This is a genomic window from Maribacter sp. Asnod2-G09, assembly GCF_045063795.1.
Taxonomy (GTDB): Bacteria; Bacteroidota; Bacteroidia; order Flavobacteriales; family Flavobacteriaceae; genus Maribacter.
On record NZ_JBEFOA010000004.1, the window covers coordinates 57,672 to 173,014 of the forward strand.

Sequence of the window (115,343 nt, forward strand, 5' to 3'; positions counted from 1 at the left end):
AAAACCGAATTCTTTCATGAAGTGACTGATAGAATGGTCTACCACTTCTGGCTGATCGGCAATTTTGGTAATTTTAATATCAGCAGGCATTTCGCTAATGATCTTATCCAATCGTTCATCTATCTTATCACCAAACTGAACAATGTTTCCCTTTTTTGCCATTTCCAAGGTAATGATCATACCCTTGGTACCGTTCATAGTCAAATATGAATCTGGATTATCATATTCACGAACTACACGAGCAACATCTCGTACTCGTATGATATTACCATTCGCTTCGGTTTTAACTACCTGTCTCGCAATATCAGATTCTGACTTTAAAGATGTCTCAAGGTATATAGGTCTTTCTTTGCTATCGCTTTCCAATGACCCAGATGCCAATACAGCACCTTGGTTTTGCAAGCTCATGGTAATTGCCTGAGGTGTTATACCGTAATTGGCTAATTTATCTTGATCCACATACACGGCAATTTGCTCTGTTAGTCCGCCAGAATGCGATATTTTAGCCAAGTTATCTATCTGTCTAAACTCGTCCTCAATTTCCTCTACATGGCGTTGCAGGTCTTTATAAGGTCTTGTTTCAGATTCTATACCCAATATTAAAGCTGCCGTACTACCAAAGTCACTATTCACCATAATACCTTGTACCTCACGAGGTAATTCTAACTGCTGAAAAATTAAAACTTCAGCCTTTAGCTTATTCCAGAATTGCTCCGTGGCGTTATGGTCAACCTTATCCGATACTTCAGCATAGATGTACATGAGTCCATCTTTAGAATATGAATACGTTTTGGTCTTGTCTATTTCGTTATAGCCGAATAAGAACTCTTCAACCTTAGAAGTCAATTCTTCTGCAACCTTATCAGAAGAAGCACCTGGGTAAGACCCTATGATCAATCCTTGACGTATGGTAAAGTCAGGAAATTCGTTTCTGGGCATGTTCAAAAGCCCATATATACCCATAAGCACTAGCGACAATACTAGTACAAAAGGAAATGTTGCGTGTTTAAATGCCCAATCTATGACACCACTCTTTTTTTCTTTCATCTGGTGTATTATTTGGAATCATTAATTACTTCAACCTGTGTACTCTGGGTAAGTTTGTGGTACCCAGAAACAATAAGTTGGTCACCTTTTTTCAAACCCTTTGTAATGGCTATACCACTATTATAAAGTTGACCGGTTTCTACATAACGTCTTTCTGCATTGTTACCGTTAGCTACATACACAAAACGCTTACCGTCTTCTGTAACCGCAATACTTTCTGATGGAATAATAATAGCTTGTTCTCCATTATCACTAACATTTGTATTCTCAAAGCTTACCGTACAAGTCATGCCCGGCTTTATTTTTTTATCCGAATTATTCAATTTCACATATGCAGTGTACACCGGTGATCCCTGATTAGATTGAATGGAAACCTCATCAACAGTACCTGTTACATTCATATCCTTTAAAGAAGGAATGTTTACCGTTGCGGTATCTCCTTTAGCAATATTGTTGATTTCACTATCTGGAATAGGAAGTGCAGCTTTTACAGTGTTGATATTTACCAACTCTATTACAGGCTGACCCGGTTGTGCCAAATCACCGGCATCCATCATCTTATTACTGATGTAACCGTCCATTGGTGCATAAATCTTGGCATGACGCACATTCTGGTAGGTCATTTTTGCCGCTGCCTGAGCTTGCTCATATTGCGAACGAGCCTCTAACATTCTAATTTCAGCAATACTTCCCTTTTGAAACACCTTATTAATACGTTCAAAATTTTCTTTCGCCAAACGTTCTTGCGCTAATTGCTGTTCGTATTGACTGGAGTAAACAGTGCCGTCTATTTGAGCGATTAATTGATTTTTCTTTACAAAATCTCCTATTTGTACAGGAATATTCAAAACCGTTCCCGAAACCTGAAAACTGGCATTGATAGATACATCAGATTCTATGGTACCGTTGTATTCTATATTTGCATCAGAATTAGTGGTACTGTTACCAACATTCATAACGCGTACCTTAATTACTTTTGAGGCAGTAGTCTTCTCTTCACCACCACAACTAACGGCAACAAGAAATAGCAAAACAATTGAAATACTTTTTAGTGTAAACCACAGGTGTTTATCTTTCATATTAGATTTAGATTTAAGTATCATGTATAGGTATTCAATTTTAAGAGTGCAAAACTAAGAGAGTTATGAAGGTAAAAAATGGTAATAACTAATCCAATTATGGTATTATTAGAACATATTGAGTCAAAAAAGAGGATAAATGGAGATAATATGGTAGTTTTAAATAGAATTATACCAGAAAAATGGAACATATACCTCAATTAGGCTTATCTGATCTTCGTAGAGAAACAGGAATAAAGGAGAATAAGAATCACCCTGGGTTTTTAATCTTTAAGGCTGAAAACATTTCCGATTTGATGAAAAGCGGAAATCCGTTTAGAAACATGAATTACGGACTTTCCTTTTTCATTGAGGGAGATGGCGAATTAAATGTAGATTTCAATACTTACGTACCTACTGCAAATTCAGTGTATTTTTGCAGTCCGGGGCAAGTATTTGCAGCAAAGGGCAACTTCAACAACGGTTTTGGAGTACTATTTCAAAAAGATTTCTTGCTGAAACCCGCTGCACAACAATGGGTTCAGTCCTTACCAATATTCAGTAGATTTCTAAGCAGTCCCCTTTTAGAATTGACAGAAGCAGAAAAACCCATGTTCCATAGCCTAATAGAAGAAATGGAAAAGGAATACCATAGTGAGACCATATTAAAATATGATGCACTAGAAGCTCTATTAACCCTTATGTTGGTAAAGCTATCGCGACTTTATGAAAAAACGAAAGGTGAAAAGATTAGTGCAGAAGAGCAACATATAATTACTTTGGAATCCTTAATAAATAAACAATATAAAAGTAATAGAAGTGTAGTTGAATATGCATCTCAATTATATATGACCCCACAGAACCTAAATAGAATAACTAAAAAGGCGATCGGAAAAAGTGTGAGCGAGCTTATAAACGAAAAGCTTATTATTGAGATCAAGCGATATTTGGTCTATACCGATATGAGCAGTGAAGAAATTGCACATTTTTTTAATTTCTACGACAATTCATATTTCACCAAAACTTTTAAAAAGGCAGTAGGTGAAACTCCCAAAGCCTTTAGAAAGAAGCAGAAAGAGATACATCTTTCGACAATTTAGAATTCTTACGCATACCCTAAAATTATTAGCTAACAAAAATTTAATGTTTAATTAGCATTGTATTTTAATATTAAATCGTAATATTGCAATGAAACAATTAAGTAAAAGAATGGGATTAGCAAAAACAGAAATGTTTACTGATGAGCAGAACAAGATTTCTCTCTTCGCCAAAGTATTTGGTCACCCTGCACGTGTTGCAATATTACAGTACTTATTTAAAATAGATACTTGCATATGCGGAGACTTGGTTAGTGAAATAGGTTTGGCGCAACCAACAATTTCTCAACATTTAAAAGAATTGAAAAATTTAGGATTGATAAAAGGTAATGTAGAAGGCACCAGTGTTTGTTACTGTATAGATAAAGACAACTGGTCTAACATGAAAGATATCATGATTAAATTCTTAGATCAAGATATTCCGAATACCGATTGCTGTTAAAAAAATTTGCATTCTTTTATCGCTTTATTACGATTAATAAATAAAAAGACAACATATAATTTAAAATCAAAATTATGAAACTATCAGAAATTAAAAATCACTTAGCAGAATTAGAAACTATAGCCTTTCAATTACCTAATGGCGAATTGGTACCTAACCATTTTCATGTAACCGAAGTTGGCAAGATTACCAAAAACTTCATTGACTGTGGTGGTACTGTTCGTAATGAGGAAGTAGTCAACTTTCAATTATGGAATGCCAATGACTATGACCATAGACTTCACCCAGAAAAACTAATCAACATTATTGAACTTTCAGAAAAAGTATTGGGCATAGAAGATTTAGAAATAGAAGTTGAATACCAAGGACAAACCATAGAGAAATTTGGTCTTGATTTTGACGGTACTAATTTCATCTTAGCTTCGAAACAAACAGACTGCTTGGCAAAAGATAATTGTGGCATACCTGCAGAGAAACCAAAAGTAAAACTTGCCGAAGTTACTAACGAACCTTGTTGTGCACCTGACGGAAACTGCTGTTAACTACCTATAAACATTAGAAAAAATGATAACTACAGAAACCAACATGTTACCAGAAATTGAGAATTTAATTAAAGCGTTACAGCCAGATTCAATTACGGCAGAACGTAAAGTTGTTTTACAGCCATTGGTAGATTTTATACAAGAGAAAACTACCAATGACCAAGAAATAAGAATCAACTTTATTTGTACGCATAATTCTAGAAGAAGTCACCTATCTCAAGTATGGGCACAGACTATGGCTACCTATTTTAATATTAAAAATGTGAATTGTTATTCTGGTGGTACAGAAGCTACGGCGTTGTTCCCAATGGTTGCAGAGACATTAAAGAATCAAGGATTTCAAATTCAAAAATTATCGGACACCAGTAATCCTGTGTATGCTATTAAGTATTCTGAGAATGAACATCCTGTTATTGGTTTTTCAAAATCTTATGAAGATTCATTTAATCCGGCTTCACAATTTGCGGCGGTCATGACTTGTTCACAAGCAGATGGTGGTTGTCCTTTTATTCCAGGAGCAGAAAAAAGAGTACCTATTACTTTCGAAGACCCAAAAGCTTTTGACAACACGCCGCAGCAAGCAGAAAAATATGCTGAACGAAGTATACAAATTGCAACGGAATTATTTTACATATTCTCACAAATTAACAAGTAGCAATGGCATCTAAAAAACTAAGCTTTCTAGATCAAAATCTAACCTGGTGGATTTTTGCCGCAATGGCTCTTGGTGTTGGTATCGGTTACTTTTTTCCAAGTTTTCCAGATATTATAAATAGCTTTAGTAGTGGTAGTACTAACATTCCTATTGCTATCGGTTTAATATTAATGATGTATCCGCCTTTGGCGAAAGTGAACTATGCTTTGTTACCGAAGGTATTTAGAAACACTAAGATTTTATCTATCTCTTTAATCTTAAATTGGATCATTGGTCCGGTACTAATGTTCATTTTAGCCATTACCTTTTTATCAGATTACCCAGAATATATGGTTGGTCTTATACTTATTGGTTTGGCGCGTTGTATTGCTATGGTATTGGTATGGAACGACCTTGCCGATGGTAGTAGTGAGTACGGAGCTGGTTTAGTCGCTCTTAATAGCATCTTTCAAGTATTTGCATATAGTTTCTATGCTTGGTTATTTATTACTGTGCTTCCGCCCTACTTCGGTTTTGAAGGTGCAATTGTAGATATCTCTATTGGTACTATAGCAGAAAGTGTTGCCATCTATTTAGGACTACCATTTTTAATGGGAATACTAAGTAGATTGATTTTAGTAAAACTCAAAGGCGAAGATTGGTATACGAATAAGTTCATACCTGCAATTTCTCCAATGACATTGATTGCGCTGTTGTTTACCATTGTCATCATGTTTTCCTTAAAAGGAGAGTTAATAGTAGAAATACCTATGGATGTACTCATCATTGCAGTCCCGTTACTGATCTACTTCACTTTAATGTTCATCATCGGATTCTTTTTTACCAAGGCGACAGGTGCAGCATATGATAAAACAGCTTCTGTAGCATTTACGGCAGCCGGAAACAATTTTGAATTGGCTATTGCAGTTGCCATTGCGGTATTCGGACTCAATTCTGGTCAAGCATTTGCAGGAGTAATAGGTCCGTTAGTTGAGGTACCGGCACTGATATTTCTAGTTCGGGTTTCATTTTGGTTGAAGAAGAAGTACTATGATAATCCGAATCCTAAAACAGCATAATTTTAAAAAAATACAGCAAATTTAACTAAGGTCAGGTTTTAATACCTGACCTTTTTTTTGTTATTATTATCTTCATTATCGATACAATTACAACTCATTACATTAATAACTTTGGCTATCGCTTTTAGTTACTAACTAAAATCTATTTCTCTTTAAAAGACAGTTATTACGATAAACTATCTTTGCATAAGTTTATTTAGAAGTACTACATCAAGCTAAGGTGCAAACTAGGCATAGGTCTAAGAATATAATATGATCAAAAGAATACTTAAAAAAATAATGGTTACAACTTTAATTATCATAGGTGTATTGGCTATCGCAATACTAGCATTTACCAATTTTTACCCAAGTTTTGGTGGCGATAGCACCAAAGAACAGAAATTAGCCTATGAGCAATCGCAACAATTTAAAGAGGGTAAGTTTCGTAATGTGTTACCTGTACCAGAAGACTTAGCCTTTTCAGACAAGCTTAGTTTAGCCTATAAATTTTTTACTACCAAGGTGCCTAATGGTCGCCCAAAAGCAGATTTAGTTCCGCAAAAAATAGATTCTGTAAACATTGCAGATTATAGCGGAGAAGCAAGAATGATCTGGTTCGGACATTCTTCTTTTTTATTACAGATTGATGGAAAAAATATTCTAATTGACCCCATGTTTGGTGCAGTAGCAGCCCCTCATCCACTTTTAGGTGAAAAGCGTTTTAATAAAGAATTTCCCGTAGCAATTGAACAACTACCACAGATAGATGCAGTTATTTTTTCTCATGATCATTATGACCATTTAGATTACGAGTCTGTTTTAAAAATTAAGGATAAAACCAATCATTTTTATACTCCGCTAGGTGTTGGTAATCATTTGACTGCATGGGGAGTTTCTGATGCTAAAATCACGGAGATGGATTGGTGGCAAGAAACACAATTCGGAAATCTAAAATTCGTCTGTACACCGGCACAACATTTCTCTGGTAGAGGTCTAAACAATGCACAAAGTACATTATGGAGTTCTTGGGTGATCTCATCAGAACATGAGAATATCTTTTTTAGCGGCGATAGCGGTTATGCCGATCACTTTAAAGAAATAGGAGAAAAATACGGACCTTTTGACCTGGCTTTAATGGAATGCGGACAATACAATAAAATGTGGTCAGATATTCATATGATGCCCGAAGAAACCGCACAAGCTGGTATCGATGTAAAAGCAAAGAAAATAATGCCAATTCACTGGGCAGGATTTAAACTTGCTCTACACGAATGGACCGATCCTATTAAAAGAGTTGAAGCAAAAGCAACTGAGTTGAACTTACAGGTAATTTCGCCTCAAATAGGGCAAGAGATTATAGTAAAAGATTCGGTGAACAACTATGGTGATTGGTGGAAAGGGCTGTAATCTAAAAACATAATAACATTCCATATTTCGTTAAGAATAGGTTAAACACATCTAAAAACATTCTACACCGTATTTTATTAAGCATCTTTACGGTATGAAGCAAGCATTAAAATCTGAACTATCAAAACAGCTGATACTCAATGAAGCATTTAAATTGTTTTATGAAGACGGTTTTAAAACTACCAGTATTGAAAAGATAATGAAGGCTACTACCTTAACAAAAGGTGCCTTCTATCATCACTACGCCAACAAGAAAGAATTAGGTTTAGAAGTTATCAGTCAAAAAGTGCAAAGCCGAGTTCAAAAGAGAATGGTATATCCGCTATATCAAAATGGTAATGCATTTACTATCTTAGAAAATACTTTTCTTAATAGCCTTAAGTCTTTCTCTATTTACGAGAAACAACATGGCTGCCCAACAAACAACTTGATAAATGAAATTGGCGACAATGAAAAAGTGTACCAAAAATCTTTAAAGAATATCATTGAAGAATGGAAAACCGCCCTTATAGATTTAATAGAAAGAGGAAAAGTTGAAAATTCTATTAAACAAGATATTTCTAGTGCCGCTGTTGCAATTTATCTCATTAGTGCATTTGAAGGCATACGCGGAATTCGAAAATTATACGATGACGATATCGTAATCAATGAATATTTAAATGGATTAGCTTTATATCTAAAACAATTAAAACAATAACTTTTTTACCCAAAAACATACTATATAGAATGTTTTTAAAACAAATCTAAACATGAACAACAACAGAAGAGACTTTATTAAAAAATCAACGATACTAGGTGCAGCCGGTGTAACCATTCCTACTTTAGGGTTCGCATCACAAGATAAAAATGAGTTTAGTGGCGAAAGACCAAAAGTGTTATTTTTCGATGTTAATGAAACATTGTTAGACTTAACAGCAATGAAAGACAGTGTTGCAAAAGCGCTAAATGGCAGAAATGATTTGCTACCACTTTGGTTTACAACCATGTTACAATATTCATTAGTATCTACGGTAGCCAACCAATACAATGATTTTGCGATTATTGGTGCTGCTGCATTACAAATGGTGGCTGCCAATAATGGTATTACAATAAGTCATGAAGATGCTAAAAAATCTATAGTCGACCCTATTCGTTCCCTACCCGCTCACCCAGAAGTCCCTGCGGCTTTACAATCTTTAAAAGATGCCGGTTACAAACTTGTTTCTTTTACCAACTCATCTAACAAAGGTGTAGAGACACAATTTAAAAATTCAGGATTAACAAAATACTTTGATCAACGTCTTAGTATTGAAGATATGGGTAAATTTAAACCTCATGTAGATGCATATAATTGGGCAGCTAGAAAAATGAATATTAAACCACAAGAATGTCTTTTGGTAGCAGCACATGGCTGGGATATCTCTGGGGCATTATGGGCAAATTGGAGAGGTGCATTTATAAGCAGACCTGGGGCGCAATTATATCCCCTATCTCCTACTCCAGAAATCAATGAGTCCAATTTAAAATTGGTTGCCGATAAATTGATCAGTTTATAAATCAATAAAAAATTAAACTATGAAATTAGAAGATAAAGTAATCATAATAACCGGTGCATCTAGAGGTATTGGACAAGAAGTGGCTTTTTTATTAGCAGAAAATGGAGCTAAAGTAGTTGTCAATCATTCGAACAGTGAAAAAGATGCTGAAGCTACGGTTAGTAAAATCAAAGATAATGGCGGTAATGCGATTGCTATTAAAGCAGATGTAAGCGATAGAGATCAGGTAACTCAGTTATATGACCAAACTATAGAAGCTTTTGGCAAGGTAGACGTATTGATAAACAACGCTGGTGTCATGTTCAACAAAAAATTGAAAGACAACACTCAAAAAGATTTCAACAAACTTTTCGATGTGAATGTAAAGGGAGTTTTTAATATGTTGCAAGAGGCTGACAGTAAACTATCAGATAATGGTAACATTATCAATATATCTTCTAGTACGGTAAAACTAATGTTCCCTAACTACGCATTATACTCCGCCTCAAAAGCTGCCGTAGAGCAAATGACCAGAGTCTTTTCTAAAGAAATAGGCAGAGGAATTTCTGTTAATGCTTTAGCACCCGGCGCAACAGAAACAGAATTATTCTTAAATGGAAAATCTCAAGAGTTCATAGATAAATTAAGTTCCATGAATGCTTTTGATAGATTGGCACAGCCTATAGATATTGCAAGAGTTGTCTTATTTTTAGCAAGTGATGATTCTAAATGGATTTCAGGTCAAGTCATTGGCGCTAACGGTGCATTAATCTAATCTTATACACATATAAATAACTACCCATGAATTTTAAAATTACCAGCATATTAGTACTAAGTATCTTAATCACTTCTTGCAAAGGGGAGCAAACTGCTAAAAAAGAAACTAATCAAACTCCTGAATTCACGAATAAAGGAGAAGAATTGGTTTCAAAAATGCTTGAAAAAGTCGGCGATTATAAAACGCTTCGTAGTAAGGAAGATGTCGTGTACACATACACCTACCAGACACCAGATGGTAAAACTGATATTTCAACAGAGAAGTACATTTTCGATGGTGAGCTATCATATGGTAAATACGAACAACATCAAAGAACCTTAAGTGACTTACAGGGTACAATTGAACAAGGTTATGACGGTAAAGAGTTTTGGTTAAAACATAATGGAGAAATTCTAAACGATAGCATTGCCTTAAAAAGAGTTGCTTTTAACAGACCTACTAATTTCTATTGGTTTACCATGTTTCAAAAGTTAATGGACAAAGGTGTTTCGTATGAGTATTTAGGCGAAAAGACCTTAAACGAAATTCCTTATGAAATTGTAAAAGTATCCTTCAATTTTGGAGACTCGAAGCCTACAGATATTTATCAGCTATACATTAATAAAAATACATCTCTTGTAAATCAGTTTCTATTTACAGTGGCAGACTTTGGTGCTATGGACACTCCGAATTTAATGACCTTAGAATATGAAGATGTTGACGGAATGCTTTTCCCAACAAAGCGAAAATATAAGAAATCTACTTGGGAAGCCGCAGTTAGCGATGCACCATGGATAACTGTTGATTGGTCGAATATTAAATTCAATAACGGATTAAGTGAAAATGATTTTAAAAGTTAATAATTCCTCATTAAAATAGCTTCATTTATACACAATACTTCTTTTAGTAGGTAAAGAATTTGAAGATTAACAAGTTTTAGTAAAAGGTTCTTAACAAAATTAAATACATTGCAAGCCTGTTTAAAAACCAACAAAGACGTAAAGGCTTTTAAACAGTACTCAACTTTATTTTTAATTAATAACCTAACTACCAACTCAACTTATGTCAGTAAACAACGACTACTCCACGTTTGAAAATTTAAACGAAGAACAATTACCTGTTGCAAAACATAAGCTACATGATTGGACACATTTTGCAGGTTTGTATGCTGCAGAACACGTAGCAGCTACAGAGTTTGTGATCGGAGCAACGTTTGTAGCTCTTGGTGCAAAAACAATGGACATTATTCTTGGTCTATTGATTGGTAATATCTTAGCAGTACTGAGCTGGACACTTATTACTTCGCCTATTGCTGTAGAAACAAGATTAAGTTTATATACTTACTTAAATAAAATTGCAGGAGATTCTATGACCAAGCTTTATAATTGGGCTAACGTCATTATTTTCTCTGTAATATCGGCGGCCATGATTACCGTTTCTTCAACTGCCGTTCGATTTGCTTTCGATATACCCGCACAATTAAACTGGTACCCAACAAATTTGTGGTTTGTGCTCATTGTATTCTTAGTTGGTGTTGTTGTCGTATCAATTGCGTTATACGGATTTAATGCTGTATCAGAATTTTCAGGCATATGTGCCCCGTGGTTATTCGTGATGTTCACCAGTGGCGCAATGGTTTTACTACCTGCTCTTTCTTTAGATGTTTTAGGAACAACATTACCAAACGGTTGGAACGATTTAATATCGCTCGGAGATCAATCTATATGGACAGGAGTTGATAGTACCGGCGAACCCGGCATTGGTCTTATAGAAGTCATAGGTTTTGCATGGGCGGCAAATTCAATAACACATTTTGGTTTGATCGATATGGCGTTATTACGTTTTGCCAAAAAAAAATCTTACGCTCTAGCTACTAGTACAGGTATGATGTTCGGACATTATGTTGCATGGATTGCTGCAGGTATTATGGGAGCTGGTGCTGCTGTAATAATAGGCAAAACAATAGTTGAACTTGATCCGGGCGATGTTGCATTTTACGCGTTAGGTTGGTCTGGTTTCGTAATCGTAATCGTAGCAGGCTGGACAACAGCAATAACAAATTTATACAGAGCTGGCTTAGCGGCACAAGCCATTTTCTATAATCATTCACGTAAAAAGACAACTATTGTTGTTGGTTTAATCACTATTGCCATAGCCTGTTTCCCATTTGTTTTTTCACAGATTTTACCCTTATTAACCTATGCAGGTTTATTGGTAGTACCCGTTGGTGCAATTGTATTTGCAGAGCATCAAATATTCCCAAGGATCGGATACACACGCTATTGGTCTCAATACCGAAATTTAACGTTTAGTACACCCGCTATTGTTTCATGGGGATTAGGATTGGTTTTCGGTTTTGGACTAAATGCTTTTAATGTAATGTCTTTCTTCTATTTGTTTATTCCAACATGGATTTTCACTATCGGAGTTTATACATTGTTAGCTGGTCGTTACGGAGCAAAAGAAAAATATCCTGAGGCGGAAGAACAAGAAAGAATACGCAATGAGAAAATTGTGGCTTTTCAAAAAGAAAAAAGCAAATTAGAAACAACACCAAAGAAAGATACTACCATATTCTCAAAGATTTTAAAGTTGGTATCTCTTGTTGCCCTTATAATTACGTTGATCTTGGCAGGTATTGTTTTATTCGACAGCGCAAATGAGAATAGCTATATCAACAATAGAGAACTATTTTATACGTATGCATTTATTTGTACGATTACTTATTTCGTTACTGCATACTGGGCATTATTACGTGTAAAATCAATAAACAAAGCTAAAAATGAATAAAGAAATCATGTTGAACAAAGAAAATTTAGCAACGTTAAGCAAGCAAATTCCAATTCCTACATTTAATAGAAAATCTCTAAAGGCAGGAATTGTGCATGTTGGTGTTGGTGGTTTTCATAGAGCACACGAAGCATATTACACGCACCTCTTACAAGAAAAAGAAGGTGCATCTGATTGGGGAATTTGTGGTATTGGTCTAAGAAAAGGAGATCAAAAAATTCATGATGTTCTTCAAAAACAAGACGGACTTTACACCCTCATTATAAAGCATCCTGATGGTAAAATAGATTCACAAGTAATAGGTTCTATTATCGATTTTAAACTTGGTCATGACACTCCCGATTCGGTAATTGACCAAATGGTTCATCCTGACACAAAAATAGTTTCCTTGACCATTACAGAGGGCGGCTATAATTTTAATTCGTCAACGGGTGAATTTGATTTTGAAAATACAGATGTACAGCACGAATTACAACATCCGAACAGCCCTCGAACCATTTACGGATTTTTAACTACTGCCATTAAGAAAAGAAGAGCGTCAGGCTTATCTCCTTTTACCGTAATGTCTTGTGACAACATTGAACACAATGGTGATGTTACCAGAAAGATGCTACTTGCTTTCGCAAACAAACAAGATAAAGAACTGGCTACATATATCGAAAAGGAAGTCTGTTTTCCAAATAGCATGATAGATCGTATTACACCTGTCACCACGCCTTCGGACATTGAATATTTAGAGAGCACATATGGTTTAAAAGACGAATGGCCTGTAACATGTGAGCCTTTTATTCAATGGGTAATTGAAGATAATTTTTCTAACGGCAGACCAGAATTTGAAAAAGTTGGCGTGCAGTTTGTACCAGATGTTAAGCCGTATGAAAAAATGAAACTTCGTTTATTAAATGCAGGTCATTCTGTACTTGGGCTTTTAGGGGCTATTCATGGTCACCCAACTATTAACGCTTGTATGGAAGATGATTTGTTCGTTACCTATTTAAGAGCGTTTATGGACGAAGAAGCTACTCCTGTTTTAGATCAACTAGAAGGCATCGATTTAACTGCCTACAAAGACAGTATACAAGAACGTTTTGCGAACCCAAATATAAAAGATAGCGTAAGCAGAATTTGCTCAGAGAGTTCCGCAAAATTGCCGAAATTCTTAATTGCAACCATTCAAGATAATTTAGCGAATGGCGGTAGCATTAAATTTGCGACTTTAGTAATTGCTGCATGGTGCTATTACAGCGATAAGGGAATTGATAAAAACGGTAACCCGATTGAAATTATTGACGCCATGCAAGATCAATTGCATTCGGCGGCAAGCAAAACAAACACTGACCCACTAGCTTTTATAAGACAAGAATCATTATTTGGTAACTTAATCAACGAAGATAAATTTACCAGTTTGTACAGTAAAATGGTTCAGAAAATCTACAAAGATGCTGATATTAAGAAATTGATGAAACAAGCTTAATCTAGCAATAGATCTATTTTTGCTAACACTATTAACTCAGACTTATTATTACCTGAGAATGAACTTGCAATAGCCTTGGCCGTCTTTTTGGTCAAGGTTTTTATTTTATCTGAAAATGCATGCGGATGAATTTTATAAAACTCCTTAAAATCATCAAAACATTCTTCACTACTTTTTTCAGACTCCATTAAAACATCAAACACAATTTCAATTTGGTTTGCAGCATCGGTACCATAACGGTCTGTAAAATCATCTACATACAACCAATCTTCTTTTACGTATTCCTTGACTTTAGCCCATTCATTATTATGCACGGTTCCATCACTTATAGCCACGGCATAAAATAGCTTACCTAAATTTTCATAGAGTCCGTTCATTGTTTTCGGCGTATTTTCCATTTTGTCTTGTCTTAGTTGATTTCAAGTAAAAATATGAAGTAGGATGTAATTTTAATATGACAAAAATCAGTAGTAATCGATATATTTGATATATGCAGGATTTTCAAGAAAATAGTGACATTTTCAATTTATTATCAGAAGGTGTTTCAGAAGGCATTATCGTTGTAAATGCCGATCAAATTATTGTAGCCACAAATACGTCATCGCTGCAAATGTTTGGTTACGAGAAAGGCGAACTAGTTGGCAAACCTTTAGACATACTAATACCCAGAAGGTACCATGCAGGTCATGACGCACATGTAGATAATTTTATCGCAAAAAGCGATAAACGCCAAATGGGGCATGGTAGAAATCTATATGGCATATGTAAAGACGGCAAAGAATTTCCTGTTGAGGCAGGTTTGAATCCGTTTGAATTTTATGGCGCTACCTATGTAATGGCATTGGTAATCAATATTACAGAACGTAAGAATAGAGAAGAAGAACTAAGCCACTGGGCACGAATTTTTGATGAATCACTGAATGAAATTTTCATTTTTGATGCCAATACGTTTAAATTTTTAAATATAAATAAAGAAGCGCAAAGAAATATAGGGTTTTCATTTGAAGAGTTATACACTATGACTCCGGTTGATATTAAACCCGATATGGATATTTCTGAATTCAATACCTTGATAGCTCCATTAGTTAATGATGAAACTGCCAAAGTAAAGTTCGAAACCAGACATGGAAGAAAAGACGGAACTTCGTATCCAGTTGAAGTACATCTACAACTATCGAAACTAGGAAAAGAAAAAGTATTTGTTGCCTTTATTCTAGATATCACAGAGAGAAAAAATTATACAGAAAACTTAGAAAAAATAGTAGAAGAACGTACCCATCAACTAACAGAAGCGCTCGCTGTAGAAAAAGAACTGAACGAACTTAAAACACGTTTCTTATCATTAGTATCGCATGAATTTAAAACACCTTTAAGCAGTATTTTAACATCGATTACCTTACTCGGTAAATATACCGAAACAGAACAGCAACCAAAGCGAGATAAACACGTAACAACAATAAAAAATAAGGTAAAATATTTAGATACCATACTTAATGATTTTCTATCTGTAGAACGGTTAGAATCTGGTAAGGTGAATTATAAAATCGAAGAATTTCCGCTTAGTAAAACTGTTAACGAGGTAGTGTATAATGCTAACATGCTACTTAAGTCTGGCCAACAGATTCGCTACCCAGAAAACATTGATGAATTAAATATTCAATTCGATGAAAAGACCTTAGAATTGGCGCTATCCAATTTAGTACATAATGCTATCAAGTACTCTCCAGAAGATTCCACCATTGATATAAAGGTGGATATAAAAGATACAGGTTACGCCATTAGCGTCATTGATGAAGGTATTGGAATACCGGTAGAAGAGCAAAAACACATATTTAATCGTTATTTTAGAGCAGAGAACGCTTTACTGACCCAAGGCACCGGTATTGGTTTAAATATCGCAAAACAACATATAGAAAACTTAGGCGGCAGTCTTGAGTTTTCAAGTACAGAAAGTATAGGGTCAACATTTACACTAAGTATACCTAAATTAAAAACCAACTAGAAGATGAAAAGAATTTTATTGATTGAGGACGATAAAGCCTTACGAGAAAATACCGAAGAACTTTTAGAATTAGAGGGTTATACTGTTATGACGGCACCTAATGGGAAAATAGGTATTACAGCCGCCATTGAAAATTTACCAGACATTATCATTTGCGATATTATGATGCCCGAAGTTGATGGCTATGGTGTACTAGAAAATCTTTCTAGTAACGAAAAAACGAAGCACATACCGTTCATTTTTCTATCTGCAAAAACTGAGCATAAAGAAATACGGAAGGGAATGGACCTTGGTGCAGATGACTATCTAACCAAACCCTTTGAAGAGGAGGAACTTATGAGTGCCGTGGAAAGTAGGTTGGCAAAAGCCGAACTACTAATGCGAATGCAAGATGAAACATCAAAAGAACACGGTGTTTCAGAAAATGAAATGCGCACCATTCATGAACTTAAAAACTTCTTTGATGACAATGGCGAAGTAGTAAATTTCAAGCAAGGAGAACATATTTATGAAGAAGATAGCCGTTCTAACAAAATTTATCTTGTTTTAAAAGGACTTGTAAAATGCTACAATATGGACCCCGACGGAAAAGAGTTGATTACATCTTTAGCAAAAGCAGATGACTTTTTAGGCTTCACCTCGTTTTTAAACAACGTACCCTATCAAGAATCAGCTACAGCTATGAGTGATGTTGAGTTAGCAGGTATTTCGAAAGAAAACTTAAAAGAAATACTGAACGAAAATAAGACCATTTCTATGGAGCTAATGGAACTCTTATCTGCAAACATTTCGAATATAAAAGCTCAATTATTACAAATGGCCTATAGTTCTGTACGCAGAAAAACAGCACAAACCTTGTTACAATTTGCCGATGTCATGAATACAAAACCAGATGAGCCCATTAGAATATCGCGTAATGACCTAGCAAGTGTTGCAGGTATAGCGACCGAAAGCTTAATACGTACATTGTCTGGTTTTAAAAAAGAAGGTCTAATAGCCGTCGAAGGTAGAAATATTCAAATATTAGAAATTAAAGCATTACAATATGTAAATTAAACGATATCTGATAAATATCATTTATCACGTTTCAATTACGATTTACTTTTGTAGAGTAAGTCGATTGAATGAAACACATTTTAATACCCACTGATTTTTCTAATAATTCTTGGAACGCCCTTGAATATGCTGCGTGTTTTTTTGAAAACATAAAATGCACCTTTTATGTATTGCATGTAGATGATTTAGGCAATTCTGATATCGCCTCAAATTCATTTTTGACAATAAATACAAAAGAAAAATTTACTGCTATAGATAAACTGAACGAAACCATTGACCGAATAGCGATGTGTTGCCCAAACCCTGATCATAAATTTATTTCGCTTGAAGAGTATGGTAACTTTATTGATATTATAAGAAAGACCGTTGATGAGAAAAAGATAGATTTAATTATAATGGGCACGAAAGGGGCGTCTAGCATAAAAGCATCTATAATAGGCACTAATACAGGCAATGTAATTACCAAAGTAGCTTGTAATGTATTAGTAATACCTGAAAATACGATTACTAAAACGCCAAGTAATATTGCTTTTCCAACAGACTTCAATCTATTCTACACCTACCCTATTTTAAACTCAATTACAGAAATACTTGAAATCTCAAATGCAAAATTAGATGTCATTCATGTGACCCAATTTAAACCCGAATTTTCAAATTCTCAGGTAATTAACCAAGCCTATCTCAATGATTATTTAAAAGAACTATTTACCGACACCCATAGCTTTAATCATATTTTAGGTAAAAATGTAAGAGATTCAATTTTAAATTATATCGCAGAAAATAAAATTGAAATGTTGACAATGGTTGCAAAAAATTTAAACCTATTTCAACAAGTATTCTTTAACAACTCGGTTGAAGAACTAAGCCACCAAACTTCAGTACCATTATTTGTAATGCATGAATAAAAATTTGTAAACTTTACTAATATTTTTATTCCATTTGTAATCTGATGGGTATAAAATACTATTACACCTCAATAAAGCGATTGCATCAATAATTTAAGACATTCAGTCTTTTCAAAGAACATAAGAACGTATGTAATTAGCACTCAAAATCGTACTTTTGCAACTTTGCTATGAATACATGATTAATTTTGAAGAAAATATAGAAGTTAAGGGCGCACGCGTTCATAACCTTAAGAATATAGATGTTACCATACCCCGAGACAAACTGGTTGTTATAACTGGCTTATCTGGCAGTGGTAAATCTTCATTGGCTTTTGACACCATTTACGCAGAAGGGCAAAGACGTTATATCGAAACTTTTTCTGCCTATGCCAGACAATTTTTAGGCGGATTAGAACGCCCAGATGTTGATAAAATTGATGGTTTATCTCCGGTAATTGCCATTGAACAAAAGACGACTTCTAAATCGCCAAGATCAACGGTTGGCACTATTACAGAAATATATGATTTCTTAAGACTACTTTTTGCCCGTGCAGCAGACGCACATAGTTATAACACAGGCGAAAAAATGGTGAGTTATGGCGATGAACAAATTAAGAACTTGATCATTGAATCGTATAACGGAAAAAAAATAAACATACTTGCACCGGTAATTAAATCTAGAAAAGGTCATTATCGCGAACTATTTGAACAAATAGCGAAGCAAGGTTTCGTAAAAGTTCGGGTTGATGGTGAAGTAAAAGATATCGTTAAAGGCATGAAGGTGGACCGTTACAAGGTGCACGATATAGAAATTGTCATTGACCGTTTAAAAGTAGTTGAAAGCGAAGATTTTCATAAACGTTTATCTGAAACTATAAATACAGCCATGTATAGCGGCGACAACGTATTAATGGTTTTAGAAGAAGGCACAGATTTACCAAGGTATTTTAGTAGAGATTTAATGTGCCCTTCAACAGGTATCTCCTATCCTACCCCTGAGCCTAATACATTTTCATTTAACTCGCCAAAAGGCATGTGCCCCTATTGCAGCGGCTTAGGTCATGTGTATGAAGTAAATGAGAAGAAGATATTCCCTAATAAAAAATTATCTATTAAAGGTGGTGGAATAGCCCCATTGGGAGATTATAAAAAATCTTGGGCATTTAAACAGATTGAGACTATTGCAGAACGTTATGATTTTCAAATAACGGATCCTATAGATACTATTCCCGCTGAAGCAATCGAGATTCTTTTAAACGGTGGTAAAGAAAGTTTTGAAGTAGACTCTAAAACTTTAGGTGTAAAACGTACTTATAAAATTGATTATGAAGGAATTTCTAATTTCATAAAAAATCAGTTCGAAGAAGCGGCCTCAACATCGATAAAAAGATGGGCAAAAGAATATATGGACAGAATTACTTGTCCGTCATGCACAGGTTTCCGACTTAGAAAAGAATCGCTTTACTTTAAAATTGAAGACAAGAATATTGCCGAGTTAGCTAATTTAGATATTGTTGAATTAGCTGCATTCTTTAATGGTTTAGATAAAAAACTTAGCGGCAATCAGCTAAAGATAGCCGAAGAAATTATAAAAGAGATAAGTACTAGAATTCAATTTTTACTAGATGTAGGTCTCGATTATTTATCATTGAACAGAAGCTCTAAATCGTTATCTGGTGGCGAAGCTCAACGTATTCGATTAGCGACCCAAATTGGATCTCAATTGGTAGGTGTACTTTACATTTTAGATGAGCCAAGCATCGGTTTACATCAACGAGATAATGAAAGGTTAATTAAATCATTAGAATCTCTTAGAGATATTGGCAACTCTGTTATCGTAGTCGAACATGACCGCGATATGATAGAAAGAGCGGACCATGTTATTGATATTGGTCCGAAAGCAGGTAAAAATGGAGGTGAAATTATATCTCAAGGTACACCTGAAGAGTTAAAAAATGTACATACCCTTACTGCCGATTATATGACCGGTGTAAAGGAGATTGAAGTCCCGAAAAAGAGAAGACCCGGTAATGGCAATGAAATTGTATTATCTGGCTGCACGGGAAATAATTTAAAGAACCTAACTGTCAAATTTCCTTTAGGAAAAATGATTGGCGTTACGGGAGTATCCGGTAGTGGTAAATCAACTTTGATCAACGAAACACTTTATCCAATTATGAACGCCCATTATTTCAATGGCGTTAAAAAACCGATGCCGTATAAAAAAATTACGGGGCTAGAGCATATTGATAAAGTTATTGATATCAACCAATCGCCAATTGGTAGAACACCAAGGTCAAATCCGGCTACATACACTGGTGTATTTAGCGAAATACGATCGTTATTCGCAAAGACTACAGAAGCATCTATTCGTGGCTACAAACCCGGCAGATTCAGTTTTAATGTAAAAGGTGGTCGTTGTGAAACTTGCCAAGGTGGCGGATTACGTGTTATAGAAATGAATTTCTTACCAGATGTTTATGTAGAATGCGAAACCTGTAATGGCAAAAGATTCAATAGAGAAACATTAGAAATACGTTATAAAGGCAAGTCCATTTCAGATGTTTTAGAAATGACCATTAACGAAGCTGTATCATTTTTTGAACTTATTCCGAAAATACATCGTAAGTTAAAGACCATTCAAGATGTGGGCTTAGGTTATATATCTTTAGGGCAGCAATCTACTACCTTATCAGGTGGTGAGGCGCAACGTATAAAATTGGCAACAGAACTTTCTAAGAGAGATACGGGTAATACCTTCTATATTTTAGATGAGCCTACAACCGGACTTCATTTTGAAGATATTAGGGTTTTAATGGATGTTTTGAATAAATTAGCTGATAAAGGAAATACGGTGTTAGTTATTGAACATAATATGGACGTAATTAAAATGGTAGATTACATCATAGATATCGGTTACGAAGGCGGACGCTCAGGTGGGCAGTTAGTAGCAAAAGGAACTCCCGAGCAAGTTGCAAAAGACAAGAAAAGCTACACCGCAAAGTTTTTAAAAAGAGAATTAAAATAATAATTAGATAAAAAATCTATCTAAAAGTATATAAAATAAAGAATGAGATCAGAAAAACATCATAAAGGCTGGAACGAAATAAAAACCAATGACTCTTGGGCCATTTTTAAAATAATGGGCGAGTTTGTAAATGGTTTTGAACGCATGAGTAAAATAGGACCATGTGTATCTATTTTTGGTTCTGCCAGAACAAAAGAAGAAGACCCGTATTACAAACTAGCGGTATCAATTGCAAAATCTATTGCAGAAGCAGGTTACGGCGTTATTACCGGTGGTGGACCAGGTATTATGGAAGCTGGTAATAGAGGTGCCAACCTTGCCGGTGGTACATCTGTAGGTTTAAATATCGACTTACCTTTTGAGCAACATGACAATCCGTATATCGATAATGACAAGAGTTTAGATTTCGATTACTTCTTCGTAAGAAAGGTAATGTTCGTAAAATACTCTCAAGGATTTGTAGTAATGCCTGGTGGATTCGGAACATTAGATGAGTTATTTGAAGCCATCACACTTATTCAAACTCATAAAATCGGAAAATTCCCTATTATTTTGGTTGGAAGCGAATTCTGGACCGGACTTATGGATTGGGTAAAAGGTACTATGCTTAAAATGGGAACTATTAGTCCTGAAGATTTAAATCTTATTAAAATTGTAGATACAGAAGAAGAGGTTGTTGAAATTATAGATTCATTTTACAAAGGGCACAGTATGAGTCCTAATTTTTAATTCAGGCCTTGACACACAATTTAAAATTACTTTTCTATCTGTGCATAGTAACATTAGTTACCAATGTAACTTCTTGCTATGCACAGTACGAAACGGACCTTACTGTTAGCTTAAACGAGTATACCAATGAATTAGATATTCGTCAAGAGTTCACCTATTACAATAAGTCTAATTATAACTTAGGCGTCATTTATTTTAATGACTGGGCGAATGCCTATTCAGATAAAAACACGGGTCTAGCAAAAAGGTTTGCGCAAGAATTTAAAAAATCGCTTCACCTTGCAAAAGCAGATGAACGCGGCAAAACTACTATAATTAGTGTTGTCGATGATTCATATAACGGACTAGAATGGAGCCGTACGAAAGGAAAAGACATTTTAAAAGTTACGTTAGACGACTTATTACTCCCAAATACGTCAACAAAAATTTTCATCACCTATAAGGTGAAATTACCACCTAACAAATACACTCCTTACGGTTATGGCAGTAGAGGAGATTACTATTTAAAAGATTGGTATTTAACACCCGCAGTATACGACGGCAAATGGCATTTGTATTCAAATAAAAATCTTGAGGATCTTTATATGAATGAAACGAATACCACCATTAATTTCAAATATCCCGATAGTTTATACCTTGCCTCTAACTTTGATGTTAGTACAGAATCAACATTCCCTAACGGACAGTTTGCACAATTAAAAGGAAACTTACAACGTGGCGGAGAAATTATTCTGAATAGACAAAAAAACTTCTATACGCACAGAACGCCGTATATGACTTTTTTGACAGATTTTAGTGCCCCTAGATATAGCCCAATTGGTCAAGGGCTATCCATAAATAAAGTTGCCAATTTCATTCACTCAAATCTTGGTGATTATCCTCATGAAAAAATACTAGTTAGTGAGATTGATTATAATAAAGACCCACTTTATGGTATAAATCAACTCCCCTCTTTTATACGTCCTTACCGAGAACAGTTTCAGTTCGAAATGAAATTCTTGAAAACGGCAATCAACAGTATTCTAAGAGAAACCATGTTCTTAAATCCGAGAAAAGAGCAGTGGTTGAACAGTGCTATAGCAAATTATTTGATGATAGCATATATAGAAAAGTATTACCCAGATCAAAAATTAATGGGGAAACTATCTAAAATTTGGGGCTTTAGAAGTTTCGAGCTGGCTAAGATGGATTTTAATGACCAATATTCATTTCTATACAATCTAACCGCCCGTAAAAACTTAGATCAAGCTCTTAAAACATCAAACGATTCACTTATAAAATTCAATCAGAAAATAGCGAATAAATATAAGGCTGGTTTAGGCTTGGCATATTTAGCAGATTACATTGGCAAAGAACACGTAGACCAAAGTATTAAGACATTTTTTGAATACTATCAACTAAACACGGTAAAGGTTCATGATTTCGAATCTATTTTAAAACGCTCTACAGAACAAGATATCAATTGGTTTTTTAAAGACTATGTTTCTACGGATCGTAAAATTGACTTTAAAATCAAAAAAGTAAAGAAAGAAACAGATTCATTACACGTAACTATTAAAAATAAAGAAGGCACAAACGTACCAATTTCTGTTTTTGGTCTTAAAAAAGATTCGGTAGTTTCTGAATATTGGTTTAAAGATATTAAGCTAGAAGAAACCTTCGCTATACCGAATAATGAAGAAGATAGGCTGGTATTAAATTATGATCAAAAAATACCAGAATTCAATCAACGTGACAATTGGAAATCATTAAAAGGATTTTTATCGAGTAATAAAAAACTAAAGTTCACTTTCTTTAAAGATGCAGAAAATCCATATTACAACCAGGTTTTCTATGTTCCCGTATTGAGTTTTAATGTTTATGACGGATGGACACCAGGTATGCGTTTATATAACAAAACCTTACTCGAAAGACCATTTGTGTATGACTTCTCTCCTTCTTATTCTTTCAAAGAAAAAGCTTTTGTAGGATCAGGAAAATTCAGCTACAGAAAATACTTAAGTAAAAGCGGATTGTATGTAGCCCAATATAATATAGGTGCCGGTACATCTCATTTTAATGAAAATTCTCGATACTCATCTATTACACCATCGGTAAGTTTTGGTTTTAGACCAGCTGATTTGTTGTCAAACAAAAGGGAGTTTCTTTCATTTAGATATGTGAACATTTTTAGAGACTTTGATCCTGCCCTTTTATCTCTGGCTAACGATCCTGAAAATCCTGATTATAGTGTATTTAACGCACGTTATACCAGTAGAAACAATGGCATATTAGATTATAATTCTTGGTTTGCAGATTTTCAATTAGCAGGTAGTTTTAGTAAGCTGTCGTTTGAATATGAATATCGAAAATTATTTGAGAACAATAGACAGTTGAATCTTCGGTTTTTCGCAGGTAAATTTCTTAGCAATAATACCGAGACAGATTTCTTCAGCTTTGCACTTGACCGTCCTACAGATTATCTTTTCGATTACGGCTATTTAGGAAGATCAGAAGATTCTGGTATTTACAGCCAGCAGATAATTATCGCCGAAGGCGGATTTAAATCTTTCTTAGATCAACGCTATAGATTCTCTAATGATTGGATGGCGACCGTTAACGGTAGTTTTAATGTCTGGAAATGGATTGAATTATACGGAGATGCCGGTGTAGTAAAAAATAAAGGTCTTGATGGCAAGTTCGTTTATGACTCTGGTGTGCGTTTAAATCTAGTAACCGATTACTTTGAGCTTTACCTACCGGTTCATTCAAACAATGGCTGGGAAGTATCACAACCCAACTATGGTGAAAAAATACGTTTTATCATTACGGTGAGTCCGAAAACCTTAACAGGATTATTCACAAGAAAATGGTTTTAAACTATCAAATCTTAATACGGATAGTAATATTTTTAGCTTAAATTCAGATATTTTCAATAAAATCTCAAATTTGTTGAAAAATATGGAATAAATTAACTGGTTACAGCGTTGCTAAAAAGTACTTGATTCGGTAATTTTGTATAAACACGTATAATACATGGATGTTTCTTCTAAAACCAGTAATGATATTTCTTTTGAAGATTTCAAAGAACAAATTATCAATGACTACGAAATTGCTTTTTTAAGCAGAACCTGTAGCTTATTAGGAAGAAAAGAAGTCTTAACGGGCAAAGCAAAATTCGGAATCTTTGGAGACGGAAAAGAGCTACCTCAATTAGCCATGGCGCGTTCTTTTAAAAATGGCGATTTTAGAAGTGGTTATTATAGAGACCAAACGTTCATGATGGCATTAGGTCTTTTACAGCCAAAAGAATTCTTTCACGCATTGTATGCTACAACTGACATAGAAAAGGAACCTATGAGTGCCGGTAGGCAAATGGGCGGTCACTTTTTAACGCATAGCTTAAATGCAGATGGCAGTTGGAAAGATTTAACAAAACAAAAAAACAGTAGTGGAGACATTTCATGTACAGCAGGGCAAATGCCACGTCTTTTAGGACTGGCCCAAGCATCTAAAGTATATAGAAATCAACAAGGTTTAGACAGTGCTAAGTTTTCTGTAGATGGAAACGAAATTGCTTGGGGTACCATTGGTAACGCAAGTACAAGTGAAGGCATGTTTTTTGAGACTATAAATGCCGCAGGTGTTTTACAAGTACCCATGGTAATAAGTATTTGGGATGATGAATATGGCATCTCTGTACCCGCGAAATTTCATACTACAAAAGAAAATATTTCTGAAATTCTATCTGGTTTTCAAAGAACTGAAACCGAAAAAGGATACGAGATTTTAAGAGTAAAAGGTTGGGACTATACTGCATTAATGCATGCCTATGAAAATGCTGCAGACATTGCAAGACAAGAACATGTACCAGTATTAATTCATGTAAACGAATTAACACAACCACAAGGTCATTCTACTTCTGGATCACATGAGCGTTATAAAGACAATCAGCGTTTAGAATGGGAACGTGATCATGATTGTAACAAACGTTTTAAAGAATGGATATTAGAATCTGGCATTGCAACCTCAGAAGAATTAGAATCTATTGAAAAAAGAATTAAACGTACTGTTAGAGAAGCTAAAAAACAGGCTTGGGATGAGTACCTAAAAGACAACCTTACCGAGAAGTCTGTATTAATTAATATTATAGAAAAAGCAGCCTCTAAAAGTGCCAACAAGAATTTTCTAAATAAATTAAAGAACGATTTAATTGCAATTGAAGAGCCACTACGCAAAGATTTGGCAATTGCAGCAAGAAAATCTTTACGTTATTTACTAGGGAAAAATACGCAAGAGAAGCAAGATTTAATACAGTGGACTTCCACCTTTTTAGAACAATCTCAGCATAAATACAGCTCGTATCTTTATAGTGAAAACGATAATAAAGCGACAAACGTTACCGCAATTACACCTGAATACAATGACGATGAAGAGCAGGTAGATGGTAGGGTTATACTTAGAGACAATTTTGACAAGTTATTTGAAAAATACCCAAATACCTTAATTTTCGGAGAAGATACAGGTGCCATTGGTGACGTAAACCAAGGCCTTGAGGGTATGCAAGAAAAATACGGTAAAATACGTGTTGCAGATACCGGTATTCGCGAAACTACTATTATTGGTCAAGGTATTGGTATGGCTTTAAGAGGTCTTAGACCAATTGCCGAAATTCAGTATTTAGATTATATTTTTTACGCCCTATCTACTCTTACAGATGATTTAGCAACTTTACTATACAGAACAGCAGGAAAACAAAAAGCACCGTTAATCATTAGAACAAGAGGTCATAGACTTGAAGGTATATGGCATTCTGGATCAGAAATGGGCGGATTGATACATCTTCTAAGAGGAATGTATATTTTGGCTCCAAGAAACATGACACAAGCTGCTGGTTTTTACAATACACTTTTAAAAAGTGATGAACCTGCATTGGTCATTGAAAGCTTAAACGGCTATAGATTAAAAGAAAAGAAACCTAAAAATCTTGGTGAATTTTGCACTCCGATCGGTAAAGTTGAAACCATAAAAGAAGGTAGCGATATCACATTGGTATCTTATGGATCAACACTACGTATCGTTGAAAAAGCTGCTAAAGAATTAATTGAAGTTGGTATTGATGCAGAAGTAATAGATGCACAAACGTTATTACCATTTGATATTGAAAAGGAAGTATTAGAAAGCGTCAAAAAAACAAACCGTTTACTAGTAATAGATGAAGATGTACCTGGCGGATGTTCTGCTTATCTTTTAAATGAAATCGTAGAAAAACAAGGTGCTTTTGAGTATTTAGATAGTAAACCACAAACATTAAGCGCAAAAGCACATAGACCTGCTTACGGTACTGATGGTGATTATTTTTCAAAACCAAATAGAGAAGACATTTTTGAAAAGGTATATGCGATAATGCATGAAGTCAATCCTGATGACTATCCGAAATTGCGATAATAACAACAATTTTAAGTAAGAAAAATCCCATGTATATTGGGATTTTTTTATGCCTTAATTTTTCGTTTAAAAATATTTAAATAATTTAACGAAAACCTACAATCTCTTAAACTGCTGAAAACTAAGCAACCTCAAAATTTCATTTAAAAAAATAAGTCATTTGAGACTATACGAACATCAACATATCTGAAAAAAACAAAAAAAATCGATACTTTTAATGTAAATAATGAGCATTCATGAAAAACACTTTATTAAAAGATATTGGTCTAGCTTTTTTTAGAATAGCAATTTCAGCCATGATGTTAACCCATGGTCTTCCAAAATTTCAAAAGCTTATTTCTGGTGATTTCCAATTTGCAGATCCTTTTGGCATTGGTGAAACTCCTTCATTATTTTTAGCTGTAATCGGTGAATTTATTTGTCCTATTTTAATCATTATAGGTTTTAAATCGCGTTTAGCCGCAATACCAGTAGCCATCACTATGGCAGTGGCAGCATTTATCACTCATGGTGCAGATGATTTTGGCACTAAAGAAAAAGCCTTATTTTACTTAGTAGCCTTTGTTACCGTTTCATTATTAGGTCCGGGTAAATTCGGAGTGGACAAAAAGTAATCGCTATACTATTTTATAAAGTAGTTCTTTAAGTAAATCGGCTTCCTTCATTGGTGTTGCCCCTACTCCCTTTCCTTTTAAATCCATTTCACGCAGACTAGAAATAATTCCGCTTACTTTCTTCATAGGGTAGTTACGTGCCGCAGTTTGTATTTCATTTACAAAATAAGGATTGATACGTAATGCACTAGCCACACTTTTTGGATTGTGATCCGAAAGTCCGTGATACTGCAACAACTGTGTGAAAAATGAATGTAATAAGGTAATCGTTAATATAAACGGATTGTCTTTCGGGTTCTGAGCAAAGTAATTTATAATTTTAGTCGCTTTCACGATATCTCTATCACCAATAGCCCTTTTCAACTCAAAATTATTATAATCTTTACTGATACCGATATGCTCTTCTATATGCTGTGGGTTTATCTCAGTCTGTTTCGGCAGAACTAATTTTAGCTTATCAAGCTCTTTGCTAATCTTACCTAAATCTGTTCCTAAGTACTCCACAAGCAACAAAGCAGCTTTATGAGATATGGTGTAACCTCGGCTTACCAAATGCTTTCTTAGCCAATCGCTAACCTGATTCTCATATAATTTTTTACTTTCAAAAACGACGCCGTTCTTTTTAATAATCTTGTGTAGCTTTTTACGCTTATCTAACTTCTTGTATTTATAACATATAACAAGTACGGTAGATTGCTGCGGATTCTCTGCATACGAACAAAGATTCTCTATAGTACGCGAAAGATGTTGCGCCTCTTTTACGATAACCACTTGACGTTCGGCCATCATGGGGTAACGTTTGGCATTACCAACAATATCTTCAATAGATACATCGCGACCATAAAGCACCATTTGGTTGAACCCCTTCTCTTCTTCGGTCAATACATTAGCAGCTATATAATCAGAAATTTTATCAATGAAATAAGCTTCTTCCCCATACAGGAAATAAATAGGACTAATCTGCCCTTTCTTAATTGCATTGACTATTTGTACGGCTTCATCCATTCAGAAAAAATCATCAACTTTGTATAATGCAGCCACTAAATTTCCCTAGCTACACTTTCAGGGTCAAAAATAGCGAAAATAGAACCTTGATCTTTGACGTTATACGTAAAAAATTTTTGGTACTTACTCCCGAAGAGTGGGTAAGGCAACATGTCGTTCAGTTTCTTATACAAGAAAAGAACTATCCATTGAGCCATATTAACGTAGAAAAGCAAATAACACTTAATGGTTTAAAGAAAAGATATGATGTGGTCGTATTTAAACCAAATGGTGAATTGCACATACTAGTGGAGTGCAAAGCACCAGAAGTTTCAATATCTCAAATGACCTTCGATCAAATCGCTCAATACAATTTTAAATTGAACGCTACCTACTTAATGGTCACAAACGGACGCTCTCATTATTACTGTCAAACGGACTTTGTTGCGGAAAAATATGAATTTATGCAAGAGATTCCTGATTTTAGCCGTTAATTTGCGATCGTTTTGAAGATAGCCGTAGTCATATTAAACTGGAATGGTGAAGTGCTTTTAGAAAGGTACTTGCTTTCTGTTATCAATTATTCTGCTGATGCAGATATATACGTAGCAGATAATGCTTCAACAGACGGCTCAGTCGCATTTGTCAAAGCCAACTACCCAACAGTAAAAATTATACAGAATACAGAAAACGGCGGATTTGCCAAGGGCTATAACGACGCCATGGTAGATGTCGATGCTGATATTTATTGTTTGTTGAATTCAGACGTAGAAGTAACTCCCAATTGGTTAAACCCTATTATAGATGCCTTTAACACTATACCTGATGCTGCTATCATTCAACCAAAAATTTTAGATTTACTTAAAAAAGACCACTTTGAATATGCCGGTGCTGGTGGTGGTTTTATTGATCAGTTAGGTTACCCATTTTGTAGAGGAAGAGTCTTTCAGACCTTAGAAAAAGATGAAGGTCAATACAATGATATTCGAGAAATTTTCTGGGCAACAGGAGCCTGTATGTTTATTAAGAAAGAAGTTTTTCAAGAGTTAAATGGATTCGATGAAGATTACTTCGCCCATCAAGAAGAAGTAGATTTATGCTGGCGTGCAAAAAACCATGGTTATAAAATCTTTTACGTAGGCACATCTAGTGTTTATCACTTGGGTGGTTCTACGTTAAGTAATATGAACCCGAAAAAAACATATCTCAATTTCAGAAACACATTATTCTCCATCACCAAAAACCTTCCGAGAAGAAAAGCATTTATAATTATTTTCTTAAGATTACTCTTAGATGGTATTGCGGCAATACGATTTCTTTTCCAGTTAAGATTCAAACACTTTTTCGCTATTTTTAGGGCACATTTAAGCTTTTACAGACAGTTTAGAAAAATGTATAAAAAGAGAGAAAAAACCCAATTTCTCAGAAATTATTACGCTACGAAGTCCATAGTATGGTCTTACTTCGTACATAGGATAAGCAATTTTAACATTTTAGTAAAAGATTAACTAACATGTCATATAAGTAACTTCGTAATTATATAATTTTGAAGTCGCTTAGATGCGAAAAATTGAGTAAACCACTAAATAAGTATAATAGAATAGAATTATGAAAAAAGTATTATTAGGATGTCTTGGAGTAACGCTTTTACTTTCATCTTGTGTATCTTCAAAAAAGTACGCAGATCTTGAAGCTAAGCACAAAAGTGCACAAGATTTATTGAATTCAGCGACAGTAAAATTAAATGATTGTTTAGAAGAAAAAGCAACTGCTTCATCTAGACTACAAACTTTAGAAGATCAGAATTCGTTCTTGAAAGCAAACAACCAAGAGTTGATCAACAATATGGGTAACTTAACAACTTTGACTACCAAAGGTGCTGAGAACCTAGAGAAGTCATTAGAGAGCTTACAAGAAAAAGATTTAACTATTCGTAAGTTAAATGATGCAATTACACGTAGAGATTCTGTAAACCTTTCTTTAGTACAGAGCTTAAAAGGTGTTTTAGGAAACTTGGATGATGAGGATATCGAAATCAGCGTTGAAAAAGGTGTTGTTTTCGTTTCTATTTCAGATAAATTATTATTTAGCAGCGGTAGCTACAATGTTACTAGCAGAGCTAAAGAAGTATTAGGTAAAGTTGCTAAAGTTGTAAACAACAAGCCTGATTTTGAATTCTTAGTAGAAGGTCATACGGATGACGTACCTTATAGAGGTAACGGATCTTTATTAGACAACTGGGATTTAAGTGTTAAACGTGCTACTGCTGTTGTACGTATACTTCAAAATGATTTCAATGTAGATCCTAAGCGTATGACTGCTGCTGGTAGATCAGAATATGTTCCGATTTCTACAACTGAAAAATCTAAAAACAGAAGAACTCGTATCGTTGTTCTTCCAAAAATCGATCAGTTCTATAGCATGATTGAAGAAGGAATGAAAGATCCTGCAATCAACAAATAATACCTGATTAGTATATAAAATTAAAGCGGCTCAATTGAGCCGCTTTTTTTATGCTTATAATTTAGATAAGAGACATCTATATAATATCTAGACTTCCTTTACCCTCACGAATAACCTCTGGCAATCCGCCTGTAGAAACATCTATAATAGTAGAACCTACATTACCGCCGTAGCCACCATCAATAATAACATCTACAAGGTTATCCCATTTCTCATAAATCAATTCTGGATCAGTTGTATATTCTAATACATCATCTTCATCACGAATAGATGTAGATACTATTGGGTTGCCTAATTCTTCAACCAAGGCTTTAACAATACTATTATCTGGCACACGAATACCAACGGTCTTCTTCTTTTTAAATTCTTTCGGTAAATTATTATTACCAGGCAAAATGAAAGTATAAGGTCCTGGTAAAGCCCTTTTCAATATTTTGAATGTAGCAGTATCAATTTGCCTCACATAATCTGAAAGGTTGCTTAAATCTGTACAAATAAAAGACCAATTTGCTTTCGCCAATTTTATTCCTTTTATACGAGCTATTTTCTCAAGGGCCTTAGTATTTGTAATATCACAACCTAAACCGTAAACCGTATCGGTAGGATATATAACTAAGCCACCTTTACGCAATACCTCCACTACCCTTTTTATTTCTTTAGGGTTAGGGTTCTCTTCGTATATTTTGATAAATTCTGCCAATACTTCTATTTAATTTACTTGGTATACTCTAATATAATCTATTTCCATCGTCGCCGGAAAAATTGATGGGTCAACACCTTCGAGTCCTCCCCAATTTCCACCAACTGCAATATTCATTAAAAAATAAAAATGATCAGAAAACGGCCAATTATCTACTGTACTATTAACTGGTCTTTTAAAGATAAACTGAATATTCTCTATATCGTCAACATAAAATTTTATGTACTCTGATGACCACAAAATTCCAAAATTATGGAAATCTTCCTCAATTGTCTCCAATTCCACGGCACCAGAAGTAGCTTCAGTACCGTTAGTATGGTTATTTGCTTTACTATGAATAGTAAAATGAGTTTTATTTGGTTTAAAGCTCACATATTCCATCATGTCAATTTCGCCACATAAAGGCCAACCCGCTGTCTTTATATTGCTGCCTAACATCCAAAGTGCTGGCCAGGTACCATTTCCTTTATGCTCTGGTAATTTTGCTCGAATTTCCATTCTACCAAACTTAAAAGACTTCTTACTATTTAAACGAGCAGATGTATATTCTCCTTCAATGGTAGTATCTGTATTTAGTTTAGCCGTAATTTTCAAAGTACCATTACTAACTTCAGTATTTCCTTCTGGTCTATAATTTTGGAGCTCATTATTTCCCCATCCGTTATTACCAGTTTCAAAAGACCAATTTTCATTTGAAAGTGTTGTTCCATCAAATTCATCGCTCCAAACTAAAACAGCAGTATCCCAATAACCACTAGCATTAGGATCTTTAACTATCTGTTCAACTTCTTCAGATTCCGACGTGACCAATGGGTTTGAATCAGGTTCTTTTATGTGTGAACTTGAACATCCAAAAAGGAAAATTATCAGTAAAACCGAATATAAGCTGCTTTTTTCCATGTTTTCCTTATCAAGTTAAGCCAAATTTTCGAAAAAAATAAACATTATCCCAATACCTCTAACTTGGCAAAGCGTAGCAATAGTTTTTTAATATCTCCTTTATCGAACATTATTTCTGCCTTTCTATCATTACCTGAGCCTTCAATTTTCACCACTTTACCACGACCAAAACGAGTATGATTAATTAAAGAGCCTACAGCAAGGCTCGGATCAATTGTATTGGTATTACCTACAGGTTCAGATAATTGTGGCTTAAGTTTTCGTAATTTTTTAAGTTGCCCAGAGTTGGGTTGACCAACTATTGGAGGTGTACCTCTTGCTGGTTTTTGTTGACGTAATCTACTCTTATCTACTTCACCAAAAATATCGGCATTTATAAGCGATTTATATCTATAACCACCATCTACAGGTGTAAGATTCTCTACATACTTCTCATCTATTTCCTCTAAAAAACGACTAGGTTCTGCATCTATCAATTTACCCCAACGATATCTATTTTGTGTATACGTTAAATATGCTTGTTTTTCTGCCCTAGTCAAAGCCACATAGAACAACCTTCGCTCCTCTTCCAATTCACTACGCGTACTCATACTCATACCAGACGGAAACAGATCTTCTTCCATACCAACAATGTATACATACGGAAATTCAAGTCCTTTTGCCAAGTGAATGGTCATCAATGCAACCCTATCGTCATCACCGGTATCATTATCTAAATCTGTGGCAAGGGCAACATCTTCTAAGAATTCGCTAATGTTTCCTGTTGCTCCATCAATCTCTCTTTGACCTTCTACGAAATCTTTAATACCGTTTAAAAGCTCTTCAATATTTTCCATCTTACCAATACCTTCTGGAGTTCCATCCTTTTTAAACTCTAAAAGAACACCCGTTTTCTTGGCAACATGCTCAGACAACGCAAAAGCATCTGTAGTTTCATTCATGACCTGAAAACTCTTGATCATGGTTACAAAGTCTGTTAATTTACGTTTAGTACCCGCATTTATTTTTAAATCGATGCGGTCTATATTTTCCATAACCTCAAAAATGGAACGGTTGTAATGATTGGCAGCAACAACTAATCTATCGAGAGTAGTACCACCAATTCCCCTTGCAGGGAAGTTTATCACCCTTTTTAAAGCTTCTTCATCTTTAGGATTAATGACCAAACGCAAGTAAGACAACACATCTTTAATTTCTTTACGTTGGTAAAATGAGAGTCCGCCATAAATACGATACGGAATATCTCTTTTACGCAAGGCATCTTCCATCGCCCTAGATTGGGAGTTTGTTCTATATAATATACAAAATTGACCATTGGTCATTTGTTGCTGCATTCTATGTTCCCAAATAGAATTTGCTACAAACCTACCTTCTTCGGCGTCGGTAGTACTTCTATGAATTTTAATAGAGGGACCATCATCGTTATCTGTCCAAACTACTTTTTCAATCTGGTTTTGATTTTTTCCGATTACGGAGTTCGCAGCATTTACAATATTTCGGGTAGAACGGTAATTCTGCTCTAAACGATACATACCTACATTATCGTAATCTTTTTGAAAGTTCAAAATATTACTAATATTGGCTCCCCTAAAAGAATAAATACTTTGTGCATCATCCCCTACCACACATATATTCTGAAAACGATCAGCCAAAGCCTTTACAATCAAATATTGAGAATGGTTAGTATCTTGGTACTCATCAACCAATATGTATCTAAATCGATCTTGATACTTCGCCAACACATCAGGAAAACGTGTTAAAAGCTCATTGGTACGTAGCAGTAAGTCATCAAAATCCATCGCACCTGCTTTAAAACAACGTTCTACATAATTTTCATATATATCACCTGTTCTAGGCTTTTTCGCCATGGCATCTTGCTCTACCAAATCTGCATCATTACGGTAAGCTTTTACTGTAATCAAGCTATTCTTAAAAGAAGAAATTCTATTTTGAATCTGCTTGTATTTATAGATATCCTTATCAAGTCCCATTTCCTTAATAATAGAGGCTAATAGACGCTGAGAATCTTGCGTGTCGTAAATCGTGAAATTAGCAGGGTAACCCAATTTATCGCCATCAATACGTAACAATTTGGCAAAAACGGAGTGGAAAGTTCCCATCCAAAGATTTTTAGCTTCAGATGCACCTACAATAGTGGCAATACGTGCTTTCATTTCACGTGCTGCCTTATTGGTAAATGTTAATGATAAAATATTAAAAGAATCTACACCCTGCGCCATAAGGTGTGCAATTCTATATGTTAGTACACGAGTTTTACCTGATCCAGCACCTGCAATAACCATTAAAGGTCCGTCTTTATGCAAAACAGGAGCCTTTTGGGCATCGTTCAATTCATCTATAAATGAGCTCAAATTTTCTTTCTTTTAGTGATGTAAATTTAGCCATAAATGAGGGATAGTAAAAGTGAAGTGTTTTAGATTTGTAAACAATAGATGGTATTTCTTTTCATTTTGAATATATTTAAACTTTAATTCCGCAATTAGAGCTTACCAGTCAATACATTTAAGTCTTAAATGATTGACTAAAACATAGAGAACAAACTAAAATTAAATACTGATTATGAGAAAACTAGGTTTATTGGCCCTCGTTCTTTTCGGTTTTACCGTTCAGGCACAGGGACCAAATCTTGAAAAAGACTACAAAGCTATAGAAAGCAAGGTGGTTGATTGGAGAAGAGAAATTCATCAGAATCCGGAATTAGGGAATCGTGAATTCAAAACAGCAGAAAAAATTGCCAAGCACCTGAAATCTTTAGGAATTGAAATTCAGACCGGCGTAGCTCATACGGGCGTAGTTGGCATTTTAAAAGGAGATTTACCTGGCAAAGTAGTTGCGCTAAGAGCAGATATTGATGCACTACCTGTTACAGAACGAAATGATTTACCATATAAATCTAATGTTACTTCAGAATTTATGGGAGAAAAAGTAGGTGTTATGCATGCTTGTGGGCATGATACGCATACTGCTATTTTAATGGGTGTTGCAGAAGTAATGTCTAAAAACAAAGATAAAATCAAAGGAACCGTAAAGTTCATCTTTCAACCAGCAGAAGAAGGACCACCACCAGGAGAAGAAGGCGGAGCACTTTTAATGGTAAAAGAAGGCGTTATGAGTAATCCTAAGGTTGATGCCATTTTCGGATTGCACATTAACTCTCAAACTCCTGTAGGTGTTATCAGATACAAATCTGGTGGTACTATGGCAGCTGCTCAGAGTTTTACAATTAACGTAAAAGGAAAGCAATCTCACGGTTCTCAACCATGGTCAGGCGTTGATCCAATTTTGATCAGTGCTAAAATTATTGACGGGTTACAAACAATAATCAGTAGAGAAACTGACCTAACCAATGAAGCTGCAGTAATTACTGTTGGTAAAATTAAAAGTGGTGTTCGTTTTAATATCATACCAGAATCTGCAGAAATGATCGGTACGATTAGAACCTTAGACTATGACATGAAAGACAAGCTTAACAAGCGTATGGTCGAAATGGTAAGTGATATAGCCAAAGCTTACGGTGGCGAAGCTACATGTGAAATTAAAGATGCTACAGATATTACATACAACAACCCAGAATTGGTAGAGCAAATGCTACCTACCATGAAAAGGGTAGCTGGAGATGAAAATGTACAATTTCAAAAAGCGGTTACTGGTGCTGAAGATTTCTCATATTTTCAAAGAGAAGCTCCAGGGTTTTTCTTTTTCTTAGGAGGAATGACTCCCGGTACTACAGAATCTTACCCACACCACACACCAGACTTTTTAATTGATGATAGTGGTTTACTTTTAGGAGTTCGTACGTTAACAGAAATGAGCTTAGATTATTTAAACAGCGACCAAACACCACTTTTAGATTTTAAAATAAAAGGATAATTTTGATGAACGATTTTTTTAATACTATTCCAAGTCCACCATGGTGGACTTGGATTTTTTTGTTTCTTTTCATAGTTGCCATCTGGGATATTTTTATTCAGAAACGGCACACCATAAAACATAACTTTCCTGTTGTAGGTCATTTACGTTATTGGTTAGAAAGTATTGGTCCAGAAATGCGTCAATATTTCGTTGCTAATAACAGAGAAGAACTTCCTTTTAATAGAATAGAAAGAGGTTGGATCTATGCATCTGCAAAAAAAGAGAACAACTACGAAGGCTTTGGTTCTGATCGAGATTTATATGCTCACCAGCATATATTCGTTAAAAATAGAATGATGGGTTACGAAGTACCTGCTGGCCACCCAAATGCTGCAGAGCCTAACTTTATACCTTGTGCAAAGGTTATGGGGCAGCACAATAATCGTAGAAAACCATTTAGACCAGGAAGTGTTGTAAATGTATCTGCCATGAGTTTTGGCTCATTATCAGCCGCTGCGGTTGAAGCCATGAACAAAGGTGTTAAAAAAGCAGGAGCTTATCATAATACTGGTGAAGGCGGACTCTCACCTTACCATAAACATGGTGGTGATATTGTATTTCACTTTGGTACCGGTTATTTCGGTGTAAGAACTGAAGATGGTAATTTCTCTATGGAGAAAATGAAAAAATTGGTTGAGGACAATCCGTGTATAAAGGCAATTGAAATAAAACTATCTCAAGGTGCGAAACCAGGAAAAGGCGGAGTACTACCGGGAGCAAAAATCACCCCTGAACTTGCCGAAATTAGAGGTGTTGAAGTTGGTAAAGATGTATTATCACCTGCGACACACAAGGCATTTTCTAATGTAAAGGAGTTAATGGCACTTATCGAAGATATTGCCAATGAAACAGGTTTACCCGTAGGAATTAAAGGAGCAATAGGAAAATTAGATCAGTGGGAAGAATTGGCTGATTTAATGGTAGAGACTGGTAAAGGTCCTGATTTCATTACCGTAGATGGCGGTGAAGGTGGTACGGGTGCCGCTCCCCCATCATTTGCCGATCACGTATCGTTACCATGGGTATATGGCTTCTCAAGTTTATATAGAGTTTTCTTGAACAGACATCTTACCGAACGTATTGTATTTATAGGTTCAGGTAAATTAGGTTTCCCTGCAAAAGCCGCCATGGCATTTGCAATGGGTGTAGATTGTATTAATGTTGCTCGCGAAGCAATGATGAGTATTGGTTGTATTCAAGCACAGGTTTGCCATACCAACACCTGCCCAACTGGTATAGCGACGCAAAGCAAATGGTTACAAAAAGGTATTAATGTACCTTTAAAATCAGATAGATTAGCACAATATTTTAATACATTTAGAAAAGAATTCCTAGAAATTACGCACGCTGCGGGTTACGAACACCCTAGTCAATTTACGATGGACGATGTGCAAGTAAACGTAGATGATAACGACCTAAATAAAAGTTTAGCCTCAACCTACGGCTACAATAAAGCGAAAGTACCGTTCGGTGGAGTTCAACAATTAAAAGACTGTTCGTATCTTGGCGGCAAAATTTAGATTAACCTATTTAATGCATATTTATATGAAACGTTTTTTTATTTATTCAGCTATATTTCTTTTGGGGCTAAGTACAATTCAAGCTCAGAAAAAAAGTGAACTGATCGAGCAGAATCAAGAATTAAAATTTAAACTAGATTCTATATCGCGAATGGTAAGTACATCTCAAAGAAATGAGAAGTTAGCTGACCAACGCTCAACTGAGTATCAATCTCAAGTGTCAGAGCTGCAAGATGCGAACGCAACTTTAATGAAGAACTTAAATAGTTTTGCAGCATTATCTAGTCAGAATTCAGAGAATATCAATAAGACGATGGCTGCTTTAGATAGAAAAGAAAAGCAACTAAAAGGTGTTACAGATGCTGTTGCCAGCAATGATTCTACTGCTGTTGTCATATTGACCAATGCGAAGCAAGTTTTAGGAGAAAATGCAAAAGTTGGTGTCGCTGATGGCTCAGTAATTATTTCTGAAAAACTAAATTTTTTCTTTACCGACGGTGTTGGCGTTAATCCGTCTAGCGAATCAATCGGGTGGATAGAAAATGTGGCGAAGGTTGCAAACGCAAATCCTAATAGTGTTATTACTATTGCTAGTTTAAATATCACTGGTGAAATGAATATTGCCATACAACAAGCGACCGCAATTGCTAGTGTTTTAATAAAAGATTTTGGTGTAAATGGTGAGCGAATTATAGCTGTTGCTCAAGATGGTGGCTTACGAGAATCACTACAAATAAAGTTTCAACCAGATTATAAAGCATTTTATGATATGGCTAAGGGAGACGCTAAAAATTAAATTAGTTGTATTTCATCGATAAAACACTATACTAATTGAGAAATTTGGACGTTCTTATTTCGTAATTAATAACTAATTAAAAAATGAACTCCGACCAAATTTTTCAACTATTCGCTTATTTAATCCCTTCAGTTGTTACTGGTGCCATAGCTTTCTATTTCTTTAGAATGCACACTAATAATGAAGAAGGAAGAAGACGTTTTCTTTTACATAAAGATTCTCAAAAAGATACGCTGCCAGTTCGCTTACAAGCTTACGAAAGAATGGCGTTATTTTTAGAACGTATTGCAATACCTAGCCTGGTTGTGCGTGTAGCACCACAAAGCGATGATAAAAATGCATATGAGAATTTGTTGGTTAAAAGTATAGAAACCGAATTTGACCATAACCTTTCGCAGCAAATTTATATGACCGATGAATGTTGGAATATTATTAAAGCTGCAAAAAGTGCAACAATTCAAATGATCAGAAAAGCAGCTATGAGCAATACAGAAACTGCAGATAAATTGAGAGAAGATATCTTAAATGAAACGATGGATAAAACATCTCCATCTGCCACTGCCCTATCTTTTGTAAAAAAGGAGATTGGCGACTTATGGTAGAAATTAAAATTATACTGAAATAAAAAAATGCTTTCCAGATGGAAAGCATTTTTTGTTTGTAACTATACGTTAAACCCTATTTCTCAAAGAACACTATTCATGCTCGTTGGGTTCAATTGGGTTTGTTTCTTCATTCTTATTTTTAGCATATAGATAACCTCTCTTCCACCATAAGGTCATTTTTGCCTTATCGAATATTAAAGAGTTAGTCGTTAATATGGTAGGTGTATAAAATAAGTTGATAATCGCATTCTTTTGATTGGCAACCAACTTACCTATTCTAATGTTTTGGTTTTCAATTCTATCTAAGATAAAACTCATCATAGTAGTAATCAACTCAAACGGATTACGAGATGCCACCCTATTCATATAATTGACTTCGGTATGTAGAACAACCACATCTACCTCTGTAGCTCCTCTTTTTATTGCTTCTTCTATAGGTACAATACTACCTAAACCACCATCGGCATATTCGCAGTAATTTTTACGAACCAAGCTCATAAACGGAGTGTAGTTTGCTGAAATCCAGATCCAATCGCAATAATCTTCGTAGGTACAATCTTTAATAGATTTGTACTCGACCTGATTTAATGATAAATTAGAGACCGTTATAATAACATCAGAATCACCGTTCTTTAACGTTTCAAATTCTTCGATAGTTAAGCTATTTTCAATTAGCTTACGCAAGTTTTCACTTTCACCAAAAGTCTTTTTACCGGTCATGAAGTTTCTAAAAACATTCCAATGATTTATAGAAATCTCTTCGTTACCACGAATATTCTTCACCAAAAACGGACAGTTATTGAAAATGCTCTTTTGATTTACATTAGAATATATTTCTTTGATTTTATCTAATTTACCCAGTGCTAAATGAGAAATTAGAAGACTTCCGGTAGAAGTACCCACAAAAATATCATACTTTCTTCCTTCTTCTTGTATTAGGTATTGGGCAACGCCACCTGCAAAGGCTCCTTTACTACCACCACCAGAAATAACCAATGCTTTCATTATTACTTTAATTTCGTTTTAAGATAACGCAAATCTGATGAATTTAGTTGATTTGCTACCTTTTCAATTTCTTTTTTCTGTTCTTCATCAATCCATAACGTATCAAATAACTGTCTCGCATAGTTTCTAAACTGCCAAGAATGATGATTGGTTGCCTTTATCAAATTAATATAGGCATCGCCATTTAAGGCTTTAATTTCAAATAAATACTGAAACGCTGTTTGTCGAACTTCTGGATTATAAATAGCACTCGTATAACCAACAAGCTCTCGATGATAATAAACACTTTCTGTAGGGTTATAATCGGGTGTAAACAATGCCAATGTCAGCCAAAGCAAACGCACATTCTTATTTGGCAAACCAATTATGTCTTTAGTTTTTTCTAAATAAGTACTTCTATCATAATCAAAACTAGACCATAGATTATAAAGCATTAATTCATTGGTAATATAACTATCATCTAATAACAACGGCTCTGCATACTCTTTTAAACCCTCAGGAATTACACCCATTTTCTGAGCAGCAAATTGCCGTATTCTAATATCTTCACTAGTAATTAAAGGCAAAAGTTCTAATTCAGGAAAATCACCTTTTTGTTGAAGCAATTCTAACTTCAATTCCGTAGCTAATTCTGAATCGTATAAAACTTCAGGGGAATCAAAACCATTCTCATCATCATGTTTTAAGACATAATACATTCTTAATGATGCACTATTTTTCATTAAAAAATCCTTTGCAGCATCCATCGGAAATACTTCTTCGTCTAGCCAAATAGCTTCAAAATCACTTAAATTATGATTGCTAGTTTCCTCCATTTCAGCAATAAATTCTGCAACAGTCACATTTTGGAACTGATATTTATTCAAGTAATTTCTAATTCCGGTTTTAAAATTCTCTTCTCCTATTTTATCTTTTAAGACAGCTAAAGCCCAAGCTCCTTTTTCATAGAAAGTAAGACTACTAGCTTTCGGGTTCAATAAGCTCTCCCCTTCTCCGTTTTCAGATATATCATTTAATGTCTTAGCAGTTTCAAATAACTTCCAGAAAAAATGATCATTACCAAAAATTTCTTTCTCAGCCAAATATGCGTAGTAAGTAGCAAAACCCTCATGTAACCAATGGTGCTCACTATTCTTTTCTGTAACCAAATTACCAAACCATTGATGAGCTAACTCATGGGCATTGATATTCACATAATTTCTATCAATAAAGGATATTGAATCAATGACATAAGCATCAGAGAAAAAAGTAGCGCTTGTATTTTCCATACCTGCATATAAAAAATCATGTACTGGCACTTGTTTATAATTCTGCCAAGGATACGCTACACCTATCTCACGCTCTAAAAAATCAAATATCTTTTTAGTATACCTGTAAGTAGGTTCCACTTTTAGACTATCGTTTGGGTAATAATAGTTTTCAATCGTTACGCCGCTTTCAGATTTCAAAATTTGTTTATCATAATTACCTATAGCAAATGCCAATAAATAGCTACTCATAGGCTTTTCCATTTTAAACATCCAAAGGGGGTCTTCTCCTATATCGTTAGGTTGCATAATTAAATTACCATTCGCAATAACTTGATATTTACGATCAGCTTCAATAGTCATATCGAATTCGATCTTCTCTTCCATGTCGTCAAAACTAGGGAGCCAATGACTAGTGTACTTGCCTTGCCCCTGTGTCCAAACCTGCCTGCCGGCAGGCAAGGTGTGCTCATTACCTGCTAACTCATCATCCCAACCAATAAAATAAACAGTTTGTTTTGGCTTAGTTATATATTGAATAATCAGCTTATGAGAATCTCCCTTTTTAAACTTATGTTTAATAGAAATTGTTTTTTCTGTGGATGTATAATCTACCTTCTCCCCATCAAGTTCTACTTTTAAAAAATCCATATTTTTAGCATCAAGAAATACAGAATCAACATTCTGCAGTACATCAAAGCGATATAACACACCACCTTTTATTTCTTTCTCTTTGGGTACGGGACTTAAATAAACATTAGCCTTAGTAAAGTCTACCTTATCTTGATGTTGACCAAAAGTGAATATGGATAGAAGTATAATAAAGGCGAAAACTAATTTCTTCATGCAGCGTAATAAACAAATAACATTCCAAATTTAATGTTTTGAAGAGCACTTCCCTAACCTTCCCAAAATTGAATGTGATGCTAAATAACACTTATTTTGCAAGTTACCATTAGAAAAAAAATTACAAGAGTAGTATTGATATTTCCCCTTTGGGGATTAAGGGGCTTATCGCTATTTTAGTGCCATGAACGCTAACTTCTTGCAAACTCCTGTTGTATATCTCAAAGGTGTCGGCCCAAATAGGGCTGAAACCTTAAAGTCTGAATTGGGGATAGAAACTTGTCAAGATTTGCTGAATCTATTCCCTAATCGATATATCGATAAAACCCAATATTATAAAATAAGTCAGCTACAACGTAGCAGTGCCGATGTTCAAATTATTGGTAAAGTAGTTCACTTAAAAACAGTTGAGCAAAAGAAGGGTTCGCGCTTAGTAGCCCGTTTTAAAGATGATACCGGCGAAATAGAATTGGTTTGGTTTAGGGGACAAAAATGGTTGCGAGAAAATCTTAAGCTGAACATACCTTATGTCATCTTCGGAAAATGTAATTGGTACAATGGCTCGTTTTCAATGCCACACCCAGAAATGGAACCACTGTCTGCGCATGAACAAGGCACAAAAGTGTATATGCAACCCGTATACCCATCTACCGAAAAACTAAGTAATAAAGGCGTAACAAATAAGGTAATCAGTAAGATGTTGCAACAGCTTTTTATGGAGGTTAATGGCAAATTTTCTGAAAGCCTGTCGGATAAATTACTGCATGACTTAAAGTTACTACCAAAACCGGAAGCATTATTCAATATACATTTTCCTAAAAATCAAGAGTTATTGGCGAAGGCACAATGGCGATTAAAGTTTGAAGAGCTCTTTTACATACAATTACAACTCATAGGCAAGAACGTATCTCGAAAGAAAAAAATTAAGGGATTTCCCTTTAATGAAGTGGGTGCATATTTTAAAGATTTTTACTCTAATAAATTACCTTTTGAGCTTACCGGAGCACAGAAGCGAGTAATTAAAGAAATTCGTGCAGACCTTGGCAGCAATGCTCAAATGAACCGCTTACTGCAGGGCGATGTAGGATCAGGCAAAACCATTGTTGCCGTAATGACAATGCTTTTAGCAATTGATAACGGATTTCAAGCGTGTTTAATGGCACCAACAGAAATTCTTGCCAATCAGCATTATCAAGGCATTTCTGAATTGCTGGAAGGAACCGAGATTACTTGCGCATTATTAACAGGTTCCGTCAAAAAATCGGCACGTAAACCTATTCATGAACAATTAGAAAATGGAGAGCTAAACATCTTAATTGGTACTCACGCTCTCTTAGAAGATAAAGTAAAATACAAAAATTTAGGCATCGCCATTATTGATGAACAGCATCGTTTTGGTGTAGCCCAACGCTCTAAATTGTGGCATAAAAACGAGTTTCCACCACACATATTGGTAATGACGGCAACGCCCATACCTAGAACATTGGCGATGAGTTTGTATGGCGATTTAGATATTTCTGTCATAGATGAATTACCACCTGGTCGTAAGCCCATAAAAACCGTACATAGATATGATGCTAACCGATTAAAGGTTTTTCGGTTTATACGAGATGAGATTGAAAAAGGACGACAGATATATGTTGTCTACCCATTAATTCAGGAGTCTGAAGCCATGGACTACAAAGATTTAATGGATGGCTACGAGAGTATTGCGCGTGACTTTCCACAGCCAAAATATCAAATTTCTATAGTTCACGGGCAAATGAAACCGGCGGACAAAGAGTTTGAAATGAACAGATTCGTTCGTGGCGAAACACAAATAATGGTCGCCACCACAGTTATTGAAGTTGGTGTTAACGTACCAAATGCATCTGTAATGATTATTGAAAGTGCCGAACGTTTCGGTCTTTCGCAATTACACCAATTACGTGGTCGTGTTGGGCGTGGTGCTGATCAGAGTTTTTGTATTCTAATGACAAGCCATAAACTATCCGCGGAAGCTAAAACTAGACTAGAAACCATGGTTGCCACCAATGACGGATTTGAAATTGCAGAAGTAGATCTAAAACTTCGCGGACCAGGAGATATTATGGGAACCCAACAAAGCGGATTATTAAATTTAAAAATAGCCGATATCGTTAAAGATAACGACATCTTAAAATCTGCTCGATACCATGCTTTACAATTACTAAAAGAAGATCCATCGCTAAGTAAACCAGAGCATCTAATTATTAGACATATGTACGCCCAGTTGGTAAAGCACAAGAATATCTGGACGTATATTAGTTAAAATAGATTACTAAATCAAAACCGATGTTTGGATTCTAAAAAGCTTAAAATGGACAATAATTTGGTCTAATTTTTAATTCGTGTCTGAAGTTCATAAATTGAAACAACGAACAATATAAAAGCTATTGTAACAAGTAATGAACTAAATTTCCATAGATACTGGTTATCTAAATAAACATTTTTTGGCTCATCAATATCATATTTTAAAAGCACACTTTCCCCTATTTCATAAGGTTTAAAATCTTTATAATTACCCTTGTTTAAGGTAAACTCAAAATCATCTTTTGTAACAAATGAAAATGAAGGTGAATATACTAGCTGTTTACTACCAAAAATTGCTTGTGAACTTTTTGTTTTTGAAAGATATTCAGTAATCACACCTTCTGTCTGAATTCCTGAATTTTCAACTTTATACTTTCGATAAAGTTGCGACCCTCCAAATAAGAATAAAATCACGCTACAAACTAGCATGATATAAATGAACAAAATATGATGGTTTTTCATTATAAGTATATATGATTTGAATTAAAAAATTCACTTTGTTCAAAACGAAAAAAAAAGCTGAATATTTTAAAACTAACAGATAAATACATTTTGAACATCGTAATTTTCAAATGTGTTCATTTCGAAAAACCCTTGTTTTTAATAGATTTGCGAACCTTACATTAGAAAGAAATATGAGCGCAACTAAAACATTATTTGATAAAGTGTGGGATTCCCACGTAGTACATAAAATACAAGATGGTCCAGATGTTCTGTTCATTGACAGACACATGGTACACGAAGTAACAAGTCCTGTTGCTTTCCTAGGAATTAAGAACAGAAATATTCCTGTTATGCATCCTGAGAAAACATTTGCAACAGCTGATCATAACACACCAACTATTAACCAACATTTACCAGTTGCAGATCCGCTTTCTGCAAACCAGTTAAGAATGTTAGAAGAAAATGCCAATGAATATGGTATTTCTTATTGGGGTCTAGGTCATGCAAAAAACGGTATAGTACACGTTGTAGGTCCTGAATACGGTATTACCCAACCAGGTGCTACTATTGTATGTGGAGATTCACATACTTCTACGCACGGTGCTTTTGGTGCAATTGCTTTCGGTATTGGTACATCTGAAGTTGAAATGGTTTTGGCAACACAATGTATTATGCAGCCTAAGCCAAAGAGAATGCGTATCAATATTAATGGTAAAATGAGCAAAGGGGTTACACCTAAAGATGTTGCTTTATTTATTATTTCTCAATTAACGACCTCTGGTGCAACTGGATATTTCGTAGAATATGCTGGTGAAATTTTCAGAGACATGAGTATGGAAGGTCGTATGACCGTTTGTAATCTAAGTATAGAAATGGGTGCCCGTGGTGGTATGATTGCTCCTGATGAAAAGACATTTGAATATGTAAAAGATCGCGAGTTTACTCCTAAAGGTGCAGCTTGGGATAAAGCAATGGCATATTGGGAAACATTATATACCGATGAAGATGCCATTTTCGATAAAGAATTAACTTTTGATGGTTCACTTATTGAACCTATGATTACGTATGGTACTAACCCAGGTATGGGTATGGGAATTTCTAATGATATTCCTATGGCAAATGACGTACAAGGTGGCGCCACAACATACCAAAAATCATTGAAGTATATGGATTTCAATGAAGGTGATAGCATGATGGGCAAGCCTATTGATTTTGTTTTCCTTGGTAGCTGTACCAATGGTCGTATAGAAGATTTTAGAGCTTTTGCATCTATTGTAAAAGGAAGAAAGAAAGCTGATAATGTTACGGCATGGTTGGTTCCTGGATCGCACAAAGTTGAAGCGGCCATAAAAGAAGAAGGTATACTTGATATTTTAACCGAATCTGGTTTTGAACTTCGTGAGCCTGGCTGTTCTGCTTGTTTGGCAATGAATGATGATAAAGTACCAGCTGGAAAATTAGCGGTAAGTACATCGAACAGAAACTTTGAAGGTAGACAAGGACCTGGATCAAGAACGTTATTAGCTAGTCCGTTAGTTGCTGCTGCAGCTGCCGTTACCGGTAAAGTAACCGACCCAAGAGAACTAATGGTTGAACTTGTATAACAAGTCTATCTTTCGCTATTAGTCCTTGGACTTTTAGCACAATAACAATTATAATAATACAAGCTAATGGCTAACACCCATGAGCAAAAAGCTATAAAAAATGGCATACGATAAATTCGACATATTAACTTCAACTGCGGTTCCTTTACCTATAGAAAACGTAGATACAGATCAAATTATACCTGCACGATTTTTAAAGGCAACAGAGCGTGTTGGTTTTGGCGACAACCTTTTTAGAGATTGGCGTTACAACCAAGACAATACTTTAAAAGAAGATTTTGTTTTGAACCAAGATAAGTTCAGTGGTAAAATATTAGTAGGTGGTAAAAACTTTGGTTCGGGATCATCTCGTGAGCATGCTGCTTGGGCAGTTTATGATTACGGATTTAGATGTGTAGTTTCAAGTTTCTTCGCAGATATCTTTAGAGGTAACTGTCTTAACATCGGTGTATTACCGGTACAAGTAAGTGCCGAATTTTTACAAAAAATATTTGATGCTACAGAAGCAGACCCAACTACAGAGTTAGAGGTTAATCTAAAAGAGCAAAAAATCACTTTACTATCAACAGGCGAAAGTGAGTCTTTTGACATTAACGGCTACAAGAAAAACAACATGCTTAACGGTTTTGATGATATTGATTATTTATTGAACATCAAAAAAGATATTGAGACATTCGCAGAGAATACTCCGCTATAAACTCATATATCAAAACAATACAAAGCATTTACGTTAACTAACCCAATGCCATTTTTTGAATCGGAAAATGGCATTTAGAACACATGAAAAAAAGAAAGTTAGAAATAATGGATACCACCCTAAGGGATGGTGAACAAACTTCAGGCGTATCCTTTTCTGCATCAGAAAAACTGACCTTGGCAAAACTACTTTTAGAAGAACTGAAAGTAGACCGAATTGAAATTGCATCTGCTCGCGTTTCTGATGGAGAGCTTGAAGCTGTTCAGAAGATTACCGAATGGGCTGGTGAAAAAGGTTATTTAGAACGTGTAGAAGTACTAACTTTTGTAGATGGTGGTATTTCATTAGATTGGATGCAGAAATCTGGAGCAATTTCTCAAAATTTACTGACTAAGGGTTCAATGAACCATTTAAAGTATCAGTTAAAGAAAACTCCCGAGCAACATTTTTCTGAAATCGCCGAAATTTTCAAACAAGCCACCGAAAGAGGTATTATCAATAATATCTATTTAGAGGATTGGAGTAACGGAATGAGAAATTCAAAAGAATATGTTTTTGAGTTTCTAGATTTTCTATCCACTCAGAATGTAAAAAGAATACTACTGCCAGATACATTAGGCATTTTAACGCACACCGAAACGTATGCGTATTTGTCTGAAATCGTAGAAAAATATCCAAATTTACATTTCGATTTTCACGGACATAATGATTACGACTTAGGCGTAGCCAATATTATGGAAGCTGTAAAAGCTGGCTGCCATGGTTTACACCTTACCGTAAACGGTATGGGCGAAAGAGCTGGTAACGCACCTATGGCAAGTGCCGTAGCGGTTATCAATGATTTTCTGCCAGAAGTAGAAATTAGTGTAAACGAAACCTCTTTATATAAAGTAAGTAAGTTGGTATCTGCCTTTACAGGCTTTACCATACCGGCAAACAAGCCTATTGTTGGTGATAATGTATTTACCCAAACTGCCGGTATACATGCCGATGGCGATAGTAAAAACAACTTATATTTCAGTGATCTAATGCCAGAACGTTTTGGAAGAAAACGTAAGTATGCATTAGGTAAAATGTCGGGCAAAGCTAATATTCAAAAGAACCTGCAAGAACTTGGCTTAACATTGAACAATGATGAGCTAAAAAAAGTTACTGCACGTATTATTGAATTAGGAGATAAAAAAGAACGTGTTACAAAAGATGACCTTCCTTTTATTATTTCTGATGTTTTAGATACTGCAGATTATAAGCAGAAGGTATTTATAAAATCGTACGTACTTACCCATGCCATGGGATTAATGCCTTCCACTACCCTATCTGTAGAAATAGATGGAAAAGTAATTGAGGCACATGCACAGGGAGACGGACAGTATGATGCTTTTATGAATGCTCTTAAAAAAGTGTACGTCGGAAAGAAAATTCCATTACCAAAGTTGACCGATTATGCAGTAAGAATACCACCAGGCAGTACATCTGATGCATTATGCGAAACGGTTATTACTTGGGAATTGGATGGAAAAGAATTCACCTCAAGAGGGCTAGATTCAGATCAAACGGTTAGTGCCATTAAAGCTACTGAGAAGATGTTGAATATAATATAACGCAATGCGCTGAGCGCTGAGCGCTATATGCTAAAGGTTTTTGATGAGAGATTATAAAAAATATAATGTTTGGGAATTAGGGCATGAAGTTACTTTAGAGATTTATAAATTAACTAAACACTTCCCTAAAGATGAAAATTTTGGATTAACAAGTCAAATGAGAAGAGCTTCTTCATCTATCCCTGCGAATATAGCCGAAGGATGCGGAAGGGAATCTGACGCTGAGTTCAAAAGGTTTTTAATCATTTCTCGAGGATCAGCAAGTGAATTAGAATATTTTACGATTTTAGCAAAAGATTTAAACTATATTCAAGAAAAAGAGTTTTTAATAATTCATGATAAAGTAAACAAAGTAAGAAGAAGTTTAAATAATTTAATAAATAAAGTATAAACAGCTTAAACGTAATACACTTAAAGTATTGCGTGTTGCGCATAGCGCAGAGCGTAAAGCGATTAACCATGAAATTAAATATTGCCTTATTAGCCGGTGATGGTATCGGACCTGAAGTAATTGACCAAGCAGTAAAGGTTTGTGATGCCGTTGCAAAAAAATACGATCATAACATTATTTGGAAACCAGCTTTAACTGGTGCTGCAGCAATTGATGCCGTCGGAGAACCTTATCCAGATGAAACGCATGAAATTTGTGCCAATGCAGATGCAGTTCTTTTTGGCGCTATAGGTCATCCACGTTTTGATAATGATCCATCTGCAAAAGTTCGTCCGGAGCAGGGACTGTTGAAAATGAGACAAAAATTAGGTTTGTTTGCCAACGTAAGACCAACATTTACATTCCCTTCACTTATTGATAAATCTCCTTTAAAAAGAGAACGTATTGAAGGTACAGATTTAATTATCTTAAGAGAATTAACTGGTGGTATCTATTTTGGTGAGCGTGGAAGAAAAGATGACGGTAATACTGCATTTGATACTATGACCTACCAACGTTTTGAAATCGAAAGATTAGCTAAAAAAGGCTTTGATTTCGCAATGAAGCGTTCTAAAAAATTATGTTGTGTTGATAAAGCCAATGTTTTAGAATCTTCTAGACTGTGGAGAGAGACCGTACAAGCAATGGAAAAAGATTATCCAGAAGTGGAAGTTTCTTATGAGTTTATTGATGCCGTTGCCATGCGTTTAATTCAATGGCCAAAAGGATATGATGTAATTATAACAGCTAACTTATTCGGTGATATTTTAACCGATGAGGCTTCTGTAATTGCAGGTTCTATGGGACTTATGCCTTCATCTTCTGTTGGTAGCAAAGTATCTTTATACGAGCCAATACACGGTTCTTACCCGCAAGCAGCTGGTAAAGACATCGCTAATCCATTAGCTACAGTACTTTCTGCGGCTATGCTTTTTGAAGACATGAATATGACAGAAGAAGCAGAAGAAATTAGACGTGTAGTAAATAAATCTTTAGCTGAAGGTTATGTTACCGAAGATCTTGCCGATGGTGGTAAAAGTTATAAAACAAGTGAAGTTGGCGATTGGTTAGCTAGCAACATTTAAGAAATATACTTAAAAAGTAAAATCCCTTTAATCGATGATTAAAGGGATTTTTTATATCCGATAGTTACGTATACTTAAATACTAGTGGCTATTGCAATTTCTTGTTCATAAATGCTCTTTACTATTGCTCGTAGATCAGGAATTACGGTTTTAACCAATTTCGATGGTCCGTTAATCAACACACAAATTCCTAAATCAGAATCTGGAAAAAGTGCAATTTCATTTCTGTAGTTGTTTACACTACCTCCATGATGCCAAATCCTTTCTTCGGCTGCCTTTTCGTTCTCTTTTACAGTGTGTATTCTCCATCCGAAGCCGTAACCAGATTTCACATGTCCCGGCCATTTTTGATAATATTTGCGATGTCCGTTTAATTCCACAAAAGGTTTGAATACTTGTGCCATAGCATCTTTAGACATCACATCAGGATTGTGACCTAATAAGAAACGCATCCACTTCGCCATATCTGTAGAATTGGCATTAATTCCACCAGCCGCTATTGCGTTATAATAATTATCTCTAGGTAAAACAGTTCTAAAACTATGCCCTCTTCTAATATGAGGCAAAGCAATATTCTCATTGCTCATCAATGTTTTATGATCCATAGAAACAGAACTCATACCTAATGGTTCAAAGAATTTATCAGTTAATAGCGTTTGAATATCTTTTCCAGTCGCCTTCAACATCACTTCTTGTGCTACAGAAAACATAGCATTTTGATAACTATATTGAGAACCAGGTGCTGCAATTGGGTTTATTTTATCGAACTTCTCACTAATAGATGACATGGTGTAACCAGCCTCTACTAAATCTGTATAACTGTGATACGGAGTACCGGTTGTATGAGAAAGCAAATGAGCTACCTCTATTTTTTGAGTATTCTGTTGATTTCCAAAATGGAAGTTTGGTAAATAATCAGCCACTTTATCATTAAAGTGTAATTTACCTTCACTTTCTAGGTTGGCAGCTAAAATTCCTGTAAACCCTTTTGAGATAGAACCTAATCTAAATAAGGTTTCTCCGTCAACAGTTTCTTTACCGTTGAAACTTCTTTTACCATATCCATCAGAAAGAATAACAGAATCTCCACTAACAATACTTACTCCCGCTCCAACGATATCACCAGAGGCAATAGCCTTGTTGAAATAATCGGTCAAAGCATCGTTCAAAGCTTTTTGGCGAATGTTATATAGTTTGATTTCCCTCTTCTCTGCAAGAGTTTTAACGGGATTAGGATTAGCGATTATTGCTTTAGAATGTTCTGGCTTAAATGAAGAAGCGGTAAGAACAAAAAGTAGTAGAACCATTATTATGGATCCAAGAAATAGTTTGGTACGTGACACAGCATTGTAAGTTTTGGTTCTCTAACAACGTGATAAAATGAAGAAAATTACCGATGAACTACGTAAAATGAAAAATTTAACATCCAAACCAACTGATTACAAGGCAAGAAAGAAATAGAACATTAAATGTCTGCCTGTATATTTCGACAAAAAAAAGGAACTTGTTTCTCAAGTTCCTTTTTTACAAATTATTAAATCTATACATTAACAGCTCATCGCCATTTTTCGATATTTAATTTCTTTTCTCTTTCTAACAATCAAAATAGCTACCGCAATGGCAACACCAGAAAAGGCTAGTACAGCACCAACCAAACTAGAGTAGATAATACCATAGCCAAATGCAATTGGTAAGCCTGCTAAATAAGCGCCAGATGCATTACCCATGTTAAAAGCACTTTGGTTCATAGAAGACCCTAACATTTCAGAGCCTTTAGAAGTATTAATTATAGCCATCTGAATCGGAGTTGCTACCGTAAATGAGATTGCTCCAATAACAAAGGTCAGTATCATTAGCAAATATGGGTTAGTTGCAATAAACATGTTTAAAACAAGAATACCACACATAACGGATAAACTTATGATTACCGCTTTCAAAGGGGAAAACAATTCTGCCATCTTCGCACCTAAAAAATTACCGACTACCATACCTAAACCGGCCAACATCATAGCATAACCAACAAAATGGTTTGGCAACTCGGCTACATCAGTAATTAACGGAGCAACATAACTGTACCATGCAAAGAAACCGCCAGTACCAATTGTAGTCAGGGCAATTAAAGCCCAAAGTTCTGTATTTTTTAATCCTTGAGAAACACTTACTTTCTCTTCCGACTCTTCAACTTCAATTTTTGGCATCCATAGGTAAATGCTTCCTAAAGCTAATAAACCCACAAAACCTACTAGGTAAAAAGAAACACTCCAGCTAAACTGTTGTCCTAAATAAGTACCAATAGGCACTCCAATTACATTCGCAACCGTAAGACCAGAAAACATTATTGAGATAGCTTGAGCACCTTTTCCCTTTTTAGCCAATTTTGTAGCTACCACAGCACCAATACCAAAAAAAGCGCCATGAGGAATACCAGATAGAAATCTCATAAACAACAAACTGGTATAGCCAGTTGCGAGTCCTGATAAGGTATTGAATACCGTAAACCATATCATTAAAAGAAACAGCATTTTCTTAGGTGTAAGTTTAGAACCTAAACCCGTTAACAGTGGCGCGCCCACTACCACACCCAATGCATAGGCTGCAATAAAGTGACCCGCTTGCGGAATTGTAATACCCAAAGAACCTGACACTTCGGTCAAAATTCCCATGATAACAAACTCGGTAAGTCCTATTCCGAAACCACCGATGACTAAAGCAAATAATGCTTTCTTATTTGATTTTATAGTATCCATAACTTATAAATTTTAAGTTCAACATATACACTATAGGTTCTCAATCCATTTTAAAAAAGGCAAAGTTAAATCCATTATACGGTTTAGAACACGCATCAATTACCATATTTATGTTAATAATTAACCTGACATAATTTCACCAAAAGAATTAATTCTATCAATTCAGTACCGAAATTCTACAATTGAGAAAACCATTTTATTTAAACCTTCATTTACGATTCATATTTGTAATATCAATCAAAAATACAATCAACAATGAAGACGCTATTATTCTTATTACTTACACTTTTCTACTGCAATTTATTTGCTCAATCAACTATTTCAGGAAAAGTAATTGACCAACAAGGAATGCCTATTATGGGTGCAAATGTATATTTGAACGGAACTTATGATGGTACCGCAACCAATGATGAAGGGCAATTCTCTTTTAAAACTACTACCACTGGTACACAAATATTGATTGCATCATCAATTTCATTTGAGCCCTATTCTAAATCTGCCGACATCACTAGCTTTAAGGGCATTACAATTAAACTAAAAGATGATGTAAATACCTTAGATGCCGTAACCGTAAATGCCGGAACATTCAATGCCGGAGATAATGCCAAGGTAACAGCATTAAAACCTTTAGATATTGTAACCACAGCAGGTGCACTTGGAGATTTCGTGGGAGCATTACAAACATTACCCGGCACATCTAACGTTGCAGAAGATGGTCGATTATTCGTTCGAGGTGGCGATGCAGAAGAGACTCAAATTTTTGTAGATGGTATGCGCGTATTTACGCCCTACTCCCCTTCTGCAAATAACATTCCGTCAAGAGGTAGATTATCTCCTTTCTTATTTAAAGGCATAACATTTTCAACAGGTGGTTATTCAGCTGAATACGGGCAAGCATTATCAAGTGTTCTACTTTTAAATAGTATTAGCGAACCACAAGAAGAAAAAACTGAAATTTCAATAATGACCGTCGGACTAGGACTTGGGAATACCCAAAAATGGAAGAAGAGTTCTCTGAGTTTAAACACATCTTATATAAATTTAGCACCTTATCAAAATCTGTATCCTGATAATAATGAATGGCACAAGCCTATTGAATCTGTCGGTGGAGAAGCTGTGTATCGATATAAATTCAATAACGACGGATTACTAAAGGTTTACGGAGCCTATAGTTCAGTAAATTTTGACTTAACACAAGAAGATATTAATGAAGTAGATGGTATTCGCTTCGGACTTAAAAATAGAAATCTATACATCAACACGTCTTACCAAGATTTCTTAGAAAAAGATTGGAGCTTAGCAACAGGTGTTAGTTTCGCCAATGACCGCTCTGAAATAAAGTATAATAATTCTGACATTATAGATGTTGAAAACTCAGCACATCTAAAAATCGTTTTTAAGAAGTTCTTTTCTAGTCGCTATAAATTAAACTTTGGGGCAGAATACTTCGTAACCAACTTTACAGAAGACTACCGAGACCCCAACTTTGAAAATGATTTTGAATTCGATAATAATATTTTCAGCAGTTTTGTTGAGACTGATATTTTCTTCTCCAAAAAATTCGCCACTAAGATTGGAATTAGAGGAGAATATTCTGAGTTATTGCAAGAGTTTAATATTTCACCAAGATTATCATTAGCATACAAAGCCGGCTCAAACTCTCAATTCTCATTGGCATATGGTGAGTTCTTTCAAAACCCGAAGAATGATTACTTAAAGTATAATTCTGATTTTACTGCCGAGAATACTACCCATTACATTGCCAACTATCAGTATGTAAAAAACAAACAGATATTTAGAGCTGAAGCATACTACAAAAACTACGGAGATTTAGTAAAGTATGATACTCCGTTCGCACTGCCAACTTCTACCTATACTAGTAATGGAAGTGGATTTGCAAAAGGATTGGATATTTTCTGGAGGGATAATAAATCAATCAAAAATACAGAGTATTGGATGTCGTACTCTTACTTAGACACTGAAAGGGATTACCAGAATTATCCAACATCTGCTACTCCTGATTTTGCTTCAAAACACAATGCATCTTTAGTTGTAAAGCGATGGATAGAAGATTGGAAAAGCCAAGTAGGATTGAGTTATAATTATGCTTCGGGTCGTAGCTATACCGACCCAAATAAAGGAGGGTTTTTAACGGAACAGGCAAAAAGTTTTAATTCGTTAAATGCCAATTATGCATATTTAATCAGTCCGCAGAAAATATTATATCTATCCGTAAGTAACGTATTAGGAACTAAAAATGTAAACGGATATCAATACGCTGACCAAACCAATATGGACGGAATGTTTGATAGAAGAACAATTACACCTGCTGCAGACCGCTTCTTTTTCATTGGTTTATTTTGGACGATAAGTGACAATAAAGATGACAATCAACTAGATAACCTTTAAAAATTACAATTCAATACAAAGAACCTACAACTCGGTCATCTATTTTATCAAAAACAATGGAATAGAAAGATATTTGAATAACAATAAATAACATCAAAAAACTATACATCATGAAATCACTACTATTAATTGCCACATTCATTTTTACACTTAGCTTAACTGCGCAAACACCTTATGAAAAAGGAATGAATGAGGCATTTGCCTTATGGGAGCAACAAAAGAATACAGAAGCCGTACAACTATTTGAACGAATAGCATCTGTAGAAACCGATAATTGGTTACCATCATATTATGCAGGACTAATTGAAATAGTAAGCAGTTTTGGATTAAAAGATGAAGCACTGCTAACTACCAAACTAACCAGAGCAAAAGGGTTTCTAGATAACGCATCAACAATATCAAAAGACAACCCAGAAATAATGATTTCTTATGCCCTTTTAAATACAGCATACATCGCTTTTGACGGCGCAAAATATGGTATGACCCTATCGGGTGAAAACATAGCAATCTATCAAAAAGCACAAGCTATAGCACCAAATAACCCAAGGGTACTTTTAGGGAAAACGGAATGGGATATGGGAACAGCAAAATTCTTCGGTAAATCTATCGCTCCCTATTGTGAAGATGTTGAACGTGCCATTATATTATTCAACGAAGAAGAACAAACGATACCCTACTACCCATACTCAGGTTTAGAAAGAGCGAATGAGATCAGCAGTAACTGTAAAAAAGAAACCTCCCCTAATTAATAGGAGAGGTTTTTTTATCAGTCTAAATGAAAGACTTTTATAATATATAATCTGTACTCACAAAATTAGAAAGCTTGGCTTCTAATAAATTCTGAATAATTTCAGTATTCAATTCATTGTCTTTGAATGCTACAAACGTTCTAATTGAAAACGAACGTAACGCATCATGAACACTTAAGGTTGCTTGTGCAGAATCTTTTCTACCGGTAAATGGATACACATCTGGTCCTCTTTGGCAAGAACTATTTAAATTCACACGACATACTAAGTTCACCAACGTATCTATCAACGGAGAAAGCGCATACACATCTTTACCAAACAAACTTACTTGTTGGCCATAGTTGCTTTCTGCCATATCATCTAAAGGCTCTTCGATATCTGTAAAAGGTACGATGGGTATAATGGGTCCGAATTGCTCTTCTTGGTACACACGCATATCTTTCGTTACCGGATACAGAACTGCAGGCCATATAAAATTATCAAAATGCTTCCCACCTTTTTTATTGATAATCTTTGCTCCTTTAGAAAGCGCATCATCAATTAAACCTTGAATATAAGCTGCCTTATCTGGTTCAGGCAATGGAGTTAATTTCACTCCATCCTCCCAAGGATTTCCAAATTTTAATTCATCAACCTTTTTAGCGAAGCTTTCATTAAATTTAGACCTAATTTCTTCGTGAACATACACCACTTTTAGTGCCGTGCAACGTTGCCCGTTAAAAGAAAGCGTACCAGCTAAACATTCATTTATGGTTAAATCCAAATCAGCATCTGGTAAAATAATTGCAGGGTTTTTAGCTTCTAAACCTAATACCAATCGCAGTCTGTTACTTTTAGGGTGTTGCTCTTGTAGGGCATTTGCAGATTTACTATTACCAATTAAAGCAAGTACATCTACTTTACCTGTTTGCATAATTGGCGCAGCAACCGTTCTACCTCTACCGAAAATTACATTAACTACCCCTTTTGGAAAACTTGTTTGAAAAGCTTCTAAAAGCGGAGTAATTAATAAAACACCATGTTTTGCAGGCTTAAATATGGTGGTGTTCCCCATAATAATTGCAGGAATCAACAATGCAAAAGTTTCATTCAATGGGTAGTTATAAGGTCCTAAACATAAAACAACACCTAATGGTCCTCTTTTAATATGCGCATACACACCATCGTGTTTTGTAAACTTTGCAGCATCACGATCTAGCTGCTTATAATCTTCAATGGTATCCTCAATATACTCTACCGTACGATCAAATTCTTTTTGAGAGTCTGGTAAAGACTTACCAATTTCCCACATTAACAATTTAACCACTTCTTCTCTTTTGGTCTTCATTTTTGTAACGAAAACCTCCATGCATTCAATACGGTCTTTCACATGCATGGTTGGCCAAATTCCCTTTCCCTTATCATACGCCTTTAATGCTCCGTTTAAAGCATCTAAAGCTTCTGCTTCTTGTAGATCTGGAATGCTACCTAATAAAGTTGGCTTGTATTCTTTTGTTGAAGAAATAGTAGAATACACCTCTGTAGTATCTCCTTTCCATTCTTTTAATTCTCCGTTGACCAAATACTGTTTTTGGTCTATAGTTGATGTTATTTTAAATTCTTCAGGAATCGTAATATCGCTCATTTCATTTTCTATTTTGCACTATGATTGATAATTGTATTGTAGATTGATTTCCAAAAATAACTAGAAATTGAATCTGTTATATTAAAAGTAGTTTAAACCAAATATTCAAACAAGTCTGGTTTGTCATTTATATATTCTCCATAGAAATTGTTAGATTTCATGCGTTCTACCAAAGGTTTCAAGTCCTCTGTATTCTTTAACTCTATACCTACAACAGCCGGCGCATTTTCTCTACTCGATTTCTTTGAATACTCGAAATGGGTAATATCGTCGTTTGGCCCTAAAATATCAACAACAAATTCTTTTAAAGCACCTGGTCGCTGTGGAAAACGAATAATAAAGTAATGTTTGAGTTTACCATAAAGCAATGCACGTTCTTTAATTTCAGCCGTTCTAGTGATGTCATTGTTACTTCCGCCAATAATACACACTACATTCTTGCCAACAATTTCATCTTTATAATCATCTAAAGCTGCAATCGATAAAGCACCTGCAGGTTCTACCACAATAGCGTCTCTATTATAAAGATCTAGAATAGTTTGGCACGCTTTACCTTCGTCGACCGTAATCATATTATCTAAATAATAATTACAGATGGCATAGGTTAAGCTACCTACTTTTTTGACCGCTGCACCATCAATAAATTTATCAATATGATCAAGGGCAACTACCTCTCCTGCTTCTATAGACGTTTTCATAGATGGAGCACCTTTAGGTTCAACACCAATAATTTTTGTATCCGGCGAAAGCTCACTAAAAACACTAATAAGTCCAGATGCTAGACCTCCACCACCAATGCATACAAAAAGGTAATCTATTGGTATTTTTGATTGGGAAATTAACTCAAGTCCAACAGTAGCCTGACCTTCTATAATTTTAGGATCATCGAACGGATGCACAAATATCTTTTCATGTTTATCTCCATACGTTCTAGCAGCCAAAGAAGCATCATCAAAGGTATCGCCTTCTAAAACTATTTCAACCCATTCACCACCGAATAGTTTAGTCTGTTCTACTTTTTGCTTAGGCGTAACCGAAGGCATATAAATAGTCCCTTTAATTTTTAAATGAAAGCAAGCAAAAGCCACACCCTGTGCATGATTACCTGCACTGGCACAAATAACACCTTTAGCTCGTTCTTCTTCGGTTAAAGAGCTTATTTTGTTGAAGGCACCTCTAATTTTATAAGAACGCACACGTTGCAAATCTTCACGCTTTAAACGAACTTGACAGTTATACTGTTTAGACAAACGAATACTTTCTGTTAGCGGAGTTACCTCTGAAATTTCAGAAATGGTCTGCGCAGCTTTTAAAACATCATCTAATTTTGGAAAATATACTGGCTTCGTACCTTTCATATTAAATACTTTCTATTATTAACAATATTATAACTCGTATGAAACCTAAATTGTCCGCTTGAGAACCATTCTTTTAAAACCATAACCCAATGTAGGTGATAACTTTTAGAATGCACTCAACCGGACAATCGGTATATCTATAAAAGATTATAAAACTATACGATAGGCTTCATTGCCGTCATTGACTCACGTAAACGTGTACCAACGATTTCTACCGGATGCGTACGTAACGCTTTGTTTATTGCAATTAGCTGTGCATTATCAACGTCATTATCGATATCTCCAGAGAAGTTTGTACCGATAACATCAGTATCAATACCTTTCATAAAGTCAGTTAATAAAGGTTTGCATGCATGATCAAAAAGGTAACAACCATATTCTGCAGTATCAGAAATAACACGGTTCATTTCAAACAATTTCTTACGAGCGATCGTGTTTGCAATTAACGGAGTTTCATGCAAAGACTCGTAGTATGCAGATTCAGCTATAATACCAGATTCAGTCATGGCCTCGAAAGCCAATTCAACACCTGCTCTTACCATTGCAACCATTAACACACCGTTATCATAAAACTCTTGCTCCGTAATCTCTTGACTACCTGCAGGTGTTTTCTCGAAAGCAGTTTCACCTGTTGCAGCTCTCCAAGTTAATAAGTTCTTATCGTCATTTGCCCAATCTTCCATCATGGTTTTTGAGAAATGACCAGTCATAATATCATCCATATGCTTTTGAAACAACGGACGCATAATATCTTTTAGCTCTTCAGATAATTCAAATGCCTTTACTTTAGCAGGATTAGAAAGACGGTCCATCATATGTGTAATACCACCGTACTTCATTCCTTCAGTAATAGTTTCCCATCCGTATTGAATCAATTTTGAAGCATAGCCCGCATCAATTCCTTTCTCGATCATCTTATCGAAACAAAGAATAGAACCTGTTTGTAACAAACCACAAAGAATAGTTTGCTCACCCATTAAATCTGATTTTACTTCAGCAACAAAAGAAGACATTAATACACCAGCTCTATCACCACCTGTACCAACAGCATAAGCTTTCGCTTGCTCTAGTCCTTTACCTTGATGATCATTATCTGGGTGAACCGCTATTAAAGTTGGTACACCAAAACCTCTTTTATATTCTTCACGCACTTCTGATCCCGGACATTTTGGCGCAACCATAATTACCGTAATATCTTCACGTATTTGCATACCTTCTTCTACGATATTAAAACCGTGAGAGTACGAAAGCGTAGCATCTTTTTTCATTAAAGGCATAACCGCACTAACAACAGCAGTATGTTGCTTGTCTGGAGTAAGGTTAATTACAACATCGGCAGTAGGAATCAATTCTTGGTAGGTACCCACTGTGAATCCGTTTTCTGAGGCATTTACAAAAGATTGTCTTTTTTCTTTTATAGCAGCATCACGAAGTGTATAAGAAATATCTAAACCAGAATCTCTCATGTTCAACCCTTGGTTCAACCCTTGAGCACCACAACCTACGATTACAATTTTTTTGCCTTTTAAAGCATTTACACCATCTGCAAACTCAGCCGAATCCATGAAGCGACATTTTCCAAGTTGCGTTAATTTATCTCTTAATGATAGCGTATTAAAATAATTGGCCATTTTGTATTTACTTTATTTGATTATTGTTATGATTCTTTATTAAAATTCTTTTAGTATCGCTGAAATTTTCATTTCATCTTTTGTAACCGATATACGGCCAGAGCGTACAAACTGCATAATGCCATACGGCTTTAATTGATCGTACATTTCTTCAATCTCATTTCTTCTACCGCTTTTTGCGATTACAAAAAAGTCTCTTGATACTGTGACGATCTGTGCATTATTATCTTTTATGATGTTCTGAATTTGACGCTCGTCAAACAGAAGACCCGATGCTATTTTGAATAAAGCAGATTCTTGATATATAGTCTCATCATCGGTATGATAATATGCTTTTATAACTTCTATTTGCTTCTCGATCTGACCGACAATATTATGCACCCATTTTTCGGTTGTATGTGCTACAATCGTAAATTTAGAAACATCATCAATCTCTGATTTAGAGACATTTAAACTCTCTATATTAATATGTCTCTTTAAAAATATACCTGATATTCTGTTCAGTAATCCAACATTGTTTTCTGAATATACCGATATTGTAAACCATTTATTTTCCATAAGCTCTAATTACCTATTCCTCTTTACAAGAGAATTTTATGGTGTCATTATAATTAATCTATACTATTTCTTTACGGCCATAATTAAGCCTGTTGACCAATTCATTTTAGTCAATTGTAAATCTTCTCGCTTTTCTAAATACGCCGTCAATTCAATCACATTATCCTCATGACCAGCTGGCCAATTTGGTTGTTTTGTCATATCGTCGATGATGTAAAATCCGCCAACATGAAGTAAATCTAAAACCTCATCGATCTCACTGTACTTACCTGGCCAGGCATCTGCAAAAATCAAATCAAATTTTGCACCTGAATATTCCTTAATCCAATCGGCACCATCTTTACAAATAACCTCAACCCTATCATCGTTACCAAAATAACTAGTAGCGATAGAAATTAACGCAGGATCGTTATCTACGGATATCAATTTAGAATCAGCATCCATACCCTCTATCATCCAAGAAAGGCTAAGACCAATGCCAGTTCCTATTTCTAAAAACCTTCCGTTTGGTTTTGAAGCGATCAATGTTTTGAGAAAGCTACCAACGTACAAGTCTGACGGCATCGTAAATCCTATTTCTTCAGATTTACGGGTAATCTCCGTATGTATTTTTGGAATATCTTGTATGTTCGTATCGTTCATGAGATAGTTCTTTTCTCTTATTTATTTCAATCTAACGTCAGAAACCGAAGCACCAGAAGGTATCATTGGAAAAACATTATCTTCTTGCTCTACTTTAACTTCTAAGAAGTAAGGTTCTTTAGAAGCCATCATTTCTTGAATCGTAGATTTTAAATCTTTACGCTCAGAAATTCGTTTTGCTTCAATGCTATAACCTTCAGCAATTTTTACAAAATCAGGATTCACCATAACCGTCGATGCATATCTCTTCTCAAAAAACAACTCTTGCCATTGACGTACCATACCTAAATGTTCATTGTTTAAAACAACAATCTTAACAGGTACTCTATGTTGAAAAATAACACCCAATTCTTGAATGGTCATTTGATAACCACCATCACCAATGATAGCAACCACTTCCCTATCCATAGCACCCATTTTGGCACCGATAGCTGCTGGTAATGCAAAGCCCATAGTACCTAATCCGCCAGAAGTAATGTTACTTTTAGACTGGGAGAATTTTGCATATCTACAAGCGATCATTTGGTGTTGACCTACGTCAGAAACGATAACTGCTTTATTGTTTGATGCTAAATTGATTTCTTCGATTACCTCACCCATGGTCAAACCACTTTTAGTTGGGTGAATGTCATTCTTTATAATAGTATCGAACTCAATTTTATATTTTTCTTTAAAGATATTATGCCAAGCATCATGGTTATTATCATTTACCAACGGCAACAATAATCCTAAAGTTTCTTTTGAGTTGCCTAAAACAGCAACATCTGCATGCACATTCTTATTAATCTCAGCAGGATCAATTTCAAAGTGAATTACTTTAGCTTGCTTTGCATAGTGATCTAAATTACCGGTTACACGATCATCAAAACGCATACCTATTGCAATTAATAAGTCGCATTCATTCGTTAAAACGTTTGGTCCGTAATTACCATGCATACCTACCATACCTACATTTAATGGATGAGAAGTATCTAAAGCCGAAGCTCCCATGATAGTCCAAGCTGCAGGTATACCTGCCTTTTCAACTAACGCTTTCAATTCTTGTTCTGCCTTACCAAGAATAACACCTTGCCCCCATACGATAAATGGTTTTTTAGCGCTGTTGATTAAATCTGCAGCTGCCTGAATAGCACTCATTTTTGGTTTTGGAACCGGCTTATAACTACGAACAGCAGTACATTTCTCATAAGAGAAATCGAACGCATCTATTTGTGCATTCTTAGTAATATCAATTAATACCGGACCTGGTCTACCAGATTTAGCAATGTAAAAAGCTTTCGCCATTACTTCTGGAATTTCAGAAGCTTCGGTAATTTGATAGTTCCATTTCGTTACCGGAGTAGAAATACCAATAATATCAGTTTCTTGAAAAGCATCGGTACCTAATAGTTGTCTCGTAACCTGACCTGTAATACAGACCATAGGTGTAGAATCTATCTGTGCATCTGCAAGACCAGTAACTAAATTTGTTGCACCAGGACCAGAAGTTGCTATTGCAACGCCGACTTTACCTGAAACACGAGCATACCCTTGGGCAGCATGCGTAGCACCCTGTTCATGTCTTGTAAGAATATGCGTTAACTTATCTTGAAACTTATATAGTTCATCGTAGACGGGCATAATTGCGCCACCAGGGTAGCCATACATTGTTTCGACCCCTTCGGCCAACAAACAATGAATTATTGCCTCTGCTCCAGAAATCTTAATAGTTTTCTTGGAATCTGTACCTTTTTTCTTCTCTTTTACTGTTTCCATAATTAATAATCAAATTCAAGTATTGCATATAAGAATTACAATAACCTGATATTAAAATCCTTCTAGAAGTAATTAAAATCTAGCCGGTGTTATTTAAAATTCATCGGTAACACAACCTTTAGATGCAGAAGATACCATACGAGCGTACTTGTATAAGCTTCCTCTTTTCACCTTTAATTCCGGCTGTTTCCAATTCTTCTTTCTTTCCGCTAATTGCTCATCCGTTAGGTTAACCGAAATCTCATTCTTCTCTGCATCAATGGTGATAATATCTCCATCTTCTAACAAACCGATTGCTCCACCTTCTTGTGCTTCAGGAGCAACATGACCTACAACAAAACCGTGTGTACCACCAGAGAAACGCCCATCTGTAATCAAAGCAACATCTTTACCTAGACCTGCTCCCATAATAGCAGCAGTAGGCTTCAACATTTCTGGCATACCAGGACCTCCTTTTGGACCTTCGTAACGAATAACCACAACATCTCCTTTTTTCACTTCACCTCTACCGATACCGGCATTGGCAAGGAACTCATCGTTATATACTTTAGCTGGTCCAGAAAAATACAATCCTTCTTTACCTGTAATTTTAGCCACAGCACCTTCAGTGGCTAGGTTACCATAAAGAATACGCAAGTGACCTGTTGCCTTAATAGGATTACTTAATGGCATTATAATTTTTTGATCTTTGACTAAACTTGGCACATCAGCTAAGTTCTCTGCAATTGTTTTACCAGTAACGGTTAAACAATCGCCATGTAGCATATCGTTCTCTAACATGAACTTCATAACTGCAGGAATACCCCCAATACGGTGTACATCTTCCATTAAGAATTTACCACTTGGTTTTAAATCTGCTAGAAACGGAGTAGAATCACTAATTTTCTGAAAATCATCTAATGTAAATTCAACATCTGCAGCTTTGGCAATTGCCAAGAAGTGTAGCACGGCATTTGTCGACCCACCCAAAAGTGTTAGCAAACGAATAGCATTCTCCATTGATTTACGAGTGATGATATCACTAGGCTTAATATCTTTCTCTAAAAGGTTTCTCAAAGCCTTTCCAGAGTTTATAGCATCGTACTGCTTATCTTTTCCAATAGCTGGGTTAGACGAGTTGTAAGGCATTGCCATACCCAAAGCTTCTATCGCAGATGCCATAGTATTTGCAGTATACATACCACCACAAGCACCTGCACCAGGGCAAGCATTTTGAATTACACCTTTGTAATCCTCCTCATTCATAGTGCCGGCAACCTTCTCTCCCCATGCTTCAAAAGCAGAAACGATATCTAAGGTCTTATCTTTAAAACAACCTGAAGCAATAGTACCACCATATACTAAAACAGATGGTCTATTTAAACGGATCATTGCCATTAGTGCACCTGGCATATTTTTATCGCAACCAACAACAGTAACTAAACCATCATAATTCATTGCCTGTACCACAGTTTCCATAGAATCTGCGATAATATCTCTTGAAGGTAAAGAATAACGCATACCGTATGTACCCATAGATATACCATCACTTACACCGATCGTATTAAAAACGAGACCAACTAAGCCAGTTCCATTGACACCGACTTTGACTTCTTGAGCCAAATCATTTAAGTGCATATTACAAGGGTTACCCTCATAACCTGTACTACCAATACCAATTAATGGTTTCTTTAAATCTTCTTCAGTTAAACCGATAGCATAAAGCATTGCTTGTGCCGCTGGTTGTGTTGGATCTTGGGTTACATTCTTACTATGTTTGTTCAACTCCATAATATAATTCTCGTATGCTTATCTTGATTTCTTAAATACTCCTTAATCAAAGATAAAAGTTTATAAAAATTTCTAATTTTAACAATAATGGTCAATACAAATTCATTTAATCAAAAATGAACCTAAAAATTTGAATATCAACCACTTAAATAACAACTATATACCATATTCAATACTTTAAAACAGTGTATATTTATCTGTAAAACATAAAAAAACCTGCATCAAATATATCTGATACAGGTTTTTCTACATATTGAAAAGCTATATCATCCCAGATTTGGAATGACAATGACTAGTTCAATATTTAGGTTTGATAATTTCATACTACAATAGTACTGAAAATATAGGTGACAAATAGCCCTTTAACAAAATCGGTTCAAAAAGTAATAAATTAAACCAATTTAAAGCTAATAGCGTCTCCGCCCTTCTTTTGTGCTAGAATACAAATTGCCTTATCTGTTAATTGAACAGCCCTTAAATATCCGCCAGTTGTTTGTCCGTCTTTCATAAGTACGATCAATTTACCAGCAGGTGTCAATTGCACAGTACCAGGTATAGTTGCAGAGGTAAGCATTGAGTTCGAATGTGGTGTTATCGTTTCTGATAACTGATATGCCATTCTGTTATTCTCATGGGCGACAGTAAATGTTTTAGAGAAAATTTCTTCTAGCTGCTTATCGCTCAATATATCAAATTCTGGTGCTTTATTTACCTCTAGTACAGTTTCGTCTAAAAATGACGCCACCTTAATTTCTGATATTTTAGGTTGAAAATCTTCTACCACAGAAAAAGGAATAACATCATTATCAGTTAATCTATTGACTTTGGTAATAGGTTTGTAAAATGATCTACTACCCAATATTTCTTTAGAAGTAAAACCGCCCTTTACTGCAAGGTAAGATCTAAACCCTTTCTCTAAACGACCAAAAGAAAGGATATCACCTTTTTCTATCATATAGACCTTATAATTCTGAATAGGTAAATTATTAAGTGTAGCAGACATTTTTGCTCCACCAAGTACCATATAGGTTTCTTTTTCGAAGATGAGCGTTGGTCCTGTCATGGTAATTTCCAATACGGCAGATGACTCTTTATTCTCTAATAAAGAATTCACCTTAAAGACCGTCATTTCATCCATTACTCCAGATACGGGCACTCCTTTATTTCTATAATGGAATCTACCTGCATCTTGCACTGTGGTGTAAAAACCTGCTTTTAATACTTTAAGCATTTATCTTAATTTTTTCAGGTTTATATATTCCCACTTCTGCTTCTATTCTGTGAAGGTCATGCTCTGCTTTAGATATTTTATAAAATTCAATTTTATCGCCAACACTAACAAAACATGGATTCTCTTTGGATGCGTCAAAAATAGGAACTGCACAATTTCCGATGATATTCCAACCTCCTGGTGATTCTTGTGGATAGATTCCTGCTTGTTTACCTGCAATACCAACAGCACCTTTTACCACTTTTGATCTTGGTGTTGCTTTTCTAGGCAATTCTAATTCTTTATTAATACCACCTAAATACATAAAGCCCGGTAAAAACCCAATACCGAATACTGTATAAGTCGCCCCAGTATGCAAGGCTATAATTTCTTCTTTTGTTTTATGAAAGTGATTGGCAACCTCTTCAAGGTCTAAACCAAATTCCAAATCATAACAAACCGGTAATCGCCATAAGTACCTATCTGGTTTTGGAGATTCTTTTAATTGTACATACCAGTTGTTGATATCGGCAGACAATTTTTGAAAATCGATCTGTTTTGTCCTATTAATAATTAAAAGTGAATTATAAGAAGGTACTAACTCCCACTCCTTATTCGTAAACACCTCTTTGTTTAAAAACCGTTCAAAATGTAATATTTTTTCTAATATGATTTCACTAACCTCATTTGGCCATTCAATTAAGACAGAATGTACTCCAAATGGTTTGATATGTATTTTAGGGGAATTCACGATTTTACGAGTAGATTATGATGAGGTAATTCATTTGAAAGATACGCCAAAATTTGCAATGCCGAAGGTGTATCGCCATGAATACAAAAGGTATTTGCTATTATAGGAATATTATCTCCATTAACTGTTTTAACCTCATTTTCGTTATACATTCTTAATAGATGAGCCAATACCTCTTTACCGTCGGTTATTAAGGCATTACTTTCTTTTCTAGAAACTAAACTTAAATCAGTATTATAATTTCTATCTGCAAAGGCTTCCACCAAGACTTTAAATCCGTTTTCTAATGCCAATCTTTGAATAACACTACAATACGGAACATATAATACTACGCTCTTTTTTTTTTCTTCTATACCTTTTAAAAACGTTTTCGCCAGATGTTCGTCTTTAGCGATATCATTATAAAGTGCACCATGCGGTTTAATATGGTGCAGTTCAACATCCACCTGATCACATAAAGAAGTAAATAATTGCAATTGTTGTTTTATACTTTGAATTAATGCATCGCTGGATATATCCATAGAAACACGACCAAAATTTTCTCTATCAGGATATGATGGATGCGCACCTACCTTTACATTATACTTCTTTGCCAACTCTAAACAGAATAGTATACTTTCTTTAGAACCAGCATGACCACCACAAGCAATATTGCAAGAACTGATGAGCGGAAACAAAGCTTCTTCATTACCAACACCTTCCCCTACATCACAATTAATATCTATAGTTCTTTTCGTCATCTATAAAAAACCTAATACAGTTAAAATACTTTTAGCACCCAATAAAATGGAAAGCAGAATAATCAGTCCTCCGAAAATATTCTGCAACATAGAATTTTTATACTTTCCCATCACTCCCGCTCTATTTACAACCCACAATAAAAAGACTGCAATTATAGGTAGCAACAAGCCATTGGTAATCTGAGCAAATTTTATAATCTCAATAGGTTTAATCCCGAAGGATAAAAAGAAGACTCCCAATATTAGAATCATTATCCATATCATTCTAAACTTAGCATCTTTAAAGCCTGCATTCCACCCAAAACAACTATTTGCTACGTAGGCAGCAGCCAAAGGTGCAGTAATAGCAGAGGTAATACCGGCAGCAAACATACCAATACCTAAAAAATACAAAGCTGCAGAACCATATAAAGGTTCTAAGGCTTTTGCCATATCCATAACATTATTTACTTCTGCAGCGTTGATGGCCGCAGCAGATATAATTATACTGACAGAAACGAGTCCGCCTAAAATAATTGAAACTAGCGTATCTCGCTTAGCCAATTTTAAATCATCTTTAGATTTCCACTTCTCACTTACCAAAGCTGCATGTAGAAAAAGATTATAAGGTACTACCGTAGTACCTACCAAAGCAATAATAGTAAGAATACCTTTTTCAGGGATAGTGGGCATGAACAATCCTTTTATAAGTAGCCACATATCTGGCTTTGTCAAAATTGCCGTCATTACAAAAGACAAACTCATAATAAGGACAAGAACGATAAAGACCTTCTCTAAAGACTTATAACTGCCCAGATACAATAGTATAAAAGCCAATCCGCCTAATATAAAAGGATATAGATTACTATACTCCATACCAAACAAAGCCTCCATACCTAGGGTGGCACCACCTATATTACCCGCTTCATAAGAGGCATTACCAATAATAATGGCAGAAAAAATAAGCGCTATGACGCTATTACGAATCCAAGGATTATGCAGCTCTTGTTTGATTACATCTGCCAACCCCTTCTGGGTTACGATACCTAAACGGGCAGACATTTCTTGCAGAAAATAGGTTGCTATAATGGATAACAACATGGCCCACAGCAAACTAAATCCAAAATTGACTCCTGCCAAGGTACATGCCGTAACCGTACCAGGACCAATAAACGCTGCGGCTACCAGTACACCCGGACCTAATTTCTTAAACATGTAGTAAAATTATCGTTCTTGTAAATATAATTGGTTAATCTGAATTTTCTCACCATACCCAGAATCAATTTCACCACAATTTTAACATTTCAAAATGCAGTTCATCTAAAAAAATGCAGTTCGTCTAAAACTTGGATGTCGTTCATCGAGATTACATACTAATCCAAAAATAACTGGGTTATAGCTATCCCCAAACCTTAAACTTAACCTATTAATGATTTGCTTAGAATGTAACAAAGAACTCGGTTATTTAGACCACAAAAATGCAATGGAGAGTGCTGGCGTAGAGCTTTGCATGAAGCACCATGAACGTATTAAGTTATTAATTAATAAACACAATACACCTTTAGAAGCTATTCAGCTTTATTATGCGCTGAAAGAAGCTGGTGTAAATCCCATGTTAGAATGGTGGGATGGTAAAAAATCTATCGATATCGCCATTTCTCGTGTAAAACTTAATATCGAAATTGACTCTGAATATGATAAGCTGACCGAACACGAGGCTATCAACAATTTAGAAGAAGCGATGCACTCCTTTAAAAATGGATTTACAACCATTAGAATTCCGCATATCGTAGTACGGTATTACCTAAATGAAACCGTAAACAATATCATCGGAATAATGCAGGGTCTAAAAGCCAACATTAAAGTTATTAACTAAAAAACCAGATATGGAAAATTCTAAAAAAGCATTTAGAAATCCGATAAGAGCAGCAATAGCTACCCTTTTAATCGGTGTGGTAATGCGAATACTTCACTGGCCGTTTTCTGAAGGAATTATTTTTATCTCCTTTGCAGCGATTCTTATTCTATACGGATTGCGCTTTTTGAAAAAGGAAGAAAAAAAGACCGTCGATTTAATTAAAATGGCATTGGTACTTTTCTGGACGACCAACGGACTATTAACAATTTTAGATTTTACCCATACGCTGTTTTTTCAAATCGGTACCGCATTTACCTTCATTGCATGGTTTGCGATGGAAGGTACTTCTTACTTCATGTCTAAAGAAGATGGTGTTAAGAATAGTACGACCGAAATCATATGGAATTTTGTCATGGTGATAGGTGTTATCACCCTGATCTGTGGTGGTCTCATGAAACTATTAAGTTGGGATTACGCAATACCAACCCTTACACTTGGGCTTACCATTGTTACCAGTTACATACTTAAAGATATTTTTACGGCACCAAATAACAACGAAGACGATATTAATAATGAAGAGTTATATTCTTAAACGAATAACTCTTTATGAAGTAAAATTTTACCCCAACCAACCCTCTCTGTCGAGTGAACGGTATTGAATGGCCTCTGAAATATGATTACCGTTCAATGCCTGCTCACCGGCTAAATCAGCAATAGTTCTTGCTACCTTCAAGATTCTGTCATACGCCCTAGCGGAAAGATTTAATCTTTCCATTGCATTTTTCAATAAGGCTTTAGACTTCTCATCTAGCCTACAATATTCGCGAATCTGTTTCGTATTCATTTGAGCATTATAGTGCACATTTTCCATCGCTTCAAATCTAACAGTCTGTAATTCTCTAGCAGCAGTAACTCGTTTTCGTATATCGACACTACTCTCCCCTTTTCTTTCTTCGGATAACTTTTCGAACGGAACCGGAGTAACCTCAATATGAATATCGATACGATCTAAAAGCGGACCAGATATTTTACTTAAATACCGTTGCATTTCTGCAGGTGATGAAGTTACGGGAGCATCTGGATCATTGAAATATCCACCCGGACTAGGATTCATACTAGCCACCAACATAAAACTACTTGGGTAGGTTACCGTAAAACGAGCTCGAGATATCGTAACCTCCCTATCTTCTAAAGGCTGACGCATTACCTCTAATACACCACGTTTAAATTCTGGCAGCTCATCTAAAAATAATACTCCGTTATGCGAAAGAGATATTTCACCGGGTTGCGGGTATGAGCCACCACCTACTAATGCGACGTCAGATATTGTATGATGGGGACTTCTAAATGGTCGCTGACTCATTAAACCCATATTCTTAATCTTACCAACTACACTATGTATTTTAGTGGTTTCTAAAGCTTCATGCAAAGTCATTGGTGGTAAAATAGAAGGTAATCGCTTCGCTAACATGGTCTTACCAGCACCTGGTGGACCAATTAATATGATATTATGTCCACCTGCTGCGGCTATTTCCATACAGCGTTTAATACTTTCTTGTCCTTTAACATCAGAAAAATCAAATTCCGGAAAATCTAAATTCTTATAAAACTCTTCTCTAGTATCTATAATAGTTTGCTCTAGGGGAGTACCTTGATCAAAGAAGTCTAATACTTGTTTAATATTATCAATGCCGTATACTTTCAAATCTCCAACAATAGCAGCTTCTTTTGCATTTGCCGTTGGTAAAATAAATCCTGTAAATCCTTCTTGCTGTGCTTTTATAGCAATAGGCAATGCTCCTGTTATGGGCTGCAAACTACCATCTAGAGACAATTCTCCCATGATGATATACTTCTCAATATCTTCAGATTTAATTTGACTAGAAGCGGCCAAAATTCCGATAGCCAAGGTAAGGTCATACGCAGAACCTTCTTTTCGAAGATCTGCAGGTGCCATATTTATAGTGATTTTTTTACCCGGAATTTTATAACCGTTGTTCTGTAATGCAGCAGCTATTCTATAATTACTTTCTTTAATAGCATTATCGGGCAACCCTACTAAATGATAACCAATTCCCTTGTCGATATTTACTTCTACAATTATTGTTGTGGCCTCAACACCAAATACTGCACTCCCATAAACTTTTGTAAGCATTTTTAATCCTTTGGCTTAAATGTAAGGATTTCTTTACTCATTTTAATTTCAGCCTCATTCATCATCATTTTACGAAACTCTCCATTAACGTACATTTCCGCTTGATCTCTGTAGTGTTTACTAAACGGGTTACCAGATTGTCCCGTAGGCAAAATACTAATGCTGTTCTCTACATCAGAGAAATCTACAAGTCTTCTAGTAGAAGGACCTACATTAGTTTTGTAAAAACCTGTTTTATCGTACGAAAATGCCAAGTTGTTTATTACCTCTCTTGTACCATTTACGGGAAATGGACCAACATTAAAAAAGGAACGTAAGGCTGCTATTTGACCAATAGGATGGGGATGTTCAATGCTATGTACTCTCTCCCATTGCCAATAATCCATATTATTACCAAAATCTTTTTCTAAAGAAAATACTGCCTCCATAAAAGACATATTTACTATATCAGCCATGGTTTCTTGAACATCGGCTGTATTTACATTATCTAACCAGACAGACTCCTCGTCCTTAGATAATGGTGCTATTAATCTTTTTGCAAAATGAGTACCTAAAAACTGATTAAACAACTCCGTTTCCAATTCATCTTCAAAAGTATTCTCTAGAAAGTAATACACCCATCTGTTATAAATAGTAGCCTCTATTGATGAAAGTTCATAGCCACCTTTCCACATTTTTAAGCTGTCGATAGCTTTTAATCCGTTTTCACTCAATAATGATACATCTAAATATTTAGATAAATTGGTTACAATTTCTGGGTCTACAGCAGAAATAACATCTGTAATCATTTCACTTGCAGTATTTAAATCCCAATCATTCTTGGGTTCTAATAACTGCACTATTCGTTTTCCCCTGTTTTCAGGTAGATAGTAACCTGGGTATAACATACCTGCAATAGAATCTGGTTGATTGTTGGCTGAGTATACATAATTACTAGGCGGATTTATTGCCTGTGGATTCTCATTAAAACCAATAAATTCTTTTTCTGCCGGAAGTCCTTTACCAACCTCAAATATCAACTTAGTATTAATTGAATCAGGAATTTTATAAAGCTGAGCTGTGGCAAACCATGCTACATTACCCTCGTCATCACCGTACATGATATTTAAACCTGGTGCATGAATTTTTGGTAAAGCAGTCTTAAACTCCGTAAGATTATTAGAATGGCTTAAACCAAATAAAGCATCTATTACTTTATTATCCATTTGAGTATATAACCATGACATGGCAATTGGTCTTTCGCCTTGCACCTGATCTGCAATTCCGTTCAAAATTGGTCCGTGATTCGATTTTTTATACGAAAACTCAACCTCAGATGAATCTTTTACCTTGAAAGTCTTTGTAATAATCTCATAATCTACATACCCATTTTCAGATAAGTATTGATTCTCATTTTCAGGATTGTTCTGTTCGTAATAGAAATCAACATCATCGTTCTCGAACATGGTAATACCGTAGGCTAATTTTCTATTATGTCCTAAAAGTGGAAATGGTATTCCTGCTATATGATACCCGTACTTTGAGTACGTTGGGGTTTCAACATGAGCTTCAAACCAAACAGATGGCTGAGAAAAACCAATGTGAGGATCATTAGCTAAAATCACCTTGCCATTCTTCGTTTTTTCAGGTGCAATTACCCAGCTATTACTTCCTTCAAATAACGGAATATCTAACGCCCCTAATGCTTTATTGACAGCAGCTGTTAAGTTATTCTGAATAGAGTCTGACTGCGATGGGTTATAATTCTTTATCCACTCTGTTTCAGTACTTGAGTCAACATGTAAATCATTCAAGTATTCAGTTCCTAATTTGGTGTTTATGGTAGTCAAAAGAGGATCTGTCTTGTGTGCCATTGCAAAACTAAAAGCCATATAGCCAATAGTATTATAGATATCTTCTAAAACAAATTCTTTCTTTTCTATACCGGTAAGATAAAACTCAACAGGTGTTGGTCCTTCATTTATAAATTGATTAATACCATCTAAGTATGCTTTTGACAATATAACTCCGGCATCACTTTCATTAGCATTAGAGGCTGATATTTTAGAAGCATCTGCTATACCAAGTGATAAAAAGAATTTGTCTGTTCCAATTAAATCGGTACCAAAAACTTCAGATAAACCACCACTAGCTATTCTTCGTAACAGCTCCATTTGCCACAGTCGATCCTGAGCATGAACATAGCCTAAGGTTCTAAAAGCATCTTTTTCATTTTCACCGTAAATGTGTGGAATACCGTATTCATCGTAGTACACGGTGACTTCTTTTTGAAGGTCTATTAATTCCTTTTCACCAGAATAATCTGGTTTTAAAGTATACGCAAATGCTCCGATAACAATGATCAGAAGGGTGACAATAACCAACAGGAGTGCTCCTATTTTTTTTAATGTTTTCATAGTTTAGTTTGGGGAAACGTTCCCAAGTTAAAACTATTTTTTACAATAAACTCTTCGTAGCTCTGCTTTTTATTGACAAGTAGTCAACACCTTACAAAATTGACCTATCAATTATTATTTTTTAAACCTTCTAACAACCAGTTTTTATAGGTTGGTACATCTGAATTTTGAATAGATGTATTTAGCACTTTTAAATCAGGAGAAAGTAATATATAAAATGGTTGAGAGATAGAGCTGAAGTTTACATCTTGAAAGGTTCCCCATTTTTGGGCAATGTTCGAAATTTCTTTTACGCGACCGCTATCATACTGAAAATTAAATTGTTCAGCTTCGGGCAGTTCTTCTCTATCATCGGTGTACAGTGAAATAAGCACGTAGTTATCCTTTATAATTGGAAATACCTCTGCATCACTCCAAACATTCTCTTCCATCTTTCTACAGTTGACACATGCCCAACCTGTAAAATCTAAAAGTATTGGTTTGTTGACCTCTTTGGCATACGCAAGACCTTCATCAAAATCTTTAAAGCAATCAATACCTAAAGGACAATCGGTTTCTTGTTCAAAAACACTATAAAACTCAGGTGGCGGAAAACCGCTTAACAGTTTCAAATTGGTGTTATTAGTAACTCCCAATATCATATAAATAGTAAAAGCCGCACTAATAAAGGCAGCAACTTTTCTACCTATAGACAACTTTTTTATCGGACCATCATGAGGAAACTTATATAATCCGAATAAATATAAGGTCATTGCTATTCCTAAAACAATCCAAATACCTAAGAATACTTCTCTTTTTAGAATACCCCAGTGACCCACTAAATCTGCATTCGACAAGAATTTAAGTGCTAAACCAATTTCTAAGAAGCCTAACACTACTTTAACCGTAGTCATCCATCCACCAGATTTAGGAAGTGAGTTTAACCATGCTGGGAATAAAGCAAACAATGCAAAAGGCAATGCCAATGCAACACCAAAACCTGTCATACCAGCTGTAAGATTCGTAGCAACTTCTCCCTCTGCCAAAGTAGTTCCTCCAAGCAATCCGCCTAAAATAGGACCTGTACATGAGAAAGAGACAATTGCCAGTGTAACAGCCATAAAAAAGATACCTAACACACCACCAACCTTAGACGATGCATCATCCATTTTATTTGCCCATGAGTTTGGTAAGGTCAATTCATAATATCCGAAAAACGAAAAAGCGAAGAATATGAATATCACGAAGAATAATAAATTCAACCATACATTAGTGGCGATAGAATTCAGAATTTGAGAATCTACTGAGTCGAATAAATGAAATGGTAAGCTCAATAAAAAGTAGATTAGAATAATAAAAAAACCATAAAGCAACGCATTTACAATTCCTTTCGATTTGTTCTGAGAATGTTTGGTAAAGAATGATACCGTTAACGGAATCATTGGAAACACACAAGGGGTCAACAAGGCTATTAATCCGCCAAGAAAACCTAAACCAAAAATCACCCAAATATTAGTAGTCTTGGCAATGTTATCTTGACCTTGAGTTAGTAGTTCTCTATTCTTTAAATCTAATCGTAACTCTTGACCTAATGCCAAACTTCTATCATCAACCGTCGCTACAACAGCTTCAGCTGCAGAACCATCTAAGGTAAAGATGAACTTCTTATCCATAGGAATACACACCTCTTCACATACTTGAAAAAACAAATCAACATCGATTTGATTTATTGATAGATCAACTATTTTAATACGCTGTGTAAAAATAGCATCATCTTTAAAGTAGGTTTCCTCAACCTCAAAAATCTCACTGTATTCTTTTATAGTTTCACTCTCTTTTGTACCATCAATAAGTTCATATATAGTACCGCTGCCATTATAAGTAAACTCGCTTGGCAAGGAGCCGAATTCAGATGTAAATTGAGAATACATGTGCCAACCATCTAAGATTTTGGCTTGCATTACCAGCTCATATTCCGATTCAGATATTTTATTAATCTGCTGTTCCCAAACTACGGGCTCATCTTCTGTTTGTGCAAAAACACCCAACGGTAAAACAACAATAAATAGTAATAATGCAAAAAATCTAATCATGTAAATTCTATTTTTATAATATCTTGAGCAGTATCTTCAACTCTAAAGCGATGGTCTGCGCGCATACCAATAACCCAAACAATTTGCCCTTCTGAGCATAATAACCAGGCTTTTTCTTTAGACAAGACATCTACTTTTTCGTCTTTAAAAAATTTTGACAATTTCTTTTTCCGGTTTAAACCTATCGGATAAAAATAGTCGCCAGTTTTCCATTTTCTTACCGTCAGCGGATACTTTAATGCACTCTTTTGTACAAAGATTACATTATCAGTATTATTATAACGTTCAGGTACCACCGAAAATTTCAAGTTTAACGGAAGGTTCAAAGGTACTTCTTCTTCCGTAATCAGATACTCTTGAGCATCCGATTTACTTTCCTTGCTCGAAGTTAAAATCAATACATCTCGATTCTTAACCAAAACATGTGAACTTGAAGCCAATTGCTTACCCGAGAGTCCGTCTAAAAGCGCTTCAAGATTATCCATTTCTTTAAATCCGTAAGCACTAAACAATCCATGTAGATAGGTAGAAACCGGATGTAACTCTTTTAATTTTGCAATTTCAATTTCAAACCTACCGCCTTTATCAACGAAAAGTTCTTCTTTTAATTTCTTAATATATGCTGAAGCAATAGTTTCGGTCTGTTGTAAATAGTTAAGTGTATTCTTGAAATTATCTGAAAAAATAGGATGCAATTCGTTCAACTTCGGTATAATCTCTAATCGTATTTTATTGCGTAAATATTTAGCGTCGGCATTACTCGCATCTTCACGCCACTCCATTTTTTCAACCTCTGCAAAAGATTCCAGTTCTTGCCTAGTAAAAGGCAACAAAGGTCTTCGAATATCATTTATGTTTGCAGGTATACCCGTTAAGCCATCAATACCAGTACCTCGCGATAAATTGATTATAAAAGTTTCTAGATTATCGTTTGCATGATGAGCAGTTAGTAGATAAGTACCCTCATTTTCTTTTAATAATTGCTCGAACCAAGCATAACGAAGTTCACGAGCAGCCATTTGCACAGAAACTTTATGCTGATTTACATAGCCAAGCGTATCGAAATGAGTAACAAAGACCTCTTTCTCTATCTTTTTGGCATAATCACGTACAAAAGCTTCATCGCCATCACTTGCTTTACCCCGCAATCTAAAATTACAATGTGCTATAGAAAATTTCAAATTTGCTTGATGGCAAAGCTCCACAAGCACAGAACTATCTAGACCACCACTACATGCAATGATAAAGTGAGTATCTAACAATTCTGGAAAAGAATCTTCAATATGTTTTTTGAATGCTTTTAACACGCAATAAAGGTAAGGAAGTCCCCTAGTTTAATAGGAAAGCCTAAGATTTATTTAACTTATAACTGATTTAAATATTTAAGAAATAGACTTTACAAAAGATGCTACTTTAGCTGCATGAATTTCAGCCAATTCGGAATTAGTAATTCCTTTTACTTCATCAAAGTTCTCGTTATAAAGAGGTAATGAGAATGATTCAACCACGGTACCTTGAAATCTAGCAATCATTTTTTCTGCCACCTCTAAAGCACCAATAGCACCACGGCCACCACCTGAAGTAGCCATCAATAAAATCTTTTTATCCGCAAGAAATTTAGAATCTATTCGAGATAACCAGTCCATCGTATTCTTAAAATATGCAGACGGATAACTATTATGCTCATTTACAGAGATAATTAATCCTTTAGAATTCGCAATTTCGTTATTGAATTCCACCAAAGAATTCGAGAATCCGTTTTCCTTTTCCGCATCTTGACTATACATCGGAAATGGATATTTAGAAAGATCTCTTAACCTTACTTCTTCCCCTTTTACTAAGGTAGCAGTATGTTTAACCAATTTATAATTAATGGAAACTGAAGAATTACTACCTGCAAATGCTAAAACATAACTCATAGACCTATTTTATTGTATGATTGCGAATTTAATTCAATTACAGTGAACCTTAGAATATTTTATCTAATTTTGCCGCTTTAAACATCCAAACATACTGTTTTATAAGTATATAGGATATAATTGTGATAATGAGCAACGCTAAGTCAAGATTGTTTTTTTTAGACGCCATTAGGGCGTGGGCTATCTTAATGATGTTACAAGGTCATTTTATTGATGGTTTACTTGATAATGCCTTCAGAGACAACTCTAATATGTTGTTCAGCACTTGGAAGTATTTTAGAGGAATTACCGCTCCCGTATTCTTTACCGTATCAGGATTCATTTTTACATTCTTATTAATTAGATCGAAGCAAACCGGTTGGGCAAACGCAAGAGTTAAAAAGGGTATTAAACGCGGATTTGAATTATTGGTCATCGCCTACTTATTACGAATGAACATTTTTGGTCTGTTCAAAGGTGAAATTTATGATTCGTTCTACCTCGTAGATGTACTGCACTGCATTGGTCTTTCATTATTGTTTATTATCGGATTTTACATTTTAACCTTTGCTAAGCAAAAATGGATTTTCCCAACAATTTTGGTATCTACTACCCTACTATTATTCATTTTTGAACCTATATATAAAGCATCTAGTTTTGAGTTTTTGCCACAAGTATTCGCAAATTACTTAACGAAAGCTAATGGATCTGTTTTTACCATTATACCTTGGTTAGGTTATGCAACTATTGGTAGTTTTATGTCCGTTTTATTTTCTAAGTACCAGGACAGCAAAAACTTATACAATTATATAGTACCAGCTTACATCGCTACAGGATTGATTCTTATATTCCTTTCTTCAGATTTTTTCCTATCGGTGTATGATGTTACAGGCATACAATTGTTTCAAGCTATAAATGACAATAACTACCTATTCATTCGTTTGGGTGATGTTCTAATCGTTTTCTCCATATTCATTTTACTAAGAAAATTCTTAATGAATGCAACATGGTTAAGAATAGGTCAAAGTACTTTATCTATCTATATTATTCATTTTATCATTTTATATGGCAGTTTTACCGGCGTAGGTCTGTACCGCTTTTTTCATCATTCATTAAATCCGTATTTGGTTGTACCTGGTGCGATTTTATTTATGATCTCGAGCACCTATTTAGCTTTAAAATATGAAGACCATAAAGCGGAATTAAAAGTAAACATACGTGCAATTTTATCTTCTACAAGAATCTACTTAGAGCAATTTGCAATAATCGCTTTTGAAGTTTTAAGAACAGCCACAGAAAAAGTATTACGTTTGCTAGGCTTAATTAAAAACTAAGTTCACGTTTTACTATAAAACAAAAAAAAGGCAGCCAATTGGCTGCCTTTTTCTATATCAAAAATTCTATTCTAATTAAACATGCAAAGCACGATCATCTGTAGCCGCTAATGCTGCTTCTTTAACCGCTTCTGCATATGTTGGGTGAGCATGGCTCATTCTAGAGATATCTTCTGCAGACGCTCTAAACTCCATCGCAGTTACCGCTTCGGCAATTAAATCGGCACAACGCGCGCCAACCATATGTACACCTAAAACTTCATCTGTCTTTTTATCTGCAAGAATCTTTACAAATCCGTCAGTATCCATACTTGCTCTTGCACGACCTAATGCACGCATTGGAAATTGACCAACCTTATATTCAACACCTGCTTCTTTTAATTCTTCTTCTGTTTTACCAACAGCAGCAACCTCTGGCCAAGTATAAACTACACCAGGTATTAAGTTATAATCGATATGTGGTTTTTGACCTGCTAATATCTCAGCAACCAAAGTACCTTCTTCTTCAGCCTTGTGAGCTAACATTGCTCCTTTGATTACATCACCGATAGCGTAAATATTATCTGCACTTGTTTTCAAATGCCCATCAACAATCACTTTACCTCTTTCATCAAGCTTTACACCTGCGGCATCAGCATTTAATCCGTCAGTATATGGTTTTCTACCTACAGCAACTAAACAGTAATCACCTTCAAAAACAACTTCCTCTCCTTTTTTGTTATCGGCCTTAACGATTACCTGATCACCTTTTCTTTCAACAGACTTTACTTTGTGCGATAAGGCAAATTTCACTTTTTGTTTCTTCATCACCTTAGTCAACTCTTTAGAAAGCGCAGCGTCCATTCCAGGAATAATACGATCCATAAACTCAACCACAGTAACTTCTGCACCAAGCCTCTTATATACCTGACCTAATTCAAGACCAATTACACCACCACCAATAACGATCATATGTTTTGGTACCTCTTTAAGCTCTAAAGCCTCTGTCGATGTTATGATACGTTCTTTATCTAATTTTATAAATGGTAAAGTAGAAGGTTTAGAACCTGTAGCGATAATTACATTTTTCGCTTCAATTTCCTCTGTTTTACCATCGTTCTTTTTAATGTTCACATGCCTGGCATCTTTAAAGCTACCAACACCTTCGTAAACGGTAATTTTATTCTTGTCCATCAAGAACTCAATACCCTTAGTAGTTTGATTAACAACGCCTTGTTTACGGGCAATCATTTTTTCCAAGTTTACTTTAATCTCACCAGGAATTTCAATACCGTGCTCATCAAAATGTTTAATGGCATCTTCATAATGATGAGAAGAATCTAACATCGCCTTAGAAGGAATACACCCAACATTTAAACATGTTCCGCCTAGGGTGGAATATTTTTCAATTATTGCTGTTTTCATTCCTAATTGAGCACAACGTATTGCTGCTACGTATCCTCCAGGTCCTGAGCCTATAATGGCTACATCATATTGATTCATAAAATTTTAGTTTTCTAATGTCCTACAAAATTAATACTATTTTTAGTTTTAAAGGGGTATAGCTGTAGAATGCTTTACCTCTTTTATGGTAAAAGAGCTTTGGGTACTACCAATATGATTCATGGTCGTCAATTTATTGACCATAAAATTTCGGTATGCATCCATATCTCGAACGTGTATTTTCAACAAATAATCATAATCTCCACTTAAATGATGGCACTCCACCACCTCTTGTAAACGCATAATTTGAGCTTCAAATTGTGCTATATTATCTTTTACATGTTGCACAAGTTTTACATGGCAAAACACCGTAAAATTCCTATCTACTATGGCTTTGTCGACCAATGCTACGTAATTTCTTATAGCACCTACTCTTTCTAATCTTTTTATACGTTCGTAAATCGCCGTTGTTGAAAGTCCTAATTTTAAAGCATATTCCTTAGTTGTCTTCTTACTATCTGCTTGCAATAAATCTAAAAGCTTATTATCAATTTGGTCTAGTTTCATAATGAATATAATTCTGTCTAATTGTTACAAAATACACAATAATAGATTTTAAATCTACTAAAAAATTAAATATAGTTTTAAAAACTAATAAAACAACTTCATATTGACAAATTTACACTCAAACGGTATTTTTACTGAAAACAACAACCTATGAGCCACAAGAACAGCAACGACTTACAAGATTTACAATATTTCGGAGAATATGGCGGAGTAAACCCTTCTATATCCGATTCATCAACCTACACCTTTATATCGGCAAAAACCATGTTCGATACCTTTGAAGGAAATACCGAAGGTTGTTATTTGTACAGCAGACACTCCTCCCCTTCAAATTTATATTTAGGCGAGGCATTAGCAGCATTAGAAGGTACTGAAAGTGCCAATGTAACTGCTAGTGGTATGGGCGCCATTACAGCTGTAATTTTACAATTATGTAAAGCCGGTGATCATATTATTAGTAGTAGAACTATTTATGGAGGCACCTATGCCTTCATGAAAAACTTCTTAATCAAATTCGGAATTAAAACTACCTTTTTAGACATTACAGATCTTGATGCAGTAGCCGCGGCTATTACACCAAACACTAAAATGATATATTGCGAAAGTGTCAGCAATCCGCTTTTAGAGGTTGCCGATATCTCTGCACTTTCTCGCATTTCTAAGAAAAATGAATTACCATTAATAGTTGATAATACTTTTTCTCCTTTAACTGTTTCACCTGCAAAACTAGGAGCGGACATCGTTATTCATAGTCTTACAAAATTCATTAATGGAACCAGCGACTGTGTTGCCGGTGTTGTTTGTGGTACTACAGAATTCTGTCTTAGCCTTAAAGATGTAAATAACGGAGCTGGTATGCTTTTAGGAAGCACGCTAGACAGTATGCGTGCAGCTTCAATTCTAAAGAACATGCGTACGTTACACATTCGTATGAAAAAGCATAGTGAAAATGCACAATACTTAGCTGAGAATTTTGAAAAAGACGGATTACGTGTTGTTTACCCAGGACTCCCTTCTCACCCAGGACATTTAATTATGGAAGATCAAATGAATCCGGAATACGGATATGGCGGATTAATAACCATGGATGTAGGTACTCTTGAAAATGCAAATGCTTTAATGGAATTAATGCAAGAAAGAAAATTAGGCTATTTAGCAGTTAGCCTCGGATTTTACAAAACATTATTCAGCGCGCCCGGAAGCTCCACATCTTCAGAAATTCCGCTAGAGGAACAAGAAGAAATGGGACTTGGAAATGGTTTAATTCGATTTTCAATTGGCTTAGATGATGATATTCAAAGAACCTACACCTTAATGAAAAAATGCCTTGAAGACCTTAATATACTGGATGTCAAAAGCATAAAAGCATAATCTTTCAATTATACAATGTGTTTGCACAACCGTTGCAGAAATCGTAATATTACGTAGAAACCAAACTATCTTTTAATGTCAGACCAAAATACTAATGAACACAGGGAAAACGAGCATATCGTTGACAATAAAGAATTAAGCATATTTGCCGCCTTAATTCCCGTTATAGCCCTAGTTGCTATGTTAGCATATAACGTTTATGTATTTGGTGATGACGCTTTAAGTGGCTCAAATCAGTTCATACTTTTATTGGGCGGTGCAGTTGCTGCTATTGTTGGGTTTGCTAATAAAGTTTCATACAAACAAATGATCGCCGAAGTAGAAGAGAACATTCGATCTACCACTGGTGCATTATTAATATTACTTATGGTTGGTGCACTGGCAGGTACATGGCTTGTTAGTGGTATTATACCTGCAATGATCTATTACGGACTTCAAATTCTTAATCCCACTATATTTTTAGCGGCTTGTGTAATTATTTGCGCTGTAATTTCTGTTGCAACGGGTAGCAGCTGGACAACATCTGCCACCGTAGGTATTGCATTAATAGGTATCGGCGAAGCATTAGGTATTTCTTTAGGCATGACCGCTGGCGCCGTATTATCTGGCGCATATTTTGGTGATAAACTTTCTCCATTAAGTGATACTACAAATTTAGCACCGGCAATGGCAGGTGGCGAATTGTTTTCTCATATAAAATATATGCTATGGACTACAGTACCGACAATTTCTGTAACGCTAGTTGTATTTTTAATTATCGGTTTTAGCTTAGAAACTAGCGGAGACGCAGATGTAGATGCTATACTGGCGTCTATCGACTCTTCTTTTGATATTAACGGTTGGTTATTTTTGGTACCTGTAGCGGTTATATTTTTAATCGTTAAAAAGACTCCGCCATTAGTCGCCTTATTAATAGGTACGCTATTGGCTGCTTTATTTGCGTTAATTTTTCAACCTAACGTAGTTGCGGGTATCACGGGAGCTTCAGAATTAACTTTTCAGTCAGGATACCAAGGAATACTAAAAGCTATAACCGTTAATACAGATGTGCCAACCGACAATAAAGCGTTGAGCGATTTGTTTTCTTCAAAAGGAATGACAGGTATGCTAGGTACCATTTGGCTAATTATCTGCGCTATGTTTTTCGGGGGAATTATGGATGGTATTGGTGCACTGTCAAGAATTACCAAGTCCCTGCTTAAAATGGCAAAATCAACATTCGGTCTATTCTTTAGCACAGGTATAAGCTGTATCGTTTTAAACGGTACCGCATCTGACCAGTACTTGGCAATTGTAGTACCAGGAAAAATGTTCTCAAAAGCATTTAAAGATAGAGGGCTAGCACCCGAAAATTTAAGTAGAACCTTAGAAGATACAGGTACGGTAACATCAGTACTAATACCTTACAACACTTGCGGAGCTTACCATAGTGGCGTATTAGGTGTTGGTGTAGCTGAATACTTTGTGTATGCCATCTTCAATTGGTTGAGTCCGATTATGACTTTCATCTTCGCCGGATTCAATATTAAGATTAAAAAATTAGCCGCTAAATAATCAAAAAAATCCATTCTAAGTTATTAGCACTTCAGATAATATATTTCTGTCGATCTGGTAATTTTAAAAGCTAAAAATTACGTAATTCTTACCAAAACATAGCATTACCATTAGCTATTCAAAATAGTTATTGTTGCATTGAAAATACTAATTTAGAAAGTCTGTAAACGCCATATCTTGTCTTAATTTTGCTTTATAATTAATTATAAAACGAAAACATATTATGGCATTTGTAGGAAAAAAATTCCCAAATCTTAGTGTTAACGCAATGAACGACATGGGCGACACTTTTAAACTTAACGTATTAGAAGAAGCTCAAAAAAATAATAAAAAAGTGGTTCTTTTCTGGTACCCAAAAGATTTTACTTTTGTTTGCCCTACAGAATTACACGCTTTTCAGGCTGCTATTGGTGAATTCGAAAAAAGAAACACAATTGTAATCGGTGCTTCATGTGATACTCCAGAAGTACATTTTGCATGGTTAAGTACTGCAAAAGATAATGGTGGTATTGAAGGTGTTACTTACCCAATATTAGCAGACAGCAATAGAAACTTAGCTTCTACTTTAGGTATTTTAGATATTACCAATGAAAAGTATGACGAAGAAAATGATGTGGTAACTGTTGAAGGTGATAATGTAACTTACAGAGCAACATATATTATTGATGAAGAAGGTGTTGTACAACACGAAAGCATCAACAACATGCCTTTAGGTAGAAACGTAAACGAATACCTACGTATCGTAGATGCTTTAACGCATGTACAAGAAAAAGGTGAAGTATGCCCAGCAAACTGGGAAGAAGGTAAAGATGCAATGTCTGCAAACAGAGACGGTGTTGCTAGCTACCTTTCTACACATGCTAACTAAGTAAAACAGCTATGAACATGAAGTCACTGACTTCATGTTCTTTTTATTAATCTTTAAATAACTTTAATTATGTTATTAGAATTAGAACAAGATAATTTACAGGAAATCATAGATAACAATCCAAATGTTGTAGTTCAATATTCTGCAACATGGTGTGGTAACTGTAGAATCATGAAGCCGAAATTTAAAAAAGAAGCTTCACAAAATGAGGACATTACATTTGTTTTGGCAGATGCAGAAAAATTTCCTGAATCTAGAAAGCTAGCAGACGTAAGCAACTTACCAACCTTCGCTTCTTTCGAGAAAGGGAAAATTAAAAATCAGGTTCAGACTAACAAGTACGACCTATTAAAAGATTTGATCAGTGAGATTACCCATAATTAAATTACTGACAGAGTTCATTGAAGAAAAAGATAGCGATTTCGTTCTAGAGACTATTGAAACTTTAGAAGCTTTAACAGAGCTACCTTCATTAAAAGATGAAGAGCTTGATGTCATCGGCGAACTTATTTCTAATATGTACGGTGCCATTGAAGTTGCGAACAGCATAGAGCAAGGCACGCCAAAGAAAGATGCTATGAATCAGTTTATGCAGCGAGTTTTAGGCTCTATAGACAAATAATAGCTATTTAAAATATACAAAGTCCTTTCAATTATGAAAGGACTTTTTTTTATCATATTCCCGCTCATTTCAACTTTATATTTTATAATTTCACACTCTCAATTATAAAAAGATAAAAGTTATGGCTTCGGTTACACTAAAAGGAAACGAAATACACACATTAGGAACTTTACCTGCAAACGGCGGAAAAGCTCCAGAATTTCAATTAACTAAGAATGACTTATCTACCGTAAAACTTTCAGATTACGAAGGTTCTAGAGTAGTATTAAATATATTCCCAAGCGTTGATACAGGTACTTGCGCACAATCTGTACGTCAGTTTAATCAAGAAGCTGCTGAATTAGACAACACTATTGTACTTTGTATTTCTAAAGATTTACCATTTGCACAAGCAAGATTTTGTGGTGCTGAAGGAATCGAAAATGTTGAAATGCTTTCTGATTTTAAAGATGGCAATTTCGGAAAAGGTTATAACGTAGCATTCTCTGACGGACCATTAGCTCCATTACTTTCAAGAGCAGTTGTTGTAGTTGATGAAAAAGGTAATGTATTGTATACAGAGCAGGTAGCAGAAACTACAGAAGAGCCAAATTACAAAGCAGCTTTAGAGGCATTAATGAACTAAAAACAAAGGACACTCATGCCCAAAGAATCCTTTTTGGTAAATCGTATTAAAAGTGTTGGCTTTGCCCTTAAAGGCGCCTTCCTTTTAATACGAACCGAAGCAAGTATAAAAATTCAGGTCTTCATTGCTATCGTAATGACTGCCGCTGGTTTCTACTATGATATTTCGAGTACAGAATGGATACTTCAAATATTTGCAATTGCAATTGTTTTAGGAATTGAAGGCATGAATACCGCTGTTGAAAAAATTGCAGATTATATTCAACCCGAATTTGATGTCAAAATCGGATTTATTAAGGATATTTCTGCAGGTGCTGTAATGCTAGTTTCAATAGCTTCTGCCATTGTCGGACTCATCATCTACCTACCCAAGATTCTATAGGTTAGTTCTTAGTTTTCACGTAGCTCATCGTAAATTTGTAATTTAGCATCAGAATTAAGTTTTAATGGCAAAAAAGGCAACTAAATCAAAGCCAAAACCTACTAAAAAGCGAACACCGTTTAAATTATCCAAACAGAATAAAATCATTTTGGGTAGTTTATTGATGCTCTTTAGTATTGCATTGTTCTTTTCGTTTATTTCATTTTACTTTAACTGGCAAGATGACCAAAGTCTATTGTCTGAGTTTAAAGACCGAAATGAACTTGCAAAAAACTTACTGAACAAATTCGGAGCAAGCATTAGCCACTTTTTCATGTATAAGGGCTTTGGCGTAGCTTCACTAATTATTCCGTTTCTAATCTGTATTACTGGTATCTACCTCTTTTTAGGACTTCCTTTAAAAGCATTGTTCAAAAAATGGATTTGGGGTCTATTATTCATTATTTGGATTTCAATTGCCCTAGGTTTCTTTGCCACCACTAGCCCACTCTTAGGCGGATTGGTAGGTTTCGAAATGAATGATTTCTTACAAGATTACGCGGGTAAAATTGGTGTTCTACTATTATTGGTATTCGGACTCATATTTATTCTAGTACGATTATTTGAAGTTACCCCTGAAGGAATTTCATCTTTCTTTAATTCTAGAAAAGAAGCTATTTCTACAGAATTTAAAGCCAACCAAGAACGCAAGGCAACTAAAAAGAAAGAACAGAAAGAAAAAGAAGACATTCTAACTACCTCATTAGAAGAAGAAGCTCCGGTAATTCTAGACACTTATACCCATAAGGCAGAAATTCCTCATTTAGAAAAAGAGAAAAAAGCTAACGATTTTGAAGTAACTATACCAGAACCTGAGCCAGAAGAAACTTTGGCGATGGAGGTTGAGTCGGTTGTTGAAGAACCAGAAGAAATTGATATTCTTGCCAACAAACTTGTAGATGATTTTGGAGAGTTTGACCCTACCTTAGAGTTAGGGAACTACAAATTTCCAACTATTGACCTTTTGGATCAACACGGTGCTACTGGCGGTATTACTATTAATCAAGAAGAATTAGAGGAAAACAAGAATAAAATTGTTGAAACTCTAAAAAATTATAAAATCGGAATTGCCCAAATTAAGGCAACTATCGGTCCGACAGTAACGCTATACGAAATAGTACCAGAAGCAGGTGTAAGAATATCGAAGATTAAAAATCTTGAAGATGATATTGCACTATCATTAGCGGCATTGGGTATTCGTATCATTGCCCCTATTCCTGGCAAAGGAACTATTGGTATCGAAGTACCTAACAAAAATTCATCAATCGTATCAATGCGTTCGGTTATTGCCTCTAGCAAATTTCAAAAAGCAGAAATGGAATTACCAATCGCATTCGGTAAAACTATTAGCAACGAAACTTTTGTAGTAGATTTAGCAAAAATGCCTCACCTATTAATGGCAGGTGCTACCGGCCAAGGTAAATCGGTAGGTTTAAATGCAGTACTTACTTCGTTATTATACAAAAAGCATCCGGCAGAGGTAAAATTCATTTTGGTCGATCCAAAGAAAGTTGAACTTACGCTTTATAATAAAATAGAACGCCATTTCTTAGCTAAACTTCCAGATTCTGAAGAAGCTATTATCACAGATAACACAAAAGTAATTCACACCTTGAATTCACTTTGTATTGAAATGGATAATAGATATGAACTGTTGAAATTAGCAATGGTTCGTAACTTAAAAGAATACAACACTAAGTTTAAGGCTAGAAAACTGAATCCGAATGACGGACACAAATTCTTACCATACATTGTATTGGTAATTGATGAGTTTGCCGATTTGATCATGACAGCCGGTAAAGAGGTAGAAACGCCCGTAGCAAGACTTGCACAACTAGCGAGAGCAATTGGTATACATTTGATTATTGCGACGCAAAGACCATCTGTAAACGTTATTACAGGTATTATTAAAGCCAACTTCCCTGCGAGGTTAGCTTTTAGAGTAACTTCTAAGATTGATTCAAGAACTATATTAGATACCGCAGGTGCCGATCAATTAATTGGTAGAGGAGATATGTTATTTACACAAGGTAATGATGTCACCCGTATTCAATGTGCATTTGTCGATACCCCAGAGGTTGCAAAAATAGTGGAATTCATTGGTAGTCAACGTGCTTACCCAGATGCACACGAATTACCTGAGTACGTTGGTGAAGATTCTGGCACGAGTCTTGATAATAACGTGTCTGAAAGGGATGCAAAGTTTCGCGAAGCTGCTGAAGTTATCGTAATTGCTCAACAAGGTTCTGCTTCTTTAATTCAACGTAAATTGAAATTAGGCTACAACAGAGCCGGTAGAATTATTGATCAGTTAGAAGCCGCAGGCATTGTAGGTCCGTTTGAAGGTAGTAAAGCACGACAGGTTTATGTAGCCGATATGGTTGCCCTTCAGCAAATATTGGATAATGAATAATATTAAAAAGATGAAGAAAATTATTATTGTATTGACGATTATGTTTACCGCAACCTTTGCAAATGCACAAGGTTCAGATAAAGCAAAAGCATTATTGGATGAAGTTTATAACAAAGTACAGAGTTATGACAACATCTTTGTAGACTTCAAATTTGATTTAAAGAACGCAGATGCAGGTATTAACCAAGAAACAAGAGGCGACGTTACCCTTGCAGGCAATAAATACATGTTTAATTACTTAGGTTCTCAGCAAATTTTTGACGGTAACAAAGTGTACACTATCGTACCAGAGAATGAAGAAGTTACTATCGAAGACAAGTCTGATGATGAAAACGCGATGACCCCTTCCAAAATGTTGACTTTTTATAAAGAAGGACACAACTACGCTTGGGATATTCTACAAGATATTCAAGGAAGAAAAATACAATACGTAAAATTGACCCCTATCGATTCTGATACCGAAATAAAGTCAAGATTATTAGGTATAGATATGGGCACAAAGCACATTTACAACTTAATTGAAACAGGTAAGAACGGTACAAAAACAACGATCACTGTTAATTCTTTTAAAACAGATCAAACTTTGTCCAAAACCTTATTTACTTTTGATGAAGCTAAATATAAGGATGAAGGTTATTTCATTCTAAGAAATTAGAACTATTGAGAATACTAGACCGATATATCCTATCAAGGTTCGTTTTTAATTTTGTCAGTTCGTTTGTAATATTGATGTTCATCTTCATATTCCAAACGATTTGGCTTTTTATTGATGATCTGGCGGGCAAAGGTTTAGACATTGTCATTATCGGTAAGTTCTTGTTTTATTTAATGCCAGATCTTACTGAAAAAGTACTGCCACTTACCGTACTTTTATCTTCCATTTTAACCTTTGGTTCTATTGCAGAAAATTATGAATTCGCTGCAATGAAGGCATCAGGTATTTCTCTGCAACGTTCTATGTTGAGTTTAATCATATTCGTAACCATTTTAGGCGGAGTAACTTTTTTCTTTGCTAATAACGTTATTCCCCTATCACAAAGAAAAATATACAACCTACGTAGAAATATTGCCAAGGTAAAACCTGCAGCAGTAGTCTCTGAAGGCGTTTTCAGTGATTTTGAAGGAATGAATATTAAGGTGGATGAAAAATATGGTGATAATGATCGTTTTCTTAAAAACGTAATAATTCATAGAAAGTCTGCAAACAACTTGAACACTACTGTCATCAAATCTAAATCGGGAGAATTAATAAGTAGTGAAGACTCAGACGTTATACAATTGGTATTAACAGACGGTCATTATTATGAAGACATCACCTCGAAAAGTAATGATAGCAAAATGAAATTCCCTTTTGCTCAGGCAGATTTCGATACCTACACCATGAATATCGAAATTCCTGAAATTAATAATGATGATTTAGAAGAAGAACGCGATATCAGTACCGACAAAATGAAGAATATATCGCGACTTTCAAAAGATATCGATTCTTTACGTGGCGATAATTATCGTATTGTTCGTGCATTTTCTAAAAACATAGAAGGTAGAACAGGTATGTTTTCGCCTTTGGTTGCCAAAAACAATGACTCTACCAAAACAGATATGATCCGTAAAAAAGATTCTGTTTTAAATGCGAAAGCAAGTATCGCTATGAAAAATATAGCGCTGCAAGATTCCATAAACGATAATTTTCTTGTTCTTTTTCCAGATTGGCAACAAATACAGATATTAAGTAGTGCTAAAAATGCCACAACAAGTATTTTAGGCACCGTTAGCGGTAAAAAAGAAGAAATGCAGAAGAGATATAAAATCTACAACATGCACATTCTTTCGCTTCACAATAAATATGCATTAGCGTTCTCATGTATCATTCTATTTTTTGTAGGTGCTCCATTAGGTGCTATTATTAGAAAAGGAGGATTAGGTTTACCTATGGTAATTGCCATAGTACTATTCCTAATTTATTATTTTATAGGAGTTTTCGCAGGAAACTATGCTAAAGAAGGTAATATACACCCAATGTTAGGTGCATGGTTGGCAACGCTAATTATGCTGCCCCTTGGTGTTGTATTAACCAAAAGAGCAACAGAAGATAAAGGATTGATGGATTTCGGATTTATAGCCGATTTCTTCAAAAAAATATTTAAGAAAAAAGATAAAGCTGATTCTTAACCATGACAGATCTTAGTACAATACAATTGAATAGTATAGAAGAAGCGATTGAAGATATTCGCGCCGGTAAAGTAATTATCGTTGTTGATGATGAAAATCGTGAAAATGAAGGAGATTTTTTAGCAGCCGCTGAACTTGCTACACCTGAAACGGTCAATTTTATGGCCACTCACGGTAGAGGTCTTATATGTGCTCCCTTAACCGAAGGTCGCTGTAAAGATTTAGGTCTTCATATGATGGTAAGTACCAATACCGATCCATTAGAAACGGCATTTACCGTATCTGTAGATTTAAGAGGAAAAGGAGTTACCACTGGTATTTCTGCTGGTGATAGATCCAAAACTGTTATTGCATTAACCGAAAGTGATACAAAACCCCATGATTTAGCGAGACCAGGACATATATTCCCATTAGTAGCTAAAGAAGGTGGCGTATTAAGAAGAACAGGGCACACCGAAGCTGCTATTGATTTTGCGCGATTAGCAGGATTGCAACCAGCCGGAATCATTGTAGAGATCATGAATGAAGATGGCACCATGGCACGACTACCTCAATTGGTAGATGTAGCTAAAAGATTCGATCTTAAAATTGTCTCAATTGAGTCTCTTGTTGCCTACAGAATGGAACATGACAGCTTAATAGACAAAGAAGTAGATTTTGATATTACCACTCGTTTTGGCGAATTTAGATTACGAGCCTATAAACAAACTACAAACAATCATATTCATATTGCATTAACTAAAGGTTCTTGGTCTTCGGATGAAAAAATCTTAACTAGAATCAACTCTACCCTTATCAACAATGATATTTTAGGAACATTGACTCATAACCCAGACGAAAAGCTAGAGGATATGTTCAACAAGATTAATGAAGAAGGTAAAGGAGCAATTGTTTTCATTAATCAAGATTCAGAATCTCTTAATTTACTTTCTAGGTTAAAAGAATTGAAAGAATTGCAAAAACAAGGCGTTCACAAAGCACCTAAGATAGAAATGGATAATCGTGACTTCGGCATCGGAGCTCAGATACTACATGATTTAGGCATTCATAAAATGAAACTAATGACCAACAGCACCCAAGCGAAACGCGTAGGTATTGTCGGCTACGGATTAGAGATTTTAGAATACGTGAAGTATTAAGAGTTTAAATAAACTTTTCTAATACATCTTTCATTTTAGTTGCACGTTCAGCAACCTGTTCTTCTGTCCAACTTAATTTTACAAGACATGAGATGGTTCTGCCTATCCACGCATCAGATTTTGAGAAGTCCGATTTTGAATAGTCAGGTAATTGATTAACAACCTCTTGCGGCAATTTACCTAAAGATCTTTTATGGGTTAAATGCTCCCATTTTTTGTAGTAATGCCAATTATTATCAAACCAATAAAAACAGGCATCTACACCAGCTTCACCTAAAGCTGTATGTGCTTTTTTTGCTATTTCTATAGTTGGCAAAAAGAAAGAGATAAACGAATAATTCTCTACTCCCCCTTCTGGCACTTTTCTAAACGTTATATTAGAAAGTGGTGATAATGCATTTCTTAAAACGGTGTAATTTTTCTTTTGAATAGACAAGAAATCATCTAGTCGCTCAATTTGCGCACAACCTACAGCTGCATGCAATTCTGATATTCTATAATTATATCCTAAAAACGGATGTGTCTCCGTTCCGCGATTGCTACCCACATGATCATGACCGTGATCGGAGTAATGATCTGCATTTATTTTATATTGTTCGTTGTTGGTTATAATTGCTCCGCCTTCGCCACAGGTTATGGTTTTTACATAATCAAAAGAGAAACAGCCTAAATCACCATAACTACCCAAAGGCTTACCGTCATAACTACCTCCTATTGCCTGACAGGCATCTTCTAACAGCAATAAATGGTGTTTATCACAAATAGCCTTCAATGCAACCAAATCTGCCATAGAACCACACATATGAACCGGCATGACTACTTTGGTCTTATCGGTAATAGCGCTTTCTACAGCCGCCGGATCTAAAGTCAGCGTATCATCTACATCTACCAAGATAGGAATTGCACCAATAGCCAAAATAGATTCAAAACTTGCTACAAATGTAAATGTTGGCATTATCACCTCGTCACCAGCCCCAACACCTGCACTTGCTAGCGCAACTGTTAACGCGGCAGTACCACTACTTACCAATTGTGCATACTTAGATTCCATGCGCTTAGATAAAGCCTCCTCAAGTTCTAATGCCTTCCAATGGTTATTTCGCATTCCGTCAAAGCCGTAACGCATTAATACGCCTGAATCTAGAACATCTTGAACTTGACTTTTCTCACTCTCTCCAAACAACTCGAAACCTGGCATGCTATCTTATTTTATATTGTACTACAAATCTTGTTTAAATTATTGGTAAAACCAACAACAAAACCTACAAATATCAACAAAGGATAAGCATACCATTCTTCCATACAAAACGATGAAAGTTCAATCAAAATAGCAACAAAAGCTATTAAAGATCAACTACTCATAAATCTACTTAAAACCCTGATAACCAAAAGATTTCATCTGATCATATGCACCAGAAACTGTTTTTACAGGTAGTTTACAGGTATTATTCCGACATACATAAACAAAGGTTTCATCTTCACTAAAACGATCTTTAAAAAGAGAAATATCACTTTCAACAGTAGAGCCTACGATAATCGAATTAACAATGTATGTGCTGTTTATTTCTGACAACATACCTTTCGCATCTTTACCGACAACGACTATTTCATAAAAAGGATATACTTGTTGCAAAAGCAAAGATCCCCAAGCGCCATAGCTTACAGCTTGACTTTCAAAATCTTCTGTAATTAAAGACCCCATTACCGCTGCCTTTTTTAAATAATCGGTATTGTATTCTAAATGACCAATTCGTAAAAAATTCTGTGCCATAATAGCATTTGCAGAAGGTACCACCCCATCAGAAGTATTAATGATACTTGGCACCAAATCACTAGATATATTATAATAGAACAACTCAGAATTACTCTTATATTTTTCTGAGCTTATATTCATTAACTCTTTTGAAGTCTGTAGATATGAGACGTCTAAAGTGACTTCGTACAAGGCAAAGGCACTTTTGGCTAGAAAAGCATAATCTTCTAAGAACACCTCTTTCTGCTTACTATCTTTTGTATAAGAATGCACCAATTGTGTGTCTTTAAAATTGTACTCATTTAAATAGTTAAAAACCGACACTGCCTCGGTTAAATATTTTTCATCACCAAAAGCCTTGTACGCTTCTAAAAGTCCGTCAATTAAAAGAGCGTTCCAAGATGTCAAAATCTTAAAATCTTTGGTAGGCTTTTCTCTTTTTTGTCGCGCTTGATACAAGGTCGATTTCCAATTCTCCTTTTTCTTATCAAAAGCTTCTTCGCTTATTTCAAAAGCCTTTAAAATTTCACCTTTAGAAGTGGTATTGTTCAATACAAAGTTTCCATCTTCCCAAACCTGACTATCCTCAATATTGAAGTACTTGGAGAATAATTCAAAATCATCACCTATTAACGACTGTAGCTCTTCCTTCTTCCAAACATAATAAACTCCTTCCTCCCCATTGGTATCAGCATCCATAGCACTAAAATAACCTCCATCTTCATTTCGCATTTCAGTCTTCAAAAATTTGAGAGTTTCCGCTACCTTGGTTTTGTACTCCTTATTTTCAGTCAACTTATAGGCTTTTGATAGTAAATACACGAGTTGTGCATTATCATACAGCATCTTTTCAAAATGCGGTACCTTCCAAGTATTATCAGTGCTATATCTAAAAAATCCACCATCTACGTGATCATAGATTCCGCCATGTATCACCTTATCTAACGTATTAATAACATGATTTTCAGCTTCGCTATTTTGTTGCAGCACGGCATAATCTAATAACATGGTCAAATTAGCAGGTAGTATAAATTTCTGCTGCCCGAGATTACCACCCCATTGTTTGTCCCAAACAGTAGCCCACTCCGTAATACCGTTCACAAACTTATCTGGTGTAATGGCATTCGCCGATTGTTTTGCTGGCTGCTCATAAACCTCTTGCACACCATCTGCCAACATGGTGGCATACTCCGTCATTTTCTCAGGGTTCTTTTCATATTCAGAACTGAATTTGATTAGAATATTCTTCCATTCTTCTTTCTCAAAATATGTACCCAAAAATACCGGACTCCCATTAGGCATAATAATAGCGTTCATAGGCCAACCACCCGTTCCGTTTACTAATTGCAAGGCAGTTTGGTAGACCATATCAAGATCTGGTCGTTCTTCGCGGTCTACCTTAATACTAACAAACTTATCGTTCATAAGTTTAGCCACTTCGGTATCTTCAAAAGATTCCTCTTCCATAACATGGCACCAGTGACAGGTAGAATACCCCACACTTAAAATCACTAGTTTATTTTCTTCGGATGCTTTTTTAAAAACATCGTCTGACCAAGCGTTCCAATCTACAGGGTTATGTGCATGTTGTAATAAATACGGACTGGTTTCATGTATAAGATCATTGGTGAATTCATGATTGTCAATTGCTGCATCATCACTTATATTCTTATTTTGGTTTTTACAAGAACTTAAAATCAGCACACCAATAAGAACAAAAAAAACGCTTTTAATCTTCATAATTCTCTAATAATAGATTCAAAGATATATTTAATTTATCTATCACAAACTTCTAAAAATTCGATCAGAATTATATAGAATAATTCTACCCGAAATTGCGAAATAAACAGTAATCAAAAACAATATCAAGAAATACTCAAATCTCATAGGTTAAAAATGAAGTTATCATAAATATATCAACCATAAATTGCAGTATTACTAGCATACACAATGTATTTGCATCATAATTACTAGTGTTCGCTTCATTTGTCTTATTACTCAATCTTACCTACTTCTATATTTGTTATGTTAAAATCTGTTAAAAAGGTTTGCAACAAATAACAACTTAAAACTTAATTAATTATGACTAAACTCAAAATGACATTCATTGCATTAATTGTAATGTTAGGGCAATTTGCCTATTCACAAACATCGACCGTAACCGGTGTTGTTTCTGATGATACCGGAGCACCTCTTCCAGGAGCTTCAGTGGTAGTATCGGGTACGACAAATGGTTCACAAACCGATTTTGATGGAAATTTTTCACTATCAAATGTTCCATCAGATGGTACCTTAACTATTAGTTACATAGGTTACGAAACCCAAAAGGTTCAAGTAAATGGTCAATCATCAATTAATATAGCTATGGAAATAGATGCCCAGGCTTTGGACGAGGTTGTGGTTGTTGGCTATGGTGCTCAAAGCAGAGCTGCAGTAACCGGTGCAATATCTAGCGTAAAGTCTGAAGATCTTAACGCCGTACCTGTAGCTAATGCAACAGAAGCTTTACAAGGTAGAGCTGCTGGTGTATCAGTAGTGAATACCGGCGCACCCGGTACAGAACCTTCTATTACCATTAGAGGTCTTGGTACATTTGGTAACAACTCACCATTATTTGTTGTTGACGGGGTTATCGTTGGTAATCTTTCCGGTATCAACCAAAACGATATTGAAACCATAAACGTATTAAAAGATGCATCTACCACTGCTGTGTACGGTGCACAAGGATCTAACGGGGTTATTCTTGTCACTACTAAGAAAGGAAAAAGCGGTAAAACTCAATTATCGTTTAATGCACATACTGGTTTTCAACAAAATACACAGCGGTATGATGTGTTAAATACCGAGCAATACTTGCAATATGCTAATGAAGCTTTTGGTATTGTACCGAACACACCATCTTCTACATCTGGTGTAAACACGAACTGGCAAGATGAAATTTATACTTCAGGACTTATAAGAAGTTACGATATGGCTGCTTCTGGCGGTAACGATACTAGCAACTTTAGAATATCTGGCGGATATTTTGAAAGAGAAGGTATTATTATTGAAACAGGGTTTCAGAGATATTCTTTCAGAGCAAATAGCGATTTTACTTTTGGTAAATTAAAATTGGGACAGAACTTATCAGTCAACTTTAACAAACAGAATTCTGATAGAGTAGAATTTGGTCAACGTTCCCTTTTAGAGCACGCTATTAAAGCAGCACCGTACTTATCAGTATACAACCCCAACAACCTAGGTGGGTTCCAGGGTCCTAACAGTGCTGGTGATGGACAAGATGCCGAAAACCCTGTTAGAATATTGAAACATGGTGATGCCGTTAATAATACTTTCGCATTAGTTGGCAACATCTTTGCCGAATACGATATTATAGAGGGTCTAAAATTTAAATCACAAGTAGGTTTAGACTATTTCAAAGGTACTAGTAATAATTTTGTACCATCTTATAATGATGATAGCTTAGGTGGCACCCACCAACAAGCTTTTGCTTCAATTACCAAGAACGCTTCTGATGGCCAAACAATAATTTTCACTAATAGTCTAACTTATAACAAAACTATAGCTGATGTTCATAATTTTGAAGCATTGTTATTAGCTGAAAAATTTGAGAGCAAGGGTACTAGCTTAAATGCAAATAGTAGAAATACAGTATCTGATAATATAAATGAGTTATCTAATGAAGATTCAAGTTTACAAAGTACTTCTTTCGAATATAACAGGTTAGGCTTCTTAGGAAGACTAAACTATAACTATGATGACAAATACATAGCTGCGGTATCGTTAAGACGTGATGCTTCTTCGAAATTCGGTGCTAACAATCGTTGGGGATGGTTCTCTTCTTATGCATTAGGCTGGAACATTGCAAAAGAAAATTTCTTAGTTGACTCTAACGTTAGTACTCTAAAATTGAGAGGTAGTTTAGGTTATTCCGGTAATGACAGAATCGCCAATTATCTATATAGTGCAACATTGGTAAATGATTTCCTATATCCAATTGCTGGATCTAATGCTGTAGGTACTACTGCATTTGGATTGGCTAATCCAGATTTAAAATGGGAGGAAACTAAACAATTGAACGTAGGTATTGATTTAGGTTTCGACAACGACAAATTTACGGCCGCTCTTGAATACTACGAAAACCAAAGTGATGATTTATTAATTAGTGTTCCCACTTCTACTTCTTTAGGTATTAATGAAGGTAGCCAAGTAAGAAACGTAGGTTCAGTGGAAACTACAGGTTTTGAATTAAGTTTGGGATACAATGATTTTGAAGGTGATTTTAAGTGGTCTGCTAATTTAAACTTATCTACCAGCTCAAACGAAGCTAAATCATTAGGAGGTGTTGATGAATTAGTTGGTGGTAATTTTGAAAACCAAAATATTACTAGAGTTACTGAAGGTGAGTCATTATTCCACTTTTTTGGTTTAGTAACTGATGGTATTTATCAAAACCAAGCAGAAGTAGACGCTGTTTTTACAGCGAATCCTGATCAAACCACAGTACAACCTGGTGATATTAGATTTAAGGATTTAAACAATGATGGTGATATTACTTCTGAAGATAGAGCAATTATTGGAAATCCACTTCCAGACTTAACATATGGTTTAAACTTAAGTGCAGATTACAAGAACTGGGATTTTAATATGTTCTTGACAGGTGTCTATGGTAGAGATCTTTACAATACCAATATTTATGATTTAGAAGGTATGCCTAGATTATTCAACGCGGGTATAGCCGTATTGGATAGATGGACACCAACTAATCCATCTACTACCATACCTAGAGCAGGTGGAGCTCCACAAAACATTCAATTGTCCGATCGTTTTGTTGAAGATGGTTCATTCTCTAGACTTAAAAACTTGACTATAGGGTACACCATACCTAGTGACGCTTTTGGTCAAGAATTATTTTCTAAGTTTAGAATTTACGTAAGTGGTCAGAACTTGATTACCGTTACAGATTACTCTGGTTTAGATCCTGAAGTAGGTAGTGGTGATTTATTTGAGTTTGGTATCGATAGAGGTGCCTACCCACAGCCTAAAACCTATTTAATGGGATTACAAGTATCATTTTAATTGCTAAAAAGAAAAGAAATATGAAAACAACAAAAATAATTTTTTCAATGTTTACACTCTTCACCGCTATGGTGATTATAAACGGGTGTAGTGAAAATGATTTGGAGCTAGTAAATCCAAATGGTTTGTCACCAGAGACATTCTTTAAGACCGAAGCTCAAGTACAATCATCCGTAAATGCAGTTTATGCCAACTTACAGACAAGAGGTCTATATTCTAGACACATGTTTTTCTCACAAGACAATATGTCTCATGAGAATGATGGAAACCCTCAATTAGAAGCGGACAAAAGACAATATTTAGATTTCTCTTTTGACTCAAGTCATGGTCCAATAGCAGATTATTGGGAAAGCTGTTTTAGAGGTATTAACAAAGCTAACTTTGTAATTGGTAATGAAGAAGCTATTAATGCAATAGAAGAATCATTGGTAAGCAATACTATTAAACAAAAGTTTATTGGTGAAGCAAGGTTCTTGCGAGCACTTTTTAACTTCCTACTAGTTACTAGATTTGGTGACATGCCATTAATCACAGAGATACCTACAACTACCGAGGGAATAGCTAAATCTTCTGCTGCTGATGTTTATGCTTTAATTATTTCGGATTTACAATCAGCATCTGCTACTTTACTTGACAAAAGTGAAGAAGCTAATGGTAGAGCTACTAAAGGAGCAGCAATTGCACTTTTAGGAAAAGTATATTTATTTAGAGGAGAACATGCTTTAGCCTTGGCTGAATTTAATAAACTTTCAGGTTACTCGTTAGAACCAAATTTCTTTGACAACTTCACAGAAGAAACAGAGCATGGTGTAGAGTCTATATTTGAAATAGAGTACGATGACGCTTTAGGAACTAGCGCTCAATGGAATTCCTCTGTAACCGGCGCAGGACCAAACGAAGCTACTTTTAGAGGTCAAGAGTATGGCTTCAACGATTGGTTTAACGTGTTCCCTTCAGATGATCTTTTAGATGAATATGAAGTAGGTGACACTAGATATGCAGACACCTTCTATTCCGTAGGTGACACTTTCGGAGGAGGAGTAGTTACATCAGAAATGCTTACAGCAGGTGATGAAAGACGCGCTGGCTGGAAGAAGTATCAAAATTATTATAAAGATGCTAATGAAGATCAGGAATCTGGTATCAACTTTAACTACTTACGTTATGCGGACGTACTTCTTATGATGGCTGAATGTGAAAATGAAGTAGGCACGCAAGATGATGCCATAGACCTTATTAATGAAGTTCGCGAAAGAGCAAGTCTAGATAATTTACCATATGGACTTTCTAAAGCAGCTGTTTTTGAAGCGATCGTTCATGAAAGAAAAGTTGAATTAGCTGGCGAACAGGTTCGTTTCAATGACATTCTAAGATGGAATTTAGTATCTACCGAATTAGCCGGAACTAATTTTCAAGTGGGCAAAAACGAATTATGGCCTATACCGGATAGAGAAATCACCTCTAATGAAAATGTGACTGCAGCAGATCAGAATCCTGGCTATTAAAAAATTTTTGTTAAGTTAGTTTAATTGAGTTCCATTAAGCAGCATGTGCAGTCATGCTGCTTTTTTACTACTAATTTGTGTTACTTTTAGTTATATAAAATTCTAAACATGAAACTATCAATTGTGCTTAGACCATTAATCTGCTCAATAGGTTTATTGACTCTCATTAATTGTTCTAAAAAAACAGAACCGGTTGAAAGCAAAATATTCAAAGGGTTAACTGCAAGTAAAACCGGTATCGATTTCAGTAACATACTTACTGAAAATGACTCCTTAAATTACTTCACTTATTCGTATTTGTACATGGGAGGTGGTGTTGCAACCGGGGACATCAATAATGATGGGCTACTTGATCTTTTCTTCACAGGAAATCAAGTTTCCAACAAATTATACCTGAATAAAGGAAATCTAAAATTTGAAGATATTTCTGAACTTTCCGGGGTTGCTGGTGACAGCCGTTGGTATACTGGTGTCACTATGGCCGATGTGAACGGAGATGGCTTTTTAGATATCTATTGCTCGGTTGGTGGAAAATTTACGCCAAAAGAAAATCAATTATATATAAATAATACTGATGGCACTTTTACCGAAAAAGCAGAAGAATATGGCGTAGCTGACATAGGCAACAGTGTACAAGCTACATTTTTAGACTACGACAAAGATGGCGATATAGATATGTATGTTGCCAACTACCCTCCTACCAATTTCACTTCACCCACCTTCTACTATTCATTTAAAATGAATAATCCAAAAGCCTCAGAGTCTGATCACTTATACAGAAATGACGGAAACAAATTTACCGATGTAACAAAAGATGCAGGACTTACAAACTTTGGTTTAACATTAAGTGCCACCGTAGGTGATATTAACAATGACGGTTGGCCAGACTTATATGTATCCAATGATTTCAATTCTCCAGATTTCATGTATCTCAATAATCAAAACGGTACGTTTAAAGAAATTATAAAAGAAGCAACCGCACATACCGCATTTTATGGAATGGGCACAGATATCGCAGATATCAATAATGACGGTAACTTAGATATTTTTCAAGTCGATATGGATGCCAGAAGCAACAGAAGAAAAAAGGCAAACATGGCAAGTATGAATCCTAGTTTGTTTTGGGGTGTGGTGAATGCAGGGTTTCACTATCAATATATGCACAATTGCATGCAATTAAATTCTGGAATTTATACCGATGGTATTCCGCACTTCTCTAATGTATCTAGAATCACAGGCACCTCATCAACAGACTGGAGCTGGGGTCCCGTATTCGCTGACTTTGATAACGATGGTAATAAAGATTTATTTGTATCAAACGGAACTAGAAAAGAAATCAATAACAATGACTATTTCAAGAAATTAGATGACATTAAAATTGAAAAAGACACACTTTTAGAACTAAGCAAAAGCATACCCTCTGAAAAAATCGAAAACTTCATTTTTAAGAATAATGGCAATTTAGATTTTGAAATGGCCAATGAAACTTGGGGAATCGATTATAAAGGCTTTTCTAATGGTGTTGTTTATGCCGATTTAGACAACGATGGAGATTTAGAAATAGTAACCAATAACATTGATGATGAAGCTTCATTGTTTGAGAATAAAAGTTCAGAAATTAATAATTATGTTTCAATTAAATTCACGGCCAATATAGGCAACACTTCCGGTCTAGGTAATAGGGTTTATGTAACCACAGAAGATATAACCCAAGTACAAGAATTAACACTTTCTAGAGGCTTTCAATCATCTGTTGCTCCAGAATTACATTTTGGCATAGGTAAATACAAAAAAATTGATGAGATAAAAGTGGTATGGACAGATGGCACAGTGCAAATGTTAAATAATATAGATGGTAATCAAGAATTAGTTTTATCTCCAACAGATGCTCACGAAAGCCAACAAGAACTGGTAGATGTAGCTAGAATATTTGAAACCGATACCACAGGAATGTTTCCTGAATATCGACATACAGAAAACTATTATGATGACTTTGCCACTCAAGTACTTCTACCCCACCAAATGTCTGCTTTTGGTCCGGCTTTAGCTGTCGGCGATATTAACGGAGATGACTTAGAAGATTATTTCGTTGGCGGTTCTGTAGGGACAATAGGTAGTATATTTTTACAAGATGTAAGTGGTTTTATTAAAACTGATACTTCTTTCTTAGATGATGATATATTAAGTGAAGATACTGGAGCTTTATTTTTTGATGTTGATGGAGATGGCGACAATGATTTATATATAGTCAGTGGCGGATATGAATTCACAGAGAACAACATAAAATTAAAAGACAGATTATACGTCAATAATGGTACCGGTCAATTTAGTAAAGTATCTGATGAAAACATGCCAAATTTAACCATTAGCGGTGCTAAAGTTTATAATGCAGATTTTGATAAGGACGGTGATGATGACCTACTGGTTTTGGGCAGACAAGTGCCCGGTAGCTACCCTAGCCCGACTGATAGTTATATTCTAGAGAATATTAGCACAAACAACCAAGTAGCATTTCAAGTAAACGAAAAATTACAGCCAGCAGCTTTTAAAGACTTGGGCATGGCGACAAGTGCAGTTATTACAGATTATAATAATGATGGCTGGCAAGATATTATAGTTGTTGGTGAATGGATGCCGATTAGAGTATTTAAGAATAGCAAAACAGGCTTTAGCGAAGTTTCTGAAGATATGGGCTTAAATGCGGATACCACTGGCTGGTGGTGGAGTATTGAACAAGGCGACTTTGATAAGGATGGTGACATGGACTATGTAGTGGGTAATAATGGTCTCAATTATAAATACAAAGCTACCAATGATGAAACCTTCGATATTTTTGTAAATGATTTTGACAAGGATAATAAAAAAGATATTGTACTAAGCTATTATAATGATGGTAAGCAATATCCATTGAGGGGTCGTGAATGTTCTTCGCAGCAAATACCCGCAATTAAACAGAAATTCCAGAATTACGAGAGTTTTGCCGAAGCTACGCTTGAAGATGTCTACACAGAAAAATCGTTAGATTCATCTTTGCACTACCAAGTAAAATCTTTTGCCAGTGTTTATCTAGAAAATAAAGACGGTAAATTTATTATTCATCAACTGCCAATAGAAGCTCAAATATCAAGCATAAACGAAATTTTGGTAAATGATTACGATAAAGATGGATTCCTTGATATTCTTATTGCTGGCAACCTATTAGTATCAGAAGTAGAAACACCAAGGAATGATGCCGGATATGGCTTGTTTTTAAAAGGTGACGGCAAAGGAAATTTTAAAAGTTTTTCCGCAAATGAAAGCGGATTATTTATTCCAGGCGATGTTAAGGCCATGAGGGTTATTTATAGAAATAAGAAAACTCCTTACCTAATTGCCGCTAAGAACAATGATTATTTACAATACGTAAAGTGGTATTGAAGAATTGATTTTTAACTCAATTACAAAACAAAATGAGTAGCAAAATTCCATTTTTATGGTTCTATACTATTTGCTTATTGCTAGTTTTTAAAACTAATGGGCAAACTAGCAATGACACCTACAGTTTTGTCACTATAGATGAGGGGATACCAAAAAGTGCCATCACCAAAATAATTCAAGATAAAGATGGTTTAATTTGGATTGCAACTTATGGCGAAGGACTATTTAAATACAATGGTACAGATTTAAAAATGTACAAACATAATGCCCACGATAGCAACACAATAAACAATTCTTTAGTCAATACCGTATTCATTGACTCAAACAATAATATTTGGGTAGGATCAAATGAAGGTCTAAATAAATATAATCAAGAATTAGACATTTTTCAAAGTATTACTATTTCTAAAAATGAATTAACCCATAAAGATTTGCCCGTCTTTGCTATTAGTGAAGATACCTCAGGTTCGCTTTTCATAGGCACTCCTGCACAGGGTCTCTATAAATTAAATGTTACAGATAATTCTATTGATGAAATAAAAGACGCCGTTGGCTCAGAAGGCACAAAATCGATTATAAATACCATTGTTCCTTTAAAAGGTGACGATATGTTAATTGGCTCAACTGCCGGCCTTTTTAAGTATAAAAAAAATTATAACACACTTGAAACCATTGATCTAAAAACTGAAAGCGGAAATATTCTTAAAGACTACGCCATACAATCTATTACTATAGATGATAATGAAAATATTTGGATAGGCACATTTACAAAAGGTCTGCTTAGAATAAAGAAAGAGCATTCAGATAGCAACATCGTAGACGTTTTCAACTTTACAGACAAGCGTATTTTTGCTATCAAAGTTTTAGCGAACAAGACTATAATATGCGGCACAGAAAACGACGGACTTTTTGTTCTAGACAGAAATGGAAATCCGCTTTACAATTACACCTACGATAAATCTGACCCCAAACGTATACGTTCCAATTCAATATGGTCACTTTTTGTAGATAACCAAGATAGAATTTGGCTAGGTTATTATAATAAGGGCATTAGCGTTTATGACAAGTTTTATGATAAATTCTCAGATTTACAGAGTTTACCATACAGTGAAAATTCTTTACAATCCCCATCTGTTACGGGTATCGTTCAAGATAGCGACGACCAACTTTGGATAGGAATGGATGGTGGTGGTATTGATAAATACAATTTAGAAACAAAAGAGTTTGATCATCTATATGATAATTTCATTTCTAATTCTAACAAGCTAAAAAACTTAGATGTACAGACCATATTTTTAGATAAACATGAGAACTTATGGGTCGGCACATGGAGCTCAGGTATTTTTTATTTACCAAAAGGCGGAAAATCTTTTAAGAACTTCTCTATTGAAACTACCGACCAAGCGCTTACTTCTAATAGTATTATTAGCTTTTCTGAAGATTCTAAAGGGATTATTTACATAGGCACCTATTTTGGCGGTTTACATTCTTACAACCCGGTAACAAAAGAATTTCATCACCACTCTAGCGAACACCTAACAAATCTTTTAGGAAAAGAGGGTCATATTAGAACCGTATTAGTAGACCATAAAGATAACATTTGGATTGGCGGACCTGACGGATTGGTAAAGGCCAATTGGTCTAATGACAGTAAACTAGAAACCGAAATTCTAAATGAAATAATCTCCGAAAACTCAGATATTCAAGAAACCATTAACGTAAGGTCTTTATTTGAAGACAGCACACAACATATTTGGGTTGGGACTTATGGCAAAGGTTTATGCCAAATTAATACAAAAACAAATGACGCTAAATGGCTTAATTCTGATGACGGACTATTATTGGATAATATATCATCTATTATTGAAGATGACAATAAGAATATTTGGGTAAGTGGCGAAACGGGACTTGCCATGTTGAACACAAAAACAAAGCAGTTCTCTAATTATAATAAAGAAGATGGTTTACTAGCGAACAACTTCAACTACAATGCCGTAACCAAAGATAAAAACGGGATTCTTTATTTTGGAAATTATGAAGGTGTTGATTATTTCCATCCTAATAATATTCTAAAAAACACCCACAAACCGCCGGTATATTTAACCGATTTTAAACTGTTTAATAAATCCGTAATTCCTTCTGAAGAAGGCGCTCCAATTCATAAGAATATTTCAGAGGTAAATAACTTGACTTTAAAACCTGATCAGTTTGTATTCACCTTAGAATTTGCCGCAGTCAATTTTACTAGAGCGAACAATAATCAATATGCATATTACCTAGAAGGCTTTGAAGATGATTGGAATTACGTTGGCAACTCAAGATTCGCAACTTACACAAACCTGTCTCCCGGCGATTATACTTTTCACGTAAAGGCCTCTAATAACGATGGCATGTGGACTGCAAATCCGCTTTCGTTACCTATAACTGTTCTTGCTCCTTGGTGGGCGACCAACTGGGCAATTTTGGGCTATTTATTATTATTTATAGGTCTAGTTATAATCACCAATTGGTATTTGAACAAACGAAGAGAAGAACGTAGAATAATTCAGTTAGAACGTTCTCAACGCCAGCAAGAAGAAATTTTAAATGAAAAGAAAATTCAATTTTTTACGAATATTTCGCACGAATTCAGAACACCATTAACCTTGATCATGAATCCGATTATGGATATCATGGACACCAATAATTACAAATTAAACAAAGGCTTAAAAGAAAAACACAGAATTATTTATCGAAATGCGAATCGACTTAAAAACTTGATTGATGAGTTGATGGATTTCAGAAAACTTCACTTGCATAAACTAACCTTAAATACCTCACGAATAAATGCTTATACCTTCGTAAAAGAAATTACCAAACATTTTGAAGAAGAGGCATTTGAAAAAAATATTATTCTAAGTACAGAAACTGATGACAATACTGAAATGGATTTTTGGGGAGATCCAGGATTATTAGAAAAAGTTATTTTCAATCTCTTATCTAATTCTTTTAAAGCCACACCAGAAAACGGAGTTATTACTTTAGGCGTATACGCACATAATAAGAAAATTATGTTTCCGCTTATAGATGATTCAACACCACGAAATGCTATAGAAATCAACATAGAAGACACTGGATCCGGTATTAGCAAAGATGATATAGAACACATTTTTAAACGATTCTACCAAGCATCCGACAAAACCCAACAATACTTTGGAAGCTCTGGTACCGGTATAGGTCTAGAATTGGTACAGAGTTTTGTACAATTACATAAAGGCATCGTTGAAGTAGACAGTGAAATAGGTGAAGGAACAAAATTCACACTCTTATTTCCACTTGGAAAAGACCATTTAGAATCTTCAGAATTGTCCATCCCAACGGGAAAAGAAACTAAGGATGTTACCGAAGAACAAATTGATGAGGAGATATCTACTAATCAAATTTTTGACCTAGAAACAGAAAACAAAAAGACCATACTAATAGTTGAGGACAATGCAGAACTCAGAAATTATCTAAAAAATAAGCTGAGAGCAGATTACAAAGTCGTAGAGGCAGAAAATGGAAAAGTTGGATTACAATTTGCTTTGAAAGGCATTCCAGATCTAATTATTACTGATGTAATTATGCCAGAAATGGACGGCTTTGAATTCTGTAAACACATTAAAGAAGATTTAAAGACTAGCCATATACCTGTTATAATGCTTACCGCTAAAGCCATGAGCAGCGATAAGATTAAGGGTATAGATTCTGGGGCAGACACCTATCTAAATAAGCCCTTTGAGATGAAATTACTAAAATCTTACATTAATCGTCTCATTAAGAGTCGACAACAGTTTTTAGAAAAAAATATAAACGATAAAAACAAGATTACGCTACTTGATAACACCACAAGTTTAGATAAAACTTTTATGCAAAAGGTATTAGATTATGTAAACGAAAATTTAGGTGAGCCAGATTTAAATGTAGAACACTTGGCAGACGACATGTCTTTAAGCAGAAGCCAACTTTATCGAAAAATTAAAGCGATAACGGGTATGACAGCAAACGAGCTCATTAGAAAAATACGCTTAAAGAAAGCCAAACAGATGATTGAAAGTGGTAGCGAATCTATTAGTGAAGTAGGCTTTAAAGTCGGTTTTTCATCTGCATCCTATTTTAGCAAATGCTTTAAAAACGAGTTTGGAATACTACCTACAGAATTAAAGACCAATTCCTAACTCCTGTTAATTACTGCACTATTTCACTGTCTTTCTACTTTATTCGCTTTATTGCAAATAGATTATTGACTATATTATCTTTCCAGATAAACAAACTAGCAATGCTACAAGATTCTTAAGCATTGGTTCAATAGTTACAATCATTTTTAAATCTAGATTATAATTTTCACTCGAATTACATATTAATAACCAACATCATACCGAATAATAGAATATTCCAGATCAAAACTGATTTTTATAAAAACAATCTTATCTTTTTTAGACTTATGGCTATTCTGTCTTTCATGTAAAGACAAGACAGAAGGTTTTATATACTACTTTGGAAGAAATAGAGACTAGCAAATTAGAATATTCAGGTGATGATTACTGAGTTTGATATACAGTCATTTTAAAAAATACTATTAGGTTCTTCATCGTTTTGCAAAAGTGTGTACACCATCTGCTGATATTTCAACAACCTCACCATCACCCGCTTCTTTATTGTTCATGACAGTGACATAGTAGTTATCATTAAACCCTTTAGTTACGCTCTCTGGTTTCGTTCCTACTTCTATCGGGAATTAAATTTTAGATTGTGCAAAACCACAAATACAAATTAAAAAACTTACTAAAATAGTTACTACTGCTAGCTTTTTCATTTATGTATAATTAATGATCTATATGGTATAAGGGTCTAGGGTTTCTATAGTTCCGTCTGCTCTATACTTAATTTCAGCAACCTTCACAGAACGAAGATGAGTAACGCCTTTAGATAAACTTGAGTCATGATAAAAAAGATACCATTTGCCGTCAACTTCACAAATAGAGTGATGCGATGTCCACCCCACAACCGGATTCAAAATTCGCCCACTATACGTAAAAGGACCGTAAGGGTTATCGCCAATACCGTAGCAAATAAAATGTGTATCGCCAGTTGAATACGAAAAATAATACTTGTCATTATACTTATGTAACCAAGCGGCTTCAAAAAAACGACGGTCATTATCGCCTGCCAATAGTAAATCGCCATGCTCATCTAAAATCTCTATCTCCTTTGGCTTTTCAGAAAATTCAAATAAATCGTCTGTCATCTTAGCCACCATTGGTAGTAGCGCAGGTTCATTATCATTTGGCAAAAATGCTGTGGGACTATCGGGTTGCTTTGAATTGAAAGCTCCACTTCTCCATCGTTGTAACTGACCGCCCCAAAGACCACCAAAATACATATAATAACTTCCGTCATCATCTTTAAAAACTGCTGGATCAATAGAGAAGCTATCCTTAATGGCTTCAGGTCTTGCTACAAATGGTCCTATAGGTGAATCGCTAGTGGCTACTCCTATTCGAAATATACCATCATGCGCCTTTGCAGGAAAAAATAAATAATAAGTACCATCTTTTTCATTAGCATCTGGCGCCCACATTTGTTCTTTGGCCCAGGCCACATCATCGACATGCAATGCCACTCCATTATCTACAGCTTCGCTATCTATGGAGTCCATGGAGATAACATGATAATCTTCCATTGCAAAATGGCTTCCTAGATCATCAAAAGCTTCACCAGCATCAACATCATGGGAAGGATAAATATAAATTTGTCCATTAAAAACATGAGCAGAAGGGTCTGCTGTATAAATATTTGATATTAATGGCTGTGATATAGCGTGCTTATTTAGTTCATCAAAATTGATATTTTCGATACTTTCTTCAGGCATAATATTATATTTTTTGAGAATTAACTTGCTCTTCGTTCTTTTAGTTCAGCTTCAATTTGTACTTCCACCTTCTTATTGATTTCATAAAAGGAAAGCAACCCAACTGCAATTAAAAAAGGAATTGCCGGAAATACACTCACTAGCATTTTTGTACCCATAATGGCACTTGCAGTTTGCTCTGGTAAACTTGCGTCATAGCCGTAACTTGATAAAATGGAAGCTAAAAGTGCAGAGCCAATACTTAAACCTCCTTTTAAACCTACCATCATTGCAGAGAAAATAATAGCTGTTGCCCTACGATTGGTTTTCCATTCAGAATAATCTGCAACATCTGCAATCATAGCCCACAGTAATGGAATGGTGATACCATAGAGAAAACCGTGTAAAATTTGTGATACGAACATTAATTCTACTGAAGTTGAAGAGAAAAAATAAAACATCAATATGAATAATGTTGAAAGAAATAGAAATAACATGAATACATCTCTTTTCCCATATTTATCAGCTAATTTTTTTGAAAGACCAATACCAACAATCATAAAAATAATTCCACCAGCATTAAACAAACCAAAGCCAGCAGATACAGGATCTTCACCAAAAAAATTAATACCAATGCTTGATAGAAAATTTAAAAAAGGGCTTATAAAACTTGTTAATCTATCTGCGTCTACATAATTTTTAAAATAATACACATAAGAACCACCTTTCATAGCTAGGGTAACAAAAACTAGTGTCGTAACAATTAAAATTATTACCCAAGGCTTGTTCTTAAATAAATCTGATAGATCTTCTTTAATACTCGATTTTTGTTCGGGCTTAGGAACGATACGCTCACGTGTAGTAAAAAACGTAATCAGTAACATAACGGTTCCCATAATGGCAAGCCAGGTCATGACTATTTCTATTCCAACCGCCTTATCTCCTCCTCCTGCAGATTCAATAATTGGCAGCATAAATACTTGTACAAAGAACTGCGCAAACATTACAGCAACAAAGCGATAGGCAGAAATACTATTTCGCTCTCCCATATCACCAGTAATTACACCACTTAAAGCCGAATATGGCAGGTTGTTAGCGGCATAAAGCAAAAGTAACAATGTATAGGTGACAACGGCATAAATGACTTTTCCCTTATACTCGAAATCTGGGGTACTAAAGGCCAAAAGAGCAACAACACCTAAAGGTATCGCGGTCCATAAGATCCATGGTCTAAACTTTCCCCATTTAGAATTTGTTCTATCTGCAATAGCTCCAATAATGGGATTAAAACCAAATGCAGCAACGAGCCCAACTGTAAGTATAATTGCTGAAGCATGATTTGCTTCAAGACCGTAGATATCAGTATAGAAAAAAGCCAAATAAGTGACTAAAGTTTGAAAGACCAAATTAGCTGCCAAGTCACCTAGAGCGTATCCTACTTTTTCTTTTACTGAGAGTTTTTGAGTATTTGAACTCATAAGTTGGTATGTTATTTAATATTTAAGGTAAAGACTAATGTTTTTCCTTTAAATCAATTACCGCATCATAGGCTTTCTTCGGATGATATTGTCTATCGAATAAGAGTGGATGATTGGTACGACCACTAATAGGCCATCCATTCAACCAAGACTGTCCGTCTTGCACGCCCCAAAATGTAACGCGGCTAATTTTATCTTTATGTTTCAAAAAGAGTTTAAAAATATCTTCATATCGTTTTGCCAGTTTTGTCTGAACTGAATCGGGCATACCATTAGGGTATGGATTCATAGTTGGATCACCTTCAAACTGTTCGTAGCTCTGCTCAACGGCAGCACCATCTAAATCCCAAGGGTTTGGCAAAGCAGTAACATCCAATTCTGTAAACATGACTTTTACACCAAGCTCTGAGTAAGCTATTATACTATTCTCGATATCTTCAATAGAAGGCCCCAATAAACTCCAATGTGCTTGCATACCAACCCCATCTATCTTGGCACCACTTTCTTGTAACTTTTTGACTAATCGAACAACTCCTGCTCGTTTTTCGGGCTTCCATAGATTGTAGTCGTTATACACAAGTTGCGCATCTGGATCTGCTTTTGCAGCTTCTTTAAATGCCAACTCCAAATAACTATCACCCATTACATTATAAAAATTAGATTCTCGTAATGTTCCATCTTCATTCAGGGCTTCGTTCACAACATCCCATGCGTCAATCTTACCTTTGTACTGTTTTACAATGATGCTAATGTGTTCTTTTAAAATTGTTGCCATTTCAGCACTATCTTTCACTTGAGTCATCCATTCGGCCAATTGGCTGTGCCAAACTAAGGCATGGCCTACCACATGCATATTATTATCATTTCCTAATGCTACATATTTATCTGATATATCGAAAAAGAACGTATCGCGTTGTGGATGAATATACATCCACTTCATTACATTTTCAGGAGTAATTGTATTGAATTGCTCTTTGAGGAGATTTATTCCCAAAGAATCTGTACCGTTAATATGGCCATCGTTTAAAGCTGCACCTATATAAAAATCGTCTTTGAAAACATTTTTTAAAGAGACTGTTTCTTTCTTATTTTCTTGCTCTTGTTTTTTCTCGGGCTTGTCTTGACAGTTGATTGAGAGAAAGGAAAGGAAAAGTAAACTGCATACTTTTAGTATTTTTTTTTGCATTGAACGCTTTTAATATGTTGATAAATTCAGAAATAAATGAATACAATCCTTTTAAAGATATTGTAGGTTAAAGTTATTTTTATAATGATTAGATCTGTAGTACGAATGATGCGATCAGTATAAGAAATGACGCATTTATTAGTGTTATTGCTAGATAAATTAGTTTTAAAGAAAAAAAATCTAATGCCTAGCTAATTGTAGAATAAAATTAAATTTCTCATGAGCTATTCAACTGGGGCATTTCAAAATGAAATTTCCTTCGGATTATAATTCTCCAAAACATGCAGTGAACTACATCCTATTCAATATTAGGAAAATGCCATTTGTTTAACCTTCATCATTTCTATGGATACAAAGTCAAAAAAAATAGCCAAACAATTTTAGAGAACTATTTATGATTTTAACACTAATTTTACCGACCAAAATATACCAAACCGTAACCTTTTAGGTTATAGTAGAAATCTTAATGTAGGTAATACGAGATGTTTAATAAAAAATATACACTTTTAGGCGAAACCATTCAGAAAGGCAAAGGTGCCCAATTGAATTTAGATATCGCAAAATTACACACCAGAACCAAAATTGAAGTACCGGTAATTGTACAGCGCGGTAAAAAAGACGGTCCTACCCTACTCATTACAGGTGGTATTCACGGTAATGAAATTAACGGTGTAGAAATAGTTAGACAAATTGTTTCCAAAAAGTTCAACCGTCCAGAATGCGGTATGGTTATTTGTATTCCGGTGGTAAACATATTCGGATTCTTGAACCAGGCACGTCAATTCCCTGACGGTCGAGATTTAAACAGAGTTTTTCCTGGTACCTTAAGAGGATCATTAGCAAGCCGCTTTGCCTATCATTTAGTGAAAGACATTGCACCGGTTATAGATTACTGTATAGATTACCATACAGGCGGTGATAGTCGTTTTAACGCACCACAAATTAGAATTGATAGTGATGATGTTGACGGGTTAGCGTTAGCAAAAGTTTTTGGTGCAGAATTCATTGTAAAGTCTGCCGGAAGAGAAAAATCGTTTCGAGAAACATTGCATCAACTTGATAAAAAAGTATTGTTATACGAAGGCGGAAAATCACTTCATATTGATAGTGAAATAACCGATACTGGTATTGTTGGCGCACTACGGATGATGCATCATCTAGGTATGCGAAATTTCGAAGAAGAACTTTCACAGTATGCTTTAAAAGAAACGGTACCGAAATTGGTTCATGCCTCTAAATGGGTTCGAGCAAAACATTCGGGTATGTTTCACCCAACAATCAAAATCGGACAAGCAGTAAAAAAGGGAGAAGAAATCGGAAGCATTTCTGGTCCGTTCGGGTATTTTGAAAAGAAAATAAAAGCCAAAGAAGCCGGATATGTAATTTGCATTAACGAATCTCCGATTGTGAATCAAGGTGATGCAATTTTTCACATTGCTTATGATATTGAATAGACATCAAACGCTTTTTAAATTTTCAAAAACCAAAGACTTAAA

89 protein-coding genes (1 of these 89 only partly in view) are annotated in these 115,343 nt (G+C 35.3%); 54 read left to right on the forward strand and 35 right to left on the reverse strand.

Annotated elements, in window-relative coordinates:
* Both ACJJVT_RS07435 and ACJJVT_RS07440 read right to left on the reverse strand, forming a co-directional pair.
* Positions 1-1,047: the 5' end (the start) of an efflux RND transporter permease subunit gene (locus tag ACJJVT_RS07435; protein WP_405397617.1), read on the reverse strand. The gene continues 2,076 nt to the left of window position 1, outside the view; 1,047 of the gene's 3,123 nt are visible here — the first part of the coding sequence; it begins with the start codon at positions 1,045-1,047; the stop codon falls past the left edge of the window.
* 8 nt (positions 1,048-1,055) lie between these two features.
* Positions 1,056-2,126: an efflux RND transporter periplasmic adaptor subunit gene (locus ACJJVT_RS07440; RefSeq protein ID WP_405397619.1), complete on the reverse strand. Its 1,071-nt coding sequence runs from the start codon at positions 2,124-2,126 to the stop codon at positions 1,056-1,058.
* Between the two features lie 182 nt (positions 2,127-2,308).
* Between ACJJVT_RS07440 and ACJJVT_RS07445 the strand changes: the two genes are divergently transcribed.
* From ACJJVT_RS07445 to ACJJVT_RS07500, 12 genes are all read left to right on the forward strand, one after another.
* Entirely contained in the window at positions 2,309-3,205 is an 897-nt protein-coding gene (locus ACJJVT_RS07445; protein WP_405397621.1) for a helix-turn-helix domain-containing protein, read from the forward strand.
* 109 nt (positions 3,206-3,314) lie between these two features.
* Positions 3,315-3,644 (forward strand): ArsR/SmtB family transcription factor, encoded by a 330-nt coding sequence (locus ACJJVT_RS07450; protein WP_405397622.1) that lies wholly within the window; start codon positions 3,315-3,317, stop codon positions 3,642-3,644.
* A 74-nt stretch (positions 3,645-3,718) separates the two neighbouring features.
* Positions 3,719-4,186, forward strand: a complete 468-nt coding sequence (locus ACJJVT_RS07455) for a DUF6428 family protein (RefSeq protein WP_405397623.1) — start codon at positions 3,719-3,721, stop codon at positions 4,184-4,186.
* A 22-nt stretch (positions 4,187-4,208) separates the two neighbouring features.
* Positions 4,209-4,841 (forward strand): low molecular weight phosphatase family protein, encoded by a 633-nt coding sequence (locus ACJJVT_RS07460; protein WP_405397625.1) that lies wholly within the window; start codon positions 4,209-4,211, stop codon positions 4,839-4,841.
* A 2-nt stretch (positions 4,842-4,843) separates the two neighbouring features.
* Entirely contained in the window at positions 4,844-5,899 is a 1,056-nt protein-coding gene (gene arsB / locus ACJJVT_RS07465; RefSeq protein ID WP_405397626.1) for an ACR3 family arsenite efflux transporter, read from the forward strand.
* Between the two features lie 252 nt (positions 5,900-6,151).
* Positions 6,152-7,285, forward strand: a complete 1,134-nt coding sequence (locus tag ACJJVT_RS07470) for an MBL fold metallo-hydrolase (RefSeq protein ID WP_405397628.1) — start codon at positions 6,152-6,154, stop codon at positions 7,283-7,285.
* A gap of 94 nt (positions 7,286-7,379) precedes the next feature.
* Positions 7,380-7,982, forward strand: a complete 603-nt coding sequence (locus tag ACJJVT_RS07475) for a TetR/AcrR family transcriptional regulator (RefSeq protein ID WP_405397630.1) — start codon at positions 7,380-7,382, stop codon at positions 7,980-7,982.
* Positions 7,983-8,034: 52 nt separating this feature from the next.
* Positions 8,035-8,820, forward strand: a complete 786-nt coding sequence (locus ACJJVT_RS07480; RefSeq protein ID WP_405397631.1) for a haloacid dehalogenase type II — start codon at positions 8,035-8,037, stop codon at positions 8,818-8,820.
* A gap of 19 nt (positions 8,821-8,839) precedes the next feature.
* Positions 8,840-9,574, forward strand: a complete 735-nt coding sequence (locus tag ACJJVT_RS07485; protein WP_405397633.1) for a glucose 1-dehydrogenase — start codon at positions 8,840-8,842, stop codon at positions 9,572-9,574.
* A gap of 26 nt (positions 9,575-9,600) precedes the next feature.
* Positions 9,601-10,416 (forward strand): hypothetical protein, encoded by an 816-nt coding sequence (locus ACJJVT_RS07490; protein WP_405397634.1) that lies wholly within the window; start codon positions 9,601-9,603, stop codon positions 10,414-10,416.
* Positions 10,417-10,618: 202 nt separating this feature from the next.
* Complete coding sequence (locus tag ACJJVT_RS07495; RefSeq protein WP_405397636.1) at positions 10,619-12,346, forward strand: purine-cytosine permease family protein; 1,728 nt, start codon at positions 10,619-10,621, stop codon at positions 12,344-12,346.
* Positions 12,339-13,820 (forward strand): mannitol dehydrogenase family protein, encoded by a 1,482-nt coding sequence (locus ACJJVT_RS07500; protein ID WP_405397637.1) that lies wholly within the window; start codon positions 12,339-12,341, stop codon positions 13,818-13,820. Before ACJJVT_RS07495 ends, ACJJVT_RS07500 begins: the two co-directional genes overlap by 8 nt.
* Here ACJJVT_RS07500 and ACJJVT_RS07505 read toward each other — a convergent pair.
* Entirely contained in the window at positions 13,817-14,218 is a 402-nt protein-coding gene (locus ACJJVT_RS07505) for a hypothetical protein (protein ID WP_243835357.1), read from the reverse strand. The genes ACJJVT_RS07500 and ACJJVT_RS07505 overlap by 4 nt on opposite strands.
* A gap of 92 nt (positions 14,219-14,310) precedes the next feature.
* Here ACJJVT_RS07505 and ACJJVT_RS07510 point away from each other — a divergent pair, with 92 nt between their 5' ends.
* The 8 genes from ACJJVT_RS07510 to ACJJVT_RS07545 all read left to right on the forward strand — a co-directional run bounded on the left by ACJJVT_RS07510 (position 14,311) and on the right by ACJJVT_RS07545 (position 27,563).
* Positions 14,311-15,822 carry a PAS domain S-box protein gene (locus ACJJVT_RS07510; RefSeq protein ID WP_405397638.1) on the forward strand — a complete coding sequence of 504 codons (1,512 nt, stop codon included), beginning with the start codon at positions 14,311-14,313 and terminating at the stop codon, positions 15,820-15,822.
* 3 nt (positions 15,823-15,825) lie between these two features.
* Positions 15,826-16,878, forward strand: coding sequence for a response regulator (locus ACJJVT_RS07515; protein ID WP_405397639.1), 1,053 nt, complete (start codon positions 15,826-15,828; stop codon positions 16,876-16,878).
* Between the two features lie 68 nt (positions 16,879-16,946).
* On the forward strand, positions 16,947-17,783 hold the full coding sequence (locus ACJJVT_RS07520; RefSeq protein WP_405397640.1) for a universal stress protein: 837 nt from the start codon (positions 16,947-16,949) through the stop codon (positions 17,781-17,783).
* A gap of 178 nt (positions 17,784-17,961) precedes the next feature.
* Positions 17,962-20,793 (forward strand): excinuclease ABC subunit UvrA, encoded by a 2,832-nt coding sequence (uvrA, locus tag ACJJVT_RS07525; RefSeq protein WP_405397642.1) that lies wholly within the window; start codon positions 17,962-17,964, stop codon positions 20,791-20,793.
* 42 nt (positions 20,794-20,835) lie between these two features.
* Complete coding sequence (locus tag ACJJVT_RS07530; RefSeq protein ID WP_068482968.1) at positions 20,836-21,522, forward strand: TIGR00730 family Rossman fold protein; 687 nt, start codon at positions 20,836-20,838, stop codon at positions 21,520-21,522.
* Positions 21,523-21,530: 8 nt separating this feature from the next.
* Complete coding sequence (locus tag ACJJVT_RS07535; protein WP_405397643.1) at positions 21,531-24,380, forward strand: metalloprotease; 2,850 nt, start codon at positions 21,531-21,533, stop codon at positions 24,378-24,380.
* 157 nt (positions 24,381-24,537) lie between these two features.
* Positions 24,538-26,949 (forward strand): thiamine pyrophosphate-dependent enzyme, encoded by a 2,412-nt coding sequence (locus tag ACJJVT_RS07540; protein WP_405397644.1) that lies wholly within the window; start codon positions 24,538-24,540, stop codon positions 26,947-26,949.
* Positions 26,950-27,185: 236 nt separating this feature from the next.
* The gene (locus tag ACJJVT_RS07545; RefSeq protein WP_405397645.1) at positions 27,186-27,563 is read left to right on the forward strand and encodes a DoxX family protein; all 378 of its coding nucleotides are present in this window, start codon (positions 27,186-27,188) and stop codon (positions 27,561-27,563) included.
* 3 nt (positions 27,564-27,566) lie between these two features.
* Here ACJJVT_RS07545 and holA read toward each other — a convergent pair whose 3' ends face one another.
* A complete protein-coding gene (holA, locus tag ACJJVT_RS07550) occupies positions 27,567-28,568 on the reverse strand; it encodes a DNA polymerase III subunit delta (protein WP_405397646.1) in 1,002 nt (333 codons plus the stop codon).
* 26 nt (positions 28,569-28,594) lie between these two features.
* Between holA and ACJJVT_RS07555 the strand changes: the two genes are divergently transcribed.
* The 3 genes from ACJJVT_RS07555 (at position 28,595) to ACJJVT_RS07565 (ending at position 31,010) form a co-directional block, all read left to right on the forward strand.
* On the forward strand, positions 28,595-29,041 hold the full coding sequence (locus ACJJVT_RS07555; protein ID WP_405397647.1) for a type I restriction enzyme HsdR N-terminal domain-containing protein: 447 nt from the start codon (positions 28,595-28,597) through the stop codon (positions 29,039-29,041).
* A gap of 12 nt (positions 29,042-29,053) precedes the next feature.
* Positions 29,054-30,055 carry a glycosyltransferase family 2 protein gene (locus ACJJVT_RS07560; protein ID WP_405397648.1) on the forward strand — a complete coding sequence of 334 codons (1,002 nt, stop codon included), beginning with the start codon at positions 29,054-29,056 and terminating at the stop codon, positions 30,053-30,055.
* Between the two features lie 100 nt (positions 30,056-30,155).
* Positions 30,156-31,010, forward strand: coding sequence for an OmpA family protein (locus ACJJVT_RS07565; RefSeq protein ID WP_405397649.1), 855 nt, complete (start codon positions 30,156-30,158; stop codon positions 31,008-31,010).
* Between the two features lie 76 nt (positions 31,011-31,086).
* On the opposite strand, the gene ACJJVT_RS07570 is transcribed toward ACJJVT_RS07565, so the two are convergent.
* From ACJJVT_RS07570 to ACJJVT_RS07580, 3 genes are read right to left on the reverse strand one after another with little or no spacing between them, the layout of a single operon-like run.
* On the reverse strand, positions 31,087-31,710 hold the full coding sequence (locus ACJJVT_RS07570; RefSeq protein WP_405397650.1) for an L-threonylcarbamoyladenylate synthase: 624 nt from the start codon (positions 31,708-31,710) through the stop codon (positions 31,087-31,089).
* 9 nt (positions 31,711-31,719) lie between these two features.
* Positions 31,720-32,610, reverse strand: coding sequence for a family 16 glycosylhydrolase (locus ACJJVT_RS07575; RefSeq protein ID WP_405397651.1), 891 nt, complete (start codon positions 32,608-32,610; stop codon positions 31,720-31,722).
* Positions 32,611-32,654: 44 nt separating this feature from the next.
* Positions 32,655-34,982 carry an ATP-dependent helicase gene (locus ACJJVT_RS07580; RefSeq protein WP_405397653.1) on the reverse strand — a complete coding sequence of 776 codons (2,328 nt, stop codon included), beginning with the start codon at positions 34,980-34,982 and terminating at the stop codon, positions 32,655-32,657.
* 208 nt (positions 34,983-35,190) lie between these two features.
* Here ACJJVT_RS07580 and ACJJVT_RS07585 point away from each other — a divergent pair, with 208 nt between their 5' ends.
* The 4 genes from ACJJVT_RS07585 (at position 35,191) to ACJJVT_RS07600 (ending at position 39,461) form a co-directional block, all read left to right on the forward strand.
* Entirely contained in the window at positions 35,191-36,501 is a 1,311-nt protein-coding gene (locus tag ACJJVT_RS07585) for an amidohydrolase (RefSeq protein ID WP_405397655.1), read from the forward strand.
* Between the two features lie 5 nt (positions 36,502-36,506).
* Positions 36,507-38,063, forward strand: coding sequence for an FMN-binding glutamate synthase family protein (locus ACJJVT_RS07590; RefSeq protein WP_405397656.1), 1,557 nt, complete (start codon positions 36,507-36,509; stop codon positions 38,061-38,063).
* 25 nt (positions 38,064-38,088) lie between these two features.
* Positions 38,089-38,859 carry a hypothetical protein gene (locus tag ACJJVT_RS07595; RefSeq protein ID WP_405397657.1) on the forward strand — a complete coding sequence of 257 codons (771 nt, stop codon included), beginning with the start codon at positions 38,089-38,091 and terminating at the stop codon, positions 38,857-38,859.
* An 83-nt stretch (positions 38,860-38,942) separates the two neighbouring features.
* Positions 38,943-39,461 (forward strand): hypothetical protein, encoded by a 519-nt coding sequence (locus ACJJVT_RS07600; protein ID WP_405397658.1) that lies wholly within the window; start codon positions 38,943-38,945, stop codon positions 39,459-39,461.
* Between the two features lie 93 nt (positions 39,462-39,554).
* Here ACJJVT_RS07600 and ACJJVT_RS07605 read toward each other — a convergent pair whose 3' ends face one another.
* Positions 39,555-40,469, reverse strand: a complete 915-nt coding sequence (locus ACJJVT_RS07605; protein ID WP_405397659.1) for a patatin family protein — start codon at positions 40,467-40,469, stop codon at positions 39,555-39,557.
* Between the two features lie 2 nt (positions 40,470-40,471).
* Positions 40,472-42,562 (reverse strand): M1 family metallopeptidase, encoded by a 2,091-nt coding sequence (locus ACJJVT_RS07610; protein WP_405397660.1) that lies wholly within the window; start codon positions 42,560-42,562, stop codon positions 40,472-40,474.
* A gap of 184 nt (positions 42,563-42,746) precedes the next feature.
* On the opposite strand from ACJJVT_RS07610, the gene recG reads away from it, so the two are divergent.
* The gene (gene recG / locus ACJJVT_RS07615) at positions 42,747-44,852 is read left to right on the forward strand and encodes an ATP-dependent DNA helicase RecG (RefSeq protein WP_405397661.1); all 2,106 of its coding nucleotides are present in this window, start codon (positions 42,747-42,749) and stop codon (positions 44,850-44,852) included.
* 65 nt (positions 44,853-44,917) lie between these two features.
* Here recG and ACJJVT_RS07620 read toward each other — a convergent pair whose 3' ends face one another.
* Positions 44,918-45,355 carry a DUF3592 domain-containing protein gene (locus ACJJVT_RS07620; RefSeq protein WP_405397662.1) on the reverse strand — a complete coding sequence of 146 codons (438 nt, stop codon included), beginning with the start codon at positions 45,353-45,355 and terminating at the stop codon, positions 44,918-44,920.
* Between the two features lie 173 nt (positions 45,356-45,528).
* Here ACJJVT_RS07620 and leuC point away from each other — a divergent pair, with 173 nt between their 5' ends.
* The 5 genes from leuC (at position 45,529) to leuB (ending at position 50,754) form a co-directional block, all read left to right on the forward strand.
* Entirely contained in the window at positions 45,529-46,941 is a 1,413-nt protein-coding gene (gene leuC / locus ACJJVT_RS07625; protein WP_405397663.1) for a 3-isopropylmalate dehydratase large subunit, read from the forward strand.
* Between the two features lie 100 nt (positions 46,942-47,041).
* A complete protein-coding gene (gene leuD, locus ACJJVT_RS07630; protein ID WP_405397665.1) occupies positions 47,042-47,638 on the forward strand; it encodes a 3-isopropylmalate dehydratase small subunit in 597 nt (198 codons plus the stop codon).
* An 83-nt stretch (positions 47,639-47,721) separates the two neighbouring features.
* The gene (locus tag ACJJVT_RS07635; RefSeq protein WP_405397666.1) at positions 47,722-49,239 is read left to right on the forward strand and encodes an alpha-isopropylmalate synthase regulatory domain-containing protein; all 1,518 of its coding nucleotides are present in this window, start codon (positions 47,722-47,724) and stop codon (positions 49,237-49,239) included.
* 43 nt (positions 49,240-49,282) lie between these two features.
* On the forward strand, positions 49,283-49,630 hold the full coding sequence (locus tag ACJJVT_RS07640; protein ID WP_405397668.1) for a four helix bundle protein: 348 nt from the start codon (positions 49,283-49,285) through the stop codon (positions 49,628-49,630).
* A 68-nt stretch (positions 49,631-49,698) separates the two neighbouring features.
* A complete protein-coding gene (gene leuB / locus ACJJVT_RS07645) occupies positions 49,699-50,754 on the forward strand; it encodes a 3-isopropylmalate dehydrogenase (protein ID WP_405397670.1) in 1,056 nt (351 codons plus the stop codon).
* Positions 50,755-50,828: 74 nt separating this feature from the next.
* On the opposite strand, the gene ACJJVT_RS07650 is transcribed toward leuB, so the two are convergent.
* Together ACJJVT_RS07650 and ACJJVT_RS07655 are read right to left on the reverse strand one after the other, a co-directional pair.
* A complete protein-coding gene (locus ACJJVT_RS07650) occupies positions 50,829-52,097 on the reverse strand; it encodes a serine hydrolase domain-containing protein (protein ID WP_405397672.1) in 1,269 nt (422 codons plus the stop codon).
* A gap of 204 nt (positions 52,098-52,301) precedes the next feature.
* Positions 52,302-53,501: an MFS transporter gene (locus ACJJVT_RS07655; RefSeq protein WP_405397673.1), complete on the reverse strand. Its 1,200-nt coding sequence runs from the start codon at positions 53,499-53,501 to the stop codon at positions 52,302-52,304.
* Between the two features lie 255 nt (positions 53,502-53,756).
* Between ACJJVT_RS07655 and ACJJVT_RS07660 the strand changes: the two genes are divergently transcribed.
* Both ACJJVT_RS07660 and ACJJVT_RS07665 read left to right on the forward strand, forming a co-directional pair.
* Positions 53,757-55,910 carry a TonB-dependent receptor gene (locus tag ACJJVT_RS07660; RefSeq protein WP_405397675.1) on the forward strand — a complete coding sequence of 718 codons (2,154 nt, stop codon included), beginning with the start codon at positions 53,757-53,759 and terminating at the stop codon, positions 55,908-55,910.
* Positions 55,911-56,020: 110 nt separating this feature from the next.
* Positions 56,021-56,659 (forward strand): tetratricopeptide repeat protein, encoded by a 639-nt coding sequence (locus tag ACJJVT_RS07665; protein ID WP_405397676.1) that lies wholly within the window; start codon positions 56,021-56,023, stop codon positions 56,657-56,659.
* A 37-nt stretch (positions 56,660-56,696) separates the two neighbouring features.
* On the opposite strand, the gene ACJJVT_RS07670 is transcribed toward ACJJVT_RS07665, so the two are convergent.
* From ACJJVT_RS07670 to ACJJVT_RS07720, 11 genes are all read right to left on the reverse strand, one after another.
* A complete protein-coding gene (locus ACJJVT_RS07670; RefSeq protein WP_405397678.1) occupies positions 56,697-58,283 on the reverse strand; it encodes an NADP-dependent glyceraldehyde-3-phosphate dehydrogenase in 1,587 nt (528 codons plus the stop codon).
* Between the two features lie 92 nt (positions 58,284-58,375).
* A complete protein-coding gene (gene ilvA / locus ACJJVT_RS07675; protein ID WP_405397681.1) occupies positions 58,376-59,641 on the reverse strand; it encodes a threonine ammonia-lyase in 1,266 nt (421 codons plus the stop codon).
* Positions 59,642-59,796: 155 nt separating this feature from the next.
* Entirely contained in the window at positions 59,797-61,272 is a 1,476-nt protein-coding gene (ilvC, locus tag ACJJVT_RS07680) for a ketol-acid reductoisomerase (protein WP_405397683.1), read from the reverse strand.
* 39 nt (positions 61,273-61,311) lie between these two features.
* Entirely contained in the window at positions 61,312-61,830 is a 519-nt protein-coding gene (gene ilvN, locus ACJJVT_RS07685) for an acetolactate synthase small subunit (protein ID WP_324027743.1), read from the reverse strand.
* Positions 61,831-61,893: 63 nt separating this feature from the next.
* Positions 61,894-62,472 carry an O-methyltransferase gene (locus tag ACJJVT_RS07690; RefSeq protein ID WP_405397686.1) on the reverse strand — a complete coding sequence of 193 codons (579 nt, stop codon included), beginning with the start codon at positions 62,470-62,472 and terminating at the stop codon, positions 61,894-61,896.
* Positions 62,473-62,493: 21 nt separating this feature from the next.
* A complete protein-coding gene (gene ilvB, locus ACJJVT_RS07695) occupies positions 62,494-64,227 on the reverse strand; it encodes a biosynthetic-type acetolactate synthase large subunit (protein WP_405397687.1) in 1,734 nt (577 codons plus the stop codon).
* A 93-nt stretch (positions 64,228-64,320) separates the two neighbouring features.
* On the reverse strand, positions 64,321-65,997 hold the full coding sequence (gene ilvD, locus ACJJVT_RS07700; RefSeq protein WP_405397689.1) for a dihydroxy-acid dehydratase: 1,677 nt from the start codon (positions 65,995-65,997) through the stop codon (positions 64,321-64,323).
* A 391-nt stretch (positions 65,998-66,388) separates the two neighbouring features.
* A complete protein-coding gene (locus ACJJVT_RS07705) occupies positions 66,389-67,228 on the reverse strand; it encodes a biotin-dependent carboxyltransferase family protein (RefSeq protein WP_405397690.1) in 840 nt (279 codons plus the stop codon).
* Positions 67,221-67,958, reverse strand: a complete 738-nt coding sequence (pxpB, locus tag ACJJVT_RS07710) for a 5-oxoprolinase subunit PxpB (RefSeq protein WP_303599299.1) — start codon at positions 67,956-67,958, stop codon at positions 67,221-67,223. Before pxpB ends, ACJJVT_RS07705 begins: the two co-directional genes overlap by 8 nt.
* Positions 67,955-68,698, reverse strand: a complete 744-nt coding sequence (gene pxpA / locus ACJJVT_RS07715; protein WP_405397693.1) for a 5-oxoprolinase subunit PxpA — start codon at positions 68,696-68,698, stop codon at positions 67,955-67,957. The genes pxpB and pxpA overlap by 4 nt, the downstream gene beginning before the upstream one ends.
* Complete coding sequence (locus ACJJVT_RS07720) at positions 68,699-69,892, reverse strand: Nramp family divalent metal transporter (RefSeq protein WP_405397694.1); 1,194 nt, start codon at positions 69,890-69,892, stop codon at positions 68,699-68,701.
* Positions 69,893-70,106: 214 nt separating this feature from the next.
* On the opposite strand from ACJJVT_RS07720, the gene ACJJVT_RS07725 reads away from it, so the two are divergent.
* The gene (locus ACJJVT_RS07725) at positions 70,107-70,553 is read left to right on the forward strand and encodes a hypothetical protein (RefSeq protein ID WP_133687347.1); all 447 of its coding nucleotides are present in this window, start codon (positions 70,107-70,109) and stop codon (positions 70,551-70,553) included.
* Between the two features lie 10 nt (positions 70,554-70,563).
* Positions 70,564-71,127: a hypothetical protein gene (locus ACJJVT_RS07730; protein WP_405397696.1), complete on the forward strand. Its 564-nt coding sequence runs from the start codon at positions 70,564-70,566 to the stop codon at positions 71,125-71,127.
* A gap of 27 nt (positions 71,128-71,154) precedes the next feature.
* On the opposite strand, the gene ACJJVT_RS07735 is transcribed toward ACJJVT_RS07730, so the two are convergent.
* The 5 genes from ACJJVT_RS07735 to ACJJVT_RS07755 all read right to left on the reverse strand — a co-directional run bounded on the left by ACJJVT_RS07735 (position 71,155) and on the right by ACJJVT_RS07755 (position 79,077).
* On the reverse strand, positions 71,155-72,690 hold the full coding sequence (locus tag ACJJVT_RS07735; protein WP_405397698.1) for a YifB family Mg chelatase-like AAA ATPase: 1,536 nt from the start codon (positions 72,688-72,690) through the stop codon (positions 71,155-71,157).
* A gap of 2 nt (positions 72,691-72,692) precedes the next feature.
* On the reverse strand, positions 72,693-75,086 hold the full coding sequence (locus tag ACJJVT_RS07740; protein WP_405397700.1) for a penicillin acylase family protein: 2,394 nt from the start codon (positions 75,084-75,086) through the stop codon (positions 72,693-72,695).
* 107 nt (positions 75,087-75,193) lie between these two features.
* Positions 75,194-77,158: a cytochrome c biogenesis protein CcdA gene (locus ACJJVT_RS07745; RefSeq protein ID WP_405397703.1), complete on the reverse strand. Its 1,965-nt coding sequence runs from the start codon at positions 77,156-77,158 to the stop codon at positions 75,194-75,196.
* Positions 77,155-78,465, reverse strand: a complete 1,311-nt coding sequence (gene tilS, locus ACJJVT_RS07750) for a tRNA lysidine(34) synthetase TilS (protein WP_405397705.1) — start codon at positions 78,463-78,465, stop codon at positions 77,155-77,157. Before tilS ends, ACJJVT_RS07745 begins: the two co-directional genes overlap by 4 nt.
* A 75-nt stretch (positions 78,466-78,540) precedes the next feature.
* Positions 78,541-79,077, reverse strand: coding sequence for an NADPH-dependent FMN reductase (locus tag ACJJVT_RS07755; RefSeq protein WP_405397707.1), 537 nt, complete (start codon positions 79,075-79,077; stop codon positions 78,541-78,543).
* A gap of 128 nt (positions 79,078-79,205) precedes the next feature.
* Between ACJJVT_RS07755 and ACJJVT_RS07760 the strand changes: the two genes are divergently transcribed.
* Entirely contained in the window at positions 79,206-80,390 is a 1,185-nt protein-coding gene (locus ACJJVT_RS07760; RefSeq protein WP_405397708.1) for a heparan-alpha-glucosaminide N-acetyltransferase domain-containing protein, read from the forward strand.
* A 75-nt stretch (positions 80,391-80,465) separates the two neighbouring features.
* Here ACJJVT_RS07760 and lpdA read toward each other — a convergent pair whose 3' ends face one another.
* Together lpdA and ACJJVT_RS07770 are read right to left on the reverse strand one after the other, a co-directional pair.
* Entirely contained in the window at positions 80,466-81,872 is a 1,407-nt protein-coding gene (lpdA, locus tag ACJJVT_RS07765; RefSeq protein ID WP_405397709.1) for a dihydrolipoyl dehydrogenase, read from the reverse strand.
* Between the two features lie 48 nt (positions 81,873-81,920).
* Positions 81,921-82,379: an Lrp/AsnC family transcriptional regulator gene (locus tag ACJJVT_RS07770; protein ID WP_405397710.1), complete on the reverse strand. Its 459-nt coding sequence runs from the start codon at positions 82,377-82,379 to the stop codon at positions 81,921-81,923.
* 150 nt (positions 82,380-82,529) lie between these two features.
* On the opposite strand from ACJJVT_RS07770, the gene ACJJVT_RS07775 reads away from it, so the two are divergent.
* The 11 genes from ACJJVT_RS07775 to ribB all read left to right on the forward strand — a co-directional run bounded on the left by ACJJVT_RS07775 (position 82,530) and on the right by ribB (position 93,560).
* On the forward strand, positions 82,530-83,750 hold the full coding sequence (locus tag ACJJVT_RS07775) for an aminotransferase class I/II-fold pyridoxal phosphate-dependent enzyme (RefSeq protein ID WP_405397711.1): 1,221 nt from the start codon (positions 82,530-82,532) through the stop codon (positions 83,748-83,750).
* Between the two features lie 75 nt (positions 83,751-83,825).
* Positions 83,826-85,304 (forward strand): Na+/H+ antiporter NhaC, encoded by a 1,479-nt coding sequence (nhaC, locus tag ACJJVT_RS07780; RefSeq protein ID WP_405397713.1) that lies wholly within the window; start codon positions 83,826-83,828, stop codon positions 85,302-85,304.
* Positions 85,305-85,527: 223 nt separating this feature from the next.
* Complete coding sequence (locus ACJJVT_RS07785; RefSeq protein ID WP_405397714.1) at positions 85,528-86,172, forward strand: peroxiredoxin; 645 nt, start codon at positions 85,528-85,530, stop codon at positions 86,170-86,172.
* A 69-nt stretch (positions 86,173-86,241) separates the two neighbouring features.
* Positions 86,242-86,556 carry a thioredoxin family protein gene (locus ACJJVT_RS07790; protein ID WP_036153842.1) on the forward strand — a complete coding sequence of 105 codons (315 nt, stop codon included), beginning with the start codon at positions 86,242-86,244 and terminating at the stop codon, positions 86,554-86,556.
* Entirely contained in the window at positions 86,537-86,794 is a 258-nt protein-coding gene (locus ACJJVT_RS07795; RefSeq protein WP_027066683.1) for a DUF6952 family protein, read from the forward strand. Before ACJJVT_RS07790 ends, ACJJVT_RS07795 begins: the two co-directional genes overlap by 20 nt.
* A 121-nt stretch (positions 86,795-86,915) precedes the next feature.
* A complete protein-coding gene (tpx, locus tag ACJJVT_RS07800; protein ID WP_133673810.1) occupies positions 86,916-87,419 on the forward strand; it encodes a thiol peroxidase in 504 nt (167 codons plus the stop codon).
* Between the two features lie 15 nt (positions 87,420-87,434).
* Positions 87,435-87,800: a diacylglycerol kinase gene (locus ACJJVT_RS07805; protein WP_299325493.1), complete on the forward strand. Its 366-nt coding sequence runs from the start codon at positions 87,435-87,437 to the stop codon at positions 87,798-87,800.
* Between the two features lie 64 nt (positions 87,801-87,864).
* Positions 87,865-90,252, forward strand: a complete 2,388-nt coding sequence (locus ACJJVT_RS07810) for a DNA translocase FtsK 4TM domain-containing protein (RefSeq protein WP_405397716.1) — start codon at positions 87,865-87,867, stop codon at positions 90,250-90,252.
* 10 nt (positions 90,253-90,262) lie between these two features.
* The gene (locus ACJJVT_RS07815) at positions 90,263-90,907 is read left to right on the forward strand and encodes a LolA family protein (RefSeq protein WP_405397718.1); all 645 of its coding nucleotides are present in this window, start codon (positions 90,263-90,265) and stop codon (positions 90,905-90,907) included.
* A 74-nt stretch (positions 90,908-90,981) separates the two neighbouring features.
* Positions 90,982-92,421 (forward strand): LptF/LptG family permease, encoded by a 1,440-nt coding sequence (locus ACJJVT_RS07820; RefSeq protein WP_405397720.1) that lies wholly within the window; start codon positions 90,982-90,984, stop codon positions 92,419-92,421.
* A 2-nt stretch (positions 92,422-92,423) separates the two neighbouring features.
* Positions 92,424-93,560, forward strand: coding sequence for a 3,4-dihydroxy-2-butanone-4-phosphate synthase (ribB, locus tag ACJJVT_RS07825; protein ID WP_405397722.1), 1,137 nt, complete (start codon positions 92,424-92,426; stop codon positions 93,558-93,560).
* A 4-nt stretch (positions 93,561-93,564) separates the two neighbouring features.
* On the opposite strand, the gene ACJJVT_RS07830 is transcribed toward ribB, so the two are convergent.
* Together ACJJVT_RS07830 and ACJJVT_RS07835 are read right to left on the reverse strand one after the other, a co-directional pair.
* Complete coding sequence (locus ACJJVT_RS07830; protein ID WP_405397724.1) at positions 93,565-94,758, reverse strand: DegT/DnrJ/EryC1/StrS family aminotransferase; 1,194 nt, start codon at positions 94,756-94,758, stop codon at positions 93,565-93,567.
* 168 nt (positions 94,759-94,926) lie between these two features.
* A complete protein-coding gene (locus tag ACJJVT_RS07835) occupies positions 94,927-97,053 on the reverse strand; it encodes a thioredoxin domain-containing protein (RefSeq protein WP_405397725.1) in 2,127 nt (708 codons plus the stop codon).
* 342 nt (positions 97,054-97,395) lie between these two features.
* Here ACJJVT_RS07835 and ACJJVT_RS07840 point away from each other — a divergent pair, with 342 nt between their 5' ends.
* From ACJJVT_RS07840 to ACJJVT_RS07855, 4 genes are all read left to right on the forward strand, one after another.
* Positions 97,396-100,392: a SusC/RagA family TonB-linked outer membrane protein gene (locus ACJJVT_RS07840; RefSeq protein WP_405397728.1), complete on the forward strand. Its 2,997-nt coding sequence runs from the start codon at positions 97,396-97,398 to the stop codon at positions 100,390-100,392.
* Between the two features lie 20 nt (positions 100,393-100,412).
* A complete protein-coding gene (locus ACJJVT_RS07845) occupies positions 100,413-101,897 on the forward strand; it encodes a RagB/SusD family nutrient uptake outer membrane protein (protein ID WP_405397729.1) in 1,485 nt (494 codons plus the stop codon).
* A gap of 108 nt (positions 101,898-102,005) precedes the next feature.
* Positions 102,006-105,314 carry a VCBS repeat-containing protein gene (locus ACJJVT_RS07850; protein WP_405397731.1) on the forward strand — a complete coding sequence of 1,103 codons (3,309 nt, stop codon included), beginning with the start codon at positions 102,006-102,008 and terminating at the stop codon, positions 105,312-105,314.
* Between the two features lie 32 nt (positions 105,315-105,346).
* A complete protein-coding gene (locus ACJJVT_RS07855) occupies positions 105,347-109,510 on the forward strand; it encodes a two-component regulator propeller domain-containing protein (RefSeq protein ID WP_405397732.1) in 4,164 nt (1,387 codons plus the stop codon).
* 656 nt (positions 109,511-110,166) lie between these two features.
* Here the strand turns inward: ACJJVT_RS07855 and ACJJVT_RS07860 are convergent.
* From ACJJVT_RS07860 to ACJJVT_RS07870, 3 genes are read right to left on the reverse strand one after another with little or no spacing between them, the layout of a single operon-like run.
* Positions 110,167-111,204 (reverse strand): glycoside hydrolase family 43 protein, encoded by a 1,038-nt coding sequence (locus tag ACJJVT_RS07860; RefSeq protein ID WP_405397734.1) that lies wholly within the window; start codon positions 111,202-111,204, stop codon positions 110,167-110,169.
* Between the two features lie 20 nt (positions 111,205-111,224).
* Positions 111,225-112,661 carry an MFS transporter gene (locus ACJJVT_RS07865; RefSeq protein WP_405397736.1) on the reverse strand — a complete coding sequence of 479 codons (1,437 nt, stop codon included), beginning with the start codon at positions 112,659-112,661 and terminating at the stop codon, positions 111,225-111,227.
* Positions 112,662-112,695: 34 nt separating this feature from the next.
* Positions 112,696-113,847, reverse strand: a complete 1,152-nt coding sequence (locus ACJJVT_RS07870; RefSeq protein WP_405397738.1) for an endo-1,4-beta-xylanase — start codon at positions 113,845-113,847, stop codon at positions 112,696-112,698.
* 482 nt (positions 113,848-114,329) lie between these two features.
* Here ACJJVT_RS07870 and ACJJVT_RS07875 point away from each other — a divergent pair, with 482 nt between their 5' ends.
* Positions 114,330-115,301 (forward strand): succinylglutamate desuccinylase/aspartoacylase family protein, encoded by a 972-nt coding sequence (locus tag ACJJVT_RS07875; RefSeq protein WP_405397740.1) that lies wholly within the window; start codon positions 114,330-114,332, stop codon positions 115,299-115,301.
* Positions 115,302-115,343 lie beyond the last annotated feature (42 nt).

What these genes read in the sequence shown, in the direction of transcription:
- ACJJVT_RS07760 (WP_405397708.1), top strand. Translation starts at nt 79,206, where the DNA reads ATGAGCAACGCTAAGTCAAGATTGTTTTTTTTAGACGCCATTAGGGCG.
- ACJJVT_RS07855 (WP_405397732.1), top strand. Translation starts at nt 105,347, where the DNA reads ATGAGTAGCAAAATTCCATTTTTATGGTTCTATACTATTTGCTTATTG.
- ACJJVT_RS07455 (WP_405397623.1), top strand. Translation starts at nt 3,719, where the DNA reads ATGAAACTATCAGAAATTAAAAATCACTTAGCAGAATTAGAAACTATA.
- ACJJVT_RS07470 (WP_405397628.1), top strand. Translation starts at nt 6,152, where the DNA reads ATGATCAAAAGAATACTTAAAAAAATAATGGTTACAACTTTAATTATC.
- ACJJVT_RS07745 (WP_405397703.1), bottom strand. Translation starts at nt 77,158, where the DNA reads ATGATTAGATTTTTTGCATTATTACTATTTATTGTTGTTTTACCGTTG.
- ribB (WP_405397722.1), top strand. Translation starts at nt 92,424, where the DNA reads ATGACAGATCTTAGTACAATACAATTGAATAGTATAGAAGAAGCGATT.
- ACJJVT_RS07575 (WP_405397651.1), bottom strand. Translation starts at nt 32,610, where the DNA reads ATGGAAAAAAGCAGCTTATATTCGGTTTTACTGATAATTTTCCTTTTT.
- ACJJVT_RS07830 (WP_405397724.1), bottom strand. Translation starts at nt 94,758, where the DNA reads ATGCCAGGTTTCGAGTTGTTTGGAGAGAGTGAGAAAAGTCAAGTTCAA.
- ACJJVT_RS07845 (WP_405397729.1), top strand. Translation starts at nt 100,413, where the DNA reads ATGAAAACAACAAAAATAATTTTTTCAATGTTTACACTCTTCACCGCT.
- ACJJVT_RS07790 (WP_036153842.1), top strand. Translation starts at nt 86,242, where the DNA reads ATGTTATTAGAATTAGAACAAGATAATTTACAGGAAATCATAGATAAC.
- ACJJVT_RS07835 (WP_405397725.1), bottom strand. Translation starts at nt 97,053, where the DNA reads ATGAAGATTAAAAGCGTTTTTTTTGTTCTTATTGGTGTGCTGATTTTA.
- ACJJVT_RS07445 (WP_405397621.1), top strand. Translation starts at nt 2,309, where the DNA reads ATGGAACATATACCTCAATTAGGCTTATCTGATCTTCGTAGAGAAACA.
- ACJJVT_RS07515 (WP_405397639.1), top strand. Translation starts at nt 15,826, where the DNA reads ATGAAAAGAATTTTATTGATTGAGGACGATAAAGCCTTACGAGAAAAT.
- uvrA (WP_405397642.1), top strand. Translation starts at nt 17,962, where the DNA reads ATGATTAATTTTGAAGAAAATATAGAAGTTAAGGGCGCACGCGTTCAT.
- ACJJVT_RS07860 (WP_405397734.1), bottom strand. Translation starts at nt 111,204, where the DNA reads ATGCCTGAAGAAAGTATCGAAAATATCAATTTTGATGAACTAAATAAG.
- ACJJVT_RS07505 (WP_243835357.1), bottom strand. Translation starts at nt 14,218, where the DNA reads ATGGAAAATACGCCGAAAACAATGAACGGACTCTATGAAAATTTAGGT.
- ACJJVT_RS07590 (WP_405397656.1), top strand. Translation starts at nt 36,507, where the DNA reads ATGAACGATTTTTTTAATACTATTCCAAGTCCACCATGGTGGACTTGG.
- ACJJVT_RS07670 (WP_405397678.1), bottom strand. Translation starts at nt 58,283, where the DNA reads ATGAGCGATATTACGATTCCTGAAGAATTTAAAATAACATCAACTATA.
- ACJJVT_RS07510 (WP_405397638.1), top strand. Translation starts at nt 14,311, where the DNA reads ATGCAGGATTTTCAAGAAAATAGTGACATTTTCAATTTATTATCAGAA.
- ilvN (WP_324027743.1), bottom strand. Translation starts at nt 61,830, where the DNA reads ATGGAAAATAAATGGTTTACAATATCGGTATATTCAGAAAACAATGTT.
- ACJJVT_RS07500 (WP_405397637.1), top strand. Translation starts at nt 12,339, where the DNA reads ATGAATAAAGAAATCATGTTGAACAAAGAAAATTTAGCAACGTTAAGC.
- ACJJVT_RS07735 (WP_405397698.1), bottom strand. Translation starts at nt 72,690, where the DNA reads ATGCTTACAAAAGTTTATGGGAGTGCAGTATTTGGTGTTGAGGCCACA.
- ACJJVT_RS07480 (WP_405397631.1), top strand. Translation starts at nt 8,035, where the DNA reads ATGAACAACAACAGAAGAGACTTTATTAAAAAATCAACGATACTAGGT.
- ACJJVT_RS07545 (WP_405397645.1), top strand. Translation starts at nt 27,186, where the DNA reads ATGAAAAACACTTTATTAAAAGATATTGGTCTAGCTTTTTTTAGAATA.
- ACJJVT_RS07495 (WP_405397636.1), top strand. Translation starts at nt 10,619, where the DNA reads ATGTCAGTAAACAACGACTACTCCACGTTTGAAAATTTAAACGAAGAA.
- ACJJVT_RS07460 (WP_405397625.1), top strand. Translation starts at nt 4,209, where the DNA reads ATGATAACTACAGAAACCAACATGTTACCAGAAATTGAGAATTTAATT.
- ACJJVT_RS07815 (WP_405397718.1), top strand. Translation starts at nt 90,263, where the DNA reads ATGAAGAAAATTATTATTGTATTGACGATTATGTTTACCGCAACCTTT.
- ACJJVT_RS07475 (WP_405397630.1), top strand. Translation starts at nt 7,380, where the DNA reads ATGAAGCAAGCATTAAAATCTGAACTATCAAAACAGCTGATACTCAAT.
- ACJJVT_RS07770 (WP_405397710.1), bottom strand. Translation starts at nt 82,379, where the DNA reads ATGAAACTAGACCAAATTGATAATAAGCTTTTAGATTTATTGCAAGCA.
- ACJJVT_RS07875 (WP_405397740.1), top strand. Translation starts at nt 114,330, where the DNA reads ATGTTTAATAAAAAATATACACTTTTAGGCGAAACCATTCAGAAAGGC.
- nhaC (WP_405397713.1), top strand. Translation starts at nt 83,826, where the DNA reads ATGTCAGACCAAAATACTAATGAACACAGGGAAAACGAGCATATCGTT.
- ACJJVT_RS07620 (WP_405397662.1), bottom strand. Translation starts at nt 45,355, where the DNA reads ATGAAAAACCATCATATTTTGTTCATTTATATCATGCTAGTTTGTAGC.
- ilvB (WP_405397687.1), bottom strand. Translation starts at nt 64,227, where the DNA reads ATGGAAACAGTAAAAGAGAAGAAAAAAGGTACAGATTCCAAGAAAACT.
- ACJJVT_RS07865 (WP_405397736.1), bottom strand. Translation starts at nt 112,661, where the DNA reads ATGAGTTCAAATACTCAAAAACTCTCAGTAAAAGAAAAAGTAGGATAC.
- pxpA (WP_405397693.1), bottom strand. Translation starts at nt 68,698, where the DNA reads ATGACGAAAAGAACTATAGATATTAATTGTGATGTAGGGGAAGGTGTT.
- ACJJVT_RS07775 (WP_405397711.1), top strand. Translation starts at nt 82,530, where the DNA reads ATGAGCCACAAGAACAGCAACGACTTACAAGATTTACAATATTTCGGA.
- arsB (WP_405397626.1), top strand. Translation starts at nt 4,844, where the DNA reads ATGGCATCTAAAAAACTAAGCTTTCTAGATCAAAATCTAACCTGGTGG.
- leuC (WP_405397663.1), top strand. Translation starts at nt 45,529, where the DNA reads ATGAGCGCAACTAAAACATTATTTGATAAAGTGTGGGATTCCCACGTA.
- ACJJVT_RS07730 (WP_405397696.1), top strand. Translation starts at nt 70,564, where the DNA reads ATGGAAAATTCTAAAAAAGCATTTAGAAATCCGATAAGAGCAGCAATA.
- ACJJVT_RS07595 (WP_405397657.1), top strand. Translation starts at nt 38,089, where the DNA reads ATGAAACGTTTTTTTATTTATTCAGCTATATTTCTTTTGGGGCTAAGT.
- ACJJVT_RS07850 (WP_405397731.1), top strand. Translation starts at nt 102,006, where the DNA reads ATGAAACTATCAATTGTGCTTAGACCATTAATCTGCTCAATAGGTTTA.
- ACJJVT_RS07820 (WP_405397720.1), top strand. Translation starts at nt 90,982, where the DNA reads ATGTTCATCTTCATATTCCAAACGATTTGGCTTTTTATTGATGATCTG.
- ACJJVT_RS07805 (WP_299325493.1), top strand. Translation starts at nt 87,435, where the DNA reads ATGCCCAAAGAATCCTTTTTGGTAAATCGTATTAAAAGTGTTGGCTTT.
- ACJJVT_RS07440 (WP_405397619.1), bottom strand. Translation starts at nt 2,126, where the DNA reads ATGAAAGATAAACACCTGTGGTTTACACTAAAAAGTATTTCAATTGTT.
- ACJJVT_RS07490 (WP_405397634.1), top strand. Translation starts at nt 9,601, where the DNA reads ATGAATTTTAAAATTACCAGCATATTAGTACTAAGTATCTTAATCACT.
- leuB (WP_405397670.1), top strand. Translation starts at nt 49,699, where the DNA reads ATGAAATTAAATATTGCCTTATTAGCCGGTGATGGTATCGGACCTGAA.
- ACJJVT_RS07690 (WP_405397686.1), bottom strand. Translation starts at nt 62,472, where the DNA reads ATGAACGATACGAACATACAAGATATTCCAAAAATACATACGGAGATT.
- ACJJVT_RS07660 (WP_405397675.1), top strand. Translation starts at nt 53,757, where the DNA reads ATGAAGACGCTATTATTCTTATTACTTACACTTTTCTACTGCAATTTA.
- ACJJVT_RS07600 (WP_405397658.1), top strand. Translation starts at nt 38,943, where the DNA reads ATGAACTCCGACCAAATTTTTCAACTATTCGCTTATTTAATCCCTTCA.
- ACJJVT_RS07740 (WP_405397700.1), bottom strand. Translation starts at nt 75,086, where the DNA reads ATGAAAACATTAAAAAAAATAGGAGCACTCCTGTTGGTTATTGTCACC.
- ACJJVT_RS07870 (WP_405397738.1), bottom strand. Translation starts at nt 113,847, where the DNA reads ATGCAAAAAAAAATACTAAAAGTATGCAGTTTACTTTTCCTTTCCTTT.
- ACJJVT_RS07530 (WP_068482968.1), top strand. Translation starts at nt 20,836, where the DNA reads ATGAGATCAGAAAAACATCATAAAGGCTGGAACGAAATAAAAACCAAT.
- leuD (WP_405397665.1), top strand. Translation starts at nt 47,042, where the DNA reads ATGGCATACGATAAATTCGACATATTAACTTCAACTGCGGTTCCTTTA.
- ACJJVT_RS07585 (WP_405397655.1), top strand. Translation starts at nt 35,191, where the DNA reads ATGAGAAAACTAGGTTTATTGGCCCTCGTTCTTTTCGGTTTTACCGTT.
- tpx (WP_133673810.1), top strand. Translation starts at nt 86,916, where the DNA reads ATGGCTTCGGTTACACTAAAAGGAAACGAAATACACACATTAGGAACT.
- ACJJVT_RS07520 (WP_405397640.1), top strand. Translation starts at nt 16,947, where the DNA reads ATGAAACACATTTTAATACCCACTGATTTTTCTAATAATTCTTGGAAC.
- ACJJVT_RS07485 (WP_405397633.1), top strand. Translation starts at nt 8,840, where the DNA reads ATGAAATTAGAAGATAAAGTAATCATAATAACCGGTGCATCTAGAGGT.
- ACJJVT_RS07610 (WP_405397660.1), bottom strand. Translation starts at nt 42,562, where the DNA reads ATGAAGAAATTAGTTTTCGCCTTTATTATACTTCTATCCATATTCACT.
- ACJJVT_RS07725 (WP_133687347.1), top strand. Translation starts at nt 70,107, where the DNA reads ATGATTTGCTTAGAATGTAACAAAGAACTCGGTTATTTAGACCACAAA.
- lpdA (WP_405397709.1), bottom strand. Translation starts at nt 81,872, where the DNA reads ATGAATCAATATGATGTAGCCATTATAGGCTCAGGACCTGGAGGATAC.
- ACJJVT_RS07720 (WP_405397694.1), bottom strand. Translation starts at nt 69,892, where the DNA reads ATGTTTAAGAAATTAGGTCCGGGTGTACTGGTAGCCGCAGCGTTTATT.
- ACJJVT_RS07655 (WP_405397673.1), bottom strand. Translation starts at nt 53,501, where the DNA reads ATGGATACTATAAAATCAAATAAGAAAGCATTATTTGCTTTAGTCATC.
- ACJJVT_RS07635 (WP_405397666.1), top strand. Translation starts at nt 47,722, where the DNA reads ATGAAAAAAAGAAAGTTAGAAATAATGGATACCACCCTAAGGGATGGT.
- ACJJVT_RS07665 (WP_405397676.1), top strand. Translation starts at nt 56,021, where the DNA reads ATGAAATCACTACTATTAATTGCCACATTCATTTTTACACTTAGCTTA.
- ACJJVT_RS07450 (WP_405397622.1), top strand. Translation starts at nt 3,315, where the DNA reads ATGGGATTAGCAAAAACAGAAATGTTTACTGATGAGCAGAACAAGATT.
- ilvD (WP_405397689.1), bottom strand. Translation starts at nt 65,997, where the DNA reads ATGGAGTTGAACAAACATAGTAAGAATGTAACCCAAGATCCAACACAA.
- holA (WP_405397646.1), bottom strand. Translation starts at nt 28,568, where the DNA reads ATGGATGAAGCCGTACAAATAGTCAATGCAATTAAGAAAGGGCAGATT.
- ACJJVT_RS07640 (WP_405397668.1), top strand. Translation starts at nt 49,283, where the DNA reads ATGAGAGATTATAAAAAATATAATGTTTGGGAATTAGGGCATGAAGTT.
- ACJJVT_RS07810 (WP_405397716.1), top strand. Translation starts at nt 87,865, where the DNA reads ATGGCAAAAAAGGCAACTAAATCAAAGCCAAAACCTACTAAAAAGCGA.
- ACJJVT_RS07840 (WP_405397728.1), top strand. Translation starts at nt 97,396, where the DNA reads ATGACTAAACTCAAAATGACATTCATTGCATTAATTGTAATGTTAGGG.
- ilvA (WP_405397681.1), bottom strand. Translation starts at nt 59,641, where the DNA reads ATGAAAGGTACGAAGCCAGTATATTTTCCAAAATTAGATGATGTTTTA.
- ACJJVT_RS07755 (WP_405397707.1), bottom strand. Translation starts at nt 79,077, where the DNA reads ATGAGTTATGTTTTAGCATTTGCAGGTAGTAATTCTTCAGTTTCCATT.
- ilvC (WP_405397683.1), bottom strand. Translation starts at nt 61,272, where the DNA reads ATGGCCAATTATTTTAATACGCTATCATTAAGAGATAAATTAACGCAA.
- ACJJVT_RS07555 (WP_405397647.1), top strand. Translation starts at nt 28,595, where the DNA reads ATGCAGCCACTAAATTTCCCTAGCTACACTTTCAGGGTCAAAAATAGC.
- ACJJVT_RS07785 (WP_405397714.1), top strand. Translation starts at nt 85,528, where the DNA reads ATGGCATTTGTAGGAAAAAAATTCCCAAATCTTAGTGTTAACGCAATG.
- ACJJVT_RS07705 (WP_405397690.1), bottom strand. Translation starts at nt 67,228, where the DNA reads ATGCTTAAAGTATTAAAAGCAGGTTTTTACACCACAGTGCAAGATGCA.
- recG (WP_405397661.1), top strand. Translation starts at nt 42,747, where the DNA reads ATGAACGCTAACTTCTTGCAAACTCCTGTTGTATATCTCAAAGGTGTC.
- ACJJVT_RS07565 (WP_405397649.1), top strand. Translation starts at nt 30,156, where the DNA reads ATGAAAAAAGTATTATTAGGATGTCTTGGAGTAACGCTTTTACTTTCA.
- ACJJVT_RS07540 (WP_405397644.1), top strand. Translation starts at nt 24,538, where the DNA reads ATGGATGTTTCTTCTAAAACCAGTAATGATATTTCTTTTGAAGATTTC.
- ACJJVT_RS07605 (WP_405397659.1), bottom strand. Translation starts at nt 40,469, where the DNA reads ATGAAAGCATTGGTTATTTCTGGTGGTGGTAGTAAAGGAGCCTTTGCA.